Here is a 114,616-nt window from a genome sequence, read left to right as displayed (position 1 = left end):
GATGAATGATCCTTCGATGGTCTAAGAGCCCCCGTGGCCCGCCAGTCGCCTCATCGGCGAGCAAAAGCCCCTCGACGCACTACCGCTCGCCCGAGGCACCTGACGGGCCACGACCTGCTGCAGCGGCACGGCAGCCACCGGCACTCCGGCAGGTTGGTCGAGCGGGAGCTGCTGCGTGCCCTCCACTACCTGCACGGCGGGCTGCGCCTGCCTGCCAGTCTTGCCGGAGGGCAACCACGACGGCGTGCCCCCGCAACGGTCAGCCGGCGGAAGGCAGACCGACGATGGGCCGGTACTCCGGACCTAGCTGGTCAGCTGCCCGGATCATGAAGACCTTCTTGCCCTCCGTGCAGGTGAACCTTGCGACGGCCTCGACATTATCGGCGGCGGCGAGGGCCTCGAGCTCGTCACGGTTGGTCAGGTCGACCGAGGGTGACCAGAGGGCCAGACCGGGCACCTTGTACGTGTGGCCGTCGAGGGTGACGGTGAAGCTGTCCGGGGCGGCGTAGATGACCCCCGGTCCAGGTGGCACCGAGTCCAAAAAGGCCCGGATCGTCCCGGCGGTCAGCGGTGCGCTCAGCCCGTCGTAGGGCAGTTGGCCCGGGGTGCCGCTGAGGGCAGCGGCCATCGCCAGCAGCTCCCGGGCCTCCTGGTCGGTAGGCAGCTCCGCCGGAATGGGGACCAGGGTGCCCAGATGGCCCTGCAGCACCTCTAGTGCCTGCACGAGCTGGTACAGCTCGGGGATGCCCTCGGGGGCGTTGCCGGCCGCTCCGCAGGACATGAACGGCACCGGTCCGCGGCGCAAGGACAGGGTGTCCCCGCTGCGGGCGAAGGCCACCAGCCGCAGGCCGGGCAGCGCGTCGTGGGGGTAGGAGCTGGCCAGCGGCTTGAGGCTGAGGGTCAGCGAGCCGGTGGCGGTGCCCTCGCCCTCCTCGACCAGCTCCAGGGTGCCCTCGAGCAGCCCACTGTCATCGGTGCCGGTCAGCGTGGACCCGCTGTGCCCGCCGACCCGCTGGGTGAAGGCGAATGGCACCGACACGGTGTCGGTGACTCCGGGCCGCTCAAGGACCAGGGTGCCGCGGAGCGGCAGGCCGGTGTTGTTGGGGATGCTGATCAGGCGCAGCTGGCTCACCTGGCGGCTGGGCTCGCCGAGCAGCCGCTGGGTCGCCTCCGAGGCCGCGGTGACGCGCACCTCTTCGACGAACCGGCCCGGGATTTCCACGTCGCCGCCTAAACGGAACCAGCGCAGCAGCCGCTCGTGGGCCTCGACAGCCTCGGGGTCCTCACCGGGGAACCGGAAGCGTGGGGTGAGTTCAACGGGGTCTTCGGTGGGGGCGTCCTCGCGCTGCGCGGTGAGGGTGGTCGCTGGGCCCCACGGGCTGTCGCCGACCTCGAGCCGCCAGTGAGGCGAGATGGTGTCTCCGAGGTCGTGCAGAGAATTCAGCCGGGCCAGGTAGTCGTTGCCGGTCGCGAGCGCTTCGCGTTCAGCACCGGCCTGTAGGGCGCGCCGCAGCAGCGTGTAGTTCGCTCCCTCGACGTAGCTGATCAGGCTTTCCCGGCCGGCGACCTTGCCGTCGAGCCAGTCCAAGCCGAACCATTCCAAGACGACGTCGGAGAACTCCGACTTCAGCTTGTAGAACCAGTCCAGCTCCGCCGTGGTCGGGTCCAGCGGGATAACCAGGACCCAGCTGAACGGCTCATGGAGCTCGACCGCGCGCGCCAGCGAGGCCTTGATCTGCCGCTTCTGCTTAGACGTCAGCCGCTTGGCGAAGGACTTGACCTCGTAGATGGTCAGCCCGTCTGGGCCGTCGTGCCGAAGGTCCTGCGCGAGGTCTCCACCGCTGCCATCGATACCGGTCGCGCCGCAGGCCTCCCGGACGAGGATCTTGGCGACGCGTTCCACCTTCGCCGGGTCATACGCAGCCCAATCCAGCACGCGCCCATCATTGCGGTGCTCACCGACAGGAAACCCGCATCGCGCACCCATCGGGCGGCTATCACCGCGCCTGTCTGTGCACACGCCAAGTCTGACGCGCGTCAAGGTGACCCGGATTGGCGTGCAACTCCTGGTTGTCAGGCCATCAGGGTTGGCCCGCCGGGACCCACGACGAGGACACCCCGATACAGGTTCTCAGCCCCGCACGGCGCGGCCGTCTCGGCAACTATCGAACGCATGTGCGAATCTGTCCAGGTGGGGACGAACCGTCGTTATCCAGACGCCGGTGCACGGCGTGGGCAGGAACGCCGGCTACAGGAGATCCGCCTGCAGGGGCGGCTGCAGAGCCTGACGGAGGAGCAGCTCGATCTCGACAACCAGGCTGTATCCATCGCCCCCGAGCGGGCGACGATGTGGGGGCTTGCCTGGCTGCGCTTCGGCGACGCCGACATCCGCTGCCCGGTCCGGGTCAGGCGATGGACCGACGACGCCGTAGGGGTCGAGGTGGACGTCGGGACCGAGACATTGCGCTGCTGGGTCTGGCAGGGGGCAGTTCAGCGCACCGCGGGTCGTCCGCCGGCTGGATGATCTGACCGGTTGCGCGTTGACCCCCGTGGGTGACACCCCCGCCGAGGAGCCCCAGCGGCGGGCACACTCGTGGGCCGCCAGTCCTGTCGATCACGAGGAGCAGTGAGGACCGTGCTGTTCCCGCCTCGCGCGGTCGACCTGGACCCTGTCGACCTGCAGAACGCGCTGCTGCGCGTCGCGGTTGGTGACTACAGCGCCGAGGCCGCCGTGCTGTTGCTGGTCAACGACGGCTACTGGTTGCCCACCCTTGCCGGCGCGGAGCTGATCGCCGTGGACTACGACGACGACCCCGCAGGACCACCGACAGGCCGGCCCGCCGGCATCGGCTGGGCGCAGGTCGCCTGGACAGACCTGGACGCGGCGGTCCGGCAAGGGCGGATCGTGGGGTCGGCCGGCCAGCTGCGTCTGCTGCGCGCAGCCGCATCCCTCGCCGAAGGTCAGCCGGTGGCCCTCGGCGACCTCGCCGCAGGCCTGGACCGGCCGCGCCTGGCTCTGCTGCTCGCCGCCATCGCCCACGCCGGCGGTAGCCATGAGCACCGCAGCACCGGGGTCGTCGGCGACGTGGGTGACCCGGTCCCGCCGTTGGTGCCGTGGCCTGCGGGGGAGTGAGCGACGTCGATGGTCTATCCGCCGAGGCCACAGCTGGCACCTGAGCCGGAGTTCGCCGGTACCTCAGTCGACGGCAGGTTCCTGGATCGCGAGCTGCGCGCGCGGCTGGACGCCTACATTGTCACGGCCTACACCCAGGGCCGGTCGCTGCGGGAGATCGGTGAGCTCGTCGACCGCTCGCAGACCGCCGTACGACGCGTTCTGCATGCACACGACGTTCCGCTGCGTCCTGTCGGTGCGGCCCGCACCGGCGCCCGGCGACGGTCTCAACGGACCTGACGTCGACGGACGAGTCCTCAGATGGTGGGCACGTCCGCGGGCCCGAGGTCGGGGCGCATCCGCACGAACCGCAGCGGGTGCCGGAACACGCCAGCGGTCAGCGCGGCGTCGGCGGACACCTCGGCCACCCCGGTCGGTTCGACCCGCAGCATCGGCACAGAGAGCCGACCCCCGCCGAACGCGCCGGTGCCGATGCGCTCGGGCCAGGGGTGGTCCTCGTCGGCCGGGGTCAGCGCCGCGGCCAGTTCGGCCGACTGAGCCCGGTTCAGCGGGGTCGACCGGCCGACGACGCGCAGCTGTCCGTCGAGGTAACGGCCGGCGACCAGTTGGCTGGGTCGCTCCAGGGAGCCGAGGACGCCGCCGACGACGACCTCGGTGGTCTCCCGGGACTTGACCTTGAGCCAGTCCCGCCTGCCGGGTAGGTATGCACCGCCGGCGGCCTTGACCACGAGGCCCTCCACGCCGGCGGGCCGGTAGTCGGTCATCCAGGTCAGTGCTTCGTCCCGGTCGTTGGTCTGCGGGCACAGCTGCATCGGCGGTGACCAGTCCGCCGCCAGGCGCTCCAGCCTCCGACGACGCTGGACCAGGGGCAGGCGTCGCACGTCGCGGCCGGCGTTCGACAGGACGTCGAAGACGACGAGGGACGCTGGGTGCGCGCGGACCAGCGCCTGCAGACCGGACAGGCCGATGACGAGCCGGCGCTGCAGCAAGCCGAAGTCGAGCCGGTCGTCGGCCCAGATGACCACCTCGCCGTCGACGACGGTGCCGGGTGACAGTTGGGCGGTCGCTGCGCGGGCGATGTCGGGGAAGCGAGCCGTGAGGTCCTTGCCCTGCCGGGACCACAGCCGAGCACCGTCCGTCTCCCGCACCACGACGAGGCGGAAGCCGTCCCACTTCAGCTCGTACGCGCAGCCTCCAGGAAGGCTGTCGGCGGCCGGCACCTGCTCGACGGCTTTGGCGAGCGCCACCGGTACCGGCCCGGCCAGACCTCCCGGCGCGGCGCGCCGTGGTCGGGGCAGGCCAGCCGGGCTCGTCACGAGGTCAGCCTGTGGTCCGGGTAAGTGTGCCGCCGAAGGTTCAAGCGCTCGGACTACCCCGCCGGGTGATTCGCGGGCGTGTCCGTCACTGCCTGCAGTCCGCACGGGAGGTTCTGCAGCGGTCACCCTCGCGGGGCCTTGTCACCCCGGCCGGGTCGTGTCACCCCCGGCTCGACGTCGCCACCGGGCGGGGTGACGGATGCCGGACGAGGCAGCGGGGTGACGGGCGCTCGAACGTCTCTTCGGAACGTCGTCGGCATCCACTGATGCCGGAGGCACCCGCATGTTCCACGACCCCACGATCGTCGGCAGTTGGCCGGCGCTCGTCGTCCGCGTCGACGCCAGCCGCACCCTCGAGCGCTGGGCGGAGACCGAGCCCGCACTGAGGGCCACCTCGACCGTCGCCGACGTCGTCCAGGCCTGCGCGGCAACCAGCGACCACGAGCGCAGCGACGCCGTCCTCGCCGCACTGGTGAGGCGGGCCGCGGCCGACAACGGCGCGGACGACGACGCGCTCGCCTTGCTGCTCCACCTGTTGAGCGGCCTGGTGTGGACCACGGTCCGTCAGCTTCAGGACCTCAGTCCGGACATCGTCGCCGTGGTCACCGGTGAGCTGGCCTGCCAGATCCGCCGGTACCCGTGGCGACGCCGACCCCGGTCGATCGCCGCGAACCTTCGGCACGACACCCGGCACGCAGTCCTCGCCGAGCTGAGGCCGAGGAACCGACGTCACCCCGAGCGCGGGGAGGTGCTCACCGCGGACGGCGACATCACCCGGCTGCAGCCCGCCGTCCCGACACCGGAGGCGGACGACGTCGACGTCGTCGAGTTGTTGCAGTGGGCTGTCGACTCCGGGGTCGACCCGCGCGAGCTGGAGCTGCTCATCGCGACCGAGCGGGGCCGACACCTGCACCCATCCGGCGGTGACGACATCGTCGCGGCCGAGCACGGCATCTCCACCCGCACCCTGTACCGCCGTCGGCGCAGGACGCTGGAGACGCTGCGGGCGGTCGCCCGCGACTACCTGGCAGCGGTCGCGTGAGCGCCGCCGGTGGTGTCGGGGGACCGGTCTCCGTGGGACGCGTCCTGGGGGTCGACCAGCAGCCCGTAGGTCCCTTGTCCGTCGCCGACGTGCAGCAGGTCATGCGACAGCTGCTCGGTCGGCAGGTACCCCAGGTCCGGGGTGACGTGGCCGGCGAGGCGGACCCCTGCTCCGACATCACCCCTCGCCCGAGCAGCAGCAATGGGTCGCGTCAGGTGTCGGTCATGGCCGGTCACCCCGGTGCTGGGTCCTCAACAGTCGCGCTCGCCCTGGCCGATGCGGCCGGCGCCGCCGGTCAGTCCGTACACCTGCTGGACCCAGCCGCCCCCGGGCGTTCGGGGCTCGTGGCAGCGGCAGCCGTGGAGTTGGGCACCGACCCGACTGGGACCTGGCTACGCGGACGGCGGGACGCTGTCGTGATCGAGCGCCGCGCCCTCGGCGAGAGCCCAGCACGCGACGGGGACAGCCACCTGGTCCAGGACGGGTTGACCGTGCTGGACCTCGGAACCGCGGAGTCGAGGTCGGCGAGCGGCTCGCCGACGATCGTGGTCTGCCGGGCGAACGTCCCAGGGGTGCGCCTCGTCGAGGAGCGGCTGCGGCAGTTGGCCGGCCGCCCGCTGCTCGTCGCCGCTGTCGGGCCGCAGGGATGGGCGCGCGAGGTCCGGGCTTCGGTCGGTCCGGCGGTGGACAATCTCCGCAGCGCAGGTCTCGTCGTCTCGGTTCCCTGGGACGCCCGCCTCGACGTCACCGGCCTGACGGACCGGCCCCTGCCACGGGCGTTGGTCGCCGCCGGTGCCCAGTTGCTCTCGCTCGCGCAGACGGTCGGTCACCTGCACCGTGGGCCCTTCACGGGGTCTCGTCGCATCGACGGAGCCATCCAGTGAGCGGCGGCCTCGGTGATCTCGTGCTGGCGGCCGCGGTGTGCCCGGCAGCCCCTCCCGGGGTCCAGGTCTACGCCGACCAGATCACGTCCTGGGTCAAGTGGGGCGTGCTGGCGGTGCTGGCCATCTGCTTCTTCGCCAGCGTCGGCATGCTCATCTGGGGGCGGGTGACCCACCACCCCCGCGGTGCGCGCCTCGGGATGGACGGCATCCTCATCTGCGTCGTCGGCGCGATCCTCTACGTCGTCGGCTACGTGATCGTGCAGTCCATCGTCGGGACGGGCTGCTGATGGCCCGCCGAGCGCAGCGTTCGTCCGGCACCGGCTGGAGCCGCCGACGCCTCGTCGGGCTGATCGGGTTCGTCGCCGTGGGCGTTGTCGTCCTCGTCGGGGCGGCCGCGGTGGGCCTTGTCCGAGCCGTCGAACCGGACGAACCCGTCGCTGCCGACGCGGCGCCCGTGCCGCAGTCCGGTGCGTCGGATGGCCCGAGCGGGACTGACCCTCGGAGCGCGCGAGACGAACTCAGCGATCGACCCATGCCCGTGGTCGACGAGTCCGCTGCGCGACCCGGCCCGGTCTCCACCCGTGACCCGGGCCCGGCCATCGTGCTCCCGGCGCCGACCACCACCGGGCCGGCGGGCGTCCCGACGGGGTTCCCCGCCACGCCCGAGGGTGCCCTGGCGCAGCTAGCAGCCATCGACCGGACCGCGTTCCAGTCCGGCTCCCTGGCCGGCGCCCGGGACGTGATCAGGGCCTGGGCCCTGCCGGGCGGGCCCACCACGACCAGCTGGTCGGTCGTGCACGCCATGGCCACCCTGTTCGACAGAACAGGAGTCTCCGGAGGCGGGTCCGACCGGCTCGCCATCGTCATGACCCCCCTCATGGGGCTCATCAAGGGCACCGTCGGACCCCATTTCGTCGTCCCCTGCGTCGACTTCGAGCTCGACGTCACGCTCGACCAGACGGCACGCGGCGCCGTCGCGGACTGCCAGCGGATGGTCTGGTCCGTCGACCGGTGGCTCATCGGCCCGGGAGTGGAACCGGCGCAGCCCCCGTCCGTGTGGCCAGGAACCGACCTCGCCATCTCCGTCGGCTACCGGGATCTCCACGATGGGTGAGGACGTCGTCGCGATCGACCTCAACCCCATGAGCTGGCTCGGCGACCTCGCCGCCGAGGCCGTCGCCGACGTGTGGACAGCAGCCATGGTCAGCATCTGGTCCGCCGGGCTGTGGCTGCTCGGTCTCGCCCTCCGGGTCATCGATGCACTCACCACACCGGACGTGTCCGAGACCGGGCCGATGGGTGCGGTCCTCCCGACCACGCTGTGGCTGGGCGCCAGCGTCGCCGTCGTCATGATGTTCGTCCAGCTCACCCTCGCCCTCGTGCGGCGGGATGGCCGGTCGCTGGGCCGGGTGGTCCTGGGGGTGCTGCAGTTCGGTCTCGTCTGGGTGGGCTACCTGGGGGCGGCCGGCGGGTTCATCCTCGCCGCGGCCGAACTGGCCCGCGGGATCCTTCGAGCGATGCTGGACGTGGACAGCCTGTCCGCCGTCGACCCCGCCAACTCCTGGCCTCGTGACGTCGTCGACGCCACCGCGGCCACGGTCCTCGGTCTGTCGTCGCTCCTGCTGGTCATCCCTGCGGCGTTCTTCTACGTGATCATCGCGCTCGTCCGGGAGGCGGCCCTGATCATCCTGATCGCGACCGCGCCCATCTCGGCCGGCGGGCTGCTCAGCGACAGCACCCGGTCCTGGTTCTGGAAGAGCCTGCGGTGGTTCTTCGCGAGCCTGCTCATCACACCGACGGCGGCTCTCATGCTCGGCATCGGCGTGCAGCTCTCGGCCGGCGTCGTCGCCGGCAACGGCGACTCCACCGCGCAGGCCGCCGGGACGGCCGTCGTCGGCGCCGTCATGGTGGCCGTCGGGGCCGTCTGCCCGCTCGTCCTGTTCCGCCTGCTCGCGTTCGTCGACCCCGGTACGGCATCGGGGTCCGCACTCCGACAGTCGTGGAGCGACGCGGGCGGGCTGTCGGGCATCGCCCGGAGTGGTGGTCACGGCAATGGCAGCGGGGCTGCTGCTGCCAGCGTCGGAGACGGCCGGTCGCACGGTGAGGCCGCTGCGGAGGCGCAGTCGGTCGGGCGGCTGGGGGCAGCAGCCGGTGCGGTCGGCGGCGCGGCGGCGGCAGGTGTGGGCGTCGTCGCCGCAGTCGCGCACCGCACGGTGGACCTCGCCGCAGACGTGCTCAACGCGGGAGGTGTCGGTCATCCGAGCTACCCGGCTGGCTCCGGGCAACGCCGCTCGCAACGGGCATCAGCTCCTTCGGGCGTCGGTGGTGCGACGAGGGACGCCGGGGGCGGGACCTCGACGTCTCCCGCGCCTCCGCCGATCCCCGGGCCTGACCCATGGCCATCAGCCGGCCCCGCCCCGGCCGGCACCGCGCCGCCCGCAGGGGAGAAGCCGTGAGCACTCCGGTTCGTTATGGCTCCTGGTCCGTCGATCGCGGCGCATCGTTCGGCGGCCTCGGCGTCGGGACCTGCGTCGGCGCGGCGGCCGCAGGCATACCCGTCTTCGCGGCCCTCGGCGCTCAGCGGTGGGCCGTGGCCGCGGCGTGGACCCCGGTGTGGGCGGTGTTCGTCGTCCTCGTCGCCGTGCCGGTGCGCGGCCGCACTCCGTTGCGCTGGTCGTGGGATGCCTGCCACCGGCTCGTCGGCGCGGCTCTCGGGTGGACCTCTTGGCAGTCCCGGTCCGCGGCAGGCGACGTCGACGACCTCGAGGACGCAGATCTGCCGGGGGTGCTGTCGGGGATCCGCACCCACGACGGACCACCGTTCGGCCCGCTGCTCTGCCGGCCCGCGGTGGTCTCGGACGACCGTGAACGCACCTGGTCCGTGGTGGCCCGCATCGCCCACCCCGGCATCGGCCTGGCCGAGGCCGACACCCGGACGCGGCTCGGGCACGGCCTGGCGGAGCTGCTGGAGAGCACCGCCACCGGCGAGCTCGTCTCGTCCTTCGCGCTGCAGGTGCGGACCGTGCCGGACGACGGCGCGGAACGGTCTGCCTGGCAGGCAGCGAACCGGCGGGCAGACGCACCGGCGCTGGCGCATGCGGTGATCGACGAGCTCGCGGACATCATGACCGCGGCCGGGGTCCGGCATGAGGCCTTCGTGACGGTCGTGGTCCCGGAACGGCGCATCTCCAGGCTCGCCAGGGAGGCAGGCGGCGGGACGGACGGCCGAGCGCGCGTGCTGTACGGCCTCATGTCGGAGCTCGAGGCGCGGTTGCTCGGACCTGTCGGCTGCTCGTCGGTGGCGTGGCTCGACTCATCCGGCCTCGCAGCTGCTGTCCGCACCGGCTTCGCGCCCGGTGACCGCGCCCGGTTGACCACCGAGGAGCCCGATCTGCCGATGGCCCTGGCCGGCCCGTCGTCCGCGCCGCCCCCGGAACGGCGCCACTACGAGCACGACGCATGGCAGTCGGTCACCTGCACCGTGCTGCTCCCCGACAAGGGGGCGGTCATGGGTGCGCTGGCCCCCGTCCTCGTTCCGACGGCCGCTGGTGAACGCCGTTCGGTGACAGTCTTCTTCGAACCGATCAGCCACACCCGGGCGGACAGGATGATCGGCGGGGAGTCGATGAGCTCCGAGCTGACCAACGAGATCCGCCGGCGTGGGGGCTTCCGGGTGCGCGCAGCGCACCGGCAGGAAGCCGCCAGGGTGGAGGGCCGGGACATCCGGTTCGCGGAGGGCAACGCGCTGGTGCGGGTTGCGGTGGCCGCCGCGGTGACGGTGCCCGCGACCTGGTCCATCAGCGACTTCGGACGACGGCTGGAGTCCAGCATCACCAACAGCGGGTTCAAGCCGCTTCGGTTGGACCTGGCGCAGGACTCCGGCTTCGCCGCCGCGTGCATCCCGCTCGGTGTCGGCCTGCCGCGTCGTCGGGGCGCCCGATGATGGTCTCGAGGAATGCCGGGGGTGGCCGGGGACTCGCTCGGCTGATGTCCGACTTCCACCACGACCTCCCGACCACGGCACCGGGGCCGGTCCGCCACGTGGATCGTGGTCCGTTCGGCGCGTCGGTCGGACGGCGTGGGCGGGCCGAGGTCGCCGGCGGGTGGGCGGCGGTACCTGCTCCGATGGCGGTGTACCGGATGACGACGGAGCAGGTCGGTGGTGTCTGGCCGTTCATCGCGGGCAACGGTCTGTCGTCCTCGGGGGCGCTCCTCGGCATCGACTACCTGTCCGGCGGTGCGTTCGCCGCGGACCCCATCGGCTGGACGCTGGGTGGTGTCGCCGGGGTGACCAACCCCAACATGATCGTGTTCGGGGCACCGGGTCGGGGGAAGTCCGGGACGGTCAAGATGTTCGCCCTCCGGCAGATGGCCTACGGCTACCGCACCCTCGTCCTGGGCGACGTGAAGGACGAGTACGCGCCCCTGTGCAGCGCTCTCGGCGTCGAGCCGCACGCCGTCGGCCATGGCTTGCCGGCACGGATCAACCCATTGGACTTCGGCCCGCTGGGCAACGACTGGACGGCGCTGTCGAGGGCGGAGGCACAGCGACGGGCCGCGATGGTGTTCGCTCGCTGGCTGCTGCTGGTGCGGGGCCTGGTCGGGTCGCAGAACGTGCCGTTCGGGCCCACGGCCGAGACCGCTGTCGGCCACGTGCTGCGTGACGTCACCGGCTACAGCGACGGCGGCGATCGCCTGCGGGAGATCACCATCCCGCAGCTGTGGCATGCCCTGCGGGAGCCGGGGGACACCCTGGTCGATGCCTGCCGGTACGCCGACCGTCAGCACTTCCTCGACGACACCCGACCGGTGCGCGACGCGCTGGGCGCCCTCGTCACCGGCCACCTCGCCGGTCTCTTCGACGCTCCGACGACCGTGCAGGTCGACTGGCGGGCGCCGATCCAGTCACTGTCCCTGTCGAGACTGGAACCGCTCGGGGACCAGGCCGTCGGGGTCGCGCTGACCTGCCTCAACTCGTGGGGCCGAGCGATGACCCAGGTTGCCGAACCCGGGGACCTGCGCATCGTCATTAGGGACGAGTGCTGGAAGCAGATGCGTCTGGGTACCGACGCGGTCAAGTCGCTCGACGCCGACCTCCGACTGTCCCGGAACGACGGCTGCATCCAGATCGTCGTCGCCCACAAGCCCTCCGACATGCTGACCGTCGGCGACGCCGACAGCCAAGCGGTCGCCATCGCACGGGACCTGCTGCACCTGTGCGCGACCAAGGTGCTCCTCGGTCAGGACGAGCAGATCGGCGATGAACTGTCCGGCCTGCTGGGCCTGACCCCGATGGCCGAGCGCATCGTCACCGACTGGGCCGCCGCGGGCCGGGGCCGGGCCCTGTGGATGGTCGGCAGCCATGTCGCGAAGGTGCAGACCGTCCGGACCTCGGTCGACGTGGCCTTGACGAACACCAACGACGCCATCGCCGCCCCTGGGGGCGAGGACAAGTGACCACCAGTCAGGGCGCGGCGAAGGGCGTCGCCGTGGCCGTCGTCCCGGTGGTGTCCGTCGTGACGGCAGTCCTGATGGTCCTGACGGGCGGTGGTGCAACACCGGCGGGAGCGGCGCCGGGCCTCTGCGCGGGCGCAGGCTCGGGCCAGACGGTCACCGGCGTCGAGCTCGATGCCGACCAGATGGGTCACGCCTGGACCATCGTGTCGACGGTCGCCGAACGACAGCTCCCGGTACGAGCTGCGGTCATCGCGGTGGCCACCGCCTACACCGAGTCCCGGCTGGTCAACTCCGCCGTGCAGACCGATCACGACTCCGAAGGGCTGTTCCAGCAGCGGGTGTCGATCTACACCGAAGCCGTTGCCATCGACCCCGTCCGGTCGACCAACGCGTTCCTCGACCGGATGGTCGACGTCCCCGACTGGGAGACCAGACCCATGGGTGACGTCGCGCAGGCAGTCCAGATCTCGGCCTACCCGGATCGGTACGCACTCCACGTCGGACTGGCGGACGAGGTCGTGGGACAGATCTGGCCCACCGCGAGCAGCACGGCGGGTGCCGCGGGCACCAGCGACGCCGCCGCGATCTGCCCCGGCGCAGGTGGTGCACGGCCTGTGGGTGAGTTCGTCGGCCCGATGGGCGGCAACACCACCGGGACGACGACCGTCCCGGCCGGTCTGGTCATCAACGGGTCGCCGCAGGGCGTGGCTGCTGTTCAGTACGCCCTCGCCCAACTCGGCAAGCCCTACGTGTGGGCGGCCGCAGGACCCAACTCCTTCGACTGCTCCGGTCTGACCATGGCGGCGTGGGCTGCGGGCGGGGTCGCCCTGCCGCACAACGCCGCAGCCCAGACCGGGCACGGCACCCCGGGCGCCATCAACCTCACCGATGCGGTGGGGGGTGACCTGGTCATGATCCCGGGCGCAGGCGGGACCGCACTGCGCCCGGGGCACGTCGGGATGGTGGCCGGCTACGTCGACCAGGAGGACGGCCGCCACCTCTACCTGGTGCACGCCCCCATGACCGGGGTGCCCGTCATCGTGACCGAGGCCAGCCGGTGGTCCGGCCAGGTCGTGGCTGTTCGGCACATCGGATGAGCGCTCCGCTGCGCCGCGTGCGGGACCCGCAACCGGCAGGTCGCGGCTGGGAGCTCGCCGTCATCGGCACGGCCGTCGTCCTCGGCGCGATGGCGAGCGTCGCGCTCGCGGCCGTCGGGATCGCCGCCTCGCTGTGGGGCCATGGCTGGGTGTGGCCAGCCCAAGCAGCCGACGTGGGACCGGTCGTGGTCGGCCTCATCCGAGGACGGCTCGGGGCCGGTTACTCCGCCGGCCAGGTGGCCCAGCTGGCTGGGCCCGTGCCGACCTACGTCGTGATCGCCGTCGGCGAAGTGCTGCTCACCGTTGCGGCGGTGTCGGCGTCCCTCGCCGTGCGGGACCGGCTCCGAGCAGGGAAGACCGGCATGGCCACCCGGCGACAGGCCGAGGACGCCCTCGGTGTGTCCCGACTGCGCGCGGCGCGGGCCGTCATCCGCCCCGATCTCGACAGCCGCTGACCGCCGTCCACAGCCCGCAGCAGATCTGTCAGCTGTCCACAGGTCCGGCGACCTGCTCCTCATGACGTCGCAGGGGACCTGACGGTCGTGCTTCGACCCTGACCGAGGAGAACCATGCAGACCACCAACGGCCTGACCACACGAGACAAGGTCCGGCTCGCCGCCGTGTTGTTCGCCACCGCAGGTAGGCACCGTCTCGCGGGCCGTTCCGTAGCCCTGCACAGCCTGGCCGCGTGCGCTGCCCTGGGCGTCCACACCGGGCCCGTGCCGCCGGTTCCTGACCATCCCGGGCCCGACGTGCTCATCACGCGAGCGCTGCGCGCCCTCGGCGAGCTGCACGCGGACGATTTCGCGCAGCCGGCGGTCGTCCAGGCAGCCCGGCACGGCCGCCGTGCGCTGATCGCGGTCCGCTGATGGCGACGTCGCTGGGCCAGCTCCTCGACGGGCTGGTCGACATCGCCGAGCGGGTGGAACGGACGGCGTCGGACCAGGCTGATGCCGCGACGGCCCTGGGACACCTCGGCCGCGCACTGAGCCACCTGCGCCGCGACGGACTGTCGACGGACAGCCGCCGTGGCCTTGAACGGGACGTCGCCGGACTCGCCACCGCCTGCACCGAGCTGGCCCGGCATGCACCGGCCGGTGAGGGACCCATGGCGGGGCTGGCCGGCGCGGCGGCCGACAGCCTTGCTGTCCTGCACAGCCAAAGCACGCTCTCCTCGCGGTGGGCGGTGGCGACGCTGATGGCCGACGCGGTCACGCCCCTGGCAGCCGTCCTCCAGCCGACCGCCGCAGCCGCGACTCAGCGGGTCGAGCAGGTCGAACGGTGGTCGCTGCGCGTCCAGCAGACCGCTGCACTCCACCCGCCGTCCAGCGTCGACGCCGCGCTGCTCGACCGACCCTTGGCCGGCGCCGAGCGGATCACCGGACGGGGCCCGGTGGACGTCGTCCCCGATGCGGTGGCGGTCCTGCTCCGGGCAACCAGCGCGACGGCCCACCTGCCGTCGGTGGCGGAGGTCCTGACCTACGCCGTGGCGGCCGAGACGGTCACCGCGCTCGCGCAGCAGCTGGACACGTCGGCACCGCTGGGCACCGGCCACCTGGCTGCACCGGGCTGGCGTGCAGTTCGGGAGGCGCTGCGGCCCTACGACGACGGCAGCAGGCGGCCACAGCCCTACGCCCCGCCGCCGGTGATCGCGGCCGTCCGCCTCCAGCAGAGCCTGACCAGCGCGCCGCCCGAGGTGCTGCTCGGTGACCAAGCGGTGCGAGGCGTGGTCGCTGCCGCCGCGCAGCACATGCCGACGCTCGCCGTGCAGCTGCTGTACCGGACCGTCAGGACGTGGGCCGACGACGGCAGTCTGGTCGCCTTCGCCCGCGACCTCCCCCCGCGCGAGGATCGACTGGCCCCCTACCTGCGCGGCTACCAACCGGCCGGACTGGTCCGCGCGAATGCGGCCGATCTGCAACCGGTCGTGGGGGCTCTGCACAACGCGCGACTTCTGTCGCTGGCGGTCGCCGTACGGATCGACGAAGCACACCCGCCGGGCTTCCCGCGGCGTGCCCAGGCCGCCAACGCGGAGATGCTGCGCCGGCCCGAGGCAGCTGGCGCGCTCGAGGCCGCCAGCCGGGAGGCCGCGAGGCAGGTGCTGCTCGGGCGGCAGCGACCGCAGGGCCACACGAGGGCCCGTTGATGCGCCGGCCGCGGTTCGACCCTCTTGACGTCGGCTGGCGGCTCGGCCGATCTGCGGTGCCGTCGGGCGTCGACCTGTGGTGCCGGTACGACCGCACCACAGGGGTCTTCGGTGAGCAGGGCTCCGGGAAGACCCTCGACCTGCTCGCGCCGGCTCTGCTCGCTCACCGCGGAGGTGCCCTGGCGACGCTGACCAAGGTCGACGACCTGCTCCTGACCGTCGGACGTCGCCAGCACCCGGTGCGACCCGGGGGTCCGGCCCGGCCGGTCGCCGTCCTGGACCCGTTCGGCGCTGCGCCGGGTACCCCCGAGCTGGTCTGGGACCCCGTCGCCGGGTGCGTGGACCCGCGAACTGCAGAACGCAGGGCCAAGGCGTTCTCGGCGGGCACGGTCAGCGGCGCCGTCTCCGGCGGACGCCAGGACGGTGCGGCGCGCTTCTACGCCGCCGAGACCGCCAAGGTGCTCCAGGGCTTCCTGCATGCTGCCGCGCTGACCGGACGCACCATCGACCACGTCCTGGAGTGGGTGGCCAACCCCGTCGCGGCCGAACAGCCGGCGGAGATCCTTCAGCAGCACCCGCACGCCGCCCGCTTCTGGGACGGGTTGCTGATCGGCGCGCTGCGGGGGAGTCCGGACACCGTCGGCAACACAATCACGACCGCGCAGCAGGCCATGGCCCTCTTCTTCCAGCCCGATGTTCGCCGCCGATGCGTACCCGCGGCCGGCCGCCCGGCGACCGATCTCGTCGACCTCATCCGGAACGACGGGACCATCTACCTGCTGGGCCGGGAGGACCCCTACGCCTCGGCCGCGCCCCTCATGACCGCCGTCGCCGAGCATGTCCTGGACACCGCCCTGCACCTCGCGACGTCGTCCCCGCACGGGCGCATGACGCCGTCCTTCCTGGCCTGCCTTGATGAGTTGCCGTCCACGGCGCCGCTACCGACTCTGCGGGTGCGGATGGCCAACGAGCGCGCGCTCGGGCTGTCATTCATCTACGCCACCCAGACCTGGAAGCAGATGGTCGTCGCCTACGGGGAGGACGAGGCCCGCTCGCTGTTCGGGTTGACGAACAACCTGATCGTGTTCGGCGGGGGCAAGGACGTGCACTTCTACCGGGAGCTGTCCGAGCTGCTGGATGACGTCCGGATCAGCCGCAGCACCATCACGGACGGCCCGGGCGGCGCGGGCTCGTCGCGCTCGGGGGAGGACGTCCGTGTGCTCCGGCCTGGTGACTTCCGGACGGTGCCGGAGCGGCACGTCGTCGTGATCGCCGGGACCGCGCCGCCGATCATCGCGCGACTGCGCAGATGCCTGGACGGTCAGGACGGGCGTCGCCTGTCCGAGGAGCTGGCCACTGCGCGGGTGGCTGTGGATGCCGCACGGTCCCGTGCAGATGACGTCGACGTGCGGACGGAGGCGGCGCTCGGGTATGCCCGCGCGAACTGGATGACCGCACCGGACTCACCTGGTACGCCGTGATCGTGCTGCCGTTCCCGGCGCCGCCGCTGGCCGTGCTCGCCGCGCTCGACCTGCTGAGGTCGGTGCACGGTCGCGAAGGCGGGCAGGCCTTCCCGGCGTCGGCTGTGGCGGAGCTGGAGCGCCCGTGGGAGCCGGCGTCCTGCACAGCGGAGCTTGCAGAGAGCATCTGGTCGTGGTGCGACGACGTCGTGCTGTGGCTCAACCACGAGTTCGCCTGGCGCCCGGCGCAGCTGATCCCCGCGTGCTGGCGGGAGCACCCGCACATTGCCCGAGAGCTGCCGGTGCTTGCAGTACTTCGGTGGGAGGCTGAGGCGTCGGCCGCCCCCGGGCAGATCGAGGACTGGAACCGGTACGCCTTACCCACGTTCTGCGATCGGATGACCGACCGGCTGGGGGAAAGCACGTGCCGAACTGGGCGGCATCAGGCCTGGCCAGCTCAGGGTCGATACGCACATTCGGCGTCGCAACAAAGAATGGCCGGACGAGGTCCTGTCCCTTGAACCGTGGCGCAACAGGCGCCTAGCGAAGACCGTATGTGTCAAACATTCCAGTCCAGTCACCTCGTCCAAGAGTCTCCTGGAATGTCGAGCAGGGAGTGACGAATGGACTATGGTCTGCTGTCGATGATCGACGTTGGGCTCGGGAGTGTGACCTAAACCGAAGGTATGACCCCATTCGTGAGTCATGACCGCAAGGAGAGAGTATGACGAAGTGCACGTCGAGGGGACAGCGCCGGTCAGCCAGCTCCATTCGGGGTCGATCTTGATGTCTCCTCCAGTGATCTCCTTGCCGATCAAATAGTTGATGTTGTAGGTGCAAGCCACGGCGAGGGTGGTGCTCGTCTCGATTGACCCCCAATCCACAATGTTGTATCCGTCCGATCCTGAACATGTTCCGTTGCCCACTGCACTGCCAGACATGGATGTAGTCCCGTTGTAGGTCTGACTTGCTGCAAAATTGCGAGGGAGCCCACAGTCGTTGTAGCCTGCCAGAAGATCAACGACACCTGAAATGATCTGCTGCTGGTAATAGGACGCGGCGGAAGAGCCGGCTCCGCCCCGTACGCGAGAGTTGTTGTAGTACCAAACGCGATTGTCCGACTCTTTGCCATAAAGATTCGTGTAACTGTAGTCAGTGCATGCAGACTGCCCTCCGACTTGGCCCTCGCTGATGGGGCCAGCAGGTTGTGGGTGCGCGCTGAAGTCTGCGATGAGCTCATCTACCACTAGCTTTCCGTCGCTTTCGACCGTGAGTGAGAACTGAGCCTCGCCCCCGATTCGAAGCGCGTTTGCCCCGACGCCGTATCCGGGCGCCGGAACGACGATAGATAGACCGGTCGTCTCACTGCGGGCGACGACTCCGGTTAGATCGCACAGCATGGAAAGCGGTACTAGCTCCGCAACTAGGACCGACGGAGCGAGGTCGCAAGGGTCTGGCGCGGCGTTCGCCGGGGTTGCGACGGACGTCAGAAGGACGCCGCATCCAAGTATGGCTAGGATAAAGGCCCGGTTTCACACAGCTCGCTCCTCGCACAGGAAACGCTCAGCACTGTGACAGGCTTCACCCCGTGATGGCAAGAGTCAGGCCGCCAGGCGGCGACAAATTCTTGTTTGCGACTCGCCGCAGGACAGGCCGGCCAGCAGATCGAAAGTCCATTGACCGTCGGTCCGGTCTCGTAAGGGCCGCAGGGCCGCGGGTCCAGGGTGGACCGTGCAGTTGAGTCATGACGAGCGGGCGCCGGTCAAGGCGAGGGCGACGCTAGGGCGCCTACTTTGAATGATCGGAGGGAAGCTGCCTACTACGTCGGCGGCGGCGCAGCCTTGAAAGAACTGCAACCACGGCTCCGCTGAGAGATGCCAAGACGACAGCCAAGACGTAATTTGGGCCGCCCTGCTGCTGGCAGCTGCTTCCTCCGCCGACCCCGTCGACGCACACGCCTACTCCGCTACTTGTGCCCAGGAGCACCGCTAAACCCACGACCACAGCGACGCCCACTGCGATCGTCAACGTCCGACTGGTCATCTGAGCTCCATGCTAAGCGTCGTCTGGCGCCACGATACGAGCGCGCGTCTTTATACGCGAGGGTTGGCCCTTGAAGGCTGAAGTCCAGATCTCGTTCTAAGACGCGCTGCGCTCCTGTACGTAGGCGTGGCAGCCGATGTCTCTCGGTCGCCGGGGCAACGGCAGAACGTCCCCGGTGCGAGCATCAGGACGGCAATCTATGGCACCTCGCGGCTCGAGGAGGCGGTGCTGCCCTCGTAGAACCGGGCTCTTGCTGCACCGCTTGCCGAGCGCGGGGGATGCTCTCGCGCCCAAGCTCTCCGATGTCTCGCGATTCGGCCGTCCGATGCCGCACGGGTGAAGTCAGCAGGTCGCCGACGGCGAGAGCTTCTTGCAGCGCGATGTCGGGTGCGATGCCGGTTCGGGCCACGACCTGTGTGAGCAGGGCCGCCCATGTCGTTACGGGTGTAGCCGCGATGACCTGGGCGGCCCGCCGGGTAGCCGCGACCTGACCCTCGACGGTGGCCAAGTCCTTAGCGAATTCGTCCATCCGTGCCTCGACCAGCGCCCCAGCCAGGCTCGGCGAAGCCCTCAACGCGGTCGCCAACGCCGGGGCCCCGGCGCGGTGCAGGAAGCCAGCTGGGTCCTCACCGTCGGGCAGCGTCAGTGATCGCGCCTCGGTTCGCGTGCCCAGCCGCCAGAAGATGCCCTCCGCCGAGCGTCGTCCCGCATCGTCGGAGTCCATTGCCACGATCGGTCCCCGCTGGTCGTCGCGAACCGCAGAGAGCAGACGTTCGGCCTGCGGTTCGGTAAAGGCGGTGCCCAGTGGTGCGACGCCGATGAAGTCGCCGGCGCCGGCCATGGTCACCGCGAGGGCGTCGAGGGGGCCTTCGACCAGGACAGCAGTCGCTCCGCGGGCGATGTCACGGCGGCTCTCCACGAGCCCGAACAGCTGTTGCCCCTTGGTGAAGGCGACGGTCTCGGCGGTGTTCAGGTACTTCGGCGAAGCGGGGTGCGGTTGCGTGTCGGCGTCGGGGTGGCGTCGACCGATCCAGCCGACGATGCCGTCATCGTCCTGGATCGCGAACATGACGCGGTCACGGAAGCGGTCAACTACTCCGCCCCTGGTTGTCCTGCTTGCTAGCCCCGATGCGAGCAGCTCCAAGTCGCTAGCACCGCCACGTCGGAGGTAGTCGACGAGGCCTGTCCACTCTTGCGGTGCAAGGCCGATGACGTGGTTGGTGGCGTTGCTGGGGTCGGTGCCCAGACGCTCGGCGAGGTAGCTCTGTGCCCAGGAGCCGGGGTAGGCATCGGCGAAGAAGTCTGCGGCGAGCTGGTTGAGCTGCAGCACCCGTGCTCGGGACGGACCGATTTCACCGTAGCCCGGGGCTGCGACCACGGGGTCCACCGTCGGGGAGGGATCGAGACCCTCGACGACAGCGAGCTGTGCAGGGTCCGGGCTGCGGAGGCGCAAGTGTTCGACCAGGCGCCACCACAATGCGGCCGCAGGCAGCTCATCCGGCAGCGGGTTGATAGTCACGGCCTCGACCAGGGAGGCGCCGTTCGGGTCGTCCATGCGCCGGTCGACGAGCCGATCGAGGAGGACGGGCCAGAAGGGGTCGTTGATGAGGTCGGGAGCTGCGTCGCGCAGCTGGGCGGCCCATCGGACGGCGCCCGCGGTCGCTTCGCTTACGCACCGGCGGACACGGTCGTCGAGCCCCTGCTGTGCGGCGAGGTCGGCCGCTGTGCTGCTGGGGGCGCCGGTGGGGCGTGGGTCTGTCCGTTCGACGCCGGCAGCTGCTCGCCAGACCGCGAGGTCGCGGACCAATTCGTGGTCGGGGATGAGGGGTCTGGCCCATGGTGGGGCCGAGTTCGGGGTCCAGGACTCGGCGTCCTCGGCGATCGCTGTCGCGAGCTCGTGCACGCGGCGGGCACGCCGACCCAGGTAGTCACCCCAGGTGGGAGCGTCCGAGACGGCGCGCGGGATGGCGGGGAGCCAGGGGAGCGGTGGCGGCGGTCCGTCGGGGGTCGGCGCCCCTATGCGCCAGTCGAGGACGGCTGCGGCGTCGCGGGCGCCGTCCAGGCCTCGAGGGTCGACGGAGGCTTCCCGCAGTAGCGATGGTGCGTCGTGCCCGGCCGCGCCGTGCAGCGCGAGGTCGGCGCGCAGTGCCGGGTAGGCGGGTTCGTCGGTCAGGCCAGGGACGGCGGTCTCGGCTGCGTGGTCGATGGCGGCCATCCCGCCCGGCCCGACCAGCTCCTCGGCCGCGGTTCCCAGCGAGTGCACGTAACGGTCGACCTCTGCCGCGAGTTGCTGTTCGGGGTCATCCTCGGCGGCGATGACACTGCTGGCCGACCGCAGGGCGTCGTTCCGCGCAAGGACCCGTCGGAGAACCTCGACGGCAGTGGGAGGCAGAACCCCGTCGCGGGTGATGGCGCTGTGCTCGTCGCCGTCTCCGGTGACGGTGACGAAGGCGTGGTTGGTGTGCCGGCCTCGGGTGAGCGCGACGTAGAGGAGCTGGCGGGATTCGTGGCCGGCCACCACGGTGTAGCTGGAGTCGGCAGTGACGCCTTGGGCGCCGTGGACGGTGGTGGCGTAGCCGAGGCGGAGGTGGTTGCGGACGTAGTCGGGCGGGAGGGTCACGAGCGCGGCCGTCGCCGTGTGGACGGCGTCGACGGCGCCGGAGTGGCGGACTGCAGCGATGGTCCACCGGTCCCCGTTGGCGACCCAGCTCGCCGTCCCGCTGGCCAGCGTCCGGTCGTTCCGACGGCTGATGACGACGTCGCCGGCCGATGCCCTGGTGCCGTCGGCGAGGTCGACCTCCCGTGACGGTGTCCCCTCTCGGGCGAGGCGGTCGTCGCGGGCGCGCAGGTTGAGTTCCCGGACCAGCTCCCGTGTGGGGGCGAGCATCAGCGGATCGAGTCCTGCTGTCCGGTCGGCGGCCCAGGCGTCGTAGGCCTGGTCGACGCAGGACGAGAGGTCGCCGACGTGCAGTCGGCCGCGGTCCGCGTAGTAGGCCAGCGCGGTCGGGTCTCCTTCGCGCAGTGCGAGCGAGACCAAGCCCTCGACGGCGTTCGGCTCGCCGCTCTCGGCGTGGGTGAAGCGGACGACCTCGTCGAGATGGGCGGCGCCGTTGGCGGCTGCCAGGTCGGCGAGCAGTCCACCGGCGCCGATGGGCGCTAGCTGGTGGTCATCGCCGACCAGACGTACCGAGCCGCCCGCGGCCACGACTGTGGCGATGACGGCGGCGAGGTCGTGGGTGGTGGCTGCACCGGCTTCGTCCACGATGACGAGGGATCCCGGTCCGATGGAGCTCAGCCAGGCCGGCGGGTCGATCCCGGTCTGCGCTGCGTGCACGAACTTGGCCACCGTGTCGGTTGCGTCGGCGAGCTGCTCCCGTAGGACGGAGCTGGCGGCGGCGGTGGGCGCGAGCCCGACGACGGTGCCGCCACCGGCTCGCCAGGCGATGGCCAGGGCGCGAAGGGCGGTGGTCTTGCCGGTGCCTGCGGGCGCGACGGCGACCTGCACGCGGGCGCCGGAGGTGGCGAGGGCACGGACGAAGCCCGCCTGGCCGGGGTTCAGGGTCGGCCCCGATTCGGCCGCGATGAGCAGGGCGCTCTCGACGGCCGAGCTTGGGGTGGTGTGTCCGTCGAACCGTCCGGCCGCGTCGATAACCGCGCGTTCTGCTTCGAGGACCGCGTCCGAGGTGTGGACGGCAGAGTCGGCGGTCTCGAATACCGACGCGCCGTCCCGGCGTCGAAGTGCGGCTGGCTCGCCGTCCTCCCGCATCGGTGTGAGGCGGACCGACATGGGGGGTGACATCGCTCGGCTGACGATGGTGTCGACCACCAGATCGAGTTCTCGTGCGGGCACTCCTGCTCGCCGGACGAGCCGCTCCCCTTCGGCTCGGAGATGGGCCTCGTTCCAGGTCGCTCGTGATTGCCCGACGCGGTCGACCGTCGCCTGTGCCGCCTGGTCCAGCCATCCTGAAGTGATGTCGGAGCCGGCTCGGCCGCCCGCCCGGTGCAGGGCATTGTTGACGTAGCTGTCGAGGTGGTGCTTGTCGCCGAGCACGATCAGCGCCTCGGCTCGCCAGGTCGCGCGCTGTTCCGCGTGCGTCAGCGGTTCATGCTTGGCTTCACGGGTCTCGAGGTTGGCCTGCTGGGCGAGGTGGATCGCTTCCCGCGCGGTGGGTGGTCGTCCGTGATCGGTCTGGAACGCAGCGCTCAGGACTGCTCGCCTCGTGTTGATGGCAGCTCGTCGGGATGACCACAGGCGGGGGAGCGGCCCGTCGATTCCGACGATCTCGCGGACCGGCCGCTTGCCGGGCTCGTCGTCCTGCCGGTCAGCGAAACACACACCCAGCCGTTCGACGAGGAAAGCCTCGATGCGGGTGTTGTACCGCTCGGAGGCTGCGACGGTGTTCTTGTAGACGGGGCGCCCATCGAGAGCGAGCCAACGACCCCCGATGGTCTGGACCTTGTTGCTGACGGCGACGTGGGTGTGCAGATCGGGGTCGCCGGCCCGCGAGTCGCGGTGGGTGAACGCTGCGGCGAGCAGTCCCCGCGCGTCGACCTGGGCGACTCCGTCACGGCCGGTGCGGGTGTAGGTGGCGCGGTCCTCCAGCCAGGCCACGACATCCGCCACGGCGTCGGCGTGGGCTTTCTCGATGACCTCGGCGACGTCCCGGGGGGCGATGGCCCACAACGTCGAGACACTCTTGACTGGGCTGAACGCGAGGTCGTAGCCCGCCACCGCGGTGGTCCGCTGCCGAGAGAGCCGCGCGAGGTGGCCCGACAGCTCCCTGGGATCTAGCGGGTCTCGGCCGAAGGTCTCTCGGAACATGTCGGTGGCGACGGCTGTGCGGATGCGGGCGCGGTCCTCCGCGGGAACCGGTGCCGTCCCCCGTTCACCTCGGGCCGCGTTGGACTCGCGGTACTCGACGGCGCAGCGCCGCCGGAACTCGTTGGCCGCCGGGAAGACCCGGTAGGGCGCACCCAACCGTGACGCCCGCTCAGCCGCGACGGGCACGCCCCCCGCCTCGACGACGGCCCTCTCCACGTCGGTGCGGTTGGGGTGACGTCCTTCCCCGAACAGCGCCCGCATCTGCGCCTCGGTCACCTCCGGCCCGAGGGGCGGCCCGCTGAGCCCGTCGAGGCCGCGGCCCATCCACCGCCCGGGCGCTTCGCCCCGCGCGGTGTAGTACGACGACAGCCCACCCGGAGTGGGTTCAGTCGTGTCCTGCGCAGCGACCTGGCGGCTGAGGTAGGCGTACCCGTCCCCGGCGGTCAGCTTGTGCACCGTCATCACACACAGGGCAGGGAGCCCCGGGGCCGCCCGGCTGTCACCCGTTACGCAAGAGGTGTGTCGGCGGAGTGGGTGCCTTCTGGTCGGCGGCCGGAGTGGGCCGCGGCGGGTGGTCCGAGAGCGTCAGGTCCGTCCATCGTCCACAGGGCAGGTTGCCGATGCCCGGTGTCCACAGCTGACGGGGATGAGCCCTGCTAGGAGCGGTGACGGACGAGGATTGATCTTGATCGACCGTCCCTTCGTCACCCACTGGAGCCCGTCATGACCGCCATCGAGAGCGTTTCCCCCGCCCTGTCCGTGAGCGAACGGGAGCTGGTCGACATCGACCCGGCCGCGTTGCTGGTCGACCTCAACGTCCGTCACGACGACCGTCTGGACCCCGACTTCTGCGGCAGCATCGCCGAGCACGGCGTCCTGGTCCCGATCGTCGCCGTCCGCACTGTCGACGGGTGCCTGCGGGTCCGTTACGGCCACCGCCGCACGCTGGCCGCCGTCAAGCTCGGCCGCACCTCCGTGCCGGTGGTCGTCGTCGCGGACGAGAGCTGCGACGACGCGGGAACCGTGGAGCGGCTGGTCACCCAGTGGGCGGAGAACGAGCACCGCGCCGGCCTGACCAACGCTGAGCGGATCGACGTCATTGGCCAGCTGTCAGCATTCGGGGTCAGCCCCACCCAGATCGCTCGCCGCACCCGAGCGAGCAAGACCGATGTCGCCGCTGCCCTCGCCGTCACCGGGTCCGAGCTGGCCAAGGCCGCCACCGCCCGCTACGACTTCCTGGACCTCACCCAGGCCGCCACCGTCGCAGAGTTCGACGCCGACCCTGAGGCGGTCAAGGCCCTGGTGGTCGGCGCGCGCGATGGCCGGTTCGACCACGTCGCCCAGCGGCTCCGCGACGAGCGCACCGCCGCCGCCCATCGCGCTGCCGCCGCCGACCGGCTGATGACGGCTGGAGTCCGGGTCGTCGACACCCCCGCAGCCGGTGAGGCGGCGCTCCCGCTGCACCGGCTCACCGATGCCGACGGAGGCGAGCTGGCGGTGACCGGGCACGCTGCGTGCCCCGGTCACGCCGCCTACATCGCCGAGCGCTACGGCTGGGTCGACGACGACGGCCAGCCCATCACCAGCATCGAGGGCCAGAACGACGACGAGGACGACGGGGAGGAGGAGACCGAGGGGTCGGTGGGGGAGCGGCATTGGCGCCCTCGCCCGGTTCCGGTGTTCGTCTGCACCGACCCGGTCACCCATGGGCACCGCGACCGGTGGTCCACCACGGGCAGCAGGGGAGCCGCGCGCATCCCGGCCGAGGAGATGACCGAGGACCAGCGCGAGACCGCCCGTGCCGATCGCCGCGACGTGATCGAGTCCAACAAGGCCTGGGGCAGTGCAGAGACCGTGCGGCGGGAGTGGCTGCGTGCTCTGGGTACTCGTAAGTCCGTACCCAAGGGCACCGCTGCGTTCGTTGCCGGTGCGCTCGCCCAGGACGCCGACCTGCTGGCCGACGTCGGCGGCAACCACCTCGCCGCCGATCTGCTCGGGGTGGCGTCGGGTGCCTACGGCCGGTCGGCCGAGCTGGTTGCGCTGGTGGGGAAGGCCACCGAGGCGCGCGCGCTGGTGCTGACGCTGGTCTTCGTGCTGGCCGCGTACGAGGCCCGCACCGATCGCAACGACTGGCGCTCCTTGCGTGCGGCCACCGGCCGCTACCTGGGCCACCTGCAGACCCTCGGGTATGCCCTGGCCGACGTCGAGCGCCGCGCTTGCGGTCAGGAACCCCTGTCCAGAAACAACTGATCCTGCTGAGTCGGGGTCGTGCCGCCGGGTGCGGCCCCACCGCAGGTCAGCACCATCGAGGTGAGGTGCGACCGCCGCCGGCGACCGCTCCGGGCTGGGTGCCCGCGCCGGTTCGCAGCTGGCGCGTCCGTGAGCTCCAGACCACTCGACGGGTACGGCGCCAACCTCACCTGCCCGCGTTCCTCGACCACCCCCCGGGGGGCAGACGCCCGTGAACCATCACCCAGCTGTGGCTGGCTGGGACCCTCGACAGACCGGCACCAGCCACCAAGGAGAACCCCGTGCTGTTCGCACCCCGCGCCGCCGACCTCGACCCGGTCGACCTGGAGTCTGCGCTGCTGCGCGCCGCCATCGGTGATTACACCTCTGAAGCCGCCATCCTGCTGCTGGCCAACGCAGGCCACTGGCTTCCCGCCCTCGCTGCTGCCGACCTCATCACCGTCGACACCGACGAGGACGACACCGCACCTCCCACCGGCCAGGTCCCCGGCGTGGCCTGGGCGGCCATCGCCTGGACTGAGCTCGACGAAGCTGTGCGCGTCGGCCGCATCGAGGGCAGCAGCGGCCAGCTGCGCATCCTCCGCTCGGCAGCGTCCATCGCCGATGGTCGGCCCGTCGACCTCGGCGACGTCGCGTCCGGCCTGGACCGGAGGCACCTTCAGCTGCTGTTGGCCGCCCTGTCCCACGCCGGCGGCAGCCACGAACACCACGACGCCGATGCGGGTACGCAGGTGGGCGAGCAGATGCCGCCGCTGGTGCCGTGGCCGGCCCGAGACTGACTGACGGCGCACGTGCCCTACCCGCCCCGGCCCCAGCTGCGGCCCCTGCCGCAGTTCGTCGGAACAGCCCGCAGTGGCACTGTGCTCGATCGGCAGCTGCAGGACCGGTTGGAGTCCTTCGTCGTCACCGCCTACGTCGAAGGTCGGTCGCTGCGGGAAATCGCCGAGCTGGTCGACCGGTCTCAGACCGCCGTTCGCCGCGTGCTGAACAAGCACCGGATCCCGCGCCGCGCTGTCGGCGCTGCCCGTGGAGTTTCTAACCCTCGAGGACGGCACCGGAACGTCGCGAGACCTGGTCGAACATGCGTGCGATCTTTGGGTGGTGGGTTCGAACAGGCGCTACCCCGAAGCGGGTGCGCAGCGTGCCCAGGAGCGCCGGCTGCAGGGCGCCCGGCGCCGCGGCACTCTCCACACACTCACGCCCGAGCAGCTGCAGCTGACCACCCGGGTCGTGTCGCTCGCGCCTGAGCGCGGTCCCATGCGGGCTTTGGCGTGGCTGAAGTTCGGTGATACCGACATCCGCTGCACGGTCCAGGTCAAGCGCTGGACGGTCGACGCCGTCGGCATCGAGCTCCAGGTGGGGGAGGAGCGGTTGCGCTGCTGGGTGTGGCAGGGCGCTGTCGAACGGGTCGAAGGCCCGACCGCCCACGCCTGATGCCGCGGGTGTTGTGGTCCATCACCGCGTTCCGAGACGCCGGCAGGAACAACTGGATCATCACCGCCGGCGGTGATGACACGCTGGGTCAGTCGCGCCGCGTTGCGTCCGTGGTGCTGGCACCCCGGGCCGGTCGCGAAGGGGACCGAACTCGGCTCTAGCGCAACCGATGATCGGTCGGGTGGATGCGGTCGGAGGGGCGCCGAGGCGTGTGATCAGGCGCGTCGGGCCTCGGTGCGTCGACGCCGTTTGACGCGGTACATGGCTTCGTCCGCGCGGGTGAGCAGGTTCTCGGGGGAGGAGTCCGTGCGGCTCAGGGCTATCCCGACGCTGATGCCCAGCTGGTGCACCGTCTCGGTCGAGTGGATGGGCTCGGCCAGCGCGGCGGTGACCCGGTCGGCGACGGCCTGCGCGTGCGGCGCGGTGTCCACACCTGGGCACAGCAGGACGAATTCGTCGCCACCGATGCGGGCGACGGTGTCGCCGGGGCGGACGGCGTCGAGCAGGCGGACGGCGGCCTGGGCGAGCACGTCATCCCCGGCGGCGTGGCCGAAGTCGTCGTTGACCGCCTTGAACCCGTCGAGGTCGCAGTAGAGGAGCGCCAAGGACCCGGCGTCGCGGTGAATGGCCTGCAGGGCGTGCGCGAGTCGGTCCATGAGCAGGGTGCGGTTGGGGAGTCCGGTGAGGGCGTCGTGCATGGCGGCGGTCCGCAGCTGCTCGGCCAGCTCGTGCTGCCGGGTGACGTCGGCCATCGCGACGACTGCTCCGACGCATTCGCCGTGGGCGTCCTGGATGGTGGTGCCGGAGACCGAGACGATCCGGGGAGGCTTCCCGTGTGCGCGGATGACCATCTCGGCGTCGGTGATGCGGCCCTCGTCGAACACCCTCATCAGCGGGATGCGGTCAACGGGGAGCGGTGTCGTGCCGTCGGCCTGGTAGAGGTCGTAGGCGCTGGCCAGCTCGGCGGGGGTCAGGGCCGCGTCGGTGTCCTGTCCGTGCCAGTGCCTGCTGACCTGGTTGAACAGCGTGACCCGGCGGTCGGCGTCCGCTGCGACCACCCCGACCGGCAAGGCCTCCAGCAGAGCATTCTCGAAGGCCCGGGTCCGGCTCAGCTGGTCGTTGACGCGAGCCAGCTCCGCCCGGGCCAGCTCGCTGCGCCGGTGGGCGCGGCGCCCGACCAGCAGGGCCACCACCACCTCGGCGAGATCTCCCAACCTGTCGAGCTGGTCGGGGGAGAGATGGCCGGGCGCGAGGTCGAACACGCACAGGCTGCCGATGGAGACCCCGTCGACGAGCAGCGGTGCACTGGCGTACAGCCGCACGGTGGAGCGGCGGCCGTCCACCCAGGGGTTGTCCGCGAAGCGGTCGTCGGCGGAGGCGTCCGGGACGTGCACCACGGTGCCGAGCCGGCCGGCGACATCGCACATCGATTCGTGCCTGGGCGAGTCCTCGCCCGGAAATCCTGTGGCGCTGGGTTGGCACTGGCGTTCGGTGTCCAGCAGGTTGATCGCGGCGTAGGGGACCCCAGCCACTGCTGCAGCGACCCGGACCACGGCGTCGAGCTCAACGTTGCCAGGGGTGTCGAGCAGGTCGAGGTCGGCCAGCAGGAGATGCTGCTGGGACCTGAGGCCGGCCTCGTCGAGCAGAGCTGTCATGTGGTGCACAACGGACCGGGTGCGGCCTGGCTTGAGGCCTGGCTGGGACGATCACCCGCCCGGGTCCCCTGGACGGCGGACGGCTCAGGATCAGGGCCACGGACGCCGCGCGGCGGGCCCGTCGATCACGCTGCCTGGAACGACCGTCGAGAGAGGCCCACGCCGTAACCTTCGAGCATCGTCGTCACCGGGGCCGCGGGGTCGGTGGCCGCCCCGAGAGCGACGAAGAGCGGCGTGAAGTGCTCGACGGTGGGGTGCGCGTAGGGCATCCCGGGCGCGGCGTCGCGGAACCGGGCGAGCTCGGCGACGTCACCGCGGGCCAGGGCGTCGGCGGCCCAGGCGTCGAAGTCCACGGACCAGGCCGGCGCCGTGTTCTGGGTGAAGTTCTCGCGGGTGAGGAACGGCAGGCCGTGGGTCATGTGGCCCGAGCCGACAACCAGGACGCCGGACTCCCGAAGAGGTCGCAACCGCTGGCCGAGCGCCAGCAGCTCGTCGGGGTCCTCGGTGGGCAGGCTCAGCTGCAGAACCGGGACGTCCGCGGACGGGTACATGATCTTCAGCGGTACCCAGGCGCCGTGGTCGAGGCCGCGGCGGGTGTGCTGATGGACCTGCTGGGTGTCGGGCATCAGACCGGCAACGGTCCGAGCCAGGTCCCCGGCGTCCGGGGTGTCGTAGCGGAAGGCGTCGTAGAGCGGGTCGAAGCCGCCGAAGTCGTACACCAGGTCCGCGGGCCGGTCCGCGCTCAGCGAGAGCGGAGCGGACTCCCAGTGCGCGGAGACGACGAGGATCGCCCTCGGCTTCGGGAGCGAACGGGCCCAGTCGTGCAGCGGGTCGAGCCAGTCATTGCTGGCGAACGGCATCGGCCCCCCGCCGTGCGAGACGTAGAGGCTGGGCAGGGGCCCGTCCTCGGGCGTCCACGTCCGGTGGGGGGCCGCCTGCTCGAGGGCCTGGGCCCGGCGCAGGTGCCCGGCGAAGGGGTGTGCAGCCGGGATACGGGCGTCGGCGACCTGGGTGGTGGTGGGGGTGGTGGGCACGGTGGCTCCTCGGCTGCAGGATGGGTGGGGGAGGAGGTGTCAGGCGACGACGGCGAAGCCCGCGGTCCAGGACACCTTCTCGGTGGCGGCCAGGGTGAGCTGCAGGAAGCCCAGGGCCTCGAGCTCGCGGGCCCGGCGGAGGGAGCCGGCGTCGACGGCGCGCAGGCCACCGGCGGTGACGATCGCGGCCAGCTGGGCCTTCGCGTCCGCGTCGTCCCCGGCGATCAGGACGGTGGTGGGCTGCTGCCCACCGACGGTGCCGGAGGCCAGCGTCGCGCCGAAGGTGGTGTTGAACGCCTTGAGCACACGCGAGTCGGGCAGGGCTGCGGCGACCTCGGCCGCCGCGGAACCATCCGCGGGCACGAGGAGGGAGTCGAACGTGGCGAAGTCGACCGGGTTGGTCACGTCGACGACGACCTTGCCGGCGAGCTCGGCGCCGCGGGTGGACGCGATGCCGGCCAGGGCTGCGTAGGGGACGGCGAGGACGACGACGTCGCCGGTCACCGGCGTGGCCGTGTCGTTGCTGCCGAGGAGCTCGACGGTGTTGTCGCCGGCCTGCGCGATCGAGGCGATGACCGAACCCATGGTGCCGGTACCCAGGATGCTGATGTGTGCCATGAGAGCTGCTCCTTGCCGAAATTATTGAAAGTTCATGTTCCGCCCTGCACAAGCCTTCGGCACTCGCAGCCGTTCCTGCCCGTCTTGTGATCCCGCGCACGGACCGCTCGCCCCATCTGGGACGGGTGCGGACGCGCGAGTGCCATCCAGGTCGGGGGCTCACGACCACAGGGGACGACCGGAGCCCGGATCCGGCCTCGCGCGTGGGGTGACGCGAGCCCGCGGGCATCGTCCTGCGAGGATCGACGGGTGCGGTGGAACGACATCGTCCGATGGTGCGACGGCCCGCTGCCCTACCCGAGGAGACCCCCCCTTGTTCGAGCTCCGCACGTACACCCTGGCCTCCGTCGAAGCCCTTGAGCGGTACGAGACCGTGCACTGGGCCCGGCACATCCCGAGCCTCGCGGCGGCTGGCGTCACCACGCACGCCATCTGGCGCCAGGAGCCGGCCGACGCGCCGACGCTCATCGCGTTGGTGTCCTACGCCGACGGTGCGGACCCCGGCGCCGTCACCGCCGAGTACATGAGCAGCCAGGCGTTCCGGGACGACATGGCCGGCTTCACGATGTCCGACATCGTCGCGGTGCACTCCGTCTTCCTCGCGCCGGCCGAGGCCTCCCCGCTGCGCTGAGTCCCCACCGTGCCCGGCGGACGCCTCCGCCGGGCACGGCCGGCTCGTTCAGCGTCCCGCCTGCCACTGGCGCACCCAGGCTCGCCCGTAGTCGTTGCCGTGCGGCGTGCGCAGCACGGTGTGGACATGGAAGGGCTGGGGTGTCCGGTAGTCCAGGAAGACGCCGCAGTGGTGATCGAGCTCGGCGATCAGCACCGGGGACTGCAGGCGGGCGTAGAAGACGTCCCCGGGAGCATGACCACCGATCCAGCTGAACGACGTCTCCGCCCAGTGGTCCCTCACCTCCCGCAGGCATGCCGTCCGCGGACCGTCAGGCAGCAGGGAGACGGCCGTGGCGACCAGGGTCAGAGCTGCGTCCTGCGCCGCCTGCGGTAGGTCGGCCACCTGGACGCCCTCGACCGGGATGACCCGGTTGTCCTGGAACGCCCCCGCCAGGTGCCGCTCGTCACCTGGGTGGACCCGGCCCGGGGGCATCGCCGGGTCCACCATCTGCGCGTAGACGGTGGCAGCGGCCCGCTGGTCCGGGGTCATCGCGTCCATCACCGCCAGGTGCTGTGCTATCCGGTCGCCGAAGGCCCTGTGGCCGGCATCCGGGCCGTCGTCGATCCGGTCGGGCTCGGCTCCCAGGAACACTGGTGACACGATCATCCGGCCCTCGACGACCAGGCAGTTGACCGCGCAGTGGTGGCCGTAGAGCTGCCAGCCCCAAGGTGCCCGCAGGTCGGGGTCGCCGTAGAGCGCGATGTTGTAGCTGAGCTCGTTCAGGATCGCCGGCAACCCGACGACCTCGCCGAGGAAGCCGTTGATCCGCATCATCGCGTGCACCTGGGCGTATCCCTCGGTGGAGAGCGACGCCGCGACCAGCGCCAGCGCGGCCTCCTGGACGGGGACCGGCTGGAACTCCAGCCGGAGCCCGGTGTCGAACTGCATGAACTCCGGGTTCGCCCATGTCTGCCACTCGGGGGCGTCCACCGGGTGCTGCAGCTGCGCCCGGTCGTCGTCGTCGAGCAGCTCGAGCAGCCTGTCGGCGGCGGCGATCATCGCCGACACCGGGGCCTCCTCGCCGGGTGCGGCCGGGGTCAGGTCGTAGAGGTCCTCGCGCAGCGTGCCGTCCTCGGTGATGCCGCGGAAGGGGGCCAGGTACAGCGGCGTCCAGCCCTCGACCAGCCCACCGGTGAACGTGCCGGGGGTGCGGGCGTGCTCGCGGTAGGCGTAGGGGTCCATCCCGCGGACCGAGGCCAGCCGCGGGTGGTCGTGCGGGAAGAGGTACTGCCGGAAGTCCGTCACCGGCCGGCCACCACGGGCGTGGTCAGCGTGCCGAGCCGGTCGATCTCCACCTCGACGACATCGCCGGGCTGCATCAGCCACTGCGGGTCGCGGGCGTAGCCGACCCCCGAGGGCGTGCCGGTGGCCAGCAGGTCGCCCGGGCGCAGCGTGAACGTGCGCGACGCCAGCGCCAGGGTGTCGCCGACGGTGTAGACCATCTCGTCGGTCGAGCCGTCCTGCACGATCTGCCCGTTGACCCGGGTCCGCACCCGCAGACCGTCGCGCAGGTCGCCGACCTCGGCGGCCGGCACGATCGGGCCCAGCGGCCCGGACCGGTCGGCGTTCTTGCCGAGGATCCACTGGCTGGTCAGCTTCTGCGCCCGGCGGGCGGTGATGTCGTTAAAGGTGGAGTACCCGACGACGGCGGCCAGCGCCTCCTCGGGCGTGGCGTCGACCAGCTCGGCGCCGACGTATGCCATCACCTCGCCCTCCCAGTCCAGGCCGTCCTCGTCGACCGGCACCGGGACGCCGACCCCGCCGACCGACAGCGACTGCGTCCAGCGGGCGAACAGCGTCGGGTGCGGCGGCGCGCCCTCGCCGGCGAAGGAGCCCTCGGCGACGTGCTTGAGGTAGTTCAGCCCGATGCAGATCACCCGGGCGCCGGGCAGCACCGGCGGCACCAGCTCGACGTCGGTGACCGCGAGCTCCGGCGCGGCCATCGCGGCGGCCGGGTCGGCGGCCAGCAGGGCGGCGGCGTCGGACCAGAACTCCTCCAGGGTGGCCAGCGCGGTCACCCGGGCGCCGTCCTCGGACAGCGCACCGACCTGCACGTCCCCGCTGTCCGTGTCTCCGGTGCGGTGGCGGAAGCCGACGATCCTCACTGCTGCCCTACCGAAGCGATGAAGTTCTCGACGAGGTCGACGAACACGTCGGGGACGGTGTTCTGCAGGTCGTGCGCGCCGGTGGGCACCAGCTGGAAGTCGGCCTGGGGCAACTCCTCCTGGAAACGCTGCTGCTGGCTGGGGGCGATGATCTCGTCGTCCTCGCCCAGCAGGGCGAGCACGGGGGTACCCCGTTCCCGGATGGCAGCGATGGCCTCGGAGGCCTGCAAGTCCGGCTCGATCCAGCCGAACATCCGGAGCCGGACGCTCATCTGCCCGGTCACGTACTCCGGGGTCGCCCACGGCTTGCGGGGATCGGTGACCGGGGCCGGGTAGGACGCCTCGGGTCCGGCGTCCGAGCCGGGCTCGGGCGGGGGAGGCATCCGGAGATCCTCGGGTCGGCTGGGGGCCATGCCGCCTTCCAGGACGATCCCGCGGACCCGGTGCGGGAGCGCCGCTGCGACGTAGAGGGCGTTGCTGCCGCCCATCGAGGTGCCGACCAGGAAGAAGGGCCCGTCGGTCAGGCGCTCGACGGCTTCGGTGAGGATCGGCCCCAGCTGCGACTGGTGCATCTTCTCGCTGACGTCGTCTCGGGCGCCCCATCCCGGCGGGTTGAGCTCGATGACCCGGTAGTGGCCGGCCAGCTGGTCCTTGGCAATCGACATCTCCAGACCGGCCGACCCCGGCAGGGATACGAGGACCGCTGCAGGATCCTCGGGCCCGGCAGTGGCGTAGTCCAGCGTGTAACCACCGGCCTGCACGGTGCCGTAGGTGAACCCTCCGCCGGGGAGGCGACCCGGTGAGGGGGCGGGGCTCTCGGTCATGCCGGCACCGGCTGGGCGGTGAGGGGCAGCTGTGCAAGCAGCGCATCGACCAGAGCGGAGGTTGCCTGTGGGCCGGTGGCGGTACCGAAGAGGTAGAAGTCCGGGCGGCTGATGTAGCTGGTGGCGCCGTGCTCGGCCAGGAAGGTGGCGTAGGTGTCCTCCAGGTCGCCCACTCCGCCGTCGCCGAGGATCAGGACCTTCGCTCCGATCGAGTCCAGTGCGCTGCGCTGGGCATCGGTGAGGGCGTCGTCCAGGGGGTCGGCGCTGATCACCTGGAACCCGAAGCCGACCAGGTCGTCCAGCAGGCCCTCCCGCTCGCCGATGCGGACCTTGCCCTGCGGGCTGAGCTCTCCGGCGGGTCCGACCGGCTCGCCGTCGGGGCCGCGGTGGATGATCCCGGCGGTGAGGATGGGCATGGGTGGCAGGTGGGCCTCGCCCGAGCGCAGGAAGGCGTCGCGGCCGGCGGCCTTGGCGGAGTCCTCCTCGGTGAGCAGCCCCCACTGCGCCAAGGACCCGTGGACCAGGGGGACCACGTGTGCCAGCCGCTCGGGCTCGTAGGTGTCCAGCAGCTCGTCGGTGGCGCAGCCCCGGAGCACCAGGTCGAGCTTCCAGGCCAGGTTGGCGCCGTCGCGCATGGCCGAGCAGGAGCCCTGGGCCATGAACGGGGTCATGGCGTGGGCGGCGTCGCCACCAATGAAGACCCGGCCACTGCGGAAGGACTTGGCGTACTGGGAGCGGAAGCGGTAGAGGACCCGCCGGCTGATCCGGACCGCCTCGCGGGGGATGCCGATGTTGGCCTCCAGCCACGCGTAGCCGTGCTCCTCGTCCATGAGCTCGGCAGGCTCGGTGCCGGGCATGATCCGGACGTCGGTGCGGCAGCGGCCGGCCCCGTTCGGCCCCCAGAAGTAGGGCCCGGTCGGGATCATGTGGATCTCGGTCTCGGGCTCCTTGATCGCCGGGTCGAGGATGTCGAAGTCGGTGAGGAACCACTGGTCGTCGTGCTGGCGGAGGATCTCCAGCGGGATCCCCAGCGCCTGGCGGACGAAGCTCGATGCGCCGTCCATGCCGACGACGTAGGTCGCGGTCACCTGCTCGAGGGGGGCCTGCTCGTCGGTGGTGGTCAGCGTCCGCGCCGTCACCCGGACCGAGTCCCCGAGGTCCTCGACCTCGGTGACCTCGGTCCCCCAGCGGACGTCGACGGAGGGGAGGGAGGCAACCCGCTCCTGCATGGCGCTCTCGATGTTGGGCTGGTGGAGGCTCAGGTGCGAGGCGTGACCGCACAGCTCACCGGTCCAGTCGAAGCGGATGGCCAGCTCGCCGTCGGCCCCGTACAGGTTGCCGAAGTGCTGGGGGACGGAGCCCTCCAGTGCCTTGACGCCGTCGCCGGTGTGCTGCAGCAACCTGGCGATCTCGCCGTCCAGGGTGCTCATCCGGGGCAGCCCGTAGGGCGCGGGGAACTTCTCGAACACCACCACGCGGTGCCCGGCCTGCCCCAGCAGGGAGGCCAGCACCTCGCCCCCGGGTCCGTATCCAACGATGGCGACGTCCACGTCGACGGTCATGAGAGCTCCATCAGGGTGCAGGCGGGTCGGCCCGGTCGGCCGACGCTCGCTGTATGACGCGTACCACTGTCGTGAACGCCGTCACATCACGGAAGTGCGAGTTCGTTATCGAAGTCATCGGCCTCACCTATGGTGGGGTGTGGACTACGCGGGCCTGCGCAACCTGGATCTCAACTTGGTCGTCACCCTCGACGCGCTGCTCAGCGAGCGCGGCGTCACCCGGGCAGCAACGCGACTGGGGGTGACCCAGCCCTCGGTGTCAGGAGCGCTGGCCAAGCTGCGACGACACTTCGGGGACGAACTGCTGATCCGCGACGGCAACAGGTCGGTGCTGACCCCGCTCGCCGAGCAACTGGCTCCCCGGACCGCCGCGGCACTGTCCGGCTTCCAACGCGTGTTCGATGCCACGCCCGACTTCGACGCGTCCTCCTCCGCCCGCGAGTTCACCATCATGGTGTCCGACTACGCCGCGATGGTGCTGGGTGGTGCTGTGACCACGGTGGTGGCGCAGCAAGCCCCACACGTACGGATCCGCCTGCTGGAGATCAGCGTGCAGGCGATGACCAACGCGATGGAGACCCTGCGCACCGTCGACGGAGTCGTGCTGCCGCACGGATTCCTCAGCGACGTCCCGGCCGTCCAGCTCTTCGAGGACGACTGGGTGTGCATCTTGTCCCAGGACAACACCGAGGTGGGCGAGAACCTCACGATGGACCAGCTCGCGGTGCTGCCGTGGGTGATCGGGTACGACGGGCCGATCGCCTTCACCCCGGCGGTCCGTCAGCTGCGGATGCACGGAGTCGAGCCCGTGGTCAACGTCATCGCCGAGACCTTCTTGGCCATCCCCTTCCTGGTGGCCGGCACAGACCAGGTGGCGCTGGTGCAGCGCCGGCTGGCCGACCGCCTGGGCACGGCAGCAGGAGTTCGTCAGCTGCCCTGCCCCTGGGACGCCGTGCCGCTGGCCGAGGCATTCTGGTTCCACCCGGCATTCCGTGGTGACCCGGCCCATGCGTGGCTGCGGAGAGCCTTGACCAGCGCCGGCGAAGCGGTCTCCGCAGAGGAACAGCCGGCGCGGAGAGGGACCGGCCGCGCCGCCAGTGCCCGTCTCAGCGCAGGTGGTGCAGCAGGTGGTCCTGCATGAACGTGGCGGCCTCCCTCAGCGCTGCCAGCGGACGGTCGCCCTTGGGCCGGACGGGGAAGTCGTGGTCGACGCCGTCCAGGCACGTGTAGGTCAGCTCGGCGCCGGCGGCCCGCGCTCTCTCCGCGAAATGCTCGATCTGCGGGCGGAGCGAGTCCAGCTCCGCGCTGAGCACCAGCAGCGGCGGCAGCGCCGCCAACATTTCCCCGTCGGCCAGGACCGGTGACGCCAGCGCCTCCGGTCGGCGAGCAGCTTCGGCGAAGTAGGTCACCTGGATGCTCCGCACCAGGCCGGGGCTGACGAATGGTGCCGGCGACTCGCTGCCCACCGGGGAGGTGTAGTCGTGGGCCGGGATGGTCTGGTCGACACTCGGGACCACGAGCACGCCCGCCCGCAGCGCAGGGTCCCCGTTCTGATGTGCCAGCTGCAGCACACCGAGCGCCAGGTTCCCGCCGGCACTGCCCCCACCGATGGACACCCGCCCGCTGTCCCATCCCATGCGGTCACCCGAGCTCTGCACCCATCGCAGGACGTCGTAGCACTCCTCGTGGGCTTGCGGGTACCGCGCCTGGGGCGCCGTGGAGTAGTCGATGTTGATCACCACCGCGCCGACCTCGCCGGCGATGGCCCGGACCAGGTGGTCGTCCTGACGCGGTGCCCCGATGAGGAACGCCCCGCCGTGGATGTTGATGTGCACCGGCGGGGCAGTGCCCTCGCCGTTGAGCGGTGCGCCCGCCGCCGGATGCGTGATGAAGCACCGGATCGCACCGTGCCGCGTCGGGACGCTCACGGTCTGCGCAGCAGGCACCTCCCGGCTGGTCAGCTCCACCGACGGTGCCGCGATGAGCCGGGTGACGACCGTGGCGAGGAACCGGGCCTGCAGGTGGGCAACGATGTCGGGCAAGGGGTACCTCTCCGAGAACGGGCGTGGTGGTTCCGGCGCGGGCGGCCGGCTCACAGATGGGTCAGGGCCGAAGCCGGCGATTCCAGCGAGTCGGCCACGACCCGCATGAACCCGGCCGCTGTGCCACCGTCGCAGACCCTGTGGTCGAAGACGAAGGACATCTGCATGATCTTGCGGACGACGATCTCGCCCTCGACCACCCACGGGCGGTCGATGATCCGACCGAAGCCCAGGATGGCCGCCTCGGGGTAGTTGATGATGGCCGCGCTGCCGTCGACCCGGAATCCGCCGTAGTTGTTGACGGTGAACGTCCCGGCAGCCAGTTCCTCGCTGGTCGCCTGGCCGGCCCGGGTCCGCTTGGTGAGGTCACCGATGGCGGAGTCAAGCTCGGTCATCGTCATCCGACCCGCATCCAGCACGGCGGGGACGACCAGGCCGCGGGGGCTCTGCACAGCGATCCCCAGGTCGATGCGCTCGAGCTGCACGATCTCGCTGGTGTCGGTGTCGACCCGGCTGTTGAGGACGGGGTGGGCGCGCAGTCCGGCGACGGCGAACCGACCGAAGAAGGCCATCAGCGAGGGCGCGGGACCGCCCGCCGCCTTCAGTCGTTCCCGCAGCATCCAGGTGTCGGTGACGTCGACGTCGACCCACACCGTTGCTTCGGGGATCTCGGCGCGGCTGCGGGTGAGAACTGCCGAGACGGCCTTGCGGAACCCGTTCAACGGGATCCGCAGCTCACCGGCTGTTGTCGTGCGCTCGGGCTCCGCCGGTGCCGGTGCCGCCCCACCCGCTGCGTCCACGTCCGGGTTGACCATGGATGGAGCGGCCGGGGCGGTCGAGCGTTCGGCGGCCGCCAGGACCGCCGAACGCGTGATGACCGTCCCGCCGGTCTGCCGGGCGAGCTGACCCAGGTCGACCCCGGTGTCACGCGCCAGCCGGCGCACCAGGGGTGACACGACGAGCGGGACCCGGCCGACCGGTGCCGGTGCGGGTGCGCCGACCGTGGGTGTGCTCGACTGTCCGGTCCCGCGGCGCCTGCGGCGGTGTCCGCTGGCAGTCGCCGTGGTGCCGTAGCCGATCAGGACGTTCCCGGACCCCGCCTGCTCCTCCTCGCGGTAGGTCTGAGCGGCGACGGCCTCGACCGAGGAGTCGAGAGGGTTCGCTGCGGCGGCTGCGACCGGGGAGACGCTGATCAACGGGCTGCCCACATCGACGGTCTGACCCTCTTCCCCGTGCAGGCGGGAGACGCGCCCGGCGTAGGGGGTGGGGACGTCGACCAGCGACTTGGCGGTCTCGACCTCGACAACCACCTGGTCGACGGTGACCACGTCACCCTCGGCGACCAGCCAGCGGACGACTTCTGCGTCGGTGAGGCCTTCCCCGAGGTCGGGCAGCAGGAAGGTCTGCTCGCTCACGAGGTCTCCCACTGGAGGGCGTCGACGGCATCGAGGACCCGGTCCACGCCGGGCAGTTGGAAGTGCTCCAGTTTGGGCGGCGGGAAAGGGATGTCGAATCCGGTGACCCGGGCGATCGGCGCCGCCAGGGAGTGGAAGCAGCGCTCCGTGACCCGGGCGGCGATCTCGGAGGCGACGCTGGCGAAGCCCGGAGCCTCGGCGATGACCACGGCACGCCCGGTGGAGCGCACCGCTGCGGCGACGGTCTCGTCGTCGAAGGGAACGATGGACCGCACGTCGACCACCTGCAGGCTGCGTCCCTCCTGGGCAGCGATCGCAGCTGCTTCCAGGGCGACCGGGACGGACGGTCCGTAGGCGATGAGAGTGGCATCGGTGCCGGCCCGCCGGACGACGGCCCGCCCTATCCCGGGGACCTCGGCGGACAGGTCCACCTCCTCCTTCGCCCAGTACAGCTTCTTCGGTTCCAGGAAGACCACCGGGTCCGGCGAGGCGATCGCGGCCCGCAGCAGCCCGTAGGCGTCTGCGGCATCGGCCGGCGTGAGGACCTGCAGCCCGGGGGTGTGGGCGTAGTAGGCCTCCGAGGAGTCGCAGTGGTGCTCGACGCCCCCGATGCCACCCGCGTAGGGCACCCGGATGACCATGGGCAGGGTGACCGCACCCCGCGTCCGGTTGCGCATCTTCGCGACGTGGCTGACGACCTGCTCGAACGCCGGGTAGCCGAACGCATCGAACTGCATCTCCACCACCGGGCGCATGCCGTTCATCGCCATCCCGATCGCCATCCCCACGATGCCGGACTCGGCCAACGGGGTGTCGAAGCAGCGGGTGTCGCCGAACTCGGCCGTCAGACCGTCGGTGATCCGGAAGACCCCGCCCAACGCGCCGACGTCCTCACCGAACACCACCACGGAGGGGTCGGCGGACATCTCGTCCCGGAGCGCGTGGTTGAGCGCCTGGGCCATCGTCAGCTTCTGGTGCCCGGTCGGTGCGGGCTGGGTGGTCGTGGTGCTCATCGGAGTGCTCCTTCACGGGACTGCTCGTCGGCGACCACCGCGGACTGCTCGATCAGCTGTGGTGTCGGGACGGCGAAGACGTGGGTGAACAGGTCGGCCGGATCTGGTGTGACGTCCCGGAAGAGCTCTTCCCGCATGCCCGCCGCCAGCTCCTCGGCGGCCGCGTCGGCGACCTGCTGGCCGGCGTCGTCGAGCAGGCCCCGCCCACGCAGGTAGGTGCTCAGCCGGGCGAGCGGGTCCCGGTGCTCCCAGGCGGCGACGTCGGCGTCCGCGCGGTAGCGCCGGGCGTCGTCGGCGTTGGTGTGGGCCTGCATCCGGTAGGTGTGGGCCTCGATCAGCTGGGGGCCGGCACCCTCCCGAGCCCGGGTCACCGCGTCCCCCAGGACGGTGAGCAGGGCGGCCGCGTCGTTGCCGTCGACCCGTTCGCCCCGGATGCCGTACCCGATGCCCTTGTGGGCCAGCGACGGGGCCACGGACTGCCGCGCCAGCGGGACGGAGATCGCGTACTCGTTGTTCTGCACAAAGAAGACGACCGGGGCGCGGAACACGGCGGCGAAGTTCAGGGCCTCGTGGAAGTCGCCCTCGCTGGTCGCGCCGTCACCGCACATGGCCAGCACGACCGTCGGCTCCACGCGCAGGCGGGCGGCGTGAGCGACACCGACGGCGTGCAGCAGCTGCGTCGCCAGCGGGGTGGCCTGCGGGGCGACGTTGTGGGTGTAGGGGTCGTAGCCGGAGTGCCAGTCACCCTTGAGCAGGACCAGCACCTCGCCGGCGGGGACACCGCGGGCCACGACGGCCGCGGTGTCCCGGTAGGTCGGGAAGAGCCAGTCCGCGGCGTCCAGTACCTGGGCGGCCGCCACCTGGCAGGCCTCCTGCCCGTGCGACGACGGGTACACCGCCAGCCTGCCCTGCCGGACCAAGGCGTAAGCCTGGTCGTTCAGCCGCCGGGCGGCCACCAGCGCGGTGTAGGCGCGCACCAGGTCCGCGTCGGAGGGCATGGCCCGCGCGGAGGTGGCCACCCGTTCGCCATCGGGGCCGATCAGCTGCACCGGGACTGCGGTCGGCATCAGGAGATCAGCGTCGACGGGCATGCGGGAATGGTCGAGGGACAGCCACCCGTCGTCCAGTAGTCGCTGATCTTCGAGAAGACGTACGCTCACATCCCCACCTGGCGAGCCGTTCGTCCAATCAAGGAAGCAACCGCAGGCGAGGAGATGGACGAGTGGCACAGCACCTCGACGGCATCGATCAAGCGATCTTGACCACCCTCACCGGGGACGGGCGCATCTCGATGCGCTCCCTGGCCGAGCAGCTGCACATCTCTCGGGCCAACGCCTACGCCCGCGTCGAGCGACTCCAGGCCACGGGGGTCATCCGGGGCTTCCGCGCCGACGTCGACCCGGTGCTCGCCGGGCAGACCACCTCAGCGTTCGTAACCATGAACGTGCGTCAGTCGCAGTGGCGGGACATCCGAGAACGACTCCGCGCCCTGCCGGGTATAGCCCACATCGGCCTGGTGGGCGGGGAGTTCGACGTGGTGCTGCTCGTCCGCGCCCGGGACAACGCCGATCTGAAGCGCGTCGTGCTCGACGAGATCCAGAGCATGCCTGGGGTGCTCACCACCCGAACCCACTTGATCTTCGAGGAACCCGACGTGCGAGACCCCAGCGGCCGCACCGCCCCCGTCGGCGACTGACCGGGCACATTCGCCACCCGCGTCGCTCCGGCAGAGTGCAACGGCAGGCTGTCACCAGGCGGGACGGCACCGTCTCAGGAACGCTCGCGGTGTCCGGGATGGTCGACGGAGCCCGCAGCCGGGGCTGGAGCCGTGGAGGCCCGCACGGTCAGGGTGGTCGCCAACTCGTAGTGGTCCACACCCGGGGCGGTTCCCTCCAGGGTCTCCTGGAGGACCCTGATGGCGACCTGGCCCAGCTCTTCGAAGGGCTGGCGGATCGCGGTCAGCGGGGGACTGGCCGTCGCGGCGTTCGAGGTGTCGTCGAACGACACCACCGACAGCTCGTCGGGCACCGCGATGTGCAGGCGGCGGGCAGCCTCCAGGACCCCGAGAGCTTGGGCGTCGCTGGTCGCGAAGACGGCGGTCGGCGGCTCCGGGCCGGACAGCAGCGAGCAGGCGGCCTCGATGGCCTCCTCGTAGTCGAAGTCGGTGGGCCGGACCAGTCCTGAGTCGAAGGCGATACCGGCTTCGTGCAGCCCGGCGCGGTAGCCCTGGAGGCGGGCGCCGCCGGCGGGGGAGTGCGGTCGACCGGCCACGATCCCGATCCGTCGGTGCCCCAGGTCGAGGAGGTGCTGGACCGCGTCGCGCCCACCCCGCCAGTTGGTGACGCCGATGTTGGGCACACCGGGCATGGGCTCGCTGAGCGGGTCGACCAGCACGACCGGCACGTGGGTGTCGAGGACCCGACGTTGGTCGCGCTCGGTCATCCGGGAGATCACCAGCACCATGCCTGCGACGTCCGGCCGGTCGCAGCCGTCGATCCACTCCGTCACCGATCGGTGCATCGTCGTGCCCACCACCACCTCGAACCCCTGGGCTGCCGCGGCATCCACCAGGCCTCGTGCCAACTCCAGCGGATAGGGGCTGTCCAGGTCCCGGAACACCACCAAGATGCGCTGAGCGGTGACGATCGGCTGGTCCGACGACCACCCGGCCTCCGACAGCATCTCCAGGATGCGCGCCCGGGTCTCGGCGCCGACGTCCCGGCGGCCGTGCACCACCTTGGACACCGTCCCCACGGACACGCCGGCCTGGCGGGCAACGGCGGTGAGGAGCCCGTGTCGTCGCCCCCCGCCGCTCCGGCCGTTGGCGGGCGCCACCAGCGTCACCGTCGCCAGCCCTGGGAGATATAGGTCACCCGGACACTGTGTGTCTCGCAAGTCGCTACGTCAAGGTTCGCAAGTATCGAGAGCCAGATGGGCGTGTGGGCGCAATGTTTGCGTAACTTTGCAGCCCGATGTGGTTGCCGTCACGGCGTGCGTGGGCTCAACTTCACCTCGCTCGCAACGACGGGGGCCCGTTCGGATCAGGTCCGAAACTTTCGTCGGCGATCGGCGGATGGGTCGTCGGTCGAGCGTCGGGGTTGTCGGACGGACCGCCACCCCTCGGAAAGAGGTGCACAGATGAACAGGAGCCGGTGGACGCGAACCCTCTTCGCATCCGGCGCAGCCCTCGCAGTCGCCGTCTCGGCGACCGGCTGCGGTGGTGGTTCGACCGAGGCCAGCTCGCCGACCGGCGACGCGAGCTTCTGGACCCTGCAGGACCCGACCAACACCGTGCAGCAGGCCGGGATCGATGCGTTCAACGAGACCGGGGACGGCACCGTCACCCTCGACGCCGTCCCCTCTGACGGCTACCTCGACAAGCTGCGCGTCTCCATGGGTTCCGGTCAGGCACCGGACATGTTCTTCAGCTGGGGCGGTGGCCCGATGCGCGAGTACGCCGAGGCCGACCGCATCGTCGACATCGCCAGCCTGCCCGGCGCCGAGAACCTGGCCGACCAGTTCCTGCCCTCGGTCCTCCAGGCCGGGTCGAGCGACGACGGAACCGTGTTTGGCATCCCGTGCCGCGGTACCCAGCCGGTGTTCCTCTTCTACAACAAGCAGGTGTTCGCGGACGCCGGCGTCGAGCCGCCGACGACGATGAGCGACCTGCAGGACCTCGTCGGCACGTTCCAGGACCGCGGCATCACCCCGATCGCCCTCGCCGGGGAGAGCTCCAGCTCGTGGACGGAGCTCATGTGGCTGTCCTACCTCACCGACCGCATCGGCGGCCCTGAGGTCTTCCAGCGCATCGAGAGCGGCGAGGAGGACGCCTGGCGTGACCCGGCTGTCCTCCAGGCCGCGGAGACGATCCAGGACCTGGTCGACTCGGGGGCCTTCGGCACGAACTTCGGCTCGGTCGGCTACGGCGCCGGCGGCTCGTCCACGCTCGTGTCGAGCGGGCAGGCAGCCATGCAGCTGATGGGGTCGTGGGAGTACGCGGTGCAGCAGGAGGCCTCCGCGGACTTCGCGGCCAACGGCCTGGGCTACGTGCCGTTCCCGGCTGTCGAGGGCGGTGCGGGCGACCCGGACAACATCGTCGGCAACCCCACCAACTACGTGTCCGTCACCTCGGGGGCACCCTCCCAGACTGCGGCGGACTACCTCGAGACGCTGACCAGCGACGAGTACGTCCAGGGCCTCGTCGACCTCGGTGAGGTGCCCGTCACGGCCAACGCGGAGGAGGCCCTCGCCTCCGCGCCGAACCCGGACTACGCCCGGTTCCAGTTCGACCTCGTCGCCAATGCGCCGACCTTCACCCAGTCCTGGGACCAGGCGCTCGGCTTCGAGATCGCCACGCCCATGCTGGCCGCTCTGCAGGAGCTGTTCAACGGGCAGCAGACCCCGGAGCAGTTCGTCGACACCGTCGCGGCCATCTAGGAACGAGGCCTTGACGTCGTGACCTCGCTCACCGCTGCCCGCGCGGGCCGGCGGAGTGCCGAGCGCCGGGCCGACCCCTCGCAGGGTCGGCCCGGCGTGCTCTGGGCCCTCCCCGGACTACTCTTCTTCGGCATCTTCGCCATCGTCCCCATGGTGGGGGTGCTCTACCTGTCCTTCACCGACTGGGACGGCCTCAACGTGCCGTCGCTGATCGGCCTCGACAACTGGACGGAGTTCTTCAGCGACTCCACCGTGCTGTCCTCGACGGTGGTCACGTTCGTCCTGCTGATCGGCAACCTGGTCGCACAGACGATCGCTGCAGTCCTGCTCGGCGCCTGGTCGGCAGGGCCGCAGCGCAACCGGGCGATCCTCTCCAGCATCTTCTTCATCCCCCTGGTGCTGTCCATCGCAGCCGCTGCCGTCATGTGGCGCCAGCTGCTGGACCCGAACTTCGGGGTTCCCTCCAAGCTGGAGTGGCTGTTCGGAGACGGGAACCTGCTGGGGACCCAGACCGGGGCGATCGCCTGCCTGATCGCCGTGGGCAGCTGGCAGTACATCCCCTTCCACGCCCTGCTCTACCAGGGCGCGGCCCGCGCGATCCCGCGCTCGCTCTACGAGGCCGCCGAGATCGACGGCGCCGGGCGGTACCGCCAGTTCCGCGCCATCACCCTTCCCCAGCTGCGCAACACGATGGTCACGTCGATGACCTTCATGATCGTCGGTGGCCTGACGGCCTTCGAGATCGTGCTCGTCCTCACCAACGGCGGACCAGGGAGCGATACGACGATCTTGCCCTTCCTCATGTACCGCGAGGCCTTCCAGAGCTACAACATGGGCTACGCGAGCACCATCGCCGTGCTGTTGCTGGTGCTGTCGACCGCGGTGTCCCTGGTCCTCGTCCGACTCACCGGGTACGACCGGATGAAGAGCACCCTGGAGGGGGTGTGAGGAGGCCCAACTACCTGGCAGGGCTGGGGTCGCTGATCTGGCTGGCGGTGATCGCCGTCCCCCTGTACGCGGTGATCGCGACCGCCTTCCGGCCCTCGTCGCAGTACGTCGACGACGGACCGCTCGCCCTGCCCAGCCAGTTCACGCTGGACAACTTCGCCACCGTCCTCGCGGGCAACTTCCCCCGGTACGTCGGGAACACGCTGTTCGTCGCTGCGGCGACGGTGGTGGTCGTGCTCGTCCTGGCGGTCCCCGTGGCGTACTCGGTGGTGCGGGGCGGCGGGCGCAGCTCGTCGAGGATCTTCCGGCTGTTCCTGCTCGGGCTGGCCATCCCGGCCCAGGCGGTCATCATCCCGGTCTTCCTGATCATCAACCGGTTGGGTCTGTACGACACCTACTGGGCGGTGATCCTGCCGACCGCCGCTTTCGCCCTGCCGGTGAGCGTCCTGGTCCTGGCGGGGGGCATGCGTGACATCAACGCCGAGCTGTTCGAGGCCATCGAACTGGACGGTGCCAGCCCGGGCCGCGCCCTGTGGCACCTGGTGATCCCGCTGTCCCGCAGCTCCATCGCCACCGTCGCAGTCTTCACCGCGCTGAACGCGTGGAACGGGTTCCTCTTCCCGCTGATCCTCACCCAGTCGGCCGAGACCCGGATGGTCACGCTCGGCATCTACGACTACATCGGCCAGTACCAGGTGAACCCGCCGCAGGTCTTCGCGGCGATCCTGCTGTCCGCGGTGCCGATCCTCGCCATCTACCTCTTCGCGCGCAGATCCCTCGTGGCCGGCCTGGCCGGCGCGGGCGGCAAGTAGCGCCCCGCCTCACCCCCACGTCCGCCCCTCGCCGAGCGGGCCCGTGTGCACCCCTCCACCTCGAGAACGGACCTCCACGTGACGATGCAGCAGGACCACCGACTCACCGGCAGCTGGCACGACACCGACCGCCCGGCGCACGAGCGGGCGGCCGCGCTGCTGGCCGAGATGACCCTGGAGGAGAAGCTCGGCCAGATCGGCAGTTCCTGGCCCGGGGAGGAGGACGCGGGCGGCGATGTCGCCCCGATGCAGGAGACCTTCCGGGGTGCTCGTCCCTTCGACGAGGAGATCGTCGACGGTCTCGGACACATCACCCGTGCCTTCGGGACCGCGCCCGTCGAGCCCGGCACCGGCAAGGAACGGCTGACCGACCTGCAGCGGCAGGTGGTTGCCGCCAACCGGTTCGGCATCCCGGCGATCGCGCACGAGGAGTGCCTGACCGGACTCACCGCTTGGAAAGCCACGGTGTACCCGACGTCGCTGGCCTGGGGAGCGAGCTGGGACCCCGACCTGGTGCAGGAGATGGGGCGGGCGATCGGCGAGGACATGGCGTCCCTGGGTGTCCACCAGGGACTGGCCCCCGTCCTGGACGTGGTGCGCGACTACCGGTGGGGTCGGGTCGAGGAGACCATGGGGGAGGACCCGTACCTGGTCTCGGAGGTCGGTCTGGGGTACGTCACCGGCCTGCAGTCCGGCGGCGTGCTCGCCACCCTGAAGCACTTCGCCGGCTACTCCGCCTCCCGCGGCGGGCGCAACCACGCGCCCGTCGGTATGGGTCCGCGGGAGTTCGCCGACGTGGTCCTGCCCCCGTTCGAGAAGGCCGTCGTCGTCGGCCGTGTCGCCTCGGTGATGAACTCCTACGCGGACGTCGACGGCGTGGCCCCGGCCGCGGACCACGCGCTGCTGACCGAGCTGCTCCGGGACCGCTGGGGGTTCACCGGCACCGTGGTGTCCGACTACTGGGCGGTCGCGTTCCTGGCCACCACCCATCGGGTGGCTGAGGACCTGTCGGCGGCGGGTGCCATGTCCCTGGCTGCCGGTATGGACGTCGAGCTCCCGCACACGCTGGCCTTCGGCGAGCGGCTGGCCCAGCAGGTGCGGGCCGGACTCGTCCCCGAGGAGGACGTCGACCGGGCGGCGCTCCGGGTGCTGACCCAGAAGGCTCACCTCGGCCTGCTCGACCCCGACTGGAACCCGGGCGGGCCGGAGTCCCCGGTCGACCTCGACTCCTCCCGCAACCGGACCCTCGCCCGACGGTTGGCACGCCGGTCGATCACCCTGCTGTCCGACGACGGCACCTCGCTGCCGCTCGAGGGGCGCCGGATCGCCGTCGTCGGCCCGGGCGCGGACGACGCCCAATGCCTGTTCGGGTGCTACAGCTTCCCGAACCACGTCGTGCCCAAGCATCCCGGCGTCGCCCTGGGCGTCGAGGCGCCCACGGTCGTCGAGGCGCTCCGCGCGGCGCTGCCGGACTCGACGATCAGCCACCTGCGCGGCTGCGACATCACCGGTGGTGACACATCCGGGATAGCGGCTGCTGCCGCCCTGGCCGCGGACTCCGACGTCACGGTCCTCGTGGTCGGGGACCGGGCCGGCATGTTCGGGCACGGCACGTCCGGAGAAGGCTGCGACGTCGTCACCCTGGACCTCCCCGGCGTGCAGGAGCAGCTGGCCGAAGCCGTCCTCGAGGCGGCGGCGGAGGCCGGTCGTCGCGTCGTCCTCGTGGTGCTGTCCGGTCGGCCCTACGCCGTCGGCCGCCACGCAGCGCGCGCTGCGGCGACGCTGCAGGTCTTCTTCCCCGGGGTCGAGGGCGCCACCGCGCTCGCCGAGGTGCTCACCGGTGTAGCGGAACCTGCCGGGCGGCTGCCTGTCCAGATCCCCGGGGACAACGCGCCGCACCCCAGCACTTACCTGGCGCCGCCGCTGGCGCTCAAGAGCGACGGGGTCAGCAACATCGACCCCACACCGGCGTTCCCCTTCGGGCACGGTCTCTCCTGGACCACCTTCGAGTTCGGCGCCGCCCGGGTGGATGCCGCCGCCGTGCCCGTGTCCGGCACCGTGACGGTGCAGGTCGAGATCACCAACACCGGTGGGCGTGCCGGCTCCGCCGTCCCGCAGCTCTACCTCAGCGACCCCGTGGCCAGCACCACGCGGCCGGTCCGCCGACTCATCGGCTTCACCCGCGTGGAGCTGCAGGCCGGCCAGCGGTCCACCGTCTCCTTCGAGGTGCCGGCCGACCTCGCTGCCTTCACCGGCGCCGACCTGCGCCGACGGGTCGAGCCGGGCCGCATCGAGCTCACCGTGGCGCAGTCGGCCGCTGACCCCGGCGTCGCCGTCGCCGTCGAGCTCACCGGGGCCGTCCGCATCGTCGACCACACCCGAGCGCTCTCCACACGCGCCACCACCACCCCCTGACGCCCGGCGGGAGACCTCGGGGGACACCCGAGCTCATCCCGCCGACCCCGACCCGCACCCGCAGCCGGCACCCTGCCCGGCACAGGAGGAACCCCATGGCCAGCGTCACCTACGACTCCGCGACCCGCGTCTACCAGAACGGGGAGCGACCGGCCGTCGACACCCTGCAGCTGTCCGTCGAGGACGGCGAGTTCCTCGTCCTGGTCGGTCCGTCCGGCTGCGGGAAGTCGACGTCGCTCCGCATGCTCGCCGGGCTCGAGCAGGTCGACGGCGGTCGTGTGCTCATCGGTGACCGCGATGTCACCCGGCTGCCCGCCAAGGACTGGGACATCGCCATGGTCTTCCAGAACTACGCCCTCTACCCGCACATGAGCGTCGCCGAGAACAAGGGCTTCGCGCTGCGCATCGCCGGCAGGCCCAAGGCCGAGGTGCGCCAGCGGGTCGAGGAGGCAGCGGCCATCCTGGACCTCGCGGCGTACCTGGACCGCAAGCCGAAGGCCCTCTCGGGCGGCCAGCGCCAGCGGGTGGCCATGGGCGGGCCATCGTCCGCCACCCCCAGGTGTTCTGCATGGACGAACCGCTCTCCAACCTCGACGCCAAGCTCAGGGTCTCCACCCGTACCCAGATCGCCGACCTGCAGCGGCGGCTGGGCGTCACCACGGTCTACGTCACCCACGACCAGGTCGAGGCCATGACGATGGGCGACCGGGTGGCGGTCCTCAAGGACGGCCGGCTGCAGCAGGTGGGCACCCCCCGTGAGCTCTACGACCGCCCGGTCAACGCCTTCGTCGCCGGGTTCATCGGCTCACCGGCGATGAACCTGTGCACCGCGGAGCTCCGCGGGGACCGCGTCGCGCTCGGGGAGCTGACGGTGCCCGTCGGCCATGCCGACGTCGCCGGCAACGACTCCCGTGGAGAGATCACCGTCGGGATCCGGCCGGAGGCGCTGACGGTGACCACTGCGCAGACAGGCCTGCGGATGACGGTCCGGTTGGTCGAGGAGCTGGGGGCAGACGCGTTCCTGTACGGCACGGCGACCATCGCCGGGAAGGACCAGGCCCTCGTGGTCCGGACCGACGGGCGACGGGTGCCGGACAAGGGCGACGCGGTCGGCCTGGACGTCGACCCCACCCAGCTGCACCTGTTCGCTGCCCGGTCCGGTGAGCGCCTGACCGGGCCACGGTGACCGCCGCCGAACCCGTCTCCTCGAGCGCAGGTCACGTCCGCGCCACGGTGGACGACGTGGCCCGCCTCGCGGGGGTGTCCCGCCAGACCGTCTCGCGGGTGTGCAACGCCAGTGGGCCGGTCGCCGCCGCCACCCGGGTGCGGGTGCTGGAAGCCGTGGCCGCGCTGGCCTACGAACCGGACACGGCCGCACAGGAGCTGGGCGCCCGCAGCAGCGCCCGCCAGCGGTCGGGCACCGCTCGCCCACGGGAACAGGGTGTCCACGACGTAGATCGCACCCTTGCCGACGCCTGCGCCGGCGCCCCTCTGCTGGTCATCCCGACCACCTGCACACCCGAGCAGCGCAGTCACCTCGAGGCGATGGCCGCCCGGATGGGGATCCCCAGCGTCCTGGTCTGACCACACCGGCGACGGGCTGCAGCTGACCCAGCGAGCACCTGCCGGATCAGCTGCCGGCGCGTGCGCCGAGGAACGTGGACCAGTCCTGGACCGGGCACCCGCTGAGGTGGTGGTGGAGCACCTGCTCCACCTCCTGGGGGCTGCTGGGTCCGAGCACGACACTGCCCACCGACGGCACCGCCAGGGCGTGCGCGATGGCGGCTGCGGGCAGCGTGCTGCCCACCGCGGCGAGCTCGGCAGCGAGGTGCAGTGCGGCGCTGTGCTCGTCCTGCGAGGCCGGTCGGTAGTCGACCCGTGCACCGGTCGGCGGTCGGGGCGTTGCGAGCAGTCCCGAGGCGAACACGCCGGCGAGCAGGACCGGCCGGCCCGCTGCCGCCTCGAACGCCGCCCGGCCCCCCTCCGGACGCAGCAGGGTCCGCCGGCCGGCGAGCATCGCCACGTCGATCGGGTACCGGCGGAAGGCGGTGGCGACCGTCGGCTCGTCGTTGGACCCCACCCCCACCGCACGCACGAGCCCCTCGTCCCGCAGCGCGAGCAGGGCGGCCACACCCTTCTCCAGCGCATCCGGCTCTCCCGAGACGTCCGGGTCGTGGAGCAGCGCGATGTCGACGTGGTCGAGCCCGAGCCGGTCCAGGCTGGACTCGAGGCTGCGCCGGACCCCATCGGGCGTGGCGTCCCAGACCCGGGTGAGGTCACCGGGGACGTCGAACATCTCGGTGTCCCGCGGCAATGGTGGTCTGCGTTCCACCAGCAGTCGGCCCACCTTGGTGCTCACCACGAACTCGTCGCGCGCGCGGTCGGCGAGTGCGTCGCCCAGGCGTCGTTCGGCCAACCCGAGCCCGTAGTGCGGGGCCGTGTCGAACAGCCGCACCCCGCCGTCCCACGCCGTGTCGACGGTCCGGCGGGCCTGCTCGTCCGAGATGGACCGGTAGAGGTTCCCCAGCCCGGCCGTTCCCAGGCCCAGCTCGGTCACGGCCAGGTGCTGGGTGAGCTCACGGAGCCGCACGACGTCCCCCGAGACGATAGATGCGTCGTCCGACCTCGCTGAACACAGCGCGGCGCTCAGATCGGGACAGCTGCTGGGTCAGGGCGCGCACGGTGGACGTCCACGTCCTCGCTCCTCCGGCGAGTTCGACCACGGGCCAGTCCGACCCGAACATGGTGCGCTCTGCTCCGAAGCACCCGAGCGCGTGGTCGACGGCGTCGCGCATCGACTCGGGATCGGCGTGGTCGGCCGCGTGCAGGGCGATCCCGGACAGCTTGACCGTGGTGTTCGGGTGGGCAGCGAACTCCGCCAGTGCCCGGCGCCATCCCGCGAACGCCTGCTCGTCGGCGAGCGGCGGGTTCCCCAGGTGGTCCAGCACCAGAAGCGTCCCCGGGTGCCGGCGCGCGAGCTCCACGCCCACCGGCCGCAGCTGCTCGGGGCGCAGGACCAGGTCCACGGGCAACTCGTGCCCGGCGAGGGCCGCGAACGAACGCCTCCGCTCGTCGGCCAGCAGCGCCCACGGGTCAGGGTCCTGGTGAGCCAGGTGCCGCACACCGACGAGGTGCCGGGCGTCAGGGCCCCAGCTCTCGAGCTGGAGGTCGAGGTCGGCGCGCAGGTCGACCCAGCCGACGACACCGCGGACCACCAGCCCGTCGACGGCGGCCAGGAGGTCACCGGTCTCCGCCGGGTCGTGCGCCGACTGGACCAGGACGGCGCCCTCGGTGATGCCGGCCGCGCGTTGCGCTGCCGCCAGGTCGGTCACGTCGAAGTCCCGGTCGAGGGGAGCCATGGTCGCCGGCTCGATCCACGGCTGCGGTGTCCGGGCCCGGGACCAGATGTGGGCGTGGGTGTCCAGCAACGGCAGTGCCTGCGCGGCGTCCGGGTCGGTGCCGCTCACACCGGACGCAGTCGTAGACCCTGCATGCCTCCGTCGACGGCCAGGGCTGTTCCCACCACGGACCGGTTGGCCGGTGCGGCCAGGTAGGCGATGGCCTCGGCGATCTCTGCGGCGCTCACCAGGCGGCCGTGCGGCTGCCGGGCCTCCAGCGCTGCGCGTTCTGCTGCCGGATCGCCGGCAGCAGCCAGCAGTCGTCCCACCCACGGGGTGTCCGCGGTGCCCGGGCACACGGCGTTCACGCGGATGCCCTCGCGGACGTGGTCGGCGGCCATCGCCATGGTCAGGGCCAGCACCGCCCCCTTGGTTGCGCTGTACAGAGCCCGTTGGGGGAGGCCCGCCGTCGCGGCGATGGAGGACACGTTGACCACCGCCGCGGACGGCGAGACCCGGAGGTGGGGGAGTGCCGCCCGGGTGACCCGGGCGATGCCGACCACGTTGACGTCCCACACCCTGGCCCACTCGGCGTCGTCGTTGTCCGCGACGGTCCCCTGTGCGCCGATCCCGGCGTTGTTCACGACGACGTCGAGCCGGCCCAGCTCGTCGACGGCCCGCGTGACCGCCGCGACCACGGCGCCGTCGTCGGTCACGTCCGCGGTCAGGGTCATCGCCGCTCCCGGGACGTCGGTGGTCGGGCGGTCGAGCACCACGACGCGAGCCCCGGCGGCGGCCAGCCGCTGCACGGTGGCCAGGCCGATGCCGGAGGCACCTCCGGTGACCAGGGCCACGAGGCCTTCGAAGGTGCGGTCCTGCGCTGCGGTGGTCACGCCACGATCTCCTGTCGCTGTCGGCCGAGGCCGTCGATCTCGACCTCGACGACGTCGCCGACGGCCAGGTAGGGGAAGCGCCCGGAGAGGGCCACGCCTTCCGGGGTCCCGGTCAGGACGACGTCCCCGGGGTCCAGGGCCATGTACTGGCTGAGGTGCCAGATGATGAAGGCGACGTCGAAGACCATGTCCGCCGTGGAGGAGTCCTGCCGGGGCTCACCGTTGACCCAGCTCCGCAGCCGCAGCGCCGTGGGGTCGACCTGGTCGGCGGTCACCAGGTGCGGGCCGAGCGGGCTGAAGCCGGGTGAGCACTTGCCCTTGCTCCACTGGCCACCGGAGTGCTCGAGCTGGAAGTCCCGCTCGGACAGGTCGTTGGCGACCACGTACCCGGCGACGTGGTCCAGGGACTCCGCCGGGTCGTCGAGGTAGAGGGCCAGGGACCCGATGACGACGCCGAGCTCCACCTCCCAGTCGGTGCGCACGCTCCCGCGGGGGAGCGCCACGGGGTCGTGCGGCCCGCCCAGGGTGTTGGGCGTCTTCAGGAAGACCACCGGGGAGGCCGGGGGCACCGCACCTGACTCGGCGGCGTGGGCGGCGTAGTTCATGCCCACGCAGATGATGGCGCCCGGCCGGGCCACCGCAGCCCCGACCCGCCTTCGCTCGGCGTCGGCCACGAGGGGGAGTCCGCCTCGGAGCAGGGCCTGCCGCACGGCGGTCAACGACGACGGTGCCAGGTGCTCACCCCCGAGGTCGGGGACCACCGATCGTAGGTCGACGACCCCGTCAGCGGTGTGCGCGACGGGGATCTCCGAGCCGGGGTCACCGAGCCGGCCGAGCAACACGAGTCCTCCATGGGGTCGGGATGTATCGACCATGTTGACCCAGTAGACATCGGATGTCTAGCCTCGTCCTCGCCTGTCTCCCGGAAGGACACCGATGAGCACCATCACGCGCGCCGAGACCCATGACGTCCGCTTCCCGACCTCGCAGACCCTGGACGGCTCCGATGCGATGAACCCGGACCCCGACTACTCGGCTGCCTACCTGGCCCTGCACACGGACGCTGCCGACGGGCTCAGCGGGCACAGCTTCGTGTTCACGATCGGTCGGGGCAACGACGTGCAGGTGGCAGCGGTCGCACTCGTTGCCGACCGGGTGGTCGGGCGCGACGTCGAGGCCCTGCTCGCCGACCTGGGTGGGCTCTGGCGGGAACTGGTGCACGACTCGCAGCTGCGCTGGCTCGGGCCCGAGAAGGGGCCCATCCACATGGCGATCGGTGCCGTGGTGAACGCGCTGTGGGATCTGCGCGCGAAGCGGGCCGACCTGCCCCTGTGGCAGCTGCTCGCGAGGTTGTCGCCCGAGGAGCTCGTGGACCTGGTCGACTTCCGCTACCTGCAGGACGCCCTCACCCGTGAGGACGCGCTCGAGCTGCTGCGCGCGGCGGTGCCGGGGCGGGCCGAGCGGGAACAGCAGCTGCTCGACGAGGGGTACCCGGCCTACACCACGACCCCGGGGTGGTTGGGGTACAGCGACGAGAAGCTGGCGCGGCTGGCGAGGGAGGCGGTGGCCGAGGGGTTCACGCAGATCAAGCTCAAGGTGGGGGCGGATCTGGACGATGACATCCGACGTCTGACGGTGGCTCGGGAGGCGGTGGGTCCGGACATCCGCATCGCGGTCGACGCCAACCAGAGGTGGGAGCGCACCGAGGCCATCCGGTGGGTCGGTGCGCTGAGCCAGTTCGACCTGGCCTGGGTGGAGGAGCCCACGAGCCCCGACGACGTGCTCGCCCACGCGGCCATCGCCGCCGCGATCGCACCCATCCCGGTGGCCACGGGGGAGCACGCGGCCAGCCGCATCGTGTTCAAGCAGCTGCTCCTGGCCGGCGGTGCCGACGTCGTCCAGATCGACGCCACCCGGGTGGCCGGGGTGAACGAGAACATCGCCATCCTGCTGCTGGCTGCCAAGTTCGGGGTCCGGGTCTGCCCGCACGCCGGCGGTGTCGGTCTGTGCGAGGTGGTCCAGCACTTGTCGATGTTCGACTGGATAGCCGTGTCGGGGACCGAGGACGACCGCATGATCGAGTTCGTCGACCACCTGCACGAGCACTTCGTCGAACCCGTCGTGGTCGACGGTGGTCGCTACCGGGCGCCACGCCGTCCGGGTTCGGGTGCGGAGATGCACCCGGCGCCGCTGGTCGAGTACGCCTGGCCGTGGTCCTAGGTTGCCGCCATGGCTCTCACCGACTCGGCGATCACCAGCATCAAGGACATGATCCTCGGGGGACAGCTGCGCGCCGGCGAGCGGTTGCCCCCGGAGAAGGCCCTGGCCGAACGGTTGGGGCTGTCCCGCAACTCGTTGCGGGAGGCGGTCAAGTCCCTGTCGGTGATGGGTGTGCTGGACGTACGCCGGGGTGACGGCACCTACGTCACGAGCCTGGAGCCGCGGTTGCTGCTGGAGGCCGCCGGTTTCGTGGCCGAGCTCCACGACGACCGCAGCCTGCTGGAGATCTTTGAGGTGCGTCGGGTCCTGGAAGCCCATAGCGCGGCCTGTGCCGCTCGACGGGCCACGACCAGTGTGGTGGAGGGCCTGGCCGCGGAGCTGGACTCCGTGGCTGAGGACGCAGACGTCGAGACCCTGGTGGAGCACGACCTGCGCTTCCACCGCGCCGTCGCCGACGCTGCCGGGAACGGTTACCTCTCTGGGCTGCTGGACACGCTGTCGCCGGCGACCGTGCGGGCGCGGACGTGGCGGGGGCTGGGTGAGACAGGGGCCGTCGCCCGCACGCTCGCCGAGCACCGGTCGATTCTCGAGGCACTGCGGCGGGGGGACCCGGACGTCGCCCGGGCTGCGATGACCCTGCACATCGACGGTGTCCAGACCTGGCTCGCGGCAGCGGCCGGGCGCACCGACGAATCCTCCACCGTGTCCTCGCATCCCCAGGAGTCATGACGTGCCCGTGCTCAGGTTCCCCGCGCCCGCTGCGAGCTGGGTGGAGCGGTTGCCGCTCGGTGACGGTCGGCTGGGGGCGATGCCCGACGGCGGTGTGGAGGAGGCACGCTTCGACCTCAACCATGAGGGGCTGTGGTCGGGGTCGCCGGTGAGCGAGGCGCAGGCCGGTCTCGTGGACCCAGCCACGGCCGCCCAGCACCTGGCCGCCGCGCGTGCAGCCCTCACCCGTGAGGACCCGGTGGCCGCCGAGGACGAGCTGGCGTGTCTGCAGACCGTCTGGGGCCAGGCCTACCTGCCGTTGGGCACCCTGGTGCTGCGCAGGCAGGCGAGCGCAGCCGGCTACACCCGGTCGCTGGACCTGGACACGGCCACCCACCGGGTGCGGACGGAGGACCTCGACGAACGGTCCGTCATCGCGTCTCCGCTCCACGTGCTGTCCATCGAGTCGAGCCTCCCGGTCACCGCAGACCTGCAGACGCAGTTGCGCGTGCTCGAGCGGACCAGCCAGGGCGACGAGTTGACGCTGACGGTGCGGGCACCATCCGACGTCGCGCCCCCGCACGAGACCGGGGCGCGGACGCCGACGTGGGACGACGGTCCAGGACGTGCCGTCGAAGCCGTCGTGGTCGTCCGGGTCCGCCCCACCGACCGGGGTACGTGGTGGGTGACGCTTGCTGCCGAGACGACGTACCGCGTCCCCGACATGCGGCTGGACGGTGATGCGGCAGCCGCCGGGCAGCGCGCCCGGGACCGGCTGGACCGTGCAGCGGCCCTGGGGGTCGAGACCGTCTTCGACGAGGGCACGAGGACCCACCGAGAGCTGTTCGGGCGGTCCGCGATCGACACGGCCCACGACGACGAACCCGACGGCTGGCTGCCCGACCGCCTGGCCCGAGCGTTCTGCGGGGGCCACCCGCTGGGGAACGACCCGGGTCTGGCCGGCCTGCTGTACGACGTCGGCCGGTACCTCCTGATCAGCTCCTCCCGTCCCGGTGGACTACCCGCCAACCTGCAGGGCATCTGGAACGACCAGCTGCGACCGCCGTGGAGCAGCAGCTTCACGACCAACATCAACCTGCAGATGAACTACTGGTCCGCGCACGCCGCCGGGCTCACGGAGACGGCCGCGCCGCTGCGGGACTTCGTCCTCAGGTTGGCCGAGGCCGGAACGGCCACCGCCACGCGGCTGTACGGGGCGCGGGGCTGGGCCGCCCACCACAACGCGGACGCCTGGCTGTACTCCACCCCGGTCGGCCACGGGCAGGGTGAGTGCCGGTGGTCGGCGTGGCCGCTGGGCAGCGCCTGGCTCGCGTGTGCCGTGCACGAGGCCGTCGCCCACGGTGCCGGGAAGGACGAAGCCGCGCGCATCTGGCCAGCCGTGCGTGGCGCGGCGCAGTTCGCGCTCGACTGGCACCACCAGGACGCCACCGGCCGGTGGGTCACAGCTCCGGCCACCTCGCCGGAGAACGTCTACCGGCACCGCGGTCGGGACGTGGCCGTCGACGCCACCACAGCCATGGACCAGCAGCTGATCGCGCACCTCTTCGACATCACCGAGGAGCTCGGCGATCTCCTGGGGTTCGCGGACGACGAGGTGGTGTCCGCTGTGCGCGACCGCCGTCCCCACCTCGTCGCCCAACCCGTCGTGGTTGCCACCGGCACCGTCCAGGAGTGGGACGGGCCCCACGAGGAGGAGGACCCCCAGCACCGCCACGTCAGCCATCTCTACGGACTGTTCCCCGGGCCGGGCCACTGGCAGGGAACGGCCAGGCAGGCGGCCGGTGCCACCCTCGAGCGCCGGGGCGACGACTCGACCGGGTGGTCCCTGGTCTGGAAGACCGCCCTGTGGGCCCGGCTGGGCCGCGGTGACAAGGTCGGGGACCTCCTGGCGCTGCTGTTCCGCCCGGTGCCGCAGGACGCGGGTCCCGAGGCGGGCGGGCTGTACCCCAACCTCTTCGCCGCACATCCCCCCTTCCAGATCGACGCGAACCTCGGCTACCCCGCGGTGCTCGTCGAGGCCCTGGTGCAGAGCCACCCAGGCCTGGGGCGCATCGAGCTCCTTCCGGCCCTGCCCCCGCAGTTGGCCCGCGGCGCCGCCAGGGGACTCGTCGTGCGACCGGGCATCGAGTGCGACCTGACCTGGCAGGCAGGTGACCTCGTCGAGGTCCGGTTCCGACCGCGGCAGCACGTCGACGTCGTCGTCGGCTACCGGGGCGGGTCGCACCGACTCGTCGGGTCCGGCCCGGTCCACCTGCGCCGCGACGACTTCGCCGGTGGGACGGGGTGAGCGCGTGCGCACCCCGTCTGTGGATCCGGGTCAGGACCGGGTGAACGCCTCGACGACCTCGGTCGTGGTGGCGACGGTGGCGATGTTCGTGAGGGCATAACCGAGTGCGGCCCGCTGCCAGTCGGCGTTGATCGACGACGTCGCGTCGGAGACGATCGTGACCTCGTAGCCGGCGTCGGCTGCGTCGCGCACCGTGTGCTCGACGGCCATGTTGGTCCACACGCCCACCACGACCACACGGTCGATGCCGTAGTTGCGCAGGACGGTGTCCAGAGCGGTCCCGTTGAAGGCGCTCATGCGGATCCGCTGGAGCACGAGCTCGTCGCCGACGGGCTCGGTGCCCTCGACGGCCGCCGCTCCCCAGCTGCCCACCAGCAGCGACTCGGGGCCCAGCATCCGGAAGATGGGCGCGTTGGTGCCGCCGCTGGGCCGCCCCGGGTGCACCACGATCTGGTTGTGGACGACAGCCGCACCGGCGGCACGCGCGGCGACGAGCACGGCGCCGACGTTGGCGACCACGTCCTGCTCGGCGGCGTGGGCGGCGGCACCGCTGGCGGCGAAGGCGCCGTCCGGGTGCAGGTTGTCGTTCTGCATGTCGACCACGAGGACGGCGGTGGTGGCGGCAGGCAGGGTCAGGTCGGTCACGATGATCTCCGATGTCGTTCGTCGACGGTCCGGGTCCGGACCGTCGTGGCGACCTCGTCGTCGCGGGTGGCGCGTTCAGGGGCGGGATGCGGTACCCGGAGTCGTCGTCCGCAGCCGGTCCAGCAGGTCGTCGAATGCGTCGAGGCCGGCAGCTCCGAGTGGAGCGAAGACCTCGCGGAGGGCTGCGGCGTGCCCAGACCAGGCCTGTGCCACCCGCTCCCGGCCGCGCTCGGTGACGGATGCGTAGACGACGCGGCGGTCGGTGGGGCACGGCACCCGCTCGACCAGACCCGCGTCGACCATGCGGCTCACCAGACGGGTGCCGCCGCCCGAGGTGAGGCTGATCTGGTCGGCGAGGGCCGCCATGGTCAACCGGCCGTCGGGAGAGCGGGTGAGCCGGAGGAGCACCTCGAGCCAGGCCAGCGGGAGGTCGTGCTCGGCCTCGAGACGGGCCCCGACCGACCGGGTCAGGCGGCTGGCGACCTCGACCAGGCGCCCGAAGGTGCTGATGAGTGCGTCGTCCTCGGGAGCGCTGGGGGACATGGAGGAAACCTTACGCGTCAACAGTTGACAGATCAATCAAACTGGCTCACTGTGCCTCAGTAGTTGATCCGTCAAGCATCTTGGGGTGGGCGCGGGGGTCACCGTCGTCGGCACCTCCGGACCGCCACCACACCACCGAGGAGAACACCGTGACCATCGCCGCCGTCCGGCTCAACCACGCCGTCCTGTTCGTCAGCGACCTCCCGCGCGCCATCGACTTCTGGACCGGCGCCTTCGGGATGACCGTCGCCGCCACCGAGCCCCGCGCCGACGCGGCCTTCCTGCGGCTGGACCGCTCGGGCAACCACCACGACCTGGGCCTGTTCGGCATCGGGGCCGGTGCTCCGCCCCGGGCCCGGGGAACGGTCGGCCTGTACCACCTCGCGTGGCAGGTCGACACCGTCGAGGACCTCGAGCAGGCCCGGCTGACCCTCGCCGAGCGCAACGCCTACACCGGGGAGTCCAGCCACGGGGCGACCAAGAGCGTCTACGGCATCGACCCCGACGGCAACGAGTTCGAGGTCATGTGGATGCTGCCCCGCGAGGACTGGGGTGCCTACGCCGACGCCGCCCCCGTGGACCGGCTGGACCTGGCCGAGGAGATCCGCCGCTGGGGCGGCGTGGGGACCGCCGGGCACCTGCAGCCCGGCCCGGCCGAGCCGAGCACCCGGTGACCGGGCCGTTCGGCGGCCCCGTCATCGCCACCGCCGGCTCGACCGACCCCGCTGCCCCGCTCGTCGTGCTCCTGCACGGCCGCGGGTCCCACGAGCAGGAGATCCTCTCGCTCGCCGCCCACCTGCCGGAGGGCCCTGCCTACGCAGCCGTTCGGGCGCCCATCGCCGAGGGCGGTGGCTTCGCGTGGTTCGCCAACCGGGGCATCGGGCGTCCCCGGGCCGAGTCGCTGCGGGCCACCATGGACTGGTTCCGCGGCTGGCTCGACGAGGTCGCTCCACCCGGTCGCCCGGTCCTGCTCATCGGGTTCAGCGGGGGAGCCGCCTTCGCCGGCGGGCTGCTGCTGGACGACCCCGCCCGGTACGACGGCGGAGCGGTGCTCTTCGGCACGCTGCCCTTCGACGCGGGCGTCCCCACCACGGCCGGCCGGCTGACCGGGGTACCGGTCGTCGTCGTGCAGGGCGAGCAGGACGCCGTCATCCCACGCGAGCTGCTCGACCGCACGTGGCAGTACCTGCTCGGGCCCTCCGCAGCGCCGACCGTCGCCCGCCGGGAGCCCGGAGGCCACCAGGTCACCGCCGCGACCATGGCCACCCTCGGCGGCTGGCTGGCCGAGCGGCTGCACTTCGTGACCAGCCGCGGACGCCCCGCACCCGGACCGTCCACCTGGCCCACCCTGCCCGGCGGGGTGCTCCCCGAACGGGCCGGCAACCGCCCGGAGGTCAGCCCGGGCATCCCGCAGGAGCAGCTGTCCGATCGTGCCCCGCTCGCCCTGCAGGAGGAGGTGTTCCGTCGCGTGACCGCCCTGTCCGGGGTCCACACCGGACCCTCGGCCATCTCGGTGCCCGGTGCCCGGGCCTTCCGCGTCGACGCCGGCACCCCGGACACCGACGCCTTCATCGTCCCGTCCTACGGCGAGTTCGCCCACGTCCACCCTGGCCACGACGGGTCCCTCCACCTGGCCCTGCCGCCGGCCCTGGCCGCCGACCTCGTCAGCCGGGGCTGGGGCGTGGCGCACCCGCTGGCCGGTGTGCGGCTCACTCCCGGCATGACCATGCTCTTCGGGCCCAGGGACGACGCCGAGCTCGAGGTCGTCGTCGGCGTGGTCGCGACGTCGCACGCCTGGGCCACGGGCGCCACACCGTGAGCGGTGCAGTGTACGTCGCCAGCATCGCCCAGGAGCTGGCCGACGCCGCGCGCGACGCGGTGCCGGTGGCCCCGCTGTCCGAGCGATTCCCGCAGCTGACCCTCGACGACGCCTACGCCGTCCAGGCCGCGCTCGTGGCGGGGTGGACCGCGGGCGGCGCGGAGGTGGTCGGCCACAAGGTGGGCCTCACGTCATCAGCCATGCAGCAGCAGCTCGGTGTCGACTCCCCGGACTCGGGCGTGCTCACCGACCGGATGGTGTTCGGCGACGGCGCCGTCCTCGACGCCGGAGGCCTCGTCGCCCCGCGCGTGGAGGCGGAGCTCGCCGTCGTGCTCGGCCGCGACCTGGCACCCGGCGCGAGCCGGGACGAGGTGGTCGCGGCGGTCGACTCGGTGGTCATCGCCCTCGAAGTCATCGACAGCCGGATCCGGGACTGGCGAATATCTCTCCTGGACACGGTGGCGGACAACGCGTCCTCGGCCGCAGCGGTGCTGGGCTGGCCGGTGCCGCTCGGCGAGGCCGGTGACCTCCGCACTGTCGGGATCACCCTCCACCGCAACGGAGTCGTGGTCGCGACAGGTGCCGGCGCGGCGATCCTGGGGAACCCGCTGTACGCCCTCGTCTGGCTGGCGGGGCAGGAGCACGCACCCCCGTTGCGGGCCGGGCAGGTGGTGCTCCTCGGCGCGGTGCACGCCGCCGTCCCCCTCGGCGCCGGTGACGTGGTGACCGCCACCGCGTCGGGTCTCGGCTCGGTCACCGCAACCATCGGGGGCCGTCCGTGATCCCGGCCGGCGACGCGCACCAGGCGTTGCTCGCTGCCCGCCGGGACCGGCAGCCGCGCACCCGGTTCAGCACCTCCGACGACCCGCTCGACGCGGGGTGGGGACACCAGGTGCAGGCCCTGGACCGGAAGGCAAGAACGGCGGAGGGCGAGGTGCTCGTCGGGATGAAGCTGGGGCTGAATAGCCGCGCCAAGCAGCAGACCATGGGCGTGCCCGAGCCCATCGTCGGGTTCCTCACCGACGCCATGGACCTCGACGTACGCGGTGCGGCGGCGGTGGTGGCCGGCACCACGCAGGCCCGCGTGGAGCCCGAGATCGCCTTCCGACTGGCCGTGGACCTGGACCGGGCCGTCCCGGTCTGGCGGATCGGGGACCTGGTGGACGGCGTCGCGGTCGCGCTCGAGGTCATCGACTCCCGGTTCGTCGGCTACCGCTTCGGGCTGCCCGACGTGCTGGCCGACAACACCAGTGCAGCCGGGTTCACCGTGGGGGAGTGGACTCCACTGCGACGCGTCGGTGACCTGGCCACCGCGGGATGCGTATTGGACGTCGACGGCGCGGTCGTGCACACGGCAGCCGGCGCCGCCATCCTGGGTCACCCCCTGCTGGCCCTGTCCCACCTGTCCCGGCACCTGGCTGCGCAGGGCGAGGTGCTCCCGGCCGGCTCCGTCGTGCTGGCCGGCGCCCTCACCGACGCGGTGCCGGTGCGTCCGGGTGCCGCGTACGGCGTGGCGGTCCGGGGTCTGGGGTCACTGACCCTGCGGATACCCGCTCAGGTCTGAGGCGATGGCGCGACCAGCTGGCGCCGGCGGGTGCCGGCGTCGATGCGGTCGTGCGCCTCGGCCACCCGCTCCAACGGCAGCACGTCGGCGTCCGGGACCGCGATGGCCCCGGACTCCGCGGCCGTGGTGAGGTCCTGCACCGCCGCGTCCACGGCGTCGGCCGGGAAGTCGTCGCTGCCCAGCAGTCGGATCGTGGTGTTTGCGAACAGCAGGGGCCAGAAGTCCAGGACCGGCCGGGCATCCCGCGTCCCGTAGGCCGCGAGGACACCTCCGTTGCGCAGCACGGCGGCGTCGAGGTCGAGGTTGTCGGAGAAGGACACCTCGACGACACGGTCGACTCCGCCGCCCGCGGCCGTCCGTACCGGCTCGGCGACGCCGGGGCGGTCGAGGGCGAACACCGTCACGCCGGGAAGCGCGACCTCGGCCAGGTCGGCCCCGGAGCGGACCGTGCCGAGCACGCGAGCGCCGCCCCACACCGCGAGCTGGGCAGCCAGCGATCCGACGCCCCCGAGCACACCGTGGACGAGGACCGTGCGGCCGGAGACCGGGCCGTCGCCGAAGACCGCGCGGTGCGCGGTGACCCCAGGGATCCCGAGGCAGGCGGCCAGGACGTCGCCCACCGTGTCCGGCAGGTCGGTGGCCAGCCGCTCCGGGACGGCGGTGAGCTCGGCGGCGGTCCCGCCGGCCCGGTAGGACTGGGCGCCGCGGACCCACACCCGGCGACCGACCCGGGACGGGGCGACCCCGGCGCCGACCGCCTCGACGACCCCGGCGGCGTCGCTGTGCGGCACCACGCGCGGGTAGGGCATCGGGGCCCCGGTCCAGCCGGCACGCTTCTTCGTGTCGCCCGGGTTGACGCCCGACAGGGTCACCCGGACGAGCACCTCGCCGGGGCCGGGCTGCGGGTCGGGTAACTCCCCGACCCGCAGCACCTCGGTGGCCGGGCCGGTCGTGTCGTAGTAGGCAGCTCGCACAGATCGTGCAGCAGTGCGGACGCGGCGGCTGTTCCGGCCCGACCGGGTGGCCTGTTCAGTCGACCCGGAAGCCGACCTTCAGGGTCACCTGGAAGTACTGCACGTCCCCGTCGACGACCTGGCCGCGGATCTCCGAGGTCTGGAACCAGTCGATGTTGTGGATCGTCTCCGACGCCTTGCGCACCGCGGTCCGTACGGCGTCGTCGACGCTGGTCGTGCTGCTGCCGACGATCTCGCTCAGCCGGTACACGTGGTCGCTCACGGTTTCTCCTGTCTCTGCGTCCCGGCTCGTCCGGGCGGACCGACCGTGGCACGAGAGGGCAGGTGCGCGCACACCTTGTTCCAGATCGGTACAGGGTCGCCCTGCCGGGCGCTCTTCATGATGCAGCTCACACCCGCCGGCAAGGCCGCTCGAAGGCCCCCGGCACCCCTCTTCACCTGCACCGGGAGATCAACCGTGTCCTCGACAACGACGTCGCGATGGAAGGCACTGGCCGCACTGGCCGCCGGTGTCGTCCTCGCCGGGAGCTTGGCGGCCTGCTCGTCGGGCTCCGGGTCCAGCAACAGCTCGGCCGCGGAGGTCTCGGGCAGCGGCACCCTGGAGGGGGACGGTGCCCTCCTGCAGGTCTTCATGCCCTCGACCTCGAACGTGTACCTCAAGGCCGCGGCCGAGTCCCTGACGGCCCAGGGCGAGGACCTCGGCTACGAGGTCCAGATCGTGGAGAACGACTTCGACCAGACCGAGCAGGACCAGCAGGTCCAGGAATTCCTGGCCAGCGGCCAGGAGGCGGCGGCATTCCTGTTCTGGCCGGCTTCTGCAGCTGCAGCGACCAACTCCATCCGCCAGCTCTCCCGGGTTGCCCCGGTGATCCAGTGGAACCAGGCCATCCAGCCCGACGCCGAGGACTTCGTGGCCGCCTACGCCGGGGTGAGCGACACCGGCATCGGCATCGAAGCCGGTGACAACGCCCTGGCCGCACTGCAGGAGGCCGAGGCAGCCGGGAAGACCTACAACGGGCCGGACGGGAAGCCCAACCTGCTCGAGATCCGGTTCACCGAGGGTTACGCGGCCGGCGACGACCGCGAGTCGGCCTTCGCCGAGGAGACCGGCGACGCGTTCAACGTGCTCGCGGTCGAGCCCACCCCGACGGTGGACGCCCAGGGCGGGTTCGCCGCGGCGAGCCAGGTCATCCCGCAGTACCTCGACCAGGGGATCGACTTCATCTACGCGCACAGCAACGACGTCGCCAACGGCGTGGTGCAGGCGCTGGAGCAGAACGGCCTGCAGCCCGGTGTCGACGTCACCGTCATCACCGGCACCTCGTCGGGTGACCTGACGAACCTGCGCTCCGGGAAGATCTACTCGGCCGTGCTGCAGTCCCCGGTCATCGAGGGCCAGCTCGTCGTCCGCACCGCCGCCCAGTACCTGGCGACCGGTGAGACCCAGGACGGCGACTACACCCTGCCGGTCGACGAGACCACCCCCGAGCTCACCGTCGAGGCCCCGTACCGGGAGACCTTCATGATGAACCCGCAGGTCACCGCCGCGAACATCGACACGCTCCGGGTGTGGGACAAGACCTTCGCTGAACTGAACTGAGCCCGGTGAGCGGGACGGCAGCGACCCTGCCGTCCCGCTCACCGCGCCGCTCCGCGCCACGTCCCCCTCGCCCAGAGAGCTCGAGCCCATGAGCACAGCGACCCCCCTCCGGCTGTCCGCCGAAGGCATCACCAAGACCTACGGCGCATTCGCCGCGCTCTCCGACGTCGCCTTCGAGCTCCGGGCCGGGGAGGTGATGGCCCTGCTCGGTGAGAACGGCGCCGGCAAGAGCACCATCGTCAAGATCCTCTCCGGCCTCGTGACGGCCGACACCGGCACCCTGACCATCGACGGCGAAACCGTGACCATCACCGGGGTCGCGTCCTCCCAGGCCGCGGGCATCGCCGTGGTGCAGCAGGAGTACAGCACCGTGCGGACGATGACGGTGGCCGAGAACCTCTTCCTCGGCCAGCGCAGCGCACCGTGGTTGTGGCGGCCGGGCCGGCTCGTTGCCCGGTCGCGCGAGATCCTCGCGCGCGTCGGGCTGCAGGACCTCGACCCCCGTACCCGGGTCGAGGAGCTCTCGGTCGCCGAGATGCAGCTGCTGGAGATCGCCCGGGTGCTCGCTCGCGACGCACGCATCATCATCTTCGACGAACCCACGGCTGCGCTGTCCGACGCCGAGATCGTGCGCGTGCTGGAGGCCGCCCGGCGCTTGGCGTCCGAGGGTCGCAGCATCGTCTACGTCACCCACCGCCTCGGCGAGGTGTTCGAGATCGCCGACCGCGTAACCATCTTCCGCAACGGGCGCAGCAGCCCACCGCTGGAGGTCGCGGATCTGGACGTCGACGGCGTCGTGGCGCGGATGATCGGCCGCGAGCTCGGCGATCTGTACCCGCCGCGTTCCAGCTCGATGGGCGAGGTCGCCCTCGAGGCACGCGGCCTGCTGGCCCCCGGCTTCCGGGCACCCGTCGACCTGCAGGTCCGCCGGGGGGAGATCCTGGGCATCACCGGGCAGCTGGGTTCGGGGACGGCCGAGCTGGTCGAGGCGCTGGCCAGCATCAGACCGGTCATCGACGGGAGCCTTCACATCGGTGGCCGGCAGGTGCAGTTGCGCAACCGCCGCGCCGGCATCGCGGCCGGCATCGCCTACTGCTCGGCCGACCGCAAGCGTGACGGCATCTTCGCCGGCGCCTCCATCCGGCAGAACCTCTCCTCGCCCTGGCTGTCGGCTGTCTCGCGAGCCGGCTTCATCCGCACCGGACCGGAGGCCGACGCCACGAAGACGCTGGCCGGCGAGTTCGCGGTCGACACCAATCGGCTCGGCACCAAGGTGGGCTCGCTGTCCGGGGGCAACCAGCAGAAGGTCGCGGTCGGGAAGTGGAGCGGCATCCACCCCGACGTCCTCCTCGTGGAGGAACCGACCCGCGGCGTCGACGTCGGCGCCCGTGCGGACATGTACGCGACGCTCCGGGCGCTCGCCGAGTCCGGAATGGCGATCGTCGTGAGCTCATCGGACACCAACGAGGTGCTGGGTCTCAGCGACACCGTCGCCACCTTCTACCACGGTCGGCCCACCGCCGTCCGCCCCGCGACCGAGTGGACCGAGCACGACCTGGTCCGTGAGGTCATGCACAGAGAGGAGATCCTCGCGTGACCACGACGGCTCCGCCCCCGACCAGCACCCCGGCTCCGCGAACCGCCGCCGACACCTGGCAACGGAAGACCGCCAGGATCGTCGCCGACTACGCGATGCCGCTCCTGGTGCTGTTCGTCCTCGTGCTGGCGAGCGTGACCACCGACGGCTTCGCCGACGGCGCCAACCTCCGCGCCATCCTCATCAGCACGGCCATCACCGGCATCGCCGCCGTCGGGATGACCGCGATCACGCTGACCGGGAACCTGTTCTCCCTCGGCATCGGGTCCACCGTGGTGCTCTGCGGCATCGTCTTCCTCGCCGTGGCCGGCGCGACCGGGTCCGTCCTGGTCGGGGTGCTGGTGGCCGTGGGGGCCAGCCTGCTGCTCGGGCTCGCGCAGGCCCTCATCGTCGGTGCCGGGCTCAACCCGGTCATCACGACCCTCGCCTTCGGGGCGATCGTCTACGGCTGCGTCGCCGTGGGGACCGGCGGGGAGGTGGTGACCGCGGGTTCGGTCCCGGTCACCCGGCTGGCCACCGCCAGCGTCCTCGGACTGCCCCTGCCGGTGATCATCTTCATCGCGATGACGGCGCTGGTCAGCTTCCTGACCGCCCGCACGGTCACCGGCCGACGCATGCGATTGCTGGGGGAGAACCGCGCGACGGCGGGCACCAGCGGGATCTCGGCCATGAAGGGCACCGTCGTCGCCTTCGCCTCGTTGTCGGTCGGCGCTGCCCTCGCTGGCATCCTGTCCGCTGCGCAGCTGCGCCAGATGCAGGCCAACGACCTGCCCAACCTGACCCTGGACGTCATCGCCGCGGTCCTGGTGGGTGGCGCGGCCATCAACGGCGGCGAGGCCTCCGCCGTCCGCACCGCGCTGGGCGCCCTGCTCATCGTGATCCTCGGCAACGTGATGCTGCTGCAGGGCCTGGCCCCCGGGGAGCGGCTGTTCGGTGTCGGCGCGGTCGTCGTGGTCCTCGTCGTCCTCCTCCACCTCCTCAGGAAGGCAGGTGCCCGATGAACCGCCTCGCCGACGTCAGCCGGACCTACGGGCTCCAAGGCGCAATCCTGGCGCTCGTCATCGTGGCCGTGCTGGTCGTCGCACCCGACTTCGTCGGCCAGCCCGCAGCATTCTCCGTGCTGGAGCGGCTCGTGCCGCTGGGCATCATCACCGCAGGCATCGCGGTCACGATGATCGTCGGCGAACTCGACCTGTCCATCGCCTCCGTCGCCGCTCTGTCCGGGGCCACGGCCATCCTGCTGAGCAACTCGGGGCTCGGGCTGGTGCCCGTGCTGCTCGTGGCGACGGCGGCGGGCGCCGCCGTCGGTGCGTTGCAGGGGTGGGCGGTGGCCAGGCTCGGCATCAGCTCCCTGGTGCTGACCGTCGGCACCTTGATCCTCTTCCGAGGAGCCACCTCGCTGGTCACCGGAGGGGTGCCCATCACGCCCGATGACTACGGCGTCAGCGACCAGCTGCTCATGCGGTACGGCGTGCTGTCGCCCACGTCGATCACGGCGTTGCTGGTGCTCGTCGTCCTGGGGGTGTTCCTGTCGCGCACCCGGCCGGGCATGGCCCTGTACGCCGTCGGCGGCGGCCGGAACGAGGCGGTCGCAGCCGGAGTCCCGTTGCGCCCGACACTGGTCATCGCGTTCGCGATCTCGGGTGGCTGCGGCGCGCTGGCGGGCGCGTTGTCCTCGCTGCGCAGCGCCTCGGCAACCCCCGACGGCTTCACCAACATGCTGCTGCTGGGGGTCGCGGCTGCGCTCGTCGGGGGCATCAGCCTGGCCGGCGGCCGCGGCGGGATGGTCAACGTCCTGCTGGGCGTCGTCATCACCAGCACACTCGCCGCCGGGTTGTCCTCGGTCGGGTTCAAGGCCTTCGTCGCCGAGCTGTTCACCGGTGTCCTGCTGCTGGCCGTCATCGGTGCCGACGCCGCGGTGCGGTGGATCAGCCGACGCCGTTACCTGGCGGAGCAACGGCGTCAGCTGTCCGGCCTGTCCGCGATCGACCTGACAGCGGCCGAGCCGGAGGTCAGCCGCCGGTGACTGGATGCCGGCCGGGTCAGGCGCGCAGCACCGCGGTGACCCGGCCGGTGTCCGGGTCCACCTCCACCCGGCCCGACCGCTCGGCCGTGACCACCAGGCGCAGGGTGAACCGGTGCCGGCGCAGCACGCCGATCGTCGTGGCCGGCCGCTCGACCAGCCACTGCACGAGTTCGGCCTCGGTCCGTCGCGGGGGACGTGGCCGGCGCGGCCCGGAGCCCCTGCCGCGGGCGACCGACACCGTGCGGCAGTAGCCGTGCCGTACGCACGGCACCAGCTCGCCCGGGCCGGGCAGACAGCTCACGAACTCGAACTGCAGGACGCGACCGCACGACAGGGTGGCCGTGGGGTCGACGCGTTCCGCAGCAGGTCGGGTGATCTCCACGGAAGTCCACCGTGGGGGCGACCGGTGCCGATCTCAAGGATCTTCGATACCGATCAGCCCCGCGCTGATGCGACATCCGTACTTCACCGGTCCCCGCGCCGGTCTTAGCGTCGAGCCGTGAGCACGACACCTCTCGACAGCGCCACGGCCAGCGGGGTCCATGACGTCCTGGTGGTGGGCGGTGGCGCGATGGGCTCCCAGATCGCGATGGTGTGCGCGCTCGCCGGTCGGACGGTGCACCTGGTCGACACCGAGCCCGCCAGCCTGGTCCGCGCCGAAGGGCAGCTGCGCGCCCGGCTGGCCTCCCGCGTCGAGAAGGGCCGGCTGCGCACCGAGGACCGGGACGCCGCCTTCGCCCGCCTGCACCTGGGCACCGATCTGGAAGCGGGTGCGGGCAGGGCCGACCTCGTCATCGAGGCCGTGGTGGAGAAGATCGACGTCAAGACCGAGCTGTTCGCCCGGCTGGACCGGATCACCCCCGAGCGGACCATCCTGACCAGCAACTCCTCCAGCTTCGTGCCGTCGCGGCTGGCCGCCGCCACGCGGCGCCCCGACCGGGTGTGCAACCTGCACTTCTTCAACCCCGCTCTCGTCATGGCGTGCGTGGAGGTGGTGCCGGGGGAGGCGACGTCGCCGGCAACCCTGGAGACGGCGACCGCCTTCACCCGTGAGCTCGGCAAGGAACCGGTTCTGCTCTCCCGGGAGATCAACGGGTTCCTGGCCAACCGCATCCTCAACGCCGTCCGGGACGAGGCCGTGCACCTGTACGAGGGCGGCTATGCCTCGCTGGAGGCCATCGACCTGGCCTGCCGCACCGCCCTCGGCCATCCCCAGGGGCCCTTCGAGCTCCAGGACCTCACGGGCCTGGACATCGCCTGGTTCACCAAGACGGCCCGGTACGCCGAGACCGGTGACCCGGCCGACCTGCCGAGCACCAGCCTCGACGCACGGGTGGCCGCCGGCCACCTCGGCCGCAAGACCGGACGCGGCTGGTACCAGTACGCCGCCGACGGCACCAAGCAGCCCGCGCCCGACCCCATCGACGAACCGTCCACCCCCGTCACAGGAGACCGCCCACGATGAACTTCCAGCTGGACGAGGACCAGATCGCCTTCCGCGACCTCGCGCGCGAGTTCCTGGAGAAGGAGGCCGTGCCCCACCGTGCCGAGTGGGACCGGAAAGAGTCCATCGACACCGCCATCCTGCCCAAGATGGGTAACCTCGGATTCTTCGGCATGGGCATCCCGGAGGAGTACGGCGGCATCGAGGGCGACCAGATCACGTACTGCATCGGCATGGAGGAGCTCGGCCGGGCCGACTCCTCGCTGCGCGGGGTGGTCTCGGTCTCCAACGGTCTGGTAGCCCGTTCGATCCTGCTGCACGGCACCGAGGAGCAGAAGCACCAATGGCTGCCCGGCCTCACCGCTGGAACGCAGATCGGCTGCTTCGGGCTGACCGAGCCGGGCACCGGGTCCGACGCCGGCGCTCTCACGACCCGGGCCCGACGGGACGGCGACGACTTCGTCATCGACGGTGCAAAGGTGTTTATCACCAACGGGACCTGGGCCGACGTCTGCCTGCTCTTCGCCCGCACCGGCGGGCCGGGTCCCAAGGGCATCACCGCGTTCCTCGTCCCCACCGACAGCCCCGGGTTCGTCGCCACCACCATCCACGGCAAGCTCGGCCTGCGCGGGCAGGCGACCTCGGAGCTGTCGCTGTCCGGTGTCCGGGTGCCGGCCTCCGCCGTGCTCGGCGAGGAGGGGCGCGGGTTCTCCATCGCCATGTCCTCCCTGGACAAGGGCCGCATCTCGGTGGCAGCGGGCTGTGTCGGCATCGTGCAGGCCTGCCTGGAGGCCTCTGTGGCCTACGCCGGTGAGCGGGAGCAGTTCGGCCGTCCCCTGGCGACCTTCCAGCTCGTCCAGGACATGATCGCCGAGATGAGCGTGGACGCCGACGCGGCCCGGATGCTCACCTGGCGGGCCGCCGACCTGGTCGAGCACCACCTGCCGTACGGGACGGCCGCGTCGAAGGCCAAGTACTTCGCCAGCGAGGCAGCCGTGCGGGCCGGCAACCATGCCATCCAGGTGTTCGGCGGGTACGGCTACATCGATGAATACCCCGTGCAGAAGTTCCTGCGCGATGCCCGCGTCATGACCCTGTACGAGGGCACCAGCCAGATCCAGAAGCTGCTCATCGGCCGCGCGGAGACCGGGGTAAGCGCCTTCATCTGAGGCCGGGGGTGCGCAGCCGGTGTTCCGAATCGGAACGCGTGAGCTGCGCCACCCGCCTCCAGGATGGGGAGGAAGGAGGACGAGGGCGTCCTCCCCCGCAGAGGAGGCACCATGGGTCGGGTCGAGGGCAAGGTCGCGTTCATCACCGGAGCTGCACGAGGGCAGGGCCGCTCACACGCCCTGCGGCTAGCCCAGGAGGGCGCGGACATCATCGCCGTCGACATCTGCTCCGACGTCGAAGGCATCCCGTACCCCGGCTCGACCGAGGCCGACCTGGCCGAGACGGTCAAGCAGGTCGAGGCCCTGGACCGGCGCATCATCGCCCGCCCGGCCGACGTGCGGAACCTGTCCGCGCTGAAGGAGGTGGCGAACGAGGGGATTGCCGAGTTCGGCGGGATCGACATCGTGTCCGCCAACGCCGCGGTGCTCAGCTTCGGTCCCGGGATCGAGCTGGAGGAGGACACCTGGCAGGACATGCTCGACATCAACCTGACCGGCGTCTGGAAGACGGTGCGGGCCACCGTCCCCTCCATGGTCGAGCGGGGCAAGGGGGGCTCGGTCATCCTGACCAGCTCGGTTGCCGGTCTGGTGGCTTACACGAACTTCGCGCACTACGTGGCCGCCAAGCACGGTGTGGTCGGGCTGATGCGTGCGCTGTCGGTCGAGCTCGCCCCGCAGTTCATCCGGGTCAACACGGTGCACCCGACCACCACCGACACCCCGATGGTGCACAACCCCGCGCTCTACGAGGTGTTCGGCCAGCCTGGTGCCAGCCGGGACGACGTCAAGGAGGCGTTCAAGCCGCTGAACTCCCTGCCGATCCCGTGGGTGGACCCCGTGGACATCAGCAACGCGGTGCTCTTCCTGGCCTCCGACGAGTCGCGCTACGTCACCGGTCTGACGATGACGGTCGACGCGGGCGCGACCGCCCCGTACAAGATGCCCCAGGGTTGATCCACCGCTGCACGGCGCCGGCCCGCACGGGGAGACCCGTGCGGGCCGGCGCCATGACAGGAGCGGGCACGTGGAGCTGAACCACCTGCAGGTGTTCCTCGCCGTGGCCGAGGAGCTGCACTTCGGGCGGGCGGCGCAGCGGTTGCACATGGCCCAGCCGCCGGTCAGCCGCGCCGTCCGGGCGCTGGAGCGCAACCTCAGCACTGAGCTGTTCGAGCGCAGCACTCGTTCGGTCCGGCTGACCGCGGCGGGCCAGGCGCTCATCGAACCGGCCCGCGAGGTGTTCGCCGCGCTGGACCGCGCAGCCGAGGCGGTCCGGGCCGTGGAGAGGGGCGACGTCGGCCTGGTGCGCATCGCCTACGCGGGTGCGTCGACGCACCGGCTCGTCGGGGAGCTGGCCCGCGCCGTCCGCCACCGACACCCCGGGATCCGGCTGGAGCTCTTCAGCCAGCAGTTCGCCCAGCCTCTGCTGGACCGCCTGCTGGTCGGCGACGTCGAGATCGCGCTGGGTCGGTGGGACCTGCGGCCGGCCGGCGTTGTCTCCCGGGTCATCCAGGACGACGCGCTGTGCCTGGCCGTCCCGGCCGGCCACCGCCTGGCGGACTACTCCGAGGTGCGGGTCGCGGAGTTGGCCGGGGAGCAGTTCGTCTCGCTCCCGCCCGTGGCCGGGGGGGTGCTGCCCGACCGGCTGCGCACCTTGTCCCTGGCCGCCGGCTTCGCTGCCGACGTCGTCCAAATCGCCCCCGACACCTACAGCGCGCTGTCCTTGGTGGCTGCGGAAGTGGGCTGCCACCTCACTCTGGTGTCGGTGTCGCGCGCCGTGCAGGACCCGCACGTCCGCTTCGTGCCGATCAGCGACGACGTGGAGCCCGTCTCCCTGCGCATCGCCTGGCGCGCCGACCACGTCACCCCGGTCCTGCAGGCCGTCCTCGACGTCGCCGCCCGCATCCCCGCCTCCGGCGGGTCCTGACCCCCACCCCGACCGACCGCCACCGGATTGGAAGACCGAATGAGCCAGTACGCCACCGTCAACCCCGCCACCGGGGAGACCGTGCAGTCCTTCCCGACCACGACCGACGAGCAGGTGGCCGACGTCCTCGTGCGCTCCGACGCCGCCTACCGTTCATGGCGGCGCGCGCCCCTGGCCGACCGGGCGGCGGTGCTGCAGAAGGTCGCCAATCTCTACCGCGAGCGCGTCGAGGAGCTCGCTGCGCTGACGACGCTGGAGATGGGCAAGCCGCTCGCCGAGGCCCGCGGGGAGGTGGGGCTGGCCGCGGCCATCTACGAGTACTACGCCACCAAGGGCCCGGCCCACCTCGGGGACGAGGAGCTAGAGATCGCCGGCACCGGGACCGCCGTCGTCCGCACGGAGCCGCTGGGCGCGCTGATCGGGATCATGCCGTGGAACTTTCCCTGGTACCAGGTGGCCCGGTTCGCCGGCCCGAACCTGCTGCTAGGCAACAGCATCGTGCTCAAGCACGCACCCAACTGCCCGCAGCAGGCGCTGGCGATGGAGCAGCTGTTCCGCGACGCGGGCCTGCCGGCCGACGTCTACGTGAACGTGTTCGCGACCAACGAGCAAGTGGCGGACATGATCGCCAGCCCGCTCGTGCACGGTGTCTCCCTGACCGGCTCCGAGCGTGCCGGGGCCGCGGTGGGCGAGGTCGCCGGCCGGCACCTGAAGAAGTACGTCCTAGAGCTGGGCGGGTCGGACCCTTTCCTCGTCCTCGCCGACGCGGACGTCGAATCGGCCGTCGGTGCCGCGGTCGCGGGTCGGATGTTCAACGGCGGGCAGGCCTGCACCTCCTCGAAGCGGTTCATCGTGCACACGGACCTGTACGAGGACTTCGTCGCGGGCCTGTCGGCCGGGGTGGGAAGCTGGACCATGGGCGACCCCACCGATGCCGGCAGCAAGATGGGCCCGCTGTCGTCTGCCCAGGCGCGCGACGACCTCGCCGCCCAGGTGCGGGACGCCGTCGAGCGGGGGGCAACCGTGCGCACCGGCGGGGTACCCGAGCGAACGGCGGGTGCGTGGTTCCCGGGCACGGTCCTCACCGACGTCACGCCGGACATGCGGGCCTACCGGGAGGAGCTGTTCGGGCCGGTGGCCGTGGTCCACCGCGTCGGGTCGACGGAGGAGGCAGTCGCGCTGGCCAACGACTCGGCCTACGGGCTGGGTGCCTCGGTGTTCACCACCGACGACGACACGGCGCAGCGGGTCGCGGAGGAGCTCGAGACCGGCATGGTGTGGATCAACTCAACCAGCAAGAGCGCGCCGGACCTGCCCTTCGGCGGGGTGAAGCGGTCCGGGGTCGGGCGGGAACTGGGGCGCTTCGGCCTGGAGGAGTTCTGCAACAAGAAGCTGGTCCGCCGCGTCTGAGGTCCATGCCGTCGGCCCCGGGCAGTGCCCGGGGCCGACGACAGCTCAGACCTCGCGGTCGACGGGTGTCGCCGCGCTGGCCGCGGACGCGAAACCGAAGGAGTGGTGGTCCCATCCGTCGGCCAGCGGGCCCCAGTAGGAGAAGCGCACCTGCTTCTCCTTCAACAGCCATCCGCTGTCGGTGCGGACGACGCGGTCGCGGTACCGGCCGGCCGAGACCTGGGGAACGCCGTTGATGACGCAGGGCTGCCACAGCAGCGACCGGACGGTGGCGGTGTCGCCGTGCAGCGCGATCTCGTAGTTGGAGACGTGGTGCCACAGCACGGTCAGCCCGTTGCCGGCGAGGCCGGCGAAGAAGTCGCGCACCGCAGCACGCCCCTCGACCCGGGACAACCCGTCGAAGGCGCCGTCCACGGTGAAGCAGTCGCCGAGCCGGTCCCACTGACGTTCGTCGAGGTAGCGGCAGTACCGGGCGTCCAGCTCGCGGATGGCCTCGCGGTCCTCGAGGGCCCGCAGCCGGGCCGCGAGGTCGGGGGTCGAGCTCATCGGGTCTCCTCCGTGGTGGTCAGCCAGGTGCGCAGGTCGGCGCCGTGCTCGTCGAGGCGGGGTGGTGGCAGGCGGTAGTCGACAGCATCGGCCGAGAACGTGATCGGGTTCCGCACGGACGGGATGCCCTCCACCAGGACGACCGGGTCGAGACCCACCTCCTCGGCGAAGGCCACGCCCTGGTCGACGGTGTTGATCGGCCCGCACGGAACCCCGACGCCGATCAGAGTGCGGAACCAGTCCTGCTTGCCGCGGGTGCGCAGCCGCTCCACCAGCAGCGGTCGCAGCTCGTCGCGGTTCGCGGTGCGGTCCTCGTTGCGGGCGAAGCGGGCGTCGTCGGCGAGCTCCGGCACCCCGAGGGCCTCGACCAGCTTGCGGAACTGGCCGTTGTTGCCGGCGGTGATGATCAGTTCCCCGTCGGCGCACTGCAGCGGTTCGTAGGGGAACAACGAGGGGTGACTGTTGCCCATCCGGAAGGGCACCACCTGCCCGGCGACGGCGGCCGATGTCTGGTTGACCATGCCGGACAGCGCGGAGGACAGGAGGTTGACCTCGATGTGCTGTCCGCGGCCTGTCTCGTGGCGGGCGTTCAGGGCGGCCAGGACGCCGATCGTCGCGTGCAGCCCGGCCATGACGTCGAACACGGCAACCCCGGCCCGGTACGGCTCGCCGTCGGTGGGACCGGTGAGGCTCATCAACCCGGAGATGGCTTGCACGATGAGGTCGTACCCGGGCAGCTTCTCCCCGCCGGGTCCGCTGCCGAACCCGGAGATGGATGCGTAGACGACGCCGGGGTTCGTCGCGGCGACGGCGTCGAAGTCCAGTCCGAACCGTCGGAGCCCGCCAGGCTTGAAGTTCTCCACGACCACGTCGGCGCGCCGCGCCAGCTCGTGGGCGACGGTGCGGTCCGCCTGGTCGGTGAGGTCCAGGGCGATGGACCTCTTGTTCCGGTTGATGCCCAGGTAGTAGGTGGACACGTCGTCCCCGTCGACCGGGCGGACCGGCGGGGCCCACGTCCGGGTGTCGTCACCGCCGGGACCCTCGACCTTGACCACCTCGGCGCCGAGGTCGGCCAGCATCATGGTGGCGTAGGGCCCGGCGAGGATCCGGGAGAAGTCGGCGACCAGCAGGCCGGCGAGGGGACCCGACGGTCCGGGTCGGGGTGCTGTCACAGGGCGCTCCGGTCTGGGGTGGTGGTCGGTCGACACGCGGCCGCCCCGGGGTGCGCAAGCACCCCGGGGCGGACCGGGTGGTGGGGGAGGGGCGGATCAGCGGCTCGGGTCCACCAGGACCTTCATCTTCTGGCCGGCGTGCAGGGCCTCGAAGCCCTCGGTGACGAGGTCGTCCATGGCGATGGTCTCCAGCCAGCCCGTGGTGTCGTAGTGGCCGGCCGCCATGAGCTCGATCACCGCGCGGTAGTCGTCAGCGGTGTAGCAGAGCGTGCCCTGGATGCGGGCCTCGCGGAGTACGAGCTGGATGAGTGGGGTCTCCAGGGGCTTCTCGTAGATAGCAACGCTGACCATCGTGCGGGCGGCGCCCAGGCAGGCGAGGGCGGTCTGCACCGAGGCGGTGACGCCTGCGGCGTCGTAGGCCGCCGTCACCCCGTTGCCTCCGGTGTGCTCGGCGATGAAGGCAGGGATGTCGACCGACGTCGGGTCGATGGTCTTGGCCCCCAGTCGCTCGATCGACTCACGCCGGACGGGGGAGGGTTCGACCACGAAGACGTCGTCGATGCCCTGGCCCTTGAGGGCGAACCACAGGCCGATGCCGATGGGGCCGGCCCCGAAGACCAGGGCGGTCCCGGACGGGTCGGGGTCACCCAGCTTGACGGCGTGGTAGGCCACAGCCATGGGTTCGGTGAGCGCACCGAGCTCCAGCGACACCGAGTCGGGGAGCTTGAAGGCCATACCCTCGTCCACCACGGTCGTCTCGGCCATGCCGCCGTCGGTCGAGAGCCCGTGGAAGCCGACCTTGGCGCACACGTTCGGCCGGCCGCCCTGGCAGGCCAGGCACTCGCCGCAGGAGTAGACGGGGAGCACGGTGACCCGGTCCCCGACGACCAGCGAGGTGACCTCGGAGCCGACCTCGGTGACGGTGCCGGAGAACTCGTGGCCCAGGACGACGGGCAGCGCCTCCCCGGTGAGGGGGTGCGGCTCGGTGGGCACGAAGATGGGGCCGGCGTAGTACTCGTGCAGATCGGTGCCGCAGATGCCGTTGAAGGCGACCTTCAGCCTGACCTGACCGGGACCGACGGGCCGCTCCGCCACGTCGGTGATCGCGACCTGCTTGGGGCCGCTGTAGACGACTGCACGCATGGTGTTCCTCTTCTCGGCGACGCCGCCTGCGTTGGCGACGCGGTCCTGGGGCGGGCAGCAGGGCTCAGCCGGTGGGGCCGGTGCCCTCGCTGGTGGTGCAGTGGGCGCGGACGGCGGTGCCGTCGGGCGACGTCCACCCGGACGTGCGGGCGTAGGCGAGCATCCCGTCGAGACCGGCGGTCCAGTCCGGGTCGGCCGCGCGGTCACCCGCGAGCTGGGTGAGGGCCTCGATGCGGACGAAGACGTGCTCGCCGTCGGGCGTGGCCCATCCGAGCTGCTCGGGTACCTCGTCGGCTCGCAAGGGTAGGGAGTCCGAGGTGGGGACGACGACGGAGAACTTGGTGAACACATCGGCGTGTTCCAGCCGGGTGCTGCCGTCGGTCGGGTCAAGGGCGATCTGCATGCACGGACCTCCGGTCCTGACGGAGGGGCGGGGTCGCGCAGGCGCCACCCCGCCCCTCGGTGCGGGAGGTCAGGCCTGCGAGCCGGACTTCTCGGAGGCGTGCCGCTCGGTAGCCGCGGCGATGGCCGCGCCCTGTCGGCCGTCCAGCTCGTCCCAGCGGCTGCGGGCCCACTGCTCGGCCCCGGTGAGCCGGTCCGCGCTGCCCTGGAAGCGGGGCATCACGTGGTCGGCGAACAGCTCGAAGCTGTTCAGGTTGTCCTTGTGGCGCGCCCACTCGTGCGCGATCAGCAGGTAGGAACCGAAGCCGCCGGACTGCTTCTCCAGCCGCTCGATCTGCGCGATGGCCATGTCCGGCGTGCCGATGACACCCAGGCCGGACTCGTTCACCCACTCGACGCGCTCCTCGAAGGACTTGCCCGCCGCGCGGAAGTGCGGGGCAGCCAGCACGTCCTGGGTGTAGTCGCACCAGGCGTCGAGGCCGTAGCGGACCTGCTCGATCGCCTCCTCCTTGGTCTCGGCCAGGTGCATCGGACCGGCCAGGCGCCACTTGGTGCGGTCGGCCTTGTGGCCGAACTGGGGGGCCCGCTCCTCCATGACGTCCCAGTGCAGGGCGAGGGCATCGAACCCGCCCGCGGCGGTGGCGCCGACCGAGATCAGGTGCGCGCCGTTCTTGGACGCCGCACGCGGCCCGGTCGGGCTGGCGATGGCCGCGACCGCGATGTCGAAGTCGCTGTAGGGGGCGTACTGGGTGCGTGCGTCCTTGAGTCGGTAGCGGTTGGTCTCCTTGGTGACCGACTCGCCGCGCAGCAGCGCCATGAGGACGTCGAAGTCCTCCTCCATCGCGCCGCGCTGCTCCTCGAGGGAGATGCCAATCATGTCGGCGTCGGTCGGCAGCGCACCGGGGCCGATGCCCAGCATGAAGCGGCCGCGCAGCAGCCGGTCGGCGAACAGTGCACGGTCGGCCACCCAGAGCGGGTTGTGGTAGGGCAGCGACGTCACACCGGTACCGAGCTTGATGTGCTTGGTCAGGTTCGCCATGTACATGATGAACATGAACGGGTCGGGGATCAGCTCGGTGCCGCACGAGTGGTGCTCACCGATCCACGCCTCGTCGAAGCCCAGGCGGTCCATGTGCTGGATGAGCGCGACGTCCCGCTCGTAGGCGGTGGACGGGTTCTGCCCCGTGCCCGGGGGGTGGAACGGGGCCATGAACGTGCCGAACTTGAGGGCCATGAGTGCTCCTTTGCATCCCGGGGGTCCGTGACCCCTGTCGGTGAGCACAGTCACACGGTGCGCGGGGCCCGAGGTGTTCCGATGTGGAACAGCGAGGTCGCCGCGCTGACGAGGGGTATGTGCCGGATCGGAACAACTGTGCGCACGTGGTCCGTGTCACGGTCGTCCGGACAGCGGTCAGCTGTCGGCCCGGTGCAGCCGCCGGGTGCACCTCGAAGTGGAGGTAGGGAACGTGTCCGATCTGCCCGAACGGTTCCGAGAGGTCATGGCCGGCGTCGCCACGCCCGTGTCGGTCATCACCGCGATGAGCGGCACGGACGGCGAGGGCCTCCCGCACGGGACGACGGTGTCGGCGTTCGCCTCGCTCTCCATGACCCCGCCGATGGTGCTGGTGTCCCTGGACCGGGGTTCGGACCTGCTGGCCCTGGTTCGGGACACCGGCCGCTTCGGCGTCAACGTGCTCGGCTCCACGCAGTCGGCCCTGGCCCTGGCCTTCGCCACGAAGGGCGGGACGAGCAAGTTCAACGGCGTCCGTTGGGAGATCGACCACGGGCTGCCCCGCCTCCCCGGAGCGCCGGGCTGGCTAGCCTGCGACGTGGAGTCGCTGGTCGACGGCGGCGACCACGTCGTGGCCCTGGGGCTCGTGGTCGCCGCGGACACCGTCGAGGGACTGCCCCTGACCTACCACTCCCGGGTGTTCGGCACCCATGCTGCGTTGGAGGCCTCCCGATGACCCGTCGTACGCCCACCGAGGCCGTGCAGACCGCCGTCGCAGCGCTGGCCGCCGGCGGCATGGTGATCGTGGTCGACGACGAGGACCGCGAGAACGAGGGCGACCTGATCGTCGCCGCCGAGCTCTGCACCTCGGAGCAGATGGCCTTCGTCGTCCGGCACACCACCGGGATCGTCTGCGCCCCGATGCCGGAGGCGCGGGCCCGGGAGCTGCAGCTGCCGTTGATGGTCACCGAGAACACCGACAACCACGGCACGGCGTTCACCGTCACCGTCGACCACCTCGGCACGTCGACGGGGGTCTCGGCGGCAGACCGCGCGCTCACCGTCCGCTCGCTGGCCTCGGCGCCCGCGTCCGAGTTCCGCCGCCCGGGGCACGTGTTCCCGCTCATCGCCCGTGAGGGGGGCGTGCTGGTGCGGGCCGGGCACACCGAGGCCGCCGTGGACCTCACCACGATGGCCGGCCTGTCCGGGGTTGGGGTGATCGGGGAGATCGTGGACGAGGACGGCTCCATGCGCGCCGGCCGGTCCCTCACCGACTTCGCCACCGCGCACGACCTTCCGGTGCTGGCGATCGCGGACTTGGTGCGGCACCGCCGGGCCACCGAGCGCCTCGTCGAGGTCGTCGGGACCTCGTCGATGCCGACCGAGTTCGGGGACTTCCGGGCCACTGCCTACCGCAACACCCTCGACGGCACCGAGCACCTGGCGCTGGTCATGGGCGACCTGGCCGCGGCCTCCCGCACCGAGGCCGGTGCGCTGGTGCGGGTGCACTCGGAGTGCCTGACCGGGGACATCCTGGGCTCGCTGCGGTGCGACTGCGGCGGCCAGCTGGAGACCGCGCTGGCCACGATCGCCGCCGAGGGCGTTGGGGCGGTGGTCTACCTGCGCGGGCACGAGGGCCGCGGCATCGGCCTGGGCCACAAGATCCGCGCCTACGCCCTGCAGGAGCAGGGCCTGGACACCGTGGACGCCAACACCGCCCAGGGCCTGCCGGTGGACTCCCGCTCCTACGGCGTCGGCGCGCAGATCCTCGGGGACCTCGGCGCCACCCGGATCCGGCTGATCACCAACAACCCGGCCAAGTACGGCGGCCTAGAGGGCTACGGCCTCACCATCACCGGCCGGGTGCACCTGCCCACCGCGGAGACCCCGCACAACGTGCGGTACCTGCGCACGAAGCGGGAGCGCATGGGCCACGCGCTCCCGGAGAGCGGGCTGGCCACGTAGGTGGGCATCGGCTCCTGACCCGGACGAGGGTCAGGAGCCGATGCGCATCTGCTGCATCTTGCGGTAGAGGGTGGTGCGCCCGATGCCCAGCAGGTCCGCGGCGCGGCTGCGGTTCCCGCCGCAGGACTGCAGGGCGCTGACGATGGCCTGCCGCTCGGCCGACTCCATCAGGCTCACCGAGCGGGCCGGGGTGGCCTGCTGCAGGCGCGGGGGGAGGTCGGCCTGGCTAATGGGGCGACCGGGCGAACGCCGGACGAGGTCGTCGACCAGCGAGCGGAGTTCGGCGACGTTGCCCGGCCAGGACCACCGCAGAAGGCACTGGAGGGCATCCGAGGACAGCTGCGGGCGCTGTCCGGGAAGGGCTGCGCGCTCCAGCAGCTCCTGGACGAGCCCGGCGATGCGGGTGGGGTCCTCGGCGAGGCCGGGCACCCGGAGCACCGGGGCGATAGCAGACACCAGCAGGCCCACGTGGTCCGGCGCGGCGTCCCGGTCGACGGTCAGGACCAGCCGCAGTGACGAGCGGGCCGCAGCGGTCCGGGCCAATGCCCGCACCCGGTTGACGTCCTGGGCGTGCAGGTCCTCGAGGTGCTGCAGGACCACCCCACGGCCGGTCCCCAGCGCGTCGTGGACGCGGTCGGCCCACTCCGTCCCCCGACCGGTGCGGAACGATGACACGTCCAGCACCAGGCTGTCGGCGCCCAGGAGACCCAGGGCCCTGGTCAGCTTGCCGGTACCGGGCCCCCCGTCGATGACCAGCGTTCTCCGGTCGTCGACGAGGGCGTCCACCTCGTCGTCCCCGGTCGTCGGCGCGCCGTGCGCCGCGATGGGGCTGGCCGGTCGTGACGGACCGGCGGACCGCAGCGGCCGGCGCTCGGGCAGGGCGTCCGGGGCCGGGCCGGCCGGCAGCAACCGAACACACCACGCCCGCTGCTGGCCGCGCGCACCGTCGACGGCCTCGACGAGGCCCAGCCGCCAACCCCCGGAGACCGGCAGCCTCACCGGCCCGGTGAGCACGGCGGGGTCCAGCTGCTCGAGGTGGCGCCAGAGAAGGGCATGGCTGGTGGAGTCCAGGTGGGGCACGCCCACCGTGTTGGCGAACACCGTGCGTTCGGTGAGCACGAGCACGGGGTCGCGGGAGCTGTTCTCGGCCATCAGGTACGCCCGGATCAGCGACTGCTCCCGGGCGCTCATCATCGTCGTCAGGTTGGACTCGATCTGTCGACCGACGTCCGTGGTGAGCCCGTACATGAGGGGACTGGCGTCCCGCGACGCGCAAGCGATCGAGAAGGTGCCGAGCAGCCGACGGGTGAACGGCTCGAAGATGGGTGTGGCCGCGCAAGTCACCTCTTCGAGCAGGTCGCTGAAGTGCTCGGCGCCGTGCACCAGCACCGGCTGGCGCTCCACCAGAACCGTGCCCATCCCGTTGGTGCCGACCGAGACCTCGGAGAAGTCGAAGCCCTCCGCGGCGGAGGCGTTGTCGAGCACCCGGCGGTGGCCGTGCTCCTCGGCCTTGCGCAGCAGAATCTGACCGCGGTCGTTGCTCACGAACAGACCCACCCGCAGCCCGCCGAGGTGCTCGCTCATGCGGTCGACCACGGGGGCAGCGGCATCGCGCAGGGCCTGCGTCATCGACGAGACGTCGCTGTGGTCGAGCTCGGTCCGGGCGGTCGGGACCGAGTCGGCGATGCACCGGCGCCAGCTGCGCTCGATCATCGGCCGCAGCGATCCGGCGGCCGGTGCCGGCGCCAGCAGGCCGCGCGACAGCATGTCGTCGCGCACCGAGCGGAGCGATTCCGGATCGGTCGGCAGCGTCGCCGGCCAGTTCGTCGGGCCCACCTGCTCCTCCACTCCGGGCCCGGGCGTCATCGCTCGGAGACCCTGTCGTCCAGCAATGCGACGCTAGTCACACCGGGTCGCAGTGAGAAGTACTGATCCCGCAACATTGCAGTCGCTGCCGGTATCAATCCGACGAGCTGGGCGTCAGACCCGCTCCACCAGCATCGACACGCCCTGGCCGACGCCGACGCACAGCGTGGCCAGGCCGCGGCGACCGCCCTCGCGCTCCAGCCGGCCGACCAGGGTGACCAGGATGCGGGCGCCGGAGCAGCCCAGCGGGTGACCGAGGGCGATCGCGCCGCCGTCGGCGTTGGTGATCTCCTCGTCGATGCCCAGCCGGCGCAGCACGCCCAGGGACTGCGCGGCGAAGGCCTCGTTGAGCTCGACGGCGTCCAGGTCGCCGACGGTCCAGCCGGCCTTGGCCAGCGCCTTCTCCGTCGCCGGGACCGGGCCCAGGCCCATCACGTTGGGCGCGACCCCGGCGGAGGCGGAGACCACGATGCGGGCGCGGGGGGTGAGCCCGTGCCGCTGGACGGCCTCGGCGGAGGCCAGCACGAGGGCGGCGGCGCCGTCGGACAGCGGGGAGCTGTTCCCGGCGGTGACGATGCCGCCGGCGCGGAAGACCGGCTTGAGCTTCCCGAGGGACTCCATCGACGACCCCGGGCGCGGGCCCTCGTCGCGGGAGACGGTGACCGTCTCCTTCCGGCCCGCCACCTCGACCGGGACGATCTCGGCGTCGAACCGGCCGGCCTCCTGCGCGGCGACGGCGCGGGTGTGGCTGCGGACGGCGAAGGTGTCGCACTCGTCGCGGGTCAGCCCGTCGAGCGCGGCGATCTCCTCGGCGGTCTCGCCCATCGACAGCGTGACCTTGCGGGTGCGCGGGTCCTCGGGGTGCTCGACGCCGCGGTCGTGCGCGGCGAAGGTGGGGTTGATGAACCGCCAGCCCAGCGAGGTGTCTACCACCTCGCCCGGGCGGGCCCAGGGGGTGCCCGGCTTGGCCATCACCCACGGGGCGCGGGTCATGGACTCCACGCCGCCGGCGATGGCCAGGTCCAGCTCGCCGGACCGGATCGCCGCGGCGGCCGAGGCGGTGGCGGTCAGGCCCGAGGCGCACAGCCGGTTGGTGGTGAAGCCGGGCACGGTGTCGGGCAGGCCGGCCAGCAGCACCGCCATGCGGGCGACGTCGCGGTTGTCCTCGCCGGCCTGGTTGGCCGCGCCGAGCACGACCTCCTCGACGGCGTCGGCCGGCGCACCGGAGCGGCGCAGGGCCTCCCCGACCACGAGCGCGGCCAGGTCGTCGGGTCGCACACCGGCCAGCGCACCCCCGTACTTCCCCTGCGGTGTGCGCACCCCGTCGACCAGGTAGACCTCGGACGCCATCGTCACTCCTCCACGTCAGCCATCGATCGGCACTACCGGTCGTCCCGGTAGTGCCGCAGCTTGTCCTCGTCGACCTCGAAGCCGATGCCGGCCCCGGGCCGGACGGCCATCCGCCCGCGCTCGATCCGCAGCGGTTCGGTCAGCAGGTCGTCGGCCATGTCCAGGAAGTTGGACAGCTCGGCCGCGTAGCGGGAGGTCGAGCGCAGCGCCGCACCGAAGGCCAGGGCGCAAGCGCTGCCGACCTGCCCGTCGATCTGGTTGCCGATGACGACCTCCGCCCCGATCCCCTCGGCGAGGTACGCGATCCGCAGCGAGTCGGAGAACCCGGTGCGGGCGGTCTTGAGGCTGATCGCGGTGGCCGAACCGGCCAGGAGCTCGCGGGTGACGTCCGCCGGGGTCGGCACGCTCTCGTCCGCGACGAAGGGCACGTCGCACCGCTCCACCAGCCAGCGCCGGCCCAGCACGTCGTCGGCGGGGCACAGCTCCTCCACGCGGCTGAGCCCGACGTCAGCAAGCCTGCGCAGTGCGTCGGCCGACTCCGACGAGGTCCACCCGCGGTTGCCGTCGAGGTAGAGCTCGACGTCGGGCCCCAGCTCCTCGCGCAGGGCCCGGCAGACGGCGACGTCGTCGTGGATGGGGCGGCGGCCCACCTTGACCTTGAACGACGTGATGCCGAACTCGGCGCGGATGCGCGCCGCCTCGGCCGCCATCACGTCGGGGTCATCGAACCCGACCATGTGGCTGACCTGCAGGCCGTCGGTGAAGCCGCCCAGCAGCCGGTGCACCGGCTGGCCGACCGTCTTGCCCCAGGCGTCCCACATGGCCATGTCGACGGCGGCCTTCGCGGTGGGGTTGCCGACGGTCCGGACCATGCGGGCGCGGGCTAGCTCGCGGTCCAGCACGGACAACCCGGTCACGGCGGGGGCGAACAGGTCCCGGACGACCGCGACGATCGAGGCCTGCGTCTCCCCGTAGGTGTAGGGCCTCGGTGGCGCCTCGGCGTTGCCGACGACCCCGTCGGAGGTCACGACCTGCACGAGCACGTGGTCGGCGACGTCGACCTGCCCGCTGGCGAACCGCAGGGGCTTCTTGTACGGGATGGAGAAGGGGATCGCGCGCACGGCCTCGATCTGCACGGCGACGACGCTACGGACGCCGACGTGGGTCGTCCAAGACCGATTCAGGCCCCATCCATACCGCTGGCGTCCGGATCGGGGGTCGGCAGTGCCGTCAGCCCGACCTGCAGGACCGCGCGCAGGCTGGGGGAGTCGTCGTCGGTCCGCCAGGCCAGCGCGGCGTGCATCCGGTCGTCGGCCAGCCCAATGACGGGCCGGTAGACCAGGCCCACGGTCTGTGCCTGGCTGACCGAGCTGAGCGTGATGGTCACCCCGGCGCCGGCGGCGACCAGGGCGAGGACGGTGCTGGAATCCGGGGCGCGCTGCACGATGCGGGGCCGGAACCCCGCTTCGACGCAGGCGCTGATCATCCGGGCCTGCAGCATGGAGCCCTGGTCGTCGCGCAGAGCCACGAAGTCGTCGTCCACCAGGTCACCGAGGTTGATCGCCTCCTGCCCCGCGAGCCGGTGCCCCTCGGGGAGGGCGCACAGCAGGCGCTCGACCTCTACTACCCGGTGGCTCAGTCCCCGGCGGCCGACGGGCAACCGCACGAAGGCCAGGTCCAGTTCGCCGGAGGTGAGCATCTCGAACGCGCTGTAGACGTAGGTCTGGGACCGCAGCACGAGCTCGATGCCTGGATGAGCTCGGCGAACGGCGCTGGTCAGCCGGGGCAGCGACCGCTGGCTGGAGGCGCCGGCGAAGCCGATGCGCACCCGCCCGAGGTCGCCGGCCGCCAGCGCCTGCGCCGTCTCGGTGACTGCGTCGAACCCACGCAGTGCGCTGCGCACAGCGGGCAGCAGCCGTTCACCGGCATCTGTCAGCCGGCAGCTCCGGGTACTGCGCTCGAACAGGTCGAGGCCGGTCTCGCGTTCCATCCGCCGGATCCGGCTGGACAGCGGGGGCTGGGCCATGTGCAGCCGCTCGGCCGCCCGGCCGAAGTGCAGCTCTTCCGCCACGGCGAGGAACGCCTGGAGATCGCGCAGGTCCACGAGGTCCTCGATCCATAGCCTGGAGAGATCAATGGTGAGCCTATTCGTCCTGGACCCGAGGGCGGTCCCGTGGATGACTGCATCCGTGCACCGATGGCGACGCCGGCCGGCCGGCTCCACGTGGGGGGACTTCGGGCCCGACGACGTGCTCGGCCGGTTGAACACCATGGGCGCCGGCCAGGTGCTGCGCGGCGTGGCCGAGGTCCGCGACGGGGTGGTCTTCAGCCTGTCGCTGCCGTTGGACCACCCCGGTGGGACGTCGTTGAACCCCAACCGCCTGCCGCCTCTCGTTCGGCCCACCCTCCGCGCGGGTGCGGTGAACTTCCACTGCGCGATGTCCCGTGCGCTCCCGGGCGCGGACGACCTGGTCAGCGACGACCTGGTGGTGCTGCACACGCAGTACTCCACGCAATGGGACGCCTTCGGGCACGCCGGTGCGTTCTTCGACGCCGACGGTGACGGGGTCGCCGAGCCCGTCTACTACAACGGTTGGCGCGCCGGGGCCGACGTCCGCGGTCCGGGCCCGGAGGACGTCACCCGAGCGGGGATCGCGAGCCTGGCCGACGTGTCCGGTGCCGAGGCCGGGGAGGCATCGACATCCCACGCAGGGCCGGTCGGCATCGAGCACATGGCCGCGCACGGGGTTCAGGGCCGAGCGGTCCTGGTCGACCTCGCCGCCCACTTCGGGACGGCACGGACGATCGTCGGCCGTGCCGAGCTGGATACCGTGCTCGCCGCTGACTCGGTCGTCGTCGAACCGGGGGACGTCGTCGTCCTGCACACCGGCTTCGCCGACGCCCTGCTGGACTGCGGCGGGACGCCCACTCCCGAGGTCCTGGGGTCCGGCGCCGTGCTGGACGGCGGCGACCGCGACCTGCGCGACTGGGTGCGGGACAGCGGTGTGGCCGCCCTGGCCGCGGACAACTACGCCGTCGAGGCGTTCCCACCGGGGCGTGCCCTTCGGGACGAGCCCGCGCTGCCCCTGCACCGCCTGTGCCTGTTCGAGCTCGGCATCCACCTGGGGGAGCTCTGGCACGTCGGACCGCTCGCGGCGCACCTGCGGTCGCAGGGTCGTTCCCGGTTCCTGCTGACCGCGCCACCGCTGCGCCTGCCCGGTGCCACCGGCTCGCCGGTGACACCCATCGCGACCGTCTGAGGAGCTGTCATGGATGCACGACTGCTGGTGACCGGGGGCGCCTCGGGGATCGGCCGCGCCGTGGTCGACGCGGGGCTCGCCCACGGGTGGGACGTCGTGGTGCTCGACCGCCAGCCCGCGGACGCGGTGCGCACCGTGCTCGCCGACCTCGCCGACCCGGCCTCGGCCGCGGACGCGCTGGCCGAGGTCCTCGACGACGGGCCGGTCACCCGGCTGGTGAACAACGTGGGTGCCGTCTTCCCCGCTCGGTTGGAGGACCAGGCACTCGACCAGGTGGACAGCTCCTTCGCGCTGAACCTGCGGTGCGCCGTCCAGTGCACGCAGGCCGTGCTGCCCGGCATGCGGGCGGCCGGCTTCGGTCGGGTGGTCAACATGTCCTCCCGGGCCGCCCTCGGCAAGGCCGAGCGCACTGCCTACGCTGCGGCCAAGGCCGGGTTGCTCGGCCTGACCCGCGTTTGGGCGCTCGAGCTGGGGCCCGCGGGGGTGACCGTCAACGCGGTGGGCCCAGGCCCCATCGCCACGCCGCTGTTCGAGGCCGCCAACGACGAGCAGACCACCCGGGCCATCGTCGACGCGGTCCCGGTCCGTCGGATGGGCACCCCGGAGGACGTCGCGCACGCGGTCGACTTCTTCCTGGCCGACCAGGCCGGCTTCGTGACCGGCCAGGTCCTCTACGTGTGCGGAGGTCTCACCGTCGGCTCCGCGACGGTCTGACCGGCGCGCTGCGTCGAGGGGTGCTCGGTGAGGGCGGTGACCTCCACCCGCATGAACGGGAACAGTGGCAGGGACCACAACAGGTCGTGCAGCTCGCCGGTGTCCTGCACGTCGAAGACCGAGATGTTGGAGTACGCACCGACCACCCGCCACAGGTGGACCCAGATGCCGTGCTCCTGCAGCTGCAGCGCCCGCGCCTTCTCCCTGGCCACCAACCGGTCGCGTTCAGCGGGGTCGAGGTCGCGGGGGATGGCGACGTCCATTCGGACGTGGAACAACACCCGGGCCCCCGTCAGGCCGTCTCGAGCACGAAGTCGTACGTGACCTCGCGCCGACCGTCCCCGACGTCCTCCGGGTCCAGGATGAGCTCGGGCTTGGTGGCCTCGGCGACGTCGGAGTCCAGGTACTCACCACCGGCGAAGTACAGCTGCGTGGTCACCGCGCGGTGACCCGGTGCGGACACCAGCAGGTGCAGATGCGCCGGACGCCACGGGTGCCAGCCTGCCGCGGAGATCAGTGCGCCGGTAGGGCCGTCGGTGGGGACCTGGTAGGGCGCAGGCTGGATGGTGCTGATCTCGAAGCGGCCCTCGGCGTCCGCGCTCACGACGGCGCGGAGGTTCCCCGCGGGGATCCCCGGCGCGAACCCGGAGTAGTAGCCCTGCTCGTCGGCCTGCCAGATGTCGAGTTTCGCACCCGGGACGGCGGCACCGTCCGTGTCGGTCACCCGGCCCCGGAACAGCAGCGGGGTGCCCGCCTGGTCGGGTCGAGCTGGAAGAGAGGCCGGGGACGCGAGCTGCACCTGGTCGGGGAGGTAGTAGGGCCCGAGGATGGTGCCCACGGTGCCGGTCTGGGTGCGGGCGGCCACCTCCTCGACGGCGTGCTCGACGAAGACGTCGAGGAACAGGGGCCACTCGCCACCCTCCCCGACGTCCATGAGCCACCTCTTGGCCGCCTGAAACTCGGGGTAGGTGACCTCGTGCTCCCGGATGACCTGGTGCACGGCCCCCAGAAGCGCCCGGGCGAGGGCGTCGACCCGCGCGGTGTCGGCGCCGGCCCCGCTGCCGCTGTACTGGCCGGTCGTGCGGAAGGACGAGCTGGCCGACGCGCCCGAGTCCGCGGCGGTGGGGGAGAGCGCCGTCGGGCCGGTGCTCAAGTCGACCGCCGCCTGCTCGCGGGCGTCGTCGGTGGTGGTCATGGGTGCTCTCCTGTTCCCCGGGACCGGTGCATGTCTGGATGCCCGCACGGCTCCGCCAGTGTGTCGGGGGCCACTGTTCTCCCGCTCGGCGCAGTCGGGTTGTTCCAGATCGGAACACTCAGCGAATGGGCATGGTGGCCACTTGATGGGTCCACCGCGCTGGTGGACGGCCCCGCTGACGGGCAGCTCGTAGTTGTTGGTTGCGGCGCAGCAGACCATTGGAGGATCCACCCGTGAAGATCGTTGACGTCATCGCGTTCCCGACCACGTTCGAGCTCGCTCCCGACGAACGGGTGACGCTCGGCGTCGGCACCGCCATCAAGCGGGATGCCGTCGTCGTCAAGGTGCTGACGGACGACGGCCTGGTCGGGTACGGCGAGGCGCACCACGGCCGGGCCCCCGGGGCAGTCGCCCACCTCGTCAGCACCACGATCCGCGGACTTGTCCTGGGCTCGGACCCGCTGGACGTCGTTGGCATCTGGCAGACGGTGTACCGCCGGCAGCTGGCCAGCCACGGCATGGGCGCCGCCGCGTCGATGGCCCTCAGCGGCGTGGACATGGCCCTGTGGGACATCCGCGGCAAGGCCGCTGGGATGCCGCTGTGCGTGCTGCTCGGCGGCCGGCCGAAGCCCGTGCCCGCCTACGCCGGCGGCATCGCGCTCGGCTTCCAGCCCGTGGAGGACCTCCTCGCCGAGGTCGACCCGCTGTTGAGTACCGGTTTCCGTGCACTGAAGCTACGGGTCGGCGACCGCCCATCCGCGGACATCGCCCGGGTCGCCGGAGTCCGGGAGTCGGTCGGGGACGGCATCGACGTGCTGACCGATGCCAACACCGGCTACGACCTGGCCGACGTCCGGGCCGTCGCGCCGCACTTCGAGGCAGCGGGCGTCGGGTGGTTGGAGGAGCCGTTCCCGCCCCACGACCACCGCTCCTACCGGGCGGCTGCGGAGCTGACGTCAGTGCCTCTGGCAGCGGGGGAGAACCACTTCACCCGGTTCGAGTTCCACCGAGTTGTCGAGGACCGCGCGGTCTCCATCCTGCAGCCGGACCTGTCCAAAACCGGTGGGGTCACGGAGGTCATGCGGATCGCCGCCATGGCGTCGGCCTGGAAGGTGCCGGTGCACCCGCACACGTCGATGACCGGGCTGAACATGGCCGCCACCGTCCATGTCCTGGCGGCCATCGACAACGGCGGCTACTTCGAGGCCGACGTCTCCCGCCGCAACCCCTTCCGCGACGAGCTCGTCTCCACCCCGTACGAGGTGTCCGGGGACGGCACCGTCACGCCGCGCATCGAGCCCGGCCTCGGAGTGGAGGTGGACGAGGACTTCCTCCGGGCACATCCGCTGATCGACGGTCCGAGCTACGTCTGAAATTTAACTCCCAGCGTGACGCCCGTGGAGCCGTGGCAACCGGGCGGCGCTCCGAGCAGCGGAGGGGCGCCTCAGAACTACACAACTCGACTTGTTGCGTGACCATTGTCGGAGGCGCGTGGGAAAGTCGCACCATGGACAGTTTCGAGGAAGCGGGCAGCCAGCTCCGCAACCTAGCCAACGCGTTTTACGAGTTGGTGATGAAGGACTACGGGCCGCCGTGGGCGGCCAGTAGCCGTGTCCTTCGGGAAGTCCAGGAGAACCCGTACTACCGGGGCCGCTGGGGAACGCGGCCGGTGCAGGACGCGACCATGTCGGCGCATGCGGCCCTCGTACTTGCTCACGACCATCTCGTAGGAATGGCTCATTTGTTCTCGGCCAAGCACACGCTCACCACGCCGGTGACACTTGCGCGAACAGTCATGGTTGCGGCCGCGCGGGCGTATTGGCAGTTTGACCCTGGCATCACCGTGCGGGAACGGGTTCGCCGCGCGATGAATGTGCAATTGGCCTCCTACCAGGAGCGCGACAATTTGTTGGGTCCTGCGCAGTCGCAGGCGCGCGACAAACTGGTGAGCCAAGTACTGGCGATCACACAGACTGCTGCGCGGCACGGCTTCACGGTCATGACTGATAGACCTAGGTACGGACAGCTGGCGCCATTGAGGTTCCTTGACGCCAAGCTGCCGCATGAGATGAAGATGGTGCACGAGATGCTGGCCGACGACGAAAGCGACGAGCTCGGTCGCACGGTCTATCGAGTTGCATCGGCAGTCGTCCACGCGCAACCCCACACCTTGGGCCTTCTCAACTTTCAGCGGAACGGGAGGCCCGTGGACGGCGTGGGTGCGGCGGAGATGTCCGTGAGCTTGCAAGCCCTGACGACTTATACCGGCGGCGCGGTCCTCGGCGTCTACAACTCCGCCGGTCGTGCACTTGATCATGCTGGACTGGCCACCAGGGCGTGGGAGCGCGCAGCACTACCCGTCCTCCGCAAGTGGGGCGAAACGATGAACCGGTTGCCGCATGCCTAGCCAGAAGAACCGCAGTCCTCAAGGCCGACGAATACTACTTCTCGGTCCGACGGTGACGCGGATTAGTAGGTACTGTCGTGAGCGCTGAGCCGTCTCGTTTCCAGCACATCAGCCCAGTCGCACAGAGGATTCTTCACGCTGGAGAGTCGGGTCTGTTCGAGTTCAAGCGTGAGATTGATGCAGTTACGCCGAATCTGCTCGCGGCTATCGCCAATACGGTCGCGCTGACGGAAGACACGGTCGACGCCCAGCTATTGGTCGGGGTGGAAGAGGTCGAAGACCCCTCGACTGGCGTGGTCATCGGGCAACCGTGCGGCCTGCCGAGAGGTGTGGACAAAGCCGTTGCGCGCGTCCTGGATGTGACCAGCAAGACCCGACCCATCCCTGTCGACGTGTTCGTCGTGGAGGAGGGGGTGGCAACGGACCATCCATTTCTTCGTCTTGTCGTCCGGCCAACCCAACCACCGCACTACGACGACCAGGGGCGTCGCCAGGTACGTCAGGGTCGATCGACCAGGGCGTTGACCGACGACGAGATGCTTCGCGTCTATCTCGACCGAGAAGCAGGCACCTTTGCTGTCCGGTTCCAACAGACCACGACACTGCTTCAGTCCGCGGTCGGAGTGCTGCAAGGACAGGTGGACGCAATTGGCACGCAGATCGACAAGTCGATTGCACAGCCGATCATTGCTCTGGTCGATAGCACCGAATCCGCGGCAGCAGCTGCGTCCCGAGCAGCATCCTCCGCGGACGACGCGACGTCAGCTGCGGACAACGCTGGTTACGAGGTCGAGCAGGTCCAACAACTGGTGCGGGATCTCTCCGACGTGGTCGCGCGCATCGAGAACGACACCGCGCCCAGCCTGGCGAGCCGCGTCGCGCGGCGACGGCGGAAGGTGTGGTGGGCGTTCTCACTCGACACCTTCGAGTCCTCGTCCTCCAGAGCCGTCCAGCTCGCAAAACGGCTAGAGCTTCTGCTCAGACGAGATATCGACCTTGACCCGGCGGCCAACAGCTGGGAACTGGCGTTGTGGGGCGACGTCTTGGATCGACGAGCAGCCCGACATAGACAGACCGGCAGTCAACGATGGTGGACGGCAGAGATCGCCGAGGCCGCGGAGTACATAGTGACCCCCGCCTACGCTCCGCCAGATCTGCCTGATCTGCGGTCGGCGCTGCACGCCGACCTGGATCACGAGGCAGATGATCCCGCGAGCATCACACGTCGGTTCGAGAGTTTGATGGACGAGGAATAGGTCGTAGATGCTGGTGGGGGCGCATGTGCTCAGGCCCCCTGCTGGACGGTGATCAGGATGCGATTGCGCGTCCAAATTCGGACTGGCCGGCGGTCAGCACTCCGAGATGTGCCAGCATCGGCAGCCGAGGAACCAGCAGACGACGCCCGACGCGGAGTGCGGGCAGATCACCGTTGGCCATCGCTCGCTCGCCGTCAGCACCGCCCGCGACTTGGGCCTGGCGGTGCCGGTGACGCTGCAGCCCCAGTACAGCCTGGTCTCCCGCGAGATCGAGTACGAGATCGTGCCGGCTGCGCTGCACAACGGCCTGGGTCTTCTGCCCTGGTCCCCGCTGGCGTCGGGGTTCCTCAGCGGCAAGTACCGCAAGGGCCAGCAGGCCGGAACCGACACCCGCGCCGGGGCCGGCAACCCAATGAACGAGCACATCTTCAGCGACCTCGCCGCCAAGGACTAGAACTGGGCCACCCTGGACGTCGTACGGGAAGTCGCTGCGGCACACGACGTCACCCCGGGCCAGGTCGCTTACAGCTGGGTGACGAACCGGCCCGGCGTGACCGCCCCGATCATCGGTGCGCGCACGCTCGACCAGCTCGAGCAGAACCTCGTCGCCGGTGACCTGACTCTGAGCGTCGAGGAGACCGCCCGTCTCGACGAGGTCAGCGCCCCCACCCCCAACGACTACCCGTACGGGCCGTTCGGCACCAAGCAGCGCGAGCGCTACCTGGACTCCAGCGACCAAGCCATCGGCGAGGTGTTTTGAGTCCACCGCGGCCGCCGACCCATGGGCCGGCGGCCGCGGTGGACCCACGTGATCCCCGTCGTGTCACAAGCCCCCGTATGCGGTCCTGCGGAAACCGGCTCACAACCCGGACCACAACCTTCTCCGACTCGGGTCATCCCGGGTGGCTTGTTTGCCGTGCCCGCCGCTCGGGCGGGCACGGCATTTGGGTTCAGGGGCGGAGGAGGACCTTGAGGTTGCGGCGCTCGTCCATGGCGCGGTAGCCGTCGGCGGCCTGGTCGAGCCCGAGCTTGGTGTCGAAGACGCGGCCAGGCTGCACGGTGCCGTCCAGGATGGCGGGCAGGAGCTGCTCGATGTAGGCGCGCACGGGGGCCGGGCCGCCGGTGAGGGTGACGTTCTTGCCGAACAGGCTGGCGAAGCCGACTGGGGCGTCCTCGTACTGCGGGACCCCGACGCGGCTGATGGTGCCGCCGGGGCGGACGATGCCGTAGGCCTGCTCGTAGGCGGGCAGGTGGCCGACGGCTTCGAGGACGACGTGGCTGCCGTGGCCGCCGGTGAGCTCGCGGACGGCGGCGATGCCCTCCTCGCCGCGTTCGGCGACGACGTCGGTGGCGCCGAACTCCCGGCCCAGGTCGGTGCGGGCGGTGTGCCGGCCCATGAGGATGATCTGCTCGGCGCCCAGCTGCTTGGCCGAGAGCACGGCGAGCAGGCCGACGGCGCCGTCGCCGATCACGGTGACGGTGGAGCCGGGGCCGACGCCGCCGCGGACGGCTGCGTGGTGGCCGGTGCCGTAGACGTCGGCGAGGGTGAGCAGCGAGGGGATGAGCGCGGAGTCCGCGGCCACGGGGACCTTGACCACGGTGCCGTCGGCGAGGGGGACGCGGGTGGCTTCTGCCTGCAGGCCGATGTTGGGGTGGCGGCCGTCGTCCCACATGCCGCCGTGCTCGCAGCTGACCTGCAGGCCCTCACGGCAGAACTGGCAGGTGCCGTCGGAGAAGGCGAAGGGGACGACGACCAGGTCCCCCTTGGTGACGGTGGTGACGTCGGAGCCGGTGTCCTCGACGACGCCGATGCCCTCGTGGCCCATGTGCACCGGGCCGCTGGCGGGGTCCATGGAGTGGTAGGGGTGCAGGTCCGAGCCGCAGATGCAGGCGGCGGTGAGCCGCACCAGGGCATCGGTGGGCTGCTCGATCCGGGCGTCGGGGACGTCTTCGACGCGGACGTCGCCGGAGCCGTACATGAGGGTGGCGCGCATGGGGTGTCCTTCGTGTTCTGGTCGGTGCAGGGAATGTCGGGAGGGCGTCAGCCCAGGAGGCTTATTTCGACGGCTGTGTTGTCGGGGAGGGTGGCGAAGGCTGCGGGTCCGTCGTCCAGCCGCGCGAGCAGGTAGAGGTCGCCGGAGTAGGCGTAGTCGCGGTAGTAGACGGCGAGGTTGCCCCAGGGGGCGTAGAGGGCGAGGTCTCCGGCCGTGGGGGTCAGACCGGCCGGGCTGCCTTCGGTGGTCAGCTGCTGAGGTAGGTCGGCGATCTTCTCGGTGCCGTTGAAGTCGCGACGTTGACGGTGAGGGGCAGCAGGTCGGCGAAGGCGGCTGCGGTCGGGGTGTCGGCGAGCGTTGCGGTGATCAACTCACTACCGATGGTCAGGCTGATCTGCACGGTGCCCTCCTGCTGGGTCGTCGAGCCGGTCGTGGTGGGGGTGTCCGGAGGGCTTGATGAAGGCGTCGATGTGGCGGGGGTGCTGCGGGTGGCCGACGACGTCTGCTCGCTGGAGGCGCAGCCGGCTATCAGCGCGGCTGCCATCGCCAGCACGGGCAGACCGCGGACTGCCCGGCCGTGACGTCGCCTGCGGCGGGCGCCCGGGTGGTCAGCGAGGTGAGGCATGGTCGGGTTCTCCCTCCGAGGGCTGCGGGTGTGCGGTGGCCGGTCAGGAGGCCGGGGGAGCGGTGTATTCCTCGTCGGTGACGGGAGTCAGCCAGTGCACGACGGGGTGGTCGTCGTCGGCTTCGTTGATGGCCAGGTGGACCATCAGCCGGTCGGGTGTGGCGCCGTGCCAGTGCTCCTCGTCGGCTTCGAACAGCACCCGGTCCCCGGGGCGGATGACCTCCACGGGGCCGCCGCGGCGCTGGCACAGGCCCACGCCCTCGGTGACGAAGACGGTCTGGGACAGCGGGTGGCGGTGCCAGTGGGTGCGGGCGCCGGGCATGAAGTGCACCAGGTTGGCGGTGACCCGGGAGGGGGCCGGGGCGGCGGCGACGGCGTCGATGTAGACGTCGCCGGTGAACCAGTCGGCGGGGCCCTTGGCGGTGGCGGTGGTGCTGCGGGTGATCTGCACGGGAGGTCCTGTCAGTTGTGGGTGGGTGCGGGTTGAGCAGTGGTGAGCAGGTAGGCCAGGGCGCCCAGGACGGCGCCGGCGGCGGTGACCAGGGCCAGCGGGGTGACCCCGGTGCCGAGGCCGACCAGTGGTGCGGCGATGCCGCCGAAGGCGAAGCGGGCCATGCCGAGGAAGGAGGACGCGGTGCCGGCGATGTGGGGGTAGCCGGTCAGCGCCAGCGAGGTGGCTGGTGGGGTGGTGACAGCGACCCCGCTGACCAGGAACAGCAGCGACACGATGACGGCGACCAGGGGCAGGTCGAGGGCGGCGGTGGCCAGCAGGCCGGCCGCGCCGGCGGCGACCATGCTGACGCCGACGGCCAGCGTGCCGCGCACAGACCACCGCTCGGAGGTCCGGCCGGCGAGGAACCCGAACACCATGAACCCGGCTGAGTTCAGCCCGAAGGCGTAGGAGTAGCCCTGCGGGGACAGCCCGTAGGTGTCCTGCAGCAGGTAGGTGGCCCCGGACAGGTAGGCGAACAGGGCTGCGTTGACGAACCCGGTGAGCAGGACCGCACCGAGGAACACCCGGTCGTGCAGCAGCTGACCCATGTCGGTGAGGGTCTGGGCCAGCCCGCCGGTGGTGCGCTGCTCGGTCGGCAGGGTCTCGCCGAACACGGCCAGGCAGGCCGCCAGGATGACCGCGCCGAGGACGGCGAGGAACAGGAAGATGCCGCGCCAGTCGGTGACTTGGGCCAGCTGCCCGCCGACCAGCGGACCGACGATCGCGGCGAGCCCACCGAGCACGGTGAGCCGGCCGTAGAAGCGCAGCAGGGCGCCACCGGAGTACACGTCGCGGCCGGCGGCCTGGGCGATGACGATGCCGACGCCGCCGGCCAGGCCCTGCACGAACCGGGCCGCCACCAGCGTCTCCACTGTCGGGCTCACCGCGCACAGCAGGGACACCGCGACGTAGGCGGCGACGCCGATGAGCAGTGGTCGGCGGCGGCCGAAGCGGTCGGAGGCGGGGCCGGCGAGCAGCTGCCCGGCGGCCAGGCCGAGCAGGCAGGCGGTGATGGTCAGCTGCGCGGTGGAGGTGGCTGCGCCCAGTTCGGTGGTCAGCGCGGGCAGGACCGGCAGGTACAGGTCCATCGAGATCGGCCCGAACACCGTCAGCAGGGCCAGCACGGTGGCCAGCGCGCGTCCGACCGCCGGGCGGCCACCGGTGGTGGCGGCCAGGGTCGAGCTGGGGAGGTTCGGTGCGGCGCCGGTGCCTTCGGGCGTCGAGGTGGCGGTGCTCATGGTTCCTTCCATGCGCTGTGGCGCCATCGGGGTCACGGGCGCTCCGGGAGCGGGGTGGTGGCCGTGGGCGGGATGGCGTGCACCGGGCTGCGTCGTCCGGTCGGGGCTGGGTCGGTGGCCCAGCTGTGGACTGCTCCAGCAGACCGCGTCCTACGCGTGCGTGGCAGGGCGAGCGAGAGGGGGTACTAGCTCGACCCCCCACCGGTGGGATGGTGGACGTAGCGTCGGATGGGTGGACAACCGCGCGGAGATCCGGGACTTCCTGGCCACCCGGCGCGCCCGCATCAGCCCAGAGCAGGTCGGGCTGCTTCCCGGCGCCGGCCGACGCCGCGTGCCCGGTCTGCGCCGCGAGGAGGTCGCCGTCCTCGCCGGGGTGAGCACCGATTGGTACACCCGGCTGGAGAAGGGGCACATCGCCGGGGTCAGCGAGGACGTGCTCACCGCCGTCGCCCGCGCCCTGCAGCTCGACGACGCCGAGCAGGCCCACCTGTTCGACCTGGCACGGGCTGGCCGTCCGCACCGCGCCCCGGCCCGCCGACGCAAGCCCAAGGCCCACCCACGGGTGCAGTGGATGCTGGACACCATCACCGGTTCCCCGGTCATCGCCCTCAACGGCCGCATGGACATCCTGGCCACCAACGACCTGGGCCGCGCCTTCTACTCACCGGTGCTCGATGATCCCCGGTGGGCCGGCAACATCGCCCGCTTCCAGTTCCTCGACGACCGGGCCCGCGACTTCCACCCCGACTGGTCCGGGGCGGCCAACATCACCGTCGCGCTGCTGCGCACCGAAGCCGGCCGCGACCCGCACAACGAGGACCTCCGCGGCCTCGTCGGCGAGCTCTCGACCCTCAGCACCGAGTTCCGCACCCGCTGGGCAGCCCACGACGTACGCATCCACCGCACCGGCGCCAAGGCCTTCCGCCATCCCGCCGTCGGCCTGCTCGAGGTGCTCTTCCATACCGTCGCCCTGCCCACCGAGGACGGCGACGAGCTGCGGATGACCGTCTACACCGCCGAACCGGGCTCCCCGGCCGAAGACGGACTCAAGCTCCTCGCCAGCTGGGCAGCCACTCGCAAAGTCCCCGCCGACGCAGCCGAAACGGGCGAACCCACTGCACCTTGACCGCTGCGCGACGTGCTGGTGATGAACCAGGTCTTGCTCATGGTGTTACTCCGATGACGGGTCGGATTGTGGACGGGCGGCTCAGTGGGGCCCGGTGGACGTCGCGGCGAGGTCGTTGATGCCGGCGCTGGTGACCACTCCGGGTGGAGCGTGGGTGGTCACGGCCTGCAGAGCCGCGCGTCCCAGTCGTTCGGTGTCGGTGACCTGCCCCGGGGCCACGCGGGACAACAGCGACATGACCGGGCCCAGGATGGTGTCGAGGGCGCGGTAGAGGCCGGTGGTGGGGCGGGTGCCGTGCAGGGCGCGGATCAGGCCTGGTCGGAACGACCAGACCCTGAGCGGGAGCGCCGCCAGGGCGTCCTCGGTCTCGCCTTTGACCCGGGCCCACATCATCCGGCTGTCGCGCTTGGTGCCCGCGCCGGAGACGTAGACCAGACCCGAACCCGGGGAAGCCGCAGCGACCGCCCGCCCGATGCTCAGGCTGAGGTCGTAGGTGTGCCGCCAGTACTCGGGCTCTTTCATGCCGTTGGCCGAGGGGCCGGCGGAGTGGAACGTGAGGTCCACCCCGCGCAGGTGGTCGCCTCCGGCGGCCAGGTCGGTGGTCACCACCTCGCGCAGCTTGGAGTGGCTGCGGCCCAATGGGCGCCGGACCACTGCGCGGACCTCACCGACGCGGTCGTCGAGCAGGCACTCCCGCAGCACGCCCTGGCCGATCATCCCGCTGGCCCCGTACAGCAGCACCGTCATCGGGAGGTGCGCGGTGGGGGAGGGGTTGGTCATGCGGTGATGCCCACTCGGCGGGCGCTCTCGGCCCAGAAGGCGTCGATGAGCGCGCGGTCGTTCTGCTGCGGGTTGGGCTTGCGGGGGGTCTTCTCGTTCTCGTAGTACTCCCCGGAGGTCCAGGTGGTGCCGGGGGTGCCGTCGATGGCCCACAGCAGGTTGTCGGCACCCTTCTCCGGGCTGCCGAGCAGGTGCCGTACGGGGGTCTTGTAGACGGCCCGCATCCACACCGATCCGGTCTGCCCGAAGTTGGAGGCGATGTTGCCCGGGTGCAGAGCGATGGAGGTGATGCCCTCGGCGCCGTGGCGAGCCACCAGTCCCTTGGTGAACAGGATGTTGGCCAGCTTGGAGTCGCCGTAGGTCTTCATCGGCTTGTACTTGCCGGCCTGGTCCAGGTCGGCCATGTCCAGCTTGCCGAAGGCGCGCGAGCCGATGCTGGAGGTGTTCACCACGGCGGTGTTGCTCGCCTGCAGGGTGCCCAGCAGCAGGTGGGTGAGCAGGAAGTGTGCGTAGTGGTTGACCTGCATGGTGCGCTCGTTGCCATCGACGGTGACGACGCGCTCGCCGAAGACGCCGCCGGCGTTGTTAGCCAGCACGTCGATCCGGTCGGTGCGGTCCTGCACCCAGGTGGCCAGGTCACGCACCTGGGACAGGTGTGCGAAGTCGGCCACGAACGACTCCGCCTGCAGCGGGCCGGCGACGGCGGCCAGCTTCTCGGCCGACCGGCCGACCAGCAACAGCCGCTCCCCGCGAGCGGCCAGCTTGCGGGCAGCGGCCGCCCCGATCCCGTCAGATGCCCCGGTCAAGACGATGGTGCGCTGGGTCATGTCGATCTCCTTGGTACTTGATGTCGCCTGCTGCACTGTACGTCTTACGTGACACACAGTGCCACCTTTGGCGCTATGCTGCATCCATGACCCCGTCGCGGACCCGTTCACCCCTGCGGGACGTCGCCCGACGTGCGGTGCAGGGCGAGCTCATCTCGGTGGCCCAGCGGTTGTTCGGCGAGCACGGCTACGAGGACACGACGGTTGACGCCATCGCCACCGCTGCAGGGATGAGCCGGCGCAGCTTCTTCCGGTACTTCTCCTCCAAGGAGGAGCTGGTCCTGGGCAAGTACGAACTGGTCGGCGAACAGCTGCAGGATGCGCTGCAGGCTCGTCCCGACGACGAGCCGTTGTGGGACGCACTGCAAGCGATGTTCGCCGCTATCAGTGGTAAAGCGGTGCCCGATGCCTCGGCGCAGACCGTGCACGCGATCGAACGGGTCGTGGAGGAGTCGCCGTCCCTGCGGGCGGGCTACCTGTACCGGCTCGACGTCATGCAGCGATTGCTGGTCGCCGAGGCCCGCGACCGGGCCGTGCGAGCCGGCGTGCCCTACGCAGAAGATGACCCCACACCCGAGGCGCTCGTGGGTTCTGCCTTCGCATGCATGACCGCCGCACGAACGGTCGCAGCCAGCGCCGAGGCCTCATGGGAGGACACCGTGGCCCGAGCCATGGGCGTCATCCGGCATGACCCCTACCGCAACACCAGCCGCCGTTAGAAATTATGGCAAGGGGTCCACGCACATCTCGTCGCTGGCTAGACAGTTGTGCTGCGGGGGAGTTAGCAAGTGAGGATCATTAACCCCGGTATTCGGTCCTACGGATTCCGGTTCACAACCAGGACCGAAACTTCGTCGCTGCTGGGGGCTTCAGCGTCGCCGGGCTTCATCGCTCTCTCTGTCGCCAGACCACCTGACTTGTCAGGGTGCGGGGTGCTGCGTACTAGCCCATTCGTCGAAGGCGTCGATGGTCCGCCACAAATGGTGTGTGTGGTGCTGGACGGCGAGGTCGCCGTCCCCGGTCACGCAGGCGTCGGCGATGGCGCGGTGCTCGGCGGTGATCGAGTCGAAGTCGGTCCGCACTGCCAGCGACAGCTGTCGGACCCTGCGCGAGTTGTCCAACATCGTGTCGGTGAACCGACGGAGCCAGAGGGAGTCGCATTAACTCATCGTGGCTCGGTGGAAGGCGACGTGGAGCTCCTCGTGAACGGTGTACTCGGCCGGGGACAGGGTCGAGAGGTCAGATGAGCCCGCCTCGACCATGTCAGCGAAGGACGTCTCGACCAGGTCGACCCACTGCTCGGTGGACCGCTCGACCGAGCGCCGGATGGCGACCGGTTCCAGCAGGAGCCTGACCTCGTAGAGGTCCCGGACGTCGGCGGGGGAGATCTCGCTGACCCGCACGCCTCGCTGCGGGAGCGCGACCACGAACCCCTCGCCGGCCAGGCGGGCGAAGGCCTCCCGGACCGGGTCGTCGCGTGGGGAGAACTCACCCCGCCTGGGTGACTGCACCACTCGCCAGGACAGGGTCGCCGTCGCCCCTGCGCACGCTGCAGCCATCGCTGACCCTGTTCTTGCTGTGCGGTCAGTGACGGACTCTCGCTAGATCGCACGGCCAGGCGGATGACATCGCCGGCGCGACCTTGCCTCACCGACTGTCTGGCTGGCACGCCGGGAGGCAGGGCTGGATGGGCGATGCACGGCCGGGACCTGAGTAAGGGGTTGACGTGGGGGACATGCCCAGCCTGTGGTCAACGGGCCGCAGTGGGGTGGGCTGACAACCAGGTTGTACAAGCTGACTGCTACTCACAATGCGTGCTCACCGATGAGCGCTCGGCGGTACTTGCTTCGCGCGCACGGGCGGGCTGACACCCAGACTCGGGATCTGGACCCCTGCGTCCGGCGGCCTGGTCGGCTCATCGATGAGGCGGGCACTCCACCCGTCCGCTGAACTGTCCCCTGGTTGACCACCAACCCCGGTTTCCGAGTCTCCACATTCAGTTTCACACGTGGGACCAGAACGGCAGCCGGGCTTTGGACGGCCAATCCGGTGGCTCGTGGACTGCGGGTCCAGACCGTCCACCGCCCGGTCGCCGGCCAGGACCGATGAACGCTCCAGTTGCGGGCCGCAGCTCTGGATCGGTCATCAGCAGGTTGTCCAGTTCGGTCCGGACAGCGTCGTCGAGCGCGACCGTCCGGAGTGTTCGGGGGACGGCTTGAAGGTGGCGCTGCTCGCAGGGGGCGGCCTTGCTGGGGGCCGAGGAGCGCATCACAGCAGGTTGCCGGCGAGTACGCCGCGGGTGGTGCGGATGGCCACCGTGGCCCAGGCTGTCAGCAGGCCCGCGAACAGGACGACGGCCATCACCTGCAGGAAGATCTCGCCGGTGTGCAGGGCCAGGCCCGAGGTGCCGGTGACCACGGTGCCGACGGGGAAGGTGAACGACCACCAGGTGAGACCGAAGGGCAGGTGGGCGCGGGCGGTGCGGATGGTGACCGCCGCGGCGATGGCGGCCCACATCAGGGCGAAGCCCCAGACGGGTAGGCCGTAGACCAGGCCCATGGCTTGGAAGGCGGTGGCGTAGGGCTCGGGGACGGCGACGTGGGCCTGGGTGCCCAGGTTGTTGGCCGCGGTGATCGACTGCCCGAGCGGCCCGAGCACGATCCACAGGGTGGGCACCATGGCGGCGGCACCGACCTTGTAGCGGGCCAGTCGTCCCCAGATCAGGGTGATGACGACGAGGCTGGCCACCAGAGAGAGCCCGAACATCGACCAGCACAGGGTGAACAGGGTGGTGCGCCACTGGCCGGCGGGCAGCTCGGGGACCAGGAGCGCGCCGGTGGCCGCGGACACCATCGGCGGGACGACGGGCATCAGCCAGCCGCCGAAGGCGGCGTCATCGGGCACGTCGTGGCGGGTGAAGACCAGGTAGGGGATTCCCACGGCGGTGACGAGGCCGTAGACGGTACCGGCGACCCACAGAACGGCGAAGATCCCGAGTGCGGCGCTGGTGCCGATGAGGTCCACGCCGACGAGGTGGGTGGCGACGCCGAAAGCCAGCAGACCCATGGGCGGGGCGCCGTAGAAGTGCGCCATCACCGGGTTGCTCGCGTGCCCGCGAGCGGTGTCGGGGTGGTACCGCCAGTGCGCGACGGTCGCGGCCGAGACGGCCAGCAGCATCAGCCCGGCCAGCACCCACACCACCTGGGCCACCGCCCGCAGGCCGGGGATCGTGACCGGGAGGGTGGCCGCGGCGGTGGCGACGATGGAGGTGCCCATGACCGAGGCGAACCAGTTGGGCCCGATGTTGGCCACGGCCAGTCGTCGGTCGTTGGGGCTGCCGAACAAACCGGGAGCGGGGGAGGGGTGGGTCGCCGTGCTGGTCATGGCTCCACCGTGCGCTGCCAGAGGGGCGCGCGGTAGCCGGGTCGGTGTTGTGCACCCACAACGTCCACTTGTGACTCCCGTGCGGTGGCTTTACCGTCGCGGAGGTGGATGAGGCGACGCGCCGGGACAAGCTCGCGCGTGTCGACGCGCCGGCCGTCGCTGCGTTGAACGCGCTGGTCCGGCGGTGGCGCGTCGAGGGCCGATCGGTTCCGTGGTTCGACCCGGACGGCGGTGGCATTCACGCCCGGGTGCTGCTCCTGCTGGAGAGCCCGGGACCGGCTACGACGGCGCTGGCCGACCGCGGGATCTCCTCTGAGGACAACCCCGACCCCACCGCGCGGGCGCTGCGGGCAGCCCGGCAGGCATCTCCGTTGGCCGCGTCGGACTGCCTGCGCTGGAACGTGGTGCCCTGGGCGCTCACCACCGCCGACGGCTGGCGCAACCCGCGAGCCGGCGACCTCGCCGAGGCCGGCCCGGCGCTGGCCGAGGTGCTGGCGATGTTGCCCGGCCTGCGGGTCGTGGTCCCGCTCGGCGCAGCGGCGCTGACCGGGTGGATGCGCCACCTCACCCTCCAGCCGCCGGCCGGCCCGGTGGTCACGCTGGCGGTCCCGCACCCCTCCCAGCGCAACACCCGGTCCCGCGCCGAGTCCAACCAGCGTCTACGACGGTCCCTGCAGACTGCGGCGGCGTGGCTGCCGGAGCTCACCCGGTGACGCTGAGCCCGCACGTGCCCGAGCTGGGCGCGCTGGAGCTGCTGCTGGACGTGGTGGCCACCGGCAGCATCGGCGCAGCCGGACGTCGCCACGGGATCAGCCAACAGGCCGCATCTGCTCGGCTGCGGACCATGGAGCGCCAGGTGGGTGTCGCCGTCCTGGACCGGCAGGCGCGCGGCAGCCGGTTGACCGAGGCCGGGACGGCGTTCGCGGCATGGGCCGCCCGGGTCGTGGAGGCCGCCGCCGACCTCGACGCCGGGCTCGCCGCACTGCGCAACGAGGGTGCAGCCCGGCTTCGGGTGGCGGCGAGCATGACCGTCGCCGAGCACCTGGTGCCCGGCTGGCTGGCGGCGCTGCGTCGGCAGGGAGGCGGCCCGCAGATCACGCTGACGGCCACCAACAGCGCCACGGTCGCCGACCTGGTGCGCGCCGGTGAGGTCGACCTGGGCCTGGTCGAGGGCCCCGACCTGCTGGCCGACCTGGCGCAGGTCGTCGTCGCCACCGACCAGCTCGTCCTCGTCGTCGCCCCCGACCACCCCTGGTCCCGTCGCCGCCGTCCGGTCGACGCGGGGCTGCTGGCCCGCACCCCGCTGGTCACCCGCGAGCCCGGATCGGGGACCCGCACGGCACTGGAACGAGCCCTGGGTGCCCCGGGCCCGCCGCCGGTCATGGAGCTGAGCACCGCCACCGCGGTTCGGGAAGCGGTGCGCGCCGGTCTAGGGCCGGCGGTGCTGTCCCGGCTGACGGTGGCCGGGGACCTACGCGAGCACCGGGTGGTCGAGGTCCCCGTCTCCGCGATCGACCTGACCCGTCAACTGCGAGCGGTCTGGGTAGGCCCCACCAAAGGCCCACCGGCCGGTGCCGCCCGCGACCTCCTCCTCGTGGCAACCGCCCGTGGGTTGCCATCGCCCGTGGCGGGGAGCCCGAGGTCACGGACATTGGGGTGACGGGACGCTGGGGTGATGGGAGCCGGTCAGGTGGGCCAGCGTCGCCCAGAGCGATGGGACCCCGCCAAGACGTGAGCTCTCGATCGCCCGTTCGGGCCAACGGTTCCTCCCCCGATTACCACACAGGATGAGCCGACGTGAGCCGTTACCCGCACAGCGCCGACAAGCATCCTGACCGGCATCTGACCCGACGCCCCCAGGGCATCGACTCGGCTACGGCCGAAACGCCGCACACGCCGTCATCGCGCCGCAGCCCGTAAGCCGGCGGTGACATGCGGGACAGCGGCAGGCACCGCAAGCTAGGCGAATGGCGAATGGCGAATGGCGGATGGGACCGGACTGGCGGCCCACAAACCCCCGTTTGTGAGCCGCTGGACGGATGTTCGGATGACTCCGACAAACCGCAGCTCAGGACGCCCAGGCGGTGACCGAAACCCGTTCCGGAATCAACGGACCACAAACCCATCTCGCGTGAGTTGTGAAACGACAACGCTGTGGCCTCTGCCGGCCTTCGAAGCGGCGGAGATGGTGACGGACTCCGCGGAGTAGCCAGGTGGCCACGAGCGACGGGGAGCGGGTGCCGCTGGCCGAGGTCAGGGATGAACTCACCGCAAGACCGGAGCGCCGTGGTCGATCTCGGTGCTCGGTGGCTGGCTGACGTCCGTGGCCGGCGGTTGCGACCACATTGGTGGGGGGCAGACGGCTTGGCGCATCCGGGTGGGGGACTACCGAGCGATCTACGACGTCCTGGACGAGGCGCTCGTCGTGACCGTCGTGCGAGCAGGGCATCGCCGGGAGATCCACGACCGATAGCTGGCCATGTCCACCGGTGTAGCAACCGGTGTAGCAACGCGGGACGGACGACGACCGTCCGTCGCGGATGACCACGAACGCCGAACCGCGCTGACCAGCGCAAACAGCACGTGGGCGGACAGCGGCGAACCCCACCGAGCAAGCTGGGGGTCAAGGGGTCGCAGGTTCACATCCTGTCAGCCCGACAGAGAAGAAGCAGGTCAGAGGCGGGTCGTCCGATGCGGGCGGCCCGCCTTCTGCGTCACTGCAGCCACCTGTGCAGCCACCAGGTCTGCGGGGCCCTGCGGAGCTTCGTCGTCCGCTGCGCGGGGAGACACCTCGGACATCCGCCCCGCGGCCGGCTGCGTGGCACACCGATCTCTGAGCAGCGCGACCGAACAGTCGGCATCGGTGCAGCTGAAGCACTGCAGGGACTTGGTGGCTCCGAGGCACGGGGCCAGCCGCTCGAGGGCTTCCTCGAGGCGGTCGGCAGCGCAGCCGTCCCGCACGCCAGCTCCCCCGCACCTGACAGGCCCTGACGGTCAGCCCGGCCGGGTGGGCCGACGTCCGGGATGTGTCTAGCTGACTGACACGGATCGGCGGCAGAGGACGTCGCTGCGGACGTCTGGAGCGTCCTGGTCCAGGCCGGACACCGGAACGCGCAGGTCGACCTCCGTGAACTGGGCACACGCCTGCGTGGGGTCGGAGTAGAAGTCGTCCCAGCCGACGCGGTGCACGTCGTCCACCCCGACCACCTCGTACCGCGCATCGGGGGAGCCGCAGCCCACCCGGGAGAAGTCGATGCCTCCGGAACCCGGCTCCTGCAGGCAGTCACCGACCTCGGGCGTCGACGAGGCAGCCGACGTGCCGATCAGGACACCACCGAGACCGACCACACCGAGGGCAGCCGCACCGGCCAGCCCGACCCGCGCACGTCGGGCGCGGGGGTCCGTACGCCGGGCAGTTCCCGACCCTGCAGGTGCAGAGGTGCGCGTCGTCATGGCCGCCGGCCTCGGCGGTGGAGGGGGGCTGACGCAACCGGCTCCCGACCCGGGCCGTGACTCCCACATCGAGGTACCCGTGGTCGCCGGGGAACGGCTGGGGAGTTCGCGGGTCCCGATTCGCTTCCACAGGTGGGGGCGGCGTGGCCGGGGGCGCGGGCCGTCCCAGCTCGTCGTGCAGGGGCACGACACGCTGTTCGAGGTGAGCTGGCGTGGAGGGTGGCGTCAGTCGTCGCTGCTGGTGTCCTGGTCGGGGTCGTCGAAGTCGTCCTCGTCCGACCGCTGGGGTCGTGCCGCCACCACGGCTTCGACGGTGACCTCGTCCCCGCTCGCGAAGACGAGGGTGACCGGTACTGACTGCGAGGAGGAGCGGGCCTGCGCGAGGTCGACCAGTTCGAGATCGGGACCGTCCTCGGCTCCCACGTAGACGTTGTCGCCCGCCGGTACGGTGACCGGGAGGTCGCCATCCACTTCGGCGGCACCGGTGCTGCGCACCTCGACGAGCTCGACGTCGGTGGTGCCGCGGTTGGTGATCGCGAGGTAGAGGTCTGCGTCATCTCCGGCGGCGTAGCCCCCGTCGACGAACTCCAGTTCGACGTCCTGGACGCTCACGTCGGCGTTGACCCGCGTGTCGACGCCGGCGTTGCCGCCGACGACCTCCCCGCTGGGGCGTACCACGGCCTCGTCGGAGCACCCGGCGAGGAGCATCCCTGCAGAGCCGAGGGAGAGCAGCGAACGACGAAGGATCATGGGTTCACTCCAACCATGTAGTGGGTCGAACCGCGGCTACCCCAAGTGTCGTGCGCCAATCCCGGCTGGGCTGCTCCGTTCGCGGCCCTGCCGGCAGTCGCTCAGAACGCCGCCAGCCGCTTCCGTTCGGCTGCCGGGGTGATCAGGACCGGAGGGCGTCGCTGGGGTCGGTAGCCAGGAGCTCCAGGTGGGCGTTCTCCTACCGCACACGCCGCAGGTACGCCGACGGGGTCATGCCGTGGTGGCGGCGGAAGGCGTACTGCAGGGCGCGAGCACCGTGCCGGAGCACGTCGGGCCCCGCGGTCGCGGCCGCGGGGCCCGACGTGCTCGGGGTGGTGGGGTCAGCCTGCGACGACGGCGATCTCGTTGGGGGTGACGTCGAGCTGTCCGGTGGCGAGGACCTCGCCGGTGGCGAGGTCCAGCGCGTGGACGGCGTCGCGGGCGGGGTCGGTGACGTAGGCGATGCCGTCGTGGACCTTGATGGCAGGGTGAGGGTCCTGCCATTCGGCCGGGCCCTCCCACGCGTCGACGACGGGGTAGCTGGCCAGCAGCTCGCCGCTGTCCTCGTCGAACAGGTGCACGCCGCCGTCCGTGCCGAGGACGACGGCCTCGTCCTGCGGGCCGCGGGCGAGGTCGCGGAAGGTGTAGGCCACGCCGTCGGGCAGCTGGACGACCTGGTACCGGTCGGTGCTGGTGTCGGTGAGGGTGAAGGCGGTCAGCTCGTAGCCCTCGGCGTCGGGGTCGCTGTTGTAGTCGCCGAGGGCGACGGGGGAGTCCTCGGTGGTGAAGACGTTGCCGGTGCGGCCGTAGGCGTCGGGGGCGGGCAGCTTGGTGAACTGGCCGTCGTAGACCAGGACGCCGTCCTCGCAGCCGAAGACGGCGACCTCGCCGGCCACGGTGCCCTCCCCGTGCACGCCCGGGCACTCCTCGGAGCGGGCCAGCTCGGTGCCGTCGGCGTCGAGCACCCGCACGCCGGTGCGGCCCTCCTCGTCGCCGAGGGTGGACAGCAGGGTGCCGTCCTCCATCTCGATGGCGACGCCGTGGTGGGCAGCCTCCGACGTCCACTCCTGGGTCTCGGGCAGGCCGTCGGCGGTGAGGAGGTCGTCGGTGGCGAAGGAGGTGATGTCGCCGGTGCCGTCGGCGAAGAGCACGGTGCGGTCGCCGTGCACGACGACGTGGCCGGCGGTGTCGGCCTCGAAGACGTCGTCGGTGAGGGTGGAGTCGCCGGCCCAGGACTCGCCGTCGGCGGTCCAGACGCCGGCGTCGAGGACCTGGAAGCCCTCCTCGGTGGTGACCAGGGCGTGCCGGCCGTCACCGGCCGGGTTGACGCGCAGGAAGCCGTCGCGCTCGTGGTCACCGACGACCTCGAGGGTGTCGGCGTCCAGGACGAGGACGCCGCCGTCGTAGGTCAGGGCCAGCCGGGCCTGGGGGGCGGCAACCGTCCGCGCCGAGGCCTCGTCGGCAGCGACGGAGGACGCCGAGGTCGATCCGGGGTCGGTGGAGCCGGAGCAGCCGGCGAGGAGCAGGCCGGCGGCGCCGAGGGCGGCCAGGCGCAGGGGGGAGTGGTGTCGGGCAGTGGACATGCCGTGCACCTTATCGGGAATGATTCTCATTCCTAGTAACCGGGTCACCGCAGTCCTTCGACGATGTCCTCGGTGTTGGCCCGCATCATCTGCAGGTAGGTCTCGGCGCCACCGCCGGGCGGCGTGAGCGACTCGGTGAACAGCGGCACGACCGCGACGTCGAGGCCAGCCTGCTCGGCCAGCACCTGGACCAGCCGGTCGGACTGCGAGGAGTCGGCAAACAGGGTCGACACCCCGGCGTCGCGGATGGCGCCGGCGAGCTCGTCGAGGTCGCGGGCGCTGGGTGAGGCGAGCGTCGACCCGCTGGGGATGACGGCGCCCACGACGGTGAAGCCGAAGCGGTCAGCCAGGTAGCCGAAGACGTGGTGGTTGGTGACCAGGTTGCGCCGTGGCTCGGGCACCTGTCCCAGCTGCTCGACCATCCAGGCGTCGAGGTCCTCCAGCTCGGTGCGGTAGGCGACGGTGTCGGTGGCGAGCCGGTCGCCGTCGATGCCGTCGACGTGCTCGGCGACCGCGGCGGACACGGAGTCCACGACGGCGCGCACCTGCGCCGGGTCGGTCCAGAAGTGCGGGTCGACGCCGGTGTCGTCCTCGGTGGTCCACTCGACGGTCTGCACCGCGTCGCCGGCCTCGACGACGACCACGCCGTCCTCCCGGGCCGCCTCCACCTGGGCCAGCACGCCCTCCTCCAGGCCGAGGCCGTTGGCCACCAGCAGGTCGGCCTCCCGCATCTGCGCCGCCTCCCGCGCGGAGACCTCGAAGGAGTGCGGATCGGCCCCGGCCGGCATGAGGGTGAGCACCTCGGCCTGGTCGCCCACGAGCTCGCCGACGACGTCGCCGAGGATGTTGGTGGTGACGACCACCAACGGGCGGTCGCCCCCGCCCCCGGCCCCGCACCCGGTGAGGACGACGGCGGCCGCGAGCGCGGTGACCAGTCCACCGGCCAGCCGGCTCATCGACCCGTCTCCGCGAGGTGGGCCGGGACGACCTCGGCGCTGAACGTGCGGGCCACCCGGGCGCCGTCGGCGTGGTCGACCTCCAGCAGGTCCGTGCTCCCCGGGACGTTGACGTAGGTCCGGTCGGCGTCGACGTGCACGTCGACCTCGGTCAGCCGGTCGACCGGCAGCAGCGGCCCGGTGCCGGTCACCGCGCCGGTCCCGGGCTCCAGGACGACCACCTGCCCGGTGGTGTCCACCCCCACCACGCGGTCGGCCTCGTCGTCGGCGGCCACGGCGGTCACCCAGGGGGTCGGGGTCGGGACCAGCTGCCAGCTGCGGGCCCGGGTGTCCAGCAGCCACACCCCTCGGGTCCCTGCCGGGGCGGCCACCGACGGGCGGCCCGGGCGGTTGTCCAGACCGGAGGCGCGCTCGGCCTCGGCGACGGGGGTCGGGTAGGGGATCTGCTCGAGCTCCACCCCGCCGTCGGCCTCGGTGACGAGCACGGCGCCGTCGGCGCACGAGACCACCACCCCGACGCGTGTGGCGTGCCCGCCGCGGGGGTCCGCGCACGGCGCCTCGGCGTCAGGGAGTGGTCTGCCGTCGGCGTCCAGCCCGCGCACCGAGGTGCCGTCGGTGGCGACGACGTCGTTGCCCAGCGGGACCAGCGCACCCTGGTGCGGCTCGGACTCGACGGTGGCGAGCTCGGTCAGCTCGCCGCGGCCCAGTGCGGCCCGGTCGAGGACGACGCCGGTGCCGGAGGTGGGGGAGAACAGGGCGGTGAGGGTGTCCGAGGAGGCCGCCTCGACGTCGCCGCTCCAGGTCATCGACCCGACCACGCGGGCCGGGGCGCGGTAGTAGTGCACGTGGTCTCCGTGGTCGACCGTCCAGGTGCCGGTGTCGACGACGGTGAGCTCCCCGGTGCCCGTCGAGGTGGTGAACAGGAAGCGGCCGTCGGTGGCCATGGTGTCCACCGGCCCCAGCTGTCCGAGCTCGGCGGTCTCGCCGGTCAGCAGGTCCAGCGCGTGGGCCGACCCGCCCGCGTCGGTGTAGGCCAGCTGCAGCTGGGGCTCGGGGAGCTCCTCGGCGCCGGCGACGTAGCCGTGCGGGGTGGCCGGGGGCGGGCCGTCGGCCGACGGCGACGCGGGTCCGGCGCCGCAGGCGGTGAGCGCGAGGGCCGCGGTCGCGCCGAGGCACCAACGGGGGCGACGTGCTCGAGGGGGGTGGGGCACAGGATCCTCCGGGTTCGGGGACGGGGTTGTCAGGGGCGGGTGGAGGCGGTCGCCCGGACCGCGACGGACACCGCCACCAGCGCGACGGAGCACAGGGCGATGGAGGCCCCGCCGGCGGTGCCGGCGTGCCAGGACAGGAGGAGGCCGGCGGCCACCGACACTGCACCGAAGGCCGCACCCAGGCCCACGGTCGGCGCCAGGCGGTGGGTCCACTGCCGGGCGGCGGCGGCCGGCGCCAGGAGCAGGGCCACCACCAGCAGGGCCCCGAGCGCCTGGTAGGACACCACCACGGCGGTGGCGACCAGCAGCACCATCGCCACGTGGGCCGCGCGCGGGCGCATGCCCAGCACGGCGGCGGTCCGCGTGTCGAACGACAGCGCCAGGAACGGCCGGTGCAGCAGCACCGACGCGGCCACCAGCACCACCAGTGCTCCGCCCAGCAGGGCGATGTCGGCGGACCGGATGGCCAGCACGTCGCCGAACAGGATCGACGTGAGGTCGGTGGCGAAGGAGCGTGACCGGGACACGATCACCACGCCCAGGGCGAGCATCCCGGCGAACAGCAGCCCGATGGCGGTGTCGGAGGACAGCCGCGCGCGGCGGGCCACCGCGCCGACGCCCACGCTCATCACCGCGGCGCTGGCCGCGGCCCCCAGCACCGGCGGCCAGCCGGCCAGCGTGGCCACGGCGACGCCGGGCAGCATGCCGTGGGCCAGGGCCTCACCCAGGAACGCCATGCCGCGCACCAGCACCCAGGTGCCGACGACGGCGCAGATGAGCGCAGCCAGGATGCCCCCGAGCAGCGCGCGCTGCATGAAGGGGACGACGAACGGTTCGACGAGCCAGGCCACGGCGCGCCACCCTACTGGGAATGATTCCCGCTATCGCTAAGGTGGGTGGGTGAGCCCCGTCGTCGACCTGGACCGCCTCTGCGTGCGGCGGGGGGACGTGCACGCCCTCGCCGACGTCACCGCTCGACTACGGCCGGGGGTGGTGACCGCGCTCGTCGGCCACAACGGGGCCGGCAAGTCCACCCTGCTCGACGTGCTGGCCGGGGTCCGCCCGCCGACCTCGGGTCGGGTCCTCGGGCTCCGCGGCAGGTCGGTCGCCTACGTCCCCCAGCGCAGCGCCGTCCCCGACGACCTTCCGGTCACCGTCGGCGACGTGCTGGCGATGGGACGGTGGCGGGAGGTGGGGCCCTGGCGACGGCTGGGTGCGGCCGACCGGGCGCTGGTCGCCCAGGTCGCCGACCGGCTCGAGCTCGCCGGCCTGCTGCGCCGGCCGCTGTCGTCCGTCTCCGGTGGTCAGCGGCAACGTGCCCTGGTCGGACAGGGTCTGGTGGCCCGCGCCGACGTGCTCCTCGTGGACGAACCGACGGCCGGGGTGGACACCGGCACCCGGGAGGCGCTGCTCGCTGCGATCGCCGACGAGGCCGGCCGCGGTGCCCTCGTCGTGCACGCCACCCACGAGCAGGCTGCCGTCGATCGCGCCGGCGCGGTGCTGGCGCTGGATGCCGGGCGCCTGGCGCGGTGATGGTGAACGACCCCCGTTCGTGAGCCGGTCGGCGGAACCCGGTTCGGTCGGGACAGGGGTGTCCGGTGCCGCGGGATGGCCGGGGACGACACCGTCGAGCTGCTCGACTCGACGAGGGTCGTCCGGCCGCCGGGTGCGGCGTCCGCGTCAGGCGGCTGAGACCAGGGCAGGGGTGTGCCGGAGGAGCGCGGCCCGCTGCTGTCGCAGGGCGGCCGGCGGTATCGCCGCGCTCGGGTCCGCCGGGCGCGGCACGAGGGTGAGGACGAGGGAGCAGCCGGCGGGCGAGGTCTCCCTCGCGCCACCGGGCCGTGCCGGACCCAGGTGGACGGCGACCAACCCCGGTGCGGTGTGCACCGACCCGCGGTCGTCGTGGTCCGGGTCGACCAGGTGCCAGGTCCCGCGCCCTGCCGGACGGAGCAGGAGATGGGTGCCGGCGGCGGTGTCGAACAACCACACGACACCGTCGGGGCGAGTGCGGCCGAAGGTGACCGGTCCTCGGCCACGACCGGAGGCCGGACGGATGCGCACCCGGTCGCGGCGGACCTGCCCGGCGAAGGACCAGGCGGGCCCGTCACCGGGTGCGCGGAGGTCGGCGAGGGGGACGTGCCGGTCCAGGCAACCGGTGACCAGGGCAGCTGTGCGCAACGAAGCGGTCGAGAACACGGGAGCACCTCCGGGTGGGTGACGGACGTCCCCACCGTGGCCGGCGGAGCTGTCGACCAGCAGTGCTCGGTGGCGGAGGTGGCTGTGCAGCCGGCGGGCGCCCGGGGGGCGGCAACAGGCCCCGGATCTGTCGGTGAGTGTTCGGGTCGGCCAGGTCCGGCCGGTGCTCAGCGTCCACAAAGCCGGCGCCGTCCCGCCGGACAGCGGGCTCGCCGACGGTGGTCGTGTGCCGACCCCACCAGACACGTCCGCTGACGACGGCGACCGGTCCCGCTCGGTGCTCGACGTCGTCGTCCCCGTGCACGACGAGGAGGCCGACCTCGAGCAGTGCGTCCGCCGCCTGGACGCCCACCTGCGCACCCTGCCCTTCAGCTACCGCATCACCATCGCCGAGAACGCCAGCACCGACGGCACCCTCGACGTCGCCCAGCGGCTGGCCGCCCAGCTGCCCGGCGTCACCGTCCGGGTCGAGACCGAGCCCGGCCGCGGCCGCGCGCTCAACCGCGCCTGGGCCGCCAGCGACGCCGCCGTCCTGGTCTACATGGACGTCGACCTGTCCACCGACCTCAACGCCCTCCTGCCCCTGGTCGCCCCGCTCATCAGCGGCCACTCCGACCTGGCCATCGGCACCCGGCTGGCCGGCTCCTCCCGCGTGGTGCGCGGGGCCAAGCGCG

106 protein-coding genes and 4 pseudogenes (1 of these 110 cut by a window edge) are annotated in these 114,616 nt (G+C 71.5%); 61 read left to right on the top strand and 49 right to left on the bottom strand.

What is annotated here, in order from left to right; all coding sequences use genetic code 11:
* A protein-coding gene (locus BM158_RS19580) for a LysM peptidoglycan-binding domain-containing protein (RefSeq protein ID WP_091563626.1) crosses the window boundary here: on the top strand, window positions 1-5 show its 3' portion. 3,184 nt of this gene lie to the left of the window's left edge; 5 of the gene's 3,189 nt are visible here — the last part of the coding sequence; the start codon falls outside the window, past its left edge; its stop codon occupies window positions 3-5.
* Between the two features lie 254 nt (window positions 6-259).
* Here the strand turns inward: BM158_RS19580 and BM158_RS19575 are convergent, their stop codons facing one another.
* Window positions 260-1,936, bottom strand: a complete 1,677-nt coding sequence (locus tag BM158_RS19575; RefSeq protein ID WP_091563624.1) for a hypothetical protein — start codon at window positions 1,934-1,936, stop codon at window positions 260-262.
* A gap of 237 nt (window positions 1,937-2,173) precedes the next feature.
* Between BM158_RS19575 and BM158_RS19570 the strand changes: the two genes are divergently transcribed.
* The 3 genes from BM158_RS19570 to BM158_RS22895 all read left to right on the top strand — a co-directional run bounded on the left by BM158_RS19570 (window position 2,174) and on the right by BM158_RS22895 (window position 3,412).
* Window positions 2,174-2,524, top strand: a complete 351-nt coding sequence (locus tag BM158_RS19570; RefSeq protein ID WP_131802086.1) for a hypothetical protein — start codon at window positions 2,174-2,176, stop codon at window positions 2,522-2,524.
* A 102-nt stretch (window positions 2,525-2,626) separates the two neighbouring features.
* Window positions 2,627-3,133 carry a hypothetical protein gene (locus BM158_RS19565; RefSeq protein WP_308430541.1) on the top strand — a complete coding sequence of 169 codons (507 nt, stop codon included), beginning with the start codon at window positions 2,627-2,629 and terminating at the stop codon, window positions 3,131-3,133.
* 9 nt (window positions 3,134-3,142) lie between these two features.
* Window positions 3,143-3,412: a helix-turn-helix domain-containing protein gene (locus tag BM158_RS22895; RefSeq protein ID WP_091563620.1), complete on the top strand. Its 270-nt coding sequence runs from the start codon at window positions 3,143-3,145 to the stop codon at window positions 3,410-3,412.
* Window positions 3,413-3,429: 17 nt separating this feature from the next.
* Here the strand turns inward: BM158_RS22895 and BM158_RS19555 are convergent, their stop codons facing one another.
* Window positions 3,430-4,449, bottom strand: a complete 1,020-nt coding sequence (locus BM158_RS19555) for an ATP-dependent DNA ligase (protein ID WP_229827359.1) — start codon at window positions 4,447-4,449, stop codon at window positions 3,430-3,432.
* Between the two features lie 283 nt (window positions 4,450-4,732).
* Between BM158_RS19555 and BM158_RS19550 the strand changes: the two genes are divergently transcribed.
* The 13 genes from BM158_RS19550 to BM158_RS19490 all read left to right on the top strand — a co-directional run bounded on the left by BM158_RS19550 (window position 4,733) and on the right by BM158_RS19490 (window position 17,056).
* The gene (locus tag BM158_RS19550) at window positions 4,733-5,491 is read left to right on the top strand and encodes a hypothetical protein (RefSeq protein ID WP_091563618.1); all 759 of its coding nucleotides are present in this window, start codon (window positions 4,733-4,735) and stop codon (window positions 5,489-5,491) included.
* Between the two features lie 416 nt (window positions 5,492-5,907).
* The gene (locus BM158_RS21595) at window positions 5,908-6,375 is read left to right on the top strand and encodes a hypothetical protein (RefSeq protein ID WP_131802085.1); all 468 of its coding nucleotides are present in this window, start codon (window positions 5,908-5,910) and stop codon (window positions 6,373-6,375) included.
* Window positions 6,372-6,662 (top strand): hypothetical protein, encoded by a 291-nt coding sequence (locus BM158_RS19540; RefSeq protein WP_091563613.1) that lies wholly within the window; start codon window positions 6,372-6,374, stop codon window positions 6,660-6,662. The genes BM158_RS21595 and BM158_RS19540 overlap by 4 nt, the downstream gene beginning before the upstream one ends.
* Window positions 6,662-7,489 (top strand): hypothetical protein, encoded by an 828-nt coding sequence (locus BM158_RS19535; protein WP_091563610.1) that lies wholly within the window; start codon window positions 6,662-6,664, stop codon window positions 7,487-7,489. Before BM158_RS19540 ends, BM158_RS19535 begins: the two co-directional genes overlap by 1 nt.
* The gene (locus tag BM158_RS19530) at window positions 7,482-8,831 is read left to right on the top strand and encodes a type IV secretion system protein (protein ID WP_091563608.1); all 1,350 of its coding nucleotides are present in this window, start codon (window positions 7,482-7,484) and stop codon (window positions 8,829-8,831) included. Before BM158_RS19535 ends, BM158_RS19530 begins: the two co-directional genes overlap by 8 nt.
* A complete protein-coding gene (locus BM158_RS19525; RefSeq protein WP_229827360.1) occupies window positions 8,828-10,318 on the top strand; it encodes an SCO6880 family protein in 1,491 nt (496 codons plus the stop codon). The genes BM158_RS19530 and BM158_RS19525 overlap by 4 nt, the downstream gene beginning before the upstream one ends.
* 197 nt (window positions 10,319-10,515) lie before the next feature.
* The gene (locus tag BM158_RS19520) at window positions 10,516-11,832 is read left to right on the top strand and encodes an ATP-binding protein (protein ID WP_308430542.1); all 1,317 of its coding nucleotides are present in this window, start codon (window positions 10,516-10,518) and stop codon (window positions 11,830-11,832) included.
* Window positions 11,829-12,929: a C40 family peptidase gene (locus BM158_RS19515; protein WP_229827361.1), complete on the top strand. Its 1,101-nt coding sequence runs from the start codon at window positions 11,829-11,831 to the stop codon at window positions 12,927-12,929. Before BM158_RS19520 ends, BM158_RS19515 begins: the two co-directional genes overlap by 4 nt.
* Window positions 12,926-13,384 carry a conjugal transfer protein gene (locus tag BM158_RS19510; RefSeq protein WP_131802084.1) on the top strand — a complete coding sequence of 153 codons (459 nt, stop codon included), beginning with the start codon at window positions 12,926-12,928 and terminating at the stop codon, window positions 13,382-13,384. Before BM158_RS19515 ends, BM158_RS19510 begins: the two co-directional genes overlap by 4 nt.
* Before the next feature lie 114 nt (window positions 13,385-13,498).
* On the top strand, window positions 13,499-13,798 hold the full coding sequence (locus BM158_RS19505) for a hypothetical protein (protein ID WP_091563599.1): 300 nt from the start codon (window positions 13,499-13,501) through the stop codon (window positions 13,796-13,798).
* Window positions 13,798-15,075, top strand: a complete 1,278-nt coding sequence (locus tag BM158_RS19500; RefSeq protein WP_091563596.1) for a hypothetical protein — start codon at window positions 13,798-13,800, stop codon at window positions 15,073-15,075. The genes BM158_RS19505 and BM158_RS19500 overlap by 1 nt, the downstream gene beginning before the upstream one ends.
* Window positions 15,075-16,556: a type IV secretory system conjugative DNA transfer family protein gene (locus tag BM158_RS19495; RefSeq protein WP_091563594.1), complete on the top strand. Its 1,482-nt coding sequence runs from the start codon at window positions 15,075-15,077 to the stop codon at window positions 16,554-16,556. The genes BM158_RS19500 and BM158_RS19495 overlap by 1 nt, the downstream gene beginning before the upstream one ends.
* Window positions 16,553-17,056 (top strand): hypothetical protein, encoded by a 504-nt coding sequence (locus tag BM158_RS19490; protein ID WP_091563592.1) that lies wholly within the window; start codon window positions 16,553-16,555, stop codon window positions 17,054-17,056. Before BM158_RS19495 ends, BM158_RS19490 begins: the two co-directional genes overlap by 4 nt.
* A gap of 147 nt (window positions 17,057-17,203) precedes the next feature.
* On the opposite strand, the pseudogene BM158_RS22890 reads toward BM158_RS19490, so the two are convergent.
* Together BM158_RS22890 and mobF are read right to left on the bottom strand one after the other, a co-directional pair.
* A pseudogene (locus BM158_RS22890) lies at window positions 17,204-17,476 on the bottom strand (matrixin family metalloprotease); the annotation flags it as partial.
* A 1,286-nt stretch (window positions 17,477-18,762) separates the two neighbouring features.
* Window positions 18,763-23,862: a MobF family relaxase gene (gene mobF, locus BM158_RS19485; RefSeq protein ID WP_131802083.1), complete on the bottom strand. Its 5,100-nt coding sequence runs from the start codon at window positions 23,860-23,862 to the stop codon at window positions 18,763-18,765.
* 261 nt (window positions 23,863-24,123) lie between these two features.
* On the opposite strand from mobF, the gene BM158_RS19480 reads away from it, so the two are divergent.
* The 3 genes from BM158_RS19480 (at window position 24,124) to BM158_RS21915 (ending at window position 27,084) form a co-directional block, all read left to right on the top strand.
* Entirely contained in the window at window positions 24,124-25,650 is a 1,527-nt protein-coding gene (locus tag BM158_RS19480; protein ID WP_091563587.1) for a ParB/RepB/Spo0J family partition protein, read from the top strand.
* A gap of 281 nt (window positions 25,651-25,931) precedes the next feature.
* Complete coding sequence (locus BM158_RS19475) at window positions 25,932-26,429, top strand: hypothetical protein (protein ID WP_091563585.1); 498 nt, start codon at window positions 25,932-25,934, stop codon at window positions 26,427-26,429.
* A gap of 247 nt (window positions 26,430-26,676) precedes the next feature.
* Complete coding sequence (locus BM158_RS21915; RefSeq protein ID WP_165629036.1) at window positions 26,677-27,084, top strand: hypothetical protein; 408 nt, start codon at window positions 26,677-26,679, stop codon at window positions 27,082-27,084.
* Window positions 27,085-27,299: 215 nt separating this feature from the next.
* Here BM158_RS21915 and BM158_RS19460 read toward each other — a convergent pair whose 3' ends face one another.
* The 3 genes from BM158_RS19460 to BM158_RS19450 all read right to left on the bottom strand — a co-directional run bounded on the left by BM158_RS19460 (window position 27,300) and on the right by BM158_RS19450 (window position 30,391).
* Complete coding sequence (locus BM158_RS19460; RefSeq protein WP_131802082.1) at window positions 27,300-28,739, bottom strand: diguanylate cyclase domain-containing protein; 1,440 nt, start codon at window positions 28,737-28,739, stop codon at window positions 27,300-27,302.
* Window positions 28,740-28,864: 125 nt separating this feature from the next.
* Window positions 28,865-29,773, bottom strand: a complete 909-nt coding sequence (locus tag BM158_RS19455) for a dioxygenase family protein (RefSeq protein ID WP_091563577.1) — start codon at window positions 29,771-29,773, stop codon at window positions 28,865-28,867.
* A gap of 39 nt (window positions 29,774-29,812) precedes the next feature.
* Window positions 29,813-30,391 carry an NADPH-dependent F420 reductase gene (locus BM158_RS19450; protein ID WP_091563575.1) on the bottom strand — a complete coding sequence of 193 codons (579 nt, stop codon included), beginning with the start codon at window positions 30,389-30,391 and terminating at the stop codon, window positions 29,813-29,815.
* A 313-nt stretch (window positions 30,392-30,704) separates the two neighbouring features.
* Here BM158_RS19450 and BM158_RS19445 point away from each other — a divergent pair, with 313 nt between their 5' ends.
* On the top strand, window positions 30,705-31,022 hold the full coding sequence (locus BM158_RS19445; RefSeq protein ID WP_091563573.1) for an NIPSNAP family protein: 318 nt from the start codon (window positions 30,705-30,707) through the stop codon (window positions 31,020-31,022).
* Between the two features lie 48 nt (window positions 31,023-31,070).
* Here the strand turns inward: BM158_RS19445 and BM158_RS19440 are convergent, their stop codons facing one another.
* Genes BM158_RS19440 through BM158_RS19425 form a run of 4 tightly spaced genes read right to left on the bottom strand, consistent with a single transcriptional unit; the run spans window position 31,071 to window position 35,555 of the window.
* Window positions 31,071-32,309 (bottom strand): DUF3500 domain-containing protein, encoded by a 1,239-nt coding sequence (locus BM158_RS19440; protein WP_229827362.1) that lies wholly within the window; start codon window positions 32,307-32,309, stop codon window positions 31,071-31,073.
* A complete protein-coding gene (locus tag BM158_RS19435; RefSeq protein WP_229827363.1) occupies window positions 32,306-33,118 on the bottom strand; it encodes a fumarylacetoacetate hydrolase family protein in 813 nt (270 codons plus the stop codon). Before BM158_RS19435 ends, BM158_RS19440 begins: the two co-directional genes overlap by 4 nt.
* Window positions 33,119-33,165: 47 nt before the next feature.
* Window positions 33,166-33,993, bottom strand: coding sequence for an alpha/beta fold hydrolase (locus tag BM158_RS19430; protein WP_091563567.1), 828 nt, complete (start codon window positions 33,991-33,993; stop codon window positions 33,166-33,168).
* Window positions 33,990-35,555 (bottom strand): bifunctional 3-(3-hydroxy-phenyl)propionate/3-hydroxycinnamic acid hydroxylase, encoded by a 1,566-nt coding sequence (locus BM158_RS19425; RefSeq protein WP_091563565.1) that lies wholly within the window; start codon window positions 35,553-35,555, stop codon window positions 33,990-33,992. Before BM158_RS19425 ends, BM158_RS19430 begins: the two co-directional genes overlap by 4 nt.
* Window positions 35,556-35,694: 139 nt before the next feature.
* Here BM158_RS19425 and BM158_RS19420 point away from each other — a divergent pair, with 139 nt between their 5' ends.
* The gene (locus BM158_RS19420; protein WP_229827364.1) at window positions 35,695-36,696 is read left to right on the top strand and encodes a LysR family transcriptional regulator; all 1,002 of its coding nucleotides are present in this window, start codon (window positions 35,695-35,697) and stop codon (window positions 36,694-36,696) included.
* On the opposite strand, the gene BM158_RS19415 is transcribed toward BM158_RS19420, so the two are convergent.
* Genes BM158_RS19415 through BM158_RS19400 form a run of 4 tightly spaced genes read right to left on the bottom strand, consistent with a single transcriptional unit; the run spans window position 36,662 to window position 41,092 of the window.
* Window positions 36,662-37,597 (bottom strand): alpha/beta hydrolase fold domain-containing protein, encoded by a 936-nt coding sequence (locus BM158_RS19415; RefSeq protein WP_165629035.1) that lies wholly within the window; start codon window positions 37,595-37,597, stop codon window positions 36,662-36,664. The genes BM158_RS19420 and BM158_RS19415 overlap by 35 nt on opposite strands.
* Window positions 37,598-37,647: 50 nt before the next feature.
* Window positions 37,648-39,012: a dihydrolipoamide acetyltransferase family protein gene (locus BM158_RS19410; protein ID WP_091563738.1), complete on the bottom strand. Its 1,365-nt coding sequence runs from the start codon at window positions 39,010-39,012 to the stop codon at window positions 37,648-37,650.
* Window positions 39,009-40,025, bottom strand: a complete 1,017-nt coding sequence (locus BM158_RS19405; protein WP_091563562.1) for an alpha-ketoacid dehydrogenase subunit beta — start codon at window positions 40,023-40,025, stop codon at window positions 39,009-39,011. Before BM158_RS19405 ends, BM158_RS19410 begins: the two co-directional genes overlap by 4 nt.
* Entirely contained in the window at window positions 40,022-41,092 is a 1,071-nt protein-coding gene (locus BM158_RS19400; protein ID WP_207506810.1) for a thiamine pyrophosphate-dependent enzyme, read from the bottom strand. The genes BM158_RS19405 and BM158_RS19400 overlap by 4 nt, the downstream gene beginning before the upstream one ends.
* A 155-nt stretch (window positions 41,093-41,247) precedes the next feature.
* Between BM158_RS19400 and BM158_RS19395 the strand changes: the two genes are divergently transcribed.
* Window positions 41,248-41,721, top strand: coding sequence for an Lrp/AsnC family transcriptional regulator (locus BM158_RS19395; protein ID WP_091563557.1), 474 nt, complete (start codon window positions 41,248-41,250; stop codon window positions 41,719-41,721).
* Between the two features lie 74 nt (window positions 41,722-41,795).
* Here BM158_RS19395 and BM158_RS19390 read toward each other — a convergent pair whose 3' ends face one another.
* Window positions 41,796-42,860, bottom strand: coding sequence for a LacI family DNA-binding transcriptional regulator (locus tag BM158_RS19390; protein ID WP_091563554.1), 1,065 nt, complete (start codon window positions 42,858-42,860; stop codon window positions 41,796-41,798).
* A 303-nt stretch (window positions 42,861-43,163) separates the two neighbouring features.
* Between BM158_RS19390 and BM158_RS19385 the strand changes: the two genes are divergently transcribed.
* From BM158_RS19385 to BM158_RS19360, 7 genes are all read left to right on the top strand, one after another.
* Complete coding sequence (locus BM158_RS19385) at window positions 43,164-44,462, top strand: ABC transporter substrate-binding protein (RefSeq protein ID WP_091563552.1); 1,299 nt, start codon at window positions 43,164-43,166, stop codon at window positions 44,460-44,462.
* Between the two features lie 18 nt (window positions 44,463-44,480).
* Window positions 44,481-45,410 carry a carbohydrate ABC transporter permease gene (locus BM158_RS19380; RefSeq protein WP_091563549.1) on the top strand — a complete coding sequence of 310 codons (930 nt, stop codon included), beginning with the start codon at window positions 44,481-44,483 and terminating at the stop codon, window positions 45,408-45,410.
* The gene (locus tag BM158_RS19375) at window positions 45,407-46,222 is read left to right on the top strand and encodes a carbohydrate ABC transporter permease (protein ID WP_091563546.1); all 816 of its coding nucleotides are present in this window, start codon (window positions 45,407-45,409) and stop codon (window positions 46,220-46,222) included. Before BM158_RS19380 ends, BM158_RS19375 begins: the two co-directional genes overlap by 4 nt.
* 84 nt (window positions 46,223-46,306) lie before the next feature.
* A complete protein-coding gene (locus tag BM158_RS19370) occupies window positions 46,307-48,637 on the top strand; it encodes a beta-glucosidase (RefSeq protein WP_091563735.1) in 2,331 nt (776 codons plus the stop codon).
* Window positions 48,638-48,732: 95 nt separating this feature from the next.
* Window positions 48,733-49,332 carry an ABC transporter ATP-binding protein gene (locus BM158_RS22985; RefSeq protein WP_457920180.1) on the top strand — a complete coding sequence of 200 codons (600 nt, stop codon included), beginning with the start codon at window positions 48,733-48,735 and terminating at the stop codon, window positions 49,330-49,332.
* The gene (locus BM158_RS22980) at window positions 49,329-49,823 is read left to right on the top strand and encodes a TOBE domain-containing protein (RefSeq protein WP_479723824.1); all 495 of its coding nucleotides are present in this window, start codon (window positions 49,329-49,331) and stop codon (window positions 49,821-49,823) included. The genes BM158_RS22985 and BM158_RS22980 overlap by 4 nt, the downstream gene beginning before the upstream one ends.
* A 56-nt stretch (window positions 49,824-49,879) precedes the next feature.
* Complete coding sequence (locus BM158_RS19360; protein ID WP_207506804.1) at window positions 49,880-50,221, top strand: LacI family DNA-binding transcriptional regulator; 342 nt, start codon at window positions 49,880-49,882, stop codon at window positions 50,219-50,221.
* Window positions 50,222-50,267: 46 nt separating this feature from the next.
* Here the strand turns inward: BM158_RS19360 and BM158_RS19355 are convergent, their stop codons facing one another.
* From BM158_RS19355 to BM158_RS19340, 4 genes are read right to left on the bottom strand one after another with little or no spacing between them, the layout of a single operon-like run.
* Window positions 50,268-51,227 (bottom strand): aldo/keto reductase, encoded by a 960-nt coding sequence (locus BM158_RS19355; RefSeq protein ID WP_165629034.1) that lies wholly within the window; start codon window positions 51,225-51,227, stop codon window positions 50,268-50,270.
* Window positions 51,214-52,104: an amidohydrolase family protein gene (locus tag BM158_RS19350; RefSeq protein WP_091563539.1), complete on the bottom strand. Its 891-nt coding sequence runs from the start codon at window positions 52,102-52,104 to the stop codon at window positions 51,214-51,216. Before BM158_RS19350 ends, BM158_RS19355 begins: the two co-directional genes overlap by 14 nt.
* Window positions 52,101-52,868 (bottom strand): SDR family NAD(P)-dependent oxidoreductase, encoded by a 768-nt coding sequence (locus tag BM158_RS19345; protein WP_091563537.1) that lies wholly within the window; start codon window positions 52,866-52,868, stop codon window positions 52,101-52,103. The genes BM158_RS19350 and BM158_RS19345 overlap by 4 nt, the downstream gene beginning before the upstream one ends.
* Entirely contained in the window at window positions 52,865-53,710 is an 846-nt protein-coding gene (locus tag BM158_RS19340) for a fumarylacetoacetate hydrolase family protein (RefSeq protein WP_207506802.1), read from the bottom strand. The genes BM158_RS19345 and BM158_RS19340 overlap by 4 nt, the downstream gene beginning before the upstream one ends.
* A 94-nt stretch (window positions 53,711-53,804) precedes the next feature.
* Here BM158_RS19340 and BM158_RS19335 point away from each other — a divergent pair, with 94 nt between their 5' ends.
* Genes BM158_RS19335 through BM158_RS19325 form a run of 3 tightly spaced genes read left to right on the top strand, consistent with a single transcriptional unit; the run spans window position 53,805 to window position 58,104 of the window.
* The gene (locus tag BM158_RS19335) at window positions 53,805-55,088 is read left to right on the top strand and encodes an enolase C-terminal domain-like protein (protein WP_091563529.1); all 1,284 of its coding nucleotides are present in this window, start codon (window positions 53,805-53,807) and stop codon (window positions 55,086-55,088) included.
* A gap of 9 nt (window positions 55,089-55,097) precedes the next feature.
* Complete coding sequence (locus BM158_RS19330; protein WP_091563526.1) at window positions 55,098-55,817, top strand: FadR/GntR family transcriptional regulator; 720 nt, start codon at window positions 55,098-55,100, stop codon at window positions 55,815-55,817.
* 1 nt (window position 55,818) lies between these two features.
* On the top strand, window positions 55,819-58,104 hold the full coding sequence (locus BM158_RS19325; protein ID WP_165629033.1) for a glycosyl hydrolase family 95 catalytic domain-containing protein: 2,286 nt from the start codon (window positions 55,819-55,821) through the stop codon (window positions 58,102-58,104).
* Window positions 58,105-58,134: 30 nt separating this feature from the next.
* On the opposite strand, the gene BM158_RS19320 is transcribed toward BM158_RS19325, so the two are convergent.
* Window positions 58,135-58,749, bottom strand: coding sequence for a cysteine hydrolase family protein (locus BM158_RS19320; protein ID WP_207506800.1), 615 nt, complete (start codon window positions 58,747-58,749; stop codon window positions 58,135-58,137).
* A 75-nt stretch (window positions 58,750-58,824) separates the two neighbouring features.
* The gene (locus BM158_RS19315) at window positions 58,825-59,292 is read right to left on the bottom strand and encodes a MarR family winged helix-turn-helix transcriptional regulator (RefSeq protein WP_091563522.1); all 468 of its coding nucleotides are present in this window, start codon (window positions 59,290-59,292) and stop codon (window positions 58,825-58,827) included.
* A 149-nt stretch (window positions 59,293-59,441) separates the two neighbouring features.
* On the opposite strand from BM158_RS19315, the gene BM158_RS19310 reads away from it, so the two are divergent.
* From BM158_RS19310 to BM158_RS19295, 4 genes are read left to right on the top strand one after another with little or no spacing between them, the layout of a single operon-like run.
* Window positions 59,442-59,966, top strand: a complete 525-nt coding sequence (locus BM158_RS19310) for a VOC family protein (protein WP_091563520.1) — start codon at window positions 59,442-59,444, stop codon at window positions 59,964-59,966.
* Complete coding sequence (locus BM158_RS19305; RefSeq protein WP_091563518.1) at window positions 59,963-61,111, top strand: luciferase domain-containing protein; 1,149 nt, start codon at window positions 59,963-59,965, stop codon at window positions 61,109-61,111. The genes BM158_RS19310 and BM158_RS19305 overlap by 4 nt, the downstream gene beginning before the upstream one ends.
* A complete protein-coding gene (locus BM158_RS19300; protein ID WP_207506798.1) occupies window positions 61,108-61,893 on the top strand; it encodes a 2-keto-4-pentenoate hydratase in 786 nt (261 codons plus the stop codon). The genes BM158_RS19305 and BM158_RS19300 overlap by 4 nt, the downstream gene beginning before the upstream one ends.
* Entirely contained in the window at window positions 61,890-62,675 is a 786-nt protein-coding gene (locus BM158_RS19295; protein ID WP_091563514.1) for a 2-keto-4-pentenoate hydratase, read from the top strand. The genes BM158_RS19300 and BM158_RS19295 overlap by 4 nt, the downstream gene beginning before the upstream one ends.
* On the opposite strand, the gene BM158_RS19290 is transcribed toward BM158_RS19295, so the two are convergent.
* Both BM158_RS19290 and BM158_RS19285 read right to left on the bottom strand, forming a co-directional pair.
* Entirely contained in the window at window positions 62,666-63,649 is a 984-nt protein-coding gene (locus BM158_RS19290) for an NADPH:quinone reductase (protein ID WP_091563512.1), read from the bottom strand. The genes BM158_RS19295 and BM158_RS19290 overlap by 10 nt on opposite strands.
* A 55-nt stretch (window positions 63,650-63,704) precedes the next feature.
* Window positions 63,705-63,911, bottom strand: coding sequence for a dodecin (locus BM158_RS19285; RefSeq protein WP_091563510.1), 207 nt, complete (start codon window positions 63,909-63,911; stop codon window positions 63,705-63,707).
* 195 nt (window positions 63,912-64,106) lie between these two features.
* On the opposite strand from BM158_RS19285, the gene BM158_RS19280 reads away from it, so the two are divergent.
* The 4 genes from BM158_RS19280 to BM158_RS19265 all read left to right on the top strand — a co-directional run bounded on the left by BM158_RS19280 (window position 64,107) and on the right by BM158_RS19265 (window position 68,872).
* Window positions 64,107-65,249, top strand: coding sequence for a sugar ABC transporter substrate-binding protein (locus BM158_RS19280; RefSeq protein ID WP_165629032.1), 1,143 nt, complete (start codon window positions 64,107-64,109; stop codon window positions 65,247-65,249).
* Between the two features lie 88 nt (window positions 65,250-65,337).
* Window positions 65,338-66,846, top strand: a complete 1,509-nt coding sequence (locus BM158_RS19275; protein ID WP_091563506.1) for a sugar ABC transporter ATP-binding protein — start codon at window positions 65,338-65,340, stop codon at window positions 66,844-66,846.
* Complete coding sequence (locus BM158_RS19270) at window positions 66,843-67,847, top strand: ABC transporter permease (RefSeq protein WP_091563504.1); 1,005 nt, start codon at window positions 66,843-66,845, stop codon at window positions 67,845-67,847. The genes BM158_RS19275 and BM158_RS19270 overlap by 4 nt, the downstream gene beginning before the upstream one ends.
* A complete protein-coding gene (locus BM158_RS19265; protein ID WP_091563503.1) occupies window positions 67,844-68,872 on the top strand; it encodes an ABC transporter permease in 1,029 nt (342 codons plus the stop codon). The genes BM158_RS19270 and BM158_RS19265 overlap by 4 nt, the downstream gene beginning before the upstream one ends.
* A 16-nt stretch (window positions 68,873-68,888) precedes the next feature.
* Here the strand turns inward: BM158_RS19265 and BM158_RS21910 are convergent, their stop codons facing one another.
* On the bottom strand, window positions 68,889-69,173 hold the full coding sequence (locus BM158_RS21910) for a hypothetical protein (RefSeq protein ID WP_165629031.1): 285 nt from the start codon (window positions 69,171-69,173) through the stop codon (window positions 68,889-68,891).
* A 198-nt stretch (window positions 69,174-69,371) separates the two neighbouring features.
* Here BM158_RS21910 and BM158_RS19260 point away from each other — a divergent pair, with 198 nt between their 5' ends.
* The 5 genes from BM158_RS19260 to BM158_RS19240 all read left to right on the top strand — a co-directional run bounded on the left by BM158_RS19260 (window position 69,372) and on the right by BM158_RS19240 (window position 74,819).
* Window positions 69,372-70,337, top strand: coding sequence for a 3-hydroxyacyl-CoA dehydrogenase family protein (locus BM158_RS19260; RefSeq protein ID WP_229827366.1), 966 nt, complete (start codon window positions 69,372-69,374; stop codon window positions 70,335-70,337).
* A complete protein-coding gene (locus tag BM158_RS19255) occupies window positions 70,334-71,485 on the top strand; it encodes an acyl-CoA dehydrogenase family protein (protein ID WP_091563501.1) in 1,152 nt (383 codons plus the stop codon). The genes BM158_RS19260 and BM158_RS19255 overlap by 4 nt, the downstream gene beginning before the upstream one ends.
* A gap of 111 nt (window positions 71,486-71,596) precedes the next feature.
* Complete coding sequence (locus tag BM158_RS19250; RefSeq protein WP_091563499.1) at window positions 71,597-72,439, top strand: mycofactocin-coupled SDR family oxidoreductase; 843 nt, start codon at window positions 71,597-71,599, stop codon at window positions 72,437-72,439.
* Window positions 72,440-72,509: 70 nt separating this feature from the next.
* On the top strand, window positions 72,510-73,409 hold the full coding sequence (locus BM158_RS19245) for a LysR family transcriptional regulator (protein ID WP_091563498.1): 900 nt from the start codon (window positions 72,510-72,512) through the stop codon (window positions 73,407-73,409).
* Window positions 73,410-73,448: 39 nt separating this feature from the next.
* Complete coding sequence (locus tag BM158_RS19240; RefSeq protein ID WP_091563496.1) at window positions 73,449-74,819, top strand: NAD-dependent succinate-semialdehyde dehydrogenase; 1,371 nt, start codon at window positions 73,449-73,451, stop codon at window positions 74,817-74,819.
* Between the two features lie 45 nt (window positions 74,820-74,864).
* Here BM158_RS19240 and BM158_RS19235 read toward each other — a convergent pair whose 3' ends face one another.
* From BM158_RS19235 to BM158_RS19215, 5 genes are all read right to left on the bottom strand, one after another.
* Window positions 74,865-75,365: a nuclear transport factor 2 family protein gene (locus BM158_RS19235; RefSeq protein WP_091563494.1), complete on the bottom strand. Its 501-nt coding sequence runs from the start codon at window positions 75,363-75,365 to the stop codon at window positions 74,865-74,867.
* The gene (locus tag BM158_RS19230; RefSeq protein WP_091563493.1) at window positions 75,362-76,537 is read right to left on the bottom strand and encodes a CaiB/BaiF CoA transferase family protein; all 1,176 of its coding nucleotides are present in this window, start codon (window positions 76,535-76,537) and stop codon (window positions 75,362-75,364) included. The genes BM158_RS19235 and BM158_RS19230 overlap by 4 nt, the downstream gene beginning before the upstream one ends.
* Before the next feature lie 96 nt (window positions 76,538-76,633).
* The gene (locus BM158_RS19225) at window positions 76,634-77,680 is read right to left on the bottom strand and encodes a 2,3-butanediol dehydrogenase (RefSeq protein ID WP_091563491.1); all 1,047 of its coding nucleotides are present in this window, start codon (window positions 77,678-77,680) and stop codon (window positions 76,634-76,636) included.
* 64 nt (window positions 77,681-77,744) lie between these two features.
* Window positions 77,745-78,083 carry a hypothetical protein gene (locus BM158_RS19220; RefSeq protein WP_091563489.1) on the bottom strand — a complete coding sequence of 113 codons (339 nt, stop codon included), beginning with the start codon at window positions 78,081-78,083 and terminating at the stop codon, window positions 77,745-77,747.
* A gap of 69 nt (window positions 78,084-78,152) precedes the next feature.
* A complete protein-coding gene (locus tag BM158_RS19215) occupies window positions 78,153-79,316 on the bottom strand; it encodes an LLM class flavin-dependent oxidoreductase (protein ID WP_091563488.1) in 1,164 nt (387 codons plus the stop codon).
* Window positions 79,317-79,548: 232 nt separating this feature from the next.
* Between BM158_RS19215 and BM158_RS19210 the strand changes: the two genes are divergently transcribed.
* Window positions 79,549-80,049: a flavin reductase family protein gene (locus BM158_RS19210; protein WP_229827367.1), complete on the top strand. Its 501-nt coding sequence runs from the start codon at window positions 79,549-79,551 to the stop codon at window positions 80,047-80,049.
* Window positions 80,046-81,278 (top strand): bifunctional 3,4-dihydroxy-2-butanone-4-phosphate synthase/GTP cyclohydrolase II, encoded by a 1,233-nt coding sequence (locus BM158_RS19205; protein ID WP_091563485.1) that lies wholly within the window; start codon window positions 80,046-80,048, stop codon window positions 81,276-81,278. The genes BM158_RS19210 and BM158_RS19205 overlap by 4 nt, the downstream gene beginning before the upstream one ends.
* A gap of 30 nt (window positions 81,279-81,308) precedes the next feature.
* Here BM158_RS19205 and BM158_RS19200 read toward each other — a convergent pair whose 3' ends face one another.
* From BM158_RS19200 to BM158_RS19185, 4 genes are all read right to left on the bottom strand, one after another.
* Entirely contained in the window at window positions 81,309-83,057 is a 1,749-nt protein-coding gene (locus BM158_RS19200) for a sigma-54-dependent Fis family transcriptional regulator (protein WP_165629030.1), read from the bottom strand.
* Window positions 83,058-83,258: 201 nt separating this feature from the next.
* Entirely contained in the window at window positions 83,259-84,494 is a 1,236-nt protein-coding gene (locus BM158_RS19195; protein WP_091563482.1) for a thiolase family protein, read from the bottom strand.
* Between the two features lie 32 nt (window positions 84,495-84,526).
* Complete coding sequence (locus tag BM158_RS19190) at window positions 84,527-85,630, bottom strand: mandelate racemase/muconate lactonizing enzyme family protein (protein WP_091563481.1); 1,104 nt, start codon at window positions 85,628-85,630, stop codon at window positions 84,527-84,529.
* A gap of 44 nt (window positions 85,631-85,674) precedes the next feature.
* Window positions 85,675-86,598 (bottom strand): LysR family transcriptional regulator, encoded by a 924-nt coding sequence (locus BM158_RS19185; RefSeq protein WP_091563479.1) that lies wholly within the window; start codon window positions 86,596-86,598, stop codon window positions 85,675-85,677.
* A gap of 73 nt (window positions 86,599-86,671) precedes the next feature.
* On the opposite strand from BM158_RS19185, the gene BM158_RS19180 reads away from it, so the two are divergent.
* Both BM158_RS19180 and BM158_RS19175 read left to right on the top strand, forming a co-directional pair.
* A complete protein-coding gene (locus BM158_RS19180; RefSeq protein ID WP_091563477.1) occupies window positions 86,672-87,754 on the top strand; it encodes a cyclase family protein in 1,083 nt (360 codons plus the stop codon).
* Between the two features lie 9 nt (window positions 87,755-87,763).
* Window positions 87,764-88,468 (top strand): SDR family oxidoreductase, encoded by a 705-nt coding sequence (locus BM158_RS19175; protein WP_091563474.1) that lies wholly within the window; start codon window positions 87,764-87,766, stop codon window positions 88,466-88,468.
* On the opposite strand, the gene BM158_RS19170 is transcribed toward BM158_RS19175, so the two are convergent.
* Window positions 88,426-88,749, bottom strand: coding sequence for a muconolactone Delta-isomerase (locus BM158_RS19170; RefSeq protein WP_207506796.1), 324 nt, complete (start codon window positions 88,747-88,749; stop codon window positions 88,426-88,428). The genes BM158_RS19175 and BM158_RS19170 overlap by 43 nt on opposite strands.
* An 11-nt stretch (window positions 88,750-88,760) precedes the next feature.
* Window positions 88,761-89,663 carry a dioxygenase family protein gene (locus tag BM158_RS19165; protein WP_091563470.1) on the bottom strand — a complete coding sequence of 301 codons (903 nt, stop codon included), beginning with the start codon at window positions 89,661-89,663 and terminating at the stop codon, window positions 88,761-88,763.
* Between the two features lie 233 nt (window positions 89,664-89,896).
* Between BM158_RS19165 and BM158_RS19160 the strand changes: the two genes are divergently transcribed.
* The 4 genes and pseudogenes from BM158_RS19160 (at window position 89,897) to BM158_RS22565 (ending at window position 94,086) form a co-directional block, all read left to right on the top strand.
* Window positions 89,897-91,036 (top strand): mandelate racemase/muconate lactonizing enzyme family protein, encoded by a 1,140-nt coding sequence (locus BM158_RS19160; protein ID WP_091563468.1) that lies wholly within the window; start codon window positions 89,897-89,899, stop codon window positions 91,034-91,036.
* A gap of 134 nt (window positions 91,037-91,170) precedes the next feature.
* Complete coding sequence (locus BM158_RS19155) at window positions 91,171-92,070, top strand: hypothetical protein (RefSeq protein ID WP_131802080.1); 900 nt, start codon at window positions 91,171-91,173, stop codon at window positions 92,068-92,070.
* Between the two features lie 77 nt (window positions 92,071-92,147).
* On the top strand, window positions 92,148-93,326 hold the full coding sequence (locus BM158_RS19150; protein WP_091563464.1) for an AlbA family DNA-binding domain-containing protein: 1,179 nt from the start codon (window positions 92,148-92,150) through the stop codon (window positions 93,324-93,326).
* A gap of 106 nt (window positions 93,327-93,432) precedes the next feature.
* Window positions 93,433-94,086: pseudogene (locus tag BM158_RS22565) on the top strand (aldo/keto reductase).
* Window positions 94,087-94,276: 190 nt separating this feature from the next.
* Here BM158_RS22565 and BM158_RS19135 read toward each other — a convergent pair.
* The 4 genes and pseudogenes from BM158_RS19135 to BM158_RS19120 all read right to left on the bottom strand — a co-directional run bounded on the left by BM158_RS19135 (window position 94,277) and on the right by BM158_RS19120 (window position 97,676).
* Window positions 94,277-95,320 carry a zinc-dependent alcohol dehydrogenase family protein gene (locus BM158_RS19135; RefSeq protein WP_091563458.1) on the bottom strand — a complete coding sequence of 348 codons (1,044 nt, stop codon included), beginning with the start codon at window positions 95,318-95,320 and terminating at the stop codon, window positions 94,277-94,279.
* Between the two features lie 47 nt (window positions 95,321-95,367).
* Window positions 95,368-95,864 (bottom strand): annotated as a pseudogene (locus BM158_RS22885) (cyclophilin-like fold protein).
* Between the two features lie 124 nt (window positions 95,865-95,988).
* Window positions 95,989-96,396: a (R)-mandelonitrile lyase gene (locus BM158_RS19125; protein WP_091563454.1), complete on the bottom strand. Its 408-nt coding sequence runs from the start codon at window positions 96,394-96,396 to the stop codon at window positions 95,989-95,991.
* An 11-nt stretch (window positions 96,397-96,407) separates the two neighbouring features.
* The gene (locus tag BM158_RS19120) at window positions 96,408-97,676 is read right to left on the bottom strand and encodes a multidrug effflux MFS transporter (RefSeq protein ID WP_091563451.1); all 1,269 of its coding nucleotides are present in this window, start codon (window positions 97,674-97,676) and stop codon (window positions 96,408-96,410) included.
* Window positions 97,677-97,908: 232 nt separating this feature from the next.
* Between BM158_RS19120 and BM158_RS19115 the strand changes: the two genes are divergently transcribed.
* Window positions 97,909-98,802, top strand: coding sequence for a helix-turn-helix transcriptional regulator (locus tag BM158_RS19115; protein WP_207506794.1), 894 nt, complete (start codon window positions 97,909-97,911; stop codon window positions 98,800-98,802).
* 81 nt (window positions 98,803-98,883) lie between these two features.
* On the opposite strand, the gene BM158_RS19110 is transcribed toward BM158_RS19115, so the two are convergent.
* Both BM158_RS19110 and BM158_RS19105 read right to left on the bottom strand, forming a co-directional pair.
* Complete coding sequence (locus tag BM158_RS19110; RefSeq protein WP_207506792.1) at window positions 98,884-99,582, bottom strand: Rossmann-fold NAD(P)-binding domain-containing protein; 699 nt, start codon at window positions 99,580-99,582, stop codon at window positions 98,884-98,886.
* Entirely contained in the window at window positions 99,579-100,409 is an 831-nt protein-coding gene (locus tag BM158_RS19105; protein WP_091563726.1) for an SDR family NAD(P)-dependent oxidoreductase, read from the bottom strand. The genes BM158_RS19110 and BM158_RS19105 overlap by 4 nt, the downstream gene beginning before the upstream one ends.
* An 86-nt stretch (window positions 100,410-100,495) precedes the next feature.
* Here BM158_RS19105 and BM158_RS19100 point away from each other — a divergent pair, with 86 nt between their 5' ends.
* Window positions 100,496-101,128 carry a TetR/AcrR family transcriptional regulator gene (locus tag BM158_RS19100; protein WP_165629028.1) on the top strand — a complete coding sequence of 211 codons (633 nt, stop codon included), beginning with the start codon at window positions 100,496-100,498 and terminating at the stop codon, window positions 101,126-101,128.
* A gap of 201 nt (window positions 101,129-101,329) precedes the next feature.
* On the opposite strand, the pseudogene BM158_RS22560 reads toward BM158_RS19100, so the two are convergent.
* Window positions 101,330-101,812, bottom strand: a pseudogene (locus BM158_RS22560) (GntR family transcriptional regulator).
* An 865-nt stretch (window positions 101,813-102,677) separates the two neighbouring features.
* Window positions 102,678-103,793 (bottom strand): TDT family transporter, encoded by a 1,116-nt coding sequence (locus BM158_RS19085; protein ID WP_091563442.1) that lies wholly within the window; start codon window positions 103,791-103,793, stop codon window positions 102,678-102,680.
* Between the two features lie 104 nt (window positions 103,794-103,897).
* Between BM158_RS19085 and BM158_RS19080 the strand changes: the two genes are divergently transcribed.
* From BM158_RS19080 to BM158_RS22880, 3 genes are all read left to right on the top strand, one after another.
* A complete protein-coding gene (locus BM158_RS19080; RefSeq protein WP_091563439.1) occupies window positions 103,898-104,506 on the top strand; it encodes a uracil-DNA glycosylase in 609 nt (202 codons plus the stop codon).
* Window positions 104,482-105,453, top strand: coding sequence for a LysR family transcriptional regulator (locus tag BM158_RS19075; RefSeq protein WP_207506790.1), 972 nt, complete (start codon window positions 104,482-104,484; stop codon window positions 105,451-105,453). The genes BM158_RS19080 and BM158_RS19075 overlap by 25 nt, the downstream gene beginning before the upstream one ends.
* Before the next feature lie 639 nt (window positions 105,454-106,092).
* Window positions 106,093-106,266: a type II toxin-antitoxin system RelE family toxin gene (locus tag BM158_RS22880; RefSeq protein WP_207506788.1), complete on the top strand. Its 174-nt coding sequence runs from the start codon at window positions 106,093-106,095 to the stop codon at window positions 106,264-106,266.
* Window positions 106,267-107,471: 1,205 nt separating this feature from the next.
* Here the strand turns inward: BM158_RS22880 and BM158_RS19055 are convergent.
* From BM158_RS19055 to aztB, 5 genes are all read right to left on the bottom strand, one after another.
* Window positions 107,472-107,996: a copper chaperone PCu(A)C domain-containing protein gene (locus BM158_RS19055; RefSeq protein ID WP_131802078.1), complete on the bottom strand. Its 525-nt coding sequence runs from the start codon at window positions 107,994-107,996 to the stop codon at window positions 107,472-107,474.
* 341 nt (window positions 107,997-108,337) lie between these two features.
* Complete coding sequence (gene aztD / locus BM158_RS19050) at window positions 108,338-109,579, bottom strand: zinc metallochaperone AztD (protein WP_091563423.1); 1,242 nt, start codon at window positions 109,577-109,579, stop codon at window positions 108,338-108,340.
* A gap of 44 nt (window positions 109,580-109,623) precedes the next feature.
* Complete coding sequence (aztC, locus tag BM158_RS19045; RefSeq protein ID WP_091563420.1) at window positions 109,624-110,535, bottom strand: zinc ABC transporter substrate-binding protein AztC; 912 nt, start codon at window positions 110,533-110,535, stop codon at window positions 109,624-109,626.
* Window positions 110,532-111,746, bottom strand: a complete 1,215-nt coding sequence (locus BM158_RS19040) for a hypothetical protein (protein WP_091563418.1) — start codon at window positions 111,744-111,746, stop codon at window positions 110,532-110,534. The genes aztC and BM158_RS19040 overlap by 4 nt, the downstream gene beginning before the upstream one ends.
* Window positions 111,747-111,775: 29 nt before the next feature.
* On the bottom strand, window positions 111,776-112,597 hold the full coding sequence (gene aztB / locus BM158_RS19035; RefSeq protein WP_091563417.1) for a zinc ABC transporter permease AztB: 822 nt from the start codon (window positions 112,595-112,597) through the stop codon (window positions 111,776-111,778).
* Window positions 112,598-112,646: 49 nt separating this feature from the next.
* Between aztB and aztA the strand changes: the two genes are divergently transcribed.
* Both aztA and BM158_RS19020 read left to right on the top strand, forming a co-directional pair.
* Entirely contained in the window at window positions 112,647-113,279 is a 633-nt protein-coding gene (gene aztA, locus BM158_RS19030; protein WP_207506785.1) for a zinc ABC transporter ATP-binding protein AztA, read from the top strand.
* A gap of 889 nt (window positions 113,280-114,168) precedes the next feature.
* A partial coding sequence (locus tag BM158_RS19020; RefSeq protein WP_131802077.1) for a glycosyltransferase occupies window positions 114,169-114,616 on the top strand: 448 nt, incomplete at its 3' end.

The organism is Klenkia taihuensis (assembly GCF_900112525.1).
In the GTDB taxonomy this organism is placed as follows: Bacteria; Actinomycetota; Actinomycetes; order Mycobacteriales; family Geodermatophilaceae; genus Klenkia; species Klenkia taihuensis.
The sequence above is the reverse complement of the archived record's forward strand: the minus strand, read 5'-3'. Positions and strand labels throughout refer to the sequence as shown.

Excerpts from the sequence above, each read along its gene's own strand:
- BM158_RS19570 (WP_131802086.1), top strand. The coding sequence starts at position 2,174 with ATGTGCGAATCTGTCCAGGTGGGGACGAACCGTCGTTATCCAGACGCC.
- BM158_RS22895 (WP_091563620.1), top strand. The coding sequence starts at position 3,143 with ATGGTCTATCCGCCGAGGCCACAGCTGGCACCTGAGCCGGAGTTCGCC.
- BM158_RS19550 (WP_091563618.1), top strand. The coding sequence starts at position 4,733 with ATGTTCCACGACCCCACGATCGTCGGCAGTTGGCCGGCGCTCGTCGTC.
- BM158_RS19535 (WP_091563610.1), top strand. The coding sequence starts at position 6,662 with ATGGCCCGCCGAGCGCAGCGTTCGTCCGGCACCGGCTGGAGCCGCCGA.
- BM158_RS19530 (WP_091563608.1), top strand. The coding sequence starts at position 7,482 with ATGGGTGAGGACGTCGTCGCGATCGACCTCAACCCCATGAGCTGGCTC.
- BM158_RS19520 (WP_308430542.1), top strand. The coding sequence starts at position 10,516 with ATGACGACGGAGCAGGTCGGTGGTGTCTGGCCGTTCATCGCGGGCAAC.
- BM158_RS19510 (WP_131802084.1), top strand. The coding sequence starts at position 12,926 with ATGAGCGCTCCGCTGCGCCGCGTGCGGGACCCGCAACCGGCAGGTCGC.
- BM158_RS19505 (WP_091563599.1), top strand. The coding sequence starts at position 13,499 with ATGCAGACCACCAACGGCCTGACCACACGAGACAAGGTCCGGCTCGCC.
- BM158_RS19500 (WP_091563596.1), top strand. The coding sequence starts at position 13,798 with ATGGCGACGTCGCTGGGCCAGCTCCTCGACGGGCTGGTCGACATCGCC.
- BM158_RS19495 (WP_091563594.1), top strand. The coding sequence starts at position 15,075 with ATGCGCCGGCCGCGGTTCGACCCTCTTGACGTCGGCTGGCGGCTCGGC.
- mobF (WP_131802083.1), bottom strand. The coding sequence starts at position 23,862 with ATGACGGTGCACAAGCTGACCGCCGGGGACGGGTACGCCTACCTCAGC.
- BM158_RS19480 (WP_091563587.1), top strand. The coding sequence starts at position 24,124 with ATGACCGCCATCGAGAGCGTTTCCCCCGCCCTGTCCGTGAGCGAACGG.
- BM158_RS19460 (WP_131802082.1), bottom strand. The coding sequence starts at position 28,739 with ATGACAGCTCTGCTCGACGAGGCCGGCCTCAGGTCCCAGCAGCATCTC.
- BM158_RS19450 (WP_091563575.1), bottom strand. The coding sequence starts at position 30,391 with ATGGCACACATCAGCATCCTGGGTACCGGCACCATGGGTTCGGTCATC.
- BM158_RS19430 (WP_091563567.1), bottom strand. The coding sequence starts at position 33,993 with ATGACCGAGAGCCCCGCCCCCTCACCGGGTCGCCTCCCCGGCGGAGGG.
- BM158_RS19425 (WP_091563565.1), bottom strand. The coding sequence starts at position 35,555 with ATGACCGTCGACGTGGACGTCGCCATCGTTGGATACGGACCCGGGGGC.
- BM158_RS19405 (WP_091563562.1), bottom strand. The coding sequence starts at position 40,025 with ATGAGCACCACGACCACCCAGCCCGCACCGACCGGGCACCAGAAGCTG.
- BM158_RS19400 (WP_207506810.1), bottom strand. The coding sequence starts at position 41,092 with ATGCCGACCGCAGTCCCGGTGCAGCTGATCGGCCCCGATGGCGAACGG.
- BM158_RS19385 (WP_091563552.1), top strand. The coding sequence starts at position 43,164 with ATGAACAGGAGCCGGTGGACGCGAACCCTCTTCGCATCCGGCGCAGCC.
- BM158_RS19370 (WP_091563735.1), top strand. The coding sequence starts at position 46,307 with ATGCAGCAGGACCACCGACTCACCGGCAGCTGGCACGACACCGACCGC.
- BM158_RS22985 (WP_457920180.1), top strand. The coding sequence starts at position 48,733 with ATGGCCAGCGTCACCTACGACTCCGCGACCCGCGTCTACCAGAACGGG.
- BM158_RS22980 (WP_479723824.1), top strand. The coding sequence starts at position 49,329 with ATGACGATGGGCGACCGGGTGGCGGTCCTCAAGGACGGCCGGCTGCAG.
- BM158_RS19335 (WP_091563529.1), top strand. The coding sequence starts at position 53,805 with ATGAGCACCATCACGCGCGCCGAGACCCATGACGTCCGCTTCCCGACC.
- BM158_RS19330 (WP_091563526.1), top strand. The coding sequence starts at position 55,098 with ATGGCTCTCACCGACTCGGCGATCACCAGCATCAAGGACATGATCCTC.
- BM158_RS19315 (WP_091563522.1), bottom strand. The coding sequence starts at position 59,292 with ATGTCCCCCAGCGCTCCCGAGGACGACGCACTCATCAGCACCTTCGGG.
- BM158_RS19275 (WP_091563506.1), top strand. The coding sequence starts at position 65,338 with ATGAGCACAGCGACCCCCCTCCGGCTGTCCGCCGAAGGCATCACCAAG.
- BM158_RS19265 (WP_091563503.1), top strand. The coding sequence starts at position 67,844 with ATGAACCGCCTCGCCGACGTCAGCCGGACCTACGGGCTCCAAGGCGCA.
- BM158_RS19255 (WP_091563501.1), top strand. The coding sequence starts at position 70,334 with ATGAACTTCCAGCTGGACGAGGACCAGATCGCCTTCCGCGACCTCGCG.
- BM158_RS19250 (WP_091563499.1), top strand. The coding sequence starts at position 71,597 with ATGGGTCGGGTCGAGGGCAAGGTCGCGTTCATCACCGGAGCTGCACGA.
- BM158_RS19240 (WP_091563496.1), top strand. The coding sequence starts at position 73,449 with ATGAGCCAGTACGCCACCGTCAACCCCGCCACCGGGGAGACCGTGCAG.
- BM158_RS19235 (WP_091563494.1), bottom strand. The coding sequence starts at position 75,365 with ATGAGCTCGACCCCCGACCTCGCGGCCCGGCTGCGGGCCCTCGAGGAC.
- BM158_RS19225 (WP_091563491.1), bottom strand. The coding sequence starts at position 77,680 with ATGCGTGCAGTCGTCTACAGCGGCCCCAAGCAGGTCGCGATCACCGAC.
- BM158_RS19220 (WP_091563489.1), bottom strand. The coding sequence starts at position 78,083 with ATGCAGATCGCCCTTGACCCGACCGACGGCAGCACCCGGCTGGAACAC.
- BM158_RS19215 (WP_091563488.1), bottom strand. The coding sequence starts at position 79,316 with ATGGCCCTCAAGTTCGGCACGTTCATGGCCCCGTTCCACCCCCCGGGC.
- BM158_RS19205 (WP_091563485.1), top strand. The coding sequence starts at position 80,046 with ATGACCCGTCGTACGCCCACCGAGGCCGTGCAGACCGCCGTCGCAGCG.
- BM158_RS19195 (WP_091563482.1), bottom strand. The coding sequence starts at position 84,494 with ATGGCGTCCGAGGTCTACCTGGTCGACGGGGTGCGCACACCGCAGGGG.
- BM158_RS19180 (WP_091563477.1), top strand. The coding sequence starts at position 86,672 with ATGACTGCATCCGTGCACCGATGGCGACGCCGGCCGGCCGGCTCCACG.
- BM158_RS19175 (WP_091563474.1), top strand. The coding sequence starts at position 87,764 with ATGGATGCACGACTGCTGGTGACCGGGGGCGCCTCGGGGATCGGCCGC.
- BM158_RS19165 (WP_091563470.1), bottom strand. The coding sequence starts at position 89,663 with ATGACCACCACCGACGACGCCCGCGAGCAGGCGGCGGTCGACTTGAGC.
- BM158_RS19155 (WP_131802080.1), top strand. The coding sequence starts at position 91,171 with ATGGACAGTTTCGAGGAAGCGGGCAGCCAGCTCCGCAACCTAGCCAAC.
- BM158_RS19135 (WP_091563458.1), bottom strand. The coding sequence starts at position 95,320 with ATGCGCGCCACCCTCATGTACGGCTCCGGCGACGTCCGCGTCGAAGAC.
- BM158_RS19120 (WP_091563451.1), bottom strand. The coding sequence starts at position 97,676 with ATGAGCACCGCCACCTCGACGCCCGAAGGCACCGGCGCCGCACCGAAC.
- BM158_RS19110 (WP_207506792.1), bottom strand. The coding sequence starts at position 99,582 with ATGACCAACCCCTCCCCCACCGCGCACCTCCCGATGACGGTGCTGCTG.
- BM158_RS19105 (WP_091563726.1), bottom strand. The coding sequence starts at position 100,409 with ATGACCCAGCGCACCATCGTCTTGACCGGGGCATCTGACGGGATCGGG.
- BM158_RS19100 (WP_165629028.1), top strand. The coding sequence starts at position 100,496 with ATGACCCCGTCGCGGACCCGTTCACCCCTGCGGGACGTCGCCCGACGT.
- BM158_RS19085 (WP_091563442.1), bottom strand. The coding sequence starts at position 103,793 with ATGACCAGCACGGCGACCCACCCCTCCCCCGCTCCCGGTTTGTTCGGC.
- BM158_RS19055 (WP_131802078.1), bottom strand. The coding sequence starts at position 107,996 with ATGATCCTTCGTCGTTCGCTGCTCTCCCTCGGCTCTGCAGGGATGCTC.
- aztD (WP_091563423.1), bottom strand. The coding sequence starts at position 109,579 with ATGTCCACTGCCCGACACCACTCCCCCCTGCGCCTGGCCGCCCTCGGC.
- aztC (WP_091563420.1), bottom strand. The coding sequence starts at position 110,535 with ATGAGCCGGCTGGCCGGTGGACTGGTCACCGCGCTCGCGGCCGCCGTC.